The 115,343-nt window shown below is 34.6% G+C and carries 103 protein-coding genes and 1 pseudogene (1 of these 104 running past the window's edge); 44 read left to right on the plus strand and 60 right to left on the minus strand.

All coding sequences use genetic code 11. The annotated features are described in order from the left end of the window. From recN to BSF41_RS01180, 7 genes are all read right to left on the minus strand, one after another. On the minus strand, nt 1–70 hold the beginning of the coding sequence (gene recN, locus BSF41_RS01150; protein ID WP_095927699.1) for a DNA repair protein RecN. Its footprint begins 1,583 nt before the window's first position; the window shows 70 of its 1,653 coding nt (coding positions 1–70); its start codon is at nt 68–70; its stop codon lies beyond the left edge, outside the window. A gap of 58 nt (nt 71–128) precedes the next feature. Further along, complete coding sequence (locus BSF41_RS01155) at nt 129–1,013, minus strand: DUF4835 family protein (protein ID WP_095927700.1); 885 nt, start codon at nt 1,011–1,013, stop codon at nt 129–131. A gap of 69 nt (nt 1,014–1,082) precedes the next feature. Next, the gene (gene coaBC / locus BSF41_RS01160; RefSeq protein WP_095927701.1) at nt 1,083–2,297 is read right to left on the minus strand and encodes a bifunctional phosphopantothenoylcysteine decarboxylase/phosphopantothenate--cysteine ligase CoaBC; all 1,215 of its coding nucleotides are present in this window, start codon (nt 2,295–2,297) and stop codon (nt 1,083–1,085) included. 7 nt (nt 2,298–2,304) lie between these two features. Beyond that, entirely contained in the window at nt 2,305–2,622 is a 318-nt protein-coding gene (locus BSF41_RS01165) for a DNA-directed RNA polymerase subunit omega (protein WP_008463064.1), read from the minus strand. A 9-nt stretch (nt 2,623–2,631) separates the two neighbouring features. Continuing rightward, complete coding sequence (locus tag BSF41_RS01170; RefSeq protein ID WP_095927702.1) at nt 2,632–3,426, minus strand: outer membrane protein assembly factor BamD; 795 nt, start codon at nt 3,424–3,426, stop codon at nt 2,632–2,634. 141 nt (nt 3,427–3,567) lie between these two features. Next, entirely contained in the window at nt 3,568–4,449 is an 882-nt protein-coding gene (gene dapA / locus BSF41_RS01175) for a 4-hydroxy-tetrahydrodipicolinate synthase (RefSeq protein ID WP_095927703.1), read from the minus strand. 12 nt (nt 4,450–4,461) lie between these two features. Then, a complete protein-coding gene (locus BSF41_RS01180) occupies nt 4,462–4,974 on the minus strand; it encodes a hypothetical protein (RefSeq protein ID WP_095927704.1) in 513 nt (170 codons plus the stop codon). A gap of 47 nt (nt 4,975–5,021) precedes the next feature. On the opposite strand from BSF41_RS01180, the gene BSF41_RS01185 reads away from it, so the two are divergent. After that, nucleotides 5,022–5,801, plus strand: coding sequence for a 5'-nucleotidase C-terminal domain-containing protein (locus BSF41_RS01185; protein ID WP_095927705.1), 780 nt, complete (start codon nt 5,022–5,024; stop codon nt 5,799–5,801). 45 nt (nt 5,802–5,846) lie between these two features. After that, nucleotides 5,847–6,758: a bifunctional UDP-sugar hydrolase/5'-nucleotidase gene (locus tag BSF41_RS01190; RefSeq protein WP_095927706.1), complete on the plus strand. Its 912-nt coding sequence runs from the start codon at nt 5,847–5,849 to the stop codon at nt 6,756–6,758. Here the strand turns inward: BSF41_RS01190 and BSF41_RS01195 are convergent. The 9 genes from BSF41_RS01195 to rpsF all read right to left on the minus strand — a co-directional run bounded on the left by BSF41_RS01195 (nt 6,748) and on the right by rpsF (nt 25,947). Further along, nucleotides 6,748–7,437, minus strand: a complete 690-nt coding sequence (locus BSF41_RS01195) for a hypothetical protein (RefSeq protein WP_095927707.1) — start codon at nt 7,435–7,437, stop codon at nt 6,748–6,750. The genes BSF41_RS01190 and BSF41_RS01195 overlap by 11 nt on opposite strands. After that, nucleotides 7,427–9,430, minus strand: a complete 2,004-nt coding sequence (ligA, locus tag BSF41_RS01200; RefSeq protein WP_095927708.1) for an NAD-dependent DNA ligase LigA — start codon at nt 9,428–9,430, stop codon at nt 7,427–7,429. Before ligA ends, BSF41_RS01195 begins: the two co-directional genes overlap by 11 nt. A gap of 243 nt (nt 9,431–9,673) precedes the next feature. Beyond that, nucleotides 9,674–11,611 (minus strand): OmpA family protein, encoded by a 1,938-nt coding sequence (locus tag BSF41_RS01205; protein ID WP_095927709.1) that lies wholly within the window; start codon nt 11,609–11,611, stop codon nt 9,674–9,676. An 11-nt stretch (nt 11,612–11,622) separates the two neighbouring features. Beyond that, entirely contained in the window at nt 11,623–12,555 is a 933-nt protein-coding gene (locus tag BSF41_RS01210) for a type IX secretion system membrane protein PorP/SprF (RefSeq protein WP_095927710.1), read from the minus strand. Between the two features lie 47 nt (nt 12,556–12,602). Next, nucleotides 12,603–23,015: a gliding motility-associated C-terminal domain-containing protein gene (locus BSF41_RS01215; RefSeq protein ID WP_095927711.1), complete on the minus strand. Its 10,413-nt coding sequence runs from the start codon at nt 23,013–23,015 to the stop codon at nt 12,603–12,605. 1,172 nt (nt 23,016–24,187) lie between these two features. Then, entirely contained in the window at nt 24,188–24,661 is a 474-nt protein-coding gene (locus BSF41_RS01220) for a DUF6495 family protein (protein ID WP_095927712.1), read from the minus strand. Between the two features lie 133 nt (nt 24,662–24,794). Then, on the minus strand, nt 24,795–25,235 hold the full coding sequence (gene rplI, locus BSF41_RS01225; protein WP_095927713.1) for a 50S ribosomal protein L9: 441 nt from the start codon (nt 25,233–25,235) through the stop codon (nt 24,795–24,797). 68 nt (nt 25,236–25,303) lie between these two features. Beyond that, entirely contained in the window at nt 25,304–25,600 is a 297-nt protein-coding gene (gene rpsR / locus BSF41_RS01230; protein ID WP_002987043.1) for a 30S ribosomal protein S18, read from the minus strand. Nucleotides 25,601–25,605: 5 nt separating this feature from the next. Continuing rightward, nucleotides 25,606–25,947, minus strand: coding sequence for a 30S ribosomal protein S6 (gene rpsF / locus BSF41_RS01235; RefSeq protein ID WP_068842999.1), 342 nt, complete (start codon nt 25,945–25,947; stop codon nt 25,606–25,608). Between the two features lie 177 nt (nt 25,948–26,124). Here rpsF and BSF41_RS01240 point away from each other — a divergent pair, with 177 nt between their 5' ends. Then, a complete protein-coding gene (locus tag BSF41_RS01240; protein ID WP_008463025.1) occupies nt 26,125–26,823 on the plus strand; it encodes a LytTR family DNA-binding domain-containing protein in 699 nt (232 codons plus the stop codon). 9 nt (nt 26,824–26,832) lie between these two features. Here the strand turns inward: BSF41_RS01240 and priA are convergent, their stop codons facing one another. From priA to nadC, 7 genes are all read right to left on the minus strand, one after another. Next, nucleotides 26,833–29,283: a primosomal protein N' gene (priA, locus tag BSF41_RS01245; RefSeq protein ID WP_095927714.1), complete on the minus strand. Its 2,451-nt coding sequence runs from the start codon at nt 29,281–29,283 to the stop codon at nt 26,833–26,835. A 50-nt stretch (nt 29,284–29,333) separates the two neighbouring features. Further along, nucleotides 29,334–29,738: a type II toxin-antitoxin system VapC family toxin gene (locus BSF41_RS01250; RefSeq protein ID WP_095927715.1), complete on the minus strand. Its 405-nt coding sequence runs from the start codon at nt 29,736–29,738 to the stop codon at nt 29,334–29,336. Beyond that, a complete protein-coding gene (locus tag BSF41_RS01255) occupies nt 29,738–29,974 on the minus strand; it encodes a hypothetical protein (protein WP_095927716.1) in 237 nt (78 codons plus the stop codon). The genes BSF41_RS01250 and BSF41_RS01255 overlap by 1 nt, the downstream gene beginning before the upstream one ends. Nucleotides 29,975–30,054: 80 nt before the next feature. Continuing rightward, entirely contained in the window at nt 30,055–30,801 is a 747-nt protein-coding gene (gene bla-B1-FLAV, locus BSF41_RS01260) for a subclass B1 metallo-beta-lactamase (RefSeq protein WP_095927717.1), read from the minus strand. 10 nt (nt 30,802–30,811) lie between these two features. Next, the gene (locus BSF41_RS01265) at nt 30,812–31,240 is read right to left on the minus strand and encodes a DUF2147 domain-containing protein (RefSeq protein ID WP_095927718.1); all 429 of its coding nucleotides are present in this window, start codon (nt 31,238–31,240) and stop codon (nt 30,812–30,814) included. A gap of 1 nt (nt 31,241) precedes the next feature. Continuing rightward, complete coding sequence (locus BSF41_RS01270) at nt 31,242–32,165, minus strand: YihY/virulence factor BrkB family protein (RefSeq protein ID WP_095927719.1); 924 nt, start codon at nt 32,163–32,165, stop codon at nt 31,242–31,244. Between the two features lie 80 nt (nt 32,166–32,245). Beyond that, entirely contained in the window at nt 32,246–33,103 is an 858-nt protein-coding gene (gene nadC, locus BSF41_RS01275) for a carboxylating nicotinate-nucleotide diphosphorylase (RefSeq protein ID WP_095927720.1), read from the minus strand. 205 nt (nt 33,104–33,308) lie between these two features. On the opposite strand from nadC, the gene BSF41_RS01280 reads away from it, so the two are divergent. The 7 genes from BSF41_RS01280 (at nt 33,309) to rlmH (ending at nt 38,860) form a co-directional block, all read left to right on the plus strand. Next, on the plus strand, nt 33,309–34,409 hold the full coding sequence (locus tag BSF41_RS01280) for a DNA alkylation repair protein (RefSeq protein WP_095927721.1): 1,101 nt from the start codon (nt 33,309–33,311) through the stop codon (nt 34,407–34,409). Between the two features lie 234 nt (nt 34,410–34,643). Further along, nucleotides 34,644–35,525 (plus strand): pirin family protein, encoded by an 882-nt coding sequence (locus tag BSF41_RS01285; RefSeq protein WP_095927722.1) that lies wholly within the window; start codon nt 34,644–34,646, stop codon nt 35,523–35,525. A 2-nt stretch (nt 35,526–35,527) separates the two neighbouring features. Continuing rightward, complete coding sequence (locus BSF41_RS01290) at nt 35,528–35,923, plus strand: OsmC family protein (protein WP_095927723.1); 396 nt, start codon at nt 35,528–35,530, stop codon at nt 35,921–35,923. Nucleotides 35,924–35,928: 5 nt separating this feature from the next. Beyond that, nucleotides 35,929–36,213, plus strand: a complete 285-nt coding sequence (locus BSF41_RS01295) for a GNAT family N-acetyltransferase (RefSeq protein WP_095927724.1) — start codon at nt 35,929–35,931, stop codon at nt 36,211–36,213. 235 nt (nt 36,214–36,448) lie between these two features. Further along, nucleotides 36,449–37,864 carry a hypothetical protein gene (locus BSF41_RS01300; protein ID WP_095927725.1) on the plus strand — a complete coding sequence of 472 codons (1,416 nt, stop codon included), beginning with the start codon at nt 36,449–36,451 and terminating at the stop codon, nt 37,862–37,864. 90 nt (nt 37,865–37,954) lie between these two features. Then, complete coding sequence (locus BSF41_RS01305; RefSeq protein WP_095927726.1) at nt 37,955–38,257, plus strand: antibiotic biosynthesis monooxygenase; 303 nt, start codon at nt 37,955–37,957, stop codon at nt 38,255–38,257. Nucleotides 38,258–38,386: 129 nt separating this feature from the next. Further along, nucleotides 38,387–38,860 carry a 23S rRNA (pseudouridine(1915)-N(3))-methyltransferase RlmH gene (rlmH, locus tag BSF41_RS01310; RefSeq protein ID WP_095927727.1) on the plus strand — a complete coding sequence of 158 codons (474 nt, stop codon included), beginning with the start codon at nt 38,387–38,389 and terminating at the stop codon, nt 38,858–38,860. A 29-nt stretch (nt 38,861–38,889) separates the two neighbouring features. Here rlmH and BSF41_RS01315 read toward each other — a convergent pair whose 3' ends face one another. The 3 genes from BSF41_RS01315 to folP all read right to left on the minus strand — a co-directional run bounded on the left by BSF41_RS01315 (nt 38,890) and on the right by folP (nt 40,818). Next, nucleotides 38,890–39,522 carry a hypothetical protein gene (locus BSF41_RS01315; protein WP_095927728.1) on the minus strand — a complete coding sequence of 211 codons (633 nt, stop codon included), beginning with the start codon at nt 39,520–39,522 and terminating at the stop codon, nt 38,890–38,892. Further along, entirely contained in the window at nt 39,519–39,917 is a 399-nt protein-coding gene (locus tag BSF41_RS01320; RefSeq protein WP_141248103.1) for a hypothetical protein, read from the minus strand. The genes BSF41_RS01315 and BSF41_RS01320 overlap by 4 nt, the downstream gene beginning before the upstream one ends. Nucleotides 39,918–39,993: 76 nt before the next feature. Then, nucleotides 39,994–40,818, minus strand: a complete 825-nt coding sequence (gene folP / locus BSF41_RS01325) for a dihydropteroate synthase (protein WP_095927846.1) — start codon at nt 40,816–40,818, stop codon at nt 39,994–39,996. Nucleotides 40,819–41,044: 226 nt separating this feature from the next. On the opposite strand from folP, the gene BSF41_RS01330 reads away from it, so the two are divergent. From BSF41_RS01330 to BSF41_RS01410, 17 genes are all read left to right on the plus strand, one after another. Then, on the plus strand, nt 41,045–41,587 hold the full coding sequence (locus BSF41_RS01330) for a DUF1599 domain-containing protein (RefSeq protein ID WP_095927730.1): 543 nt from the start codon (nt 41,045–41,047) through the stop codon (nt 41,585–41,587). Nucleotides 41,588–41,680: 93 nt separating this feature from the next. Then, on the plus strand, nt 41,681–42,781 hold the full coding sequence (locus tag BSF41_RS01335) for a BT_3928 family protein (protein WP_095927731.1): 1,101 nt from the start codon (nt 41,681–41,683) through the stop codon (nt 42,779–42,781). A gap of 111 nt (nt 42,782–42,892) precedes the next feature. Then, entirely contained in the window at nt 42,893–43,921 is a 1,029-nt protein-coding gene (locus BSF41_RS01340) for a hypothetical protein (RefSeq protein WP_095927732.1), read from the plus strand. A gap of 56 nt (nt 43,922–43,977) precedes the next feature. Further along, entirely contained in the window at nt 43,978–44,637 is a 660-nt protein-coding gene (locus BSF41_RS01345) for an alpha/beta hydrolase (RefSeq protein ID WP_095927847.1), read from the plus strand. A 324-nt stretch (nt 44,638–44,961) separates the two neighbouring features. Next, entirely contained in the window at nt 44,962–45,459 is a 498-nt protein-coding gene (locus tag BSF41_RS01350) for a TlpA disulfide reductase family protein (RefSeq protein WP_095927733.1), read from the plus strand. 91 nt (nt 45,460–45,550) lie between these two features. Beyond that, on the plus strand, nt 45,551–46,303 hold the full coding sequence (tpiA, locus tag BSF41_RS01355) for a triose-phosphate isomerase (protein WP_095927734.1): 753 nt from the start codon (nt 45,551–45,553) through the stop codon (nt 46,301–46,303). Nucleotides 46,304–46,537: 234 nt separating this feature from the next. Next, nucleotides 46,538–47,371: a 50S ribosomal protein L11 methyltransferase gene (gene prmA / locus BSF41_RS01360; protein WP_095927735.1), complete on the plus strand. Its 834-nt coding sequence runs from the start codon at nt 46,538–46,540 to the stop codon at nt 47,369–47,371. Between the two features lie 36 nt (nt 47,372–47,407). Continuing rightward, nucleotides 47,408–47,683, plus strand: coding sequence for an ATP-dependent Clp protease adaptor ClpS (locus tag BSF41_RS01365; RefSeq protein WP_095927736.1), 276 nt, complete (start codon nt 47,408–47,410; stop codon nt 47,681–47,683). Between the two features lie 175 nt (nt 47,684–47,858). Then, complete coding sequence (locus BSF41_RS01370) at nt 47,859–49,130, plus strand: sterol desaturase family protein (protein WP_095927737.1); 1,272 nt, start codon at nt 47,859–47,861, stop codon at nt 49,128–49,130. 8 nt (nt 49,131–49,138) lie between these two features. Continuing rightward, the gene (locus tag BSF41_RS01375) at nt 49,139–49,825 is read left to right on the plus strand and encodes a lysoplasmalogenase (RefSeq protein ID WP_095927738.1); all 687 of its coding nucleotides are present in this window, start codon (nt 49,139–49,141) and stop codon (nt 49,823–49,825) included. A 20-nt stretch (nt 49,826–49,845) separates the two neighbouring features. Next, on the plus strand, nt 49,846–50,292 hold the full coding sequence (locus BSF41_RS01380; RefSeq protein ID WP_095927739.1) for a 2-dehydro-3-deoxyphosphooctonate aldolase: 447 nt from the start codon (nt 49,846–49,848) through the stop codon (nt 50,290–50,292). 20 nt (nt 50,293–50,312) lie between these two features. Further along, nucleotides 50,313–50,645: a hypothetical protein gene (locus BSF41_RS01385; RefSeq protein ID WP_095927740.1), complete on the plus strand. Its 333-nt coding sequence runs from the start codon at nt 50,313–50,315 to the stop codon at nt 50,643–50,645. A 239-nt stretch (nt 50,646–50,884) separates the two neighbouring features. Next, a complete protein-coding gene (kdsA, locus tag BSF41_RS01390) occupies nt 50,885–51,703 on the plus strand; it encodes a 3-deoxy-8-phosphooctulonate synthase (protein WP_095927741.1) in 819 nt (272 codons plus the stop codon). A 23-nt stretch (nt 51,704–51,726) separates the two neighbouring features. Continuing rightward, nucleotides 51,727–52,632 carry a hypothetical protein gene (locus tag BSF41_RS01395; RefSeq protein ID WP_095927742.1) on the plus strand — a complete coding sequence of 302 codons (906 nt, stop codon included), beginning with the start codon at nt 51,727–51,729 and terminating at the stop codon, nt 52,630–52,632. Nucleotides 52,633–52,731: 99 nt separating this feature from the next. Then, a complete protein-coding gene (locus BSF41_RS01400; RefSeq protein WP_095927743.1) occupies nt 52,732–53,409 on the plus strand; it encodes a YiiX family permuted papain-like enzyme in 678 nt (225 codons plus the stop codon). 90 nt (nt 53,410–53,499) lie between these two features. Further along, nucleotides 53,500–53,952, plus strand: a complete 453-nt coding sequence (locus BSF41_RS01405; protein ID WP_095927744.1) for a hypothetical protein — start codon at nt 53,500–53,502, stop codon at nt 53,950–53,952. Between the two features lie 5 nt (nt 53,953–53,957). Beyond that, nucleotides 53,958–54,260, plus strand: a complete 303-nt coding sequence (locus tag BSF41_RS01410) for a hypothetical protein (protein WP_095927745.1) — start codon at nt 53,958–53,960, stop codon at nt 54,258–54,260. Between the two features lie 55 nt (nt 54,261–54,315). Here BSF41_RS01410 and BSF41_RS01415 read toward each other — a convergent pair whose 3' ends face one another. From BSF41_RS01415 to corA, 20 genes are all read right to left on the minus strand, one after another. Beyond that, nucleotides 54,316–55,707, minus strand: coding sequence for a M20/M25/M40 family metallo-hydrolase (locus tag BSF41_RS01415; protein WP_095927746.1), 1,392 nt, complete (start codon nt 55,705–55,707; stop codon nt 54,316–54,318). A 252-nt stretch (nt 55,708–55,959) separates the two neighbouring features. Further along, the gene (locus BSF41_RS01420; RefSeq protein WP_141248104.1) at nt 55,960–57,120 is read right to left on the minus strand and encodes a hypothetical protein; all 1,161 of its coding nucleotides are present in this window, start codon (nt 57,118–57,120) and stop codon (nt 55,960–55,962) included. Between the two features lie 11 nt (nt 57,121–57,131). Further along, entirely contained in the window at nt 57,132–57,512 is a 381-nt protein-coding gene (locus BSF41_RS01425; RefSeq protein ID WP_256385509.1) for a TIGR02594 family protein, read from the minus strand. Nucleotides 57,513–57,519: 7 nt separating this feature from the next. Further along, nucleotides 57,520–58,350, minus strand: a complete 831-nt coding sequence (locus BSF41_RS01430; RefSeq protein WP_095927749.1) for a hypothetical protein — start codon at nt 58,348–58,350, stop codon at nt 57,520–57,522. 3 nt (nt 58,351–58,353) lie between these two features. Then, the gene (locus tag BSF41_RS01435; protein WP_095927750.1) at nt 58,354–59,496 is read right to left on the minus strand and encodes a hypothetical protein; all 1,143 of its coding nucleotides are present in this window, start codon (nt 59,494–59,496) and stop codon (nt 58,354–58,356) included. Between the two features lie 68 nt (nt 59,497–59,564). Next, the gene (locus BSF41_RS01440; protein ID WP_141248105.1) at nt 59,565–59,966 is read right to left on the minus strand and encodes a hypothetical protein; all 402 of its coding nucleotides are present in this window, start codon (nt 59,964–59,966) and stop codon (nt 59,565–59,567) included. 20 nt (nt 59,967–59,986) lie between these two features. Next, complete coding sequence (locus BSF41_RS23875; RefSeq protein WP_216359035.1) at nt 59,987–62,257, minus strand: hypothetical protein; 2,271 nt, start codon at nt 62,255–62,257, stop codon at nt 59,987–59,989. 174 nt (nt 62,258–62,431) lie between these two features. Next, complete coding sequence (locus BSF41_RS01450; protein WP_095927752.1) at nt 62,432–64,351, minus strand: discoidin domain-containing protein; 1,920 nt, start codon at nt 64,349–64,351, stop codon at nt 62,432–62,434. 29 nt (nt 64,352–64,380) lie between these two features. Then, the gene (locus BSF41_RS01455; protein ID WP_095927753.1) at nt 64,381–65,154 is read right to left on the minus strand and encodes a glycerophosphodiester phosphodiesterase family protein; all 774 of its coding nucleotides are present in this window, start codon (nt 65,152–65,154) and stop codon (nt 64,381–64,383) included. A 91-nt stretch (nt 65,155–65,245) separates the two neighbouring features. After that, nucleotides 65,246–67,546, minus strand: coding sequence for a beta-glucosidase BglX (gene bglX, locus BSF41_RS01460; protein ID WP_095927754.1), 2,301 nt, complete (start codon nt 67,544–67,546; stop codon nt 65,246–65,248). Nucleotides 67,547–67,556: 10 nt separating this feature from the next. Then, a complete protein-coding gene (locus tag BSF41_RS23895) occupies nt 67,557–67,865 on the minus strand; it encodes a prolyl oligopeptidase family serine peptidase (RefSeq protein ID WP_253251741.1) in 309 nt (102 codons plus the stop codon). Nucleotides 67,866–67,868: 3 nt separating this feature from the next. Beyond that, nucleotides 67,869–68,270, minus strand: coding sequence for a hypothetical protein (locus BSF41_RS23900; protein ID WP_253251742.1), 402 nt, complete (start codon nt 68,268–68,270; stop codon nt 67,869–67,871). A 6-nt stretch (nt 68,271–68,276) separates the two neighbouring features. Next, nucleotides 68,277–69,653, minus strand: coding sequence for a glucoamylase family protein (locus tag BSF41_RS01470; protein WP_095927755.1), 1,377 nt, complete (start codon nt 69,651–69,653; stop codon nt 68,277–68,279). A gap of 75 nt (nt 69,654–69,728) precedes the next feature. Next, entirely contained in the window at nt 69,729–71,207 is a 1,479-nt protein-coding gene (locus BSF41_RS01475) for a RagB/SusD family nutrient uptake outer membrane protein (RefSeq protein WP_095927756.1), read from the minus strand. Between the two features lie 4 nt (nt 71,208–71,211). Further along, nucleotides 71,212–74,226, minus strand: a complete 3,015-nt coding sequence (locus BSF41_RS01480) for a SusC/RagA family TonB-linked outer membrane protein (protein ID WP_095927757.1) — start codon at nt 74,224–74,226, stop codon at nt 71,212–71,214. Nucleotides 74,227–74,470: 244 nt separating this feature from the next. After that, nucleotides 74,471–77,215: a LuxR C-terminal-related transcriptional regulator gene (locus BSF41_RS01485; protein ID WP_095927848.1), complete on the minus strand. Its 2,745-nt coding sequence runs from the start codon at nt 77,213–77,215 to the stop codon at nt 74,471–74,473. Between the two features lie 100 nt (nt 77,216–77,315). Further along, the gene (locus tag BSF41_RS01490; RefSeq protein ID WP_095927758.1) at nt 77,316–77,972 is read right to left on the minus strand and encodes a hypothetical protein; all 657 of its coding nucleotides are present in this window, start codon (nt 77,970–77,972) and stop codon (nt 77,316–77,318) included. Between the two features lie 9 nt (nt 77,973–77,981). Continuing rightward, the gene (locus BSF41_RS01495; RefSeq protein WP_095927759.1) at nt 77,982–79,166 is read right to left on the minus strand and encodes an acetate/propionate family kinase; all 1,185 of its coding nucleotides are present in this window, start codon (nt 79,164–79,166) and stop codon (nt 77,982–77,984) included. Between the two features lie 68 nt (nt 79,167–79,234). Continuing rightward, nucleotides 79,235–81,328, minus strand: coding sequence for a phosphate acetyltransferase (gene pta, locus BSF41_RS01500; RefSeq protein WP_095927760.1), 2,094 nt, complete (start codon nt 81,326–81,328; stop codon nt 79,235–79,237). Nucleotides 81,329–81,394: 66 nt separating this feature from the next. Next, nucleotides 81,395–82,468, minus strand: a complete 1,074-nt coding sequence (gene corA, locus BSF41_RS01505) for a magnesium/cobalt transporter CorA (RefSeq protein ID WP_095927761.1) — start codon at nt 82,466–82,468, stop codon at nt 81,395–81,397. 336 nt (nt 82,469–82,804) lie between these two features. Between corA and BSF41_RS01510 the strand changes: the two are divergent. Then, a pseudogene (locus BSF41_RS01510) lies at nt 82,805–82,915 on the plus strand (histone H1); the annotation flags it as partial. A 100-nt stretch (nt 82,916–83,015) separates the two neighbouring features. On the opposite strand, the gene BSF41_RS01515 reads toward BSF41_RS01510, so the two are convergent. From BSF41_RS01515 to BSF41_RS01530, 4 genes are all read right to left on the minus strand, one after another. Next, on the minus strand, nt 83,016–84,152 hold the full coding sequence (locus tag BSF41_RS01515) for a phospholipase D family protein (protein WP_095927762.1): 1,137 nt from the start codon (nt 84,150–84,152) through the stop codon (nt 83,016–83,018). Between the two features lie 64 nt (nt 84,153–84,216). Next, nucleotides 84,217–84,810 carry a hypothetical protein gene (locus BSF41_RS01520; protein ID WP_141248106.1) on the minus strand — a complete coding sequence of 198 codons (594 nt, stop codon included), beginning with the start codon at nt 84,808–84,810 and terminating at the stop codon, nt 84,217–84,219. A gap of 119 nt (nt 84,811–84,929) precedes the next feature. After that, a complete protein-coding gene (locus BSF41_RS01525; RefSeq protein WP_095927764.1) occupies nt 84,930–86,036 on the minus strand; it encodes a hypothetical protein in 1,107 nt (368 codons plus the stop codon). 93 nt (nt 86,037–86,129) lie between these two features. Next, nucleotides 86,130–86,795: an IS6 family transposase gene (locus BSF41_RS01530; protein ID WP_095927765.1), complete on the minus strand. Its 666-nt coding sequence runs from the start codon at nt 86,793–86,795 to the stop codon at nt 86,130–86,132. Between the two features lie 71 nt (nt 86,796–86,866). On the opposite strand from BSF41_RS01530, the gene BSF41_RS01535 reads away from it, so the two are divergent. Then, the gene (locus BSF41_RS01535) at nt 86,867–87,085 is read left to right on the plus strand and encodes a hypothetical protein (RefSeq protein WP_095927766.1); all 219 of its coding nucleotides are present in this window, start codon (nt 86,867–86,869) and stop codon (nt 87,083–87,085) included. A gap of 104 nt (nt 87,086–87,189) precedes the next feature. After that, nucleotides 87,190–88,593 (plus strand): DUF389 domain-containing protein, encoded by a 1,404-nt coding sequence (locus BSF41_RS01540; protein ID WP_253251743.1) that lies wholly within the window; start codon nt 87,190–87,192, stop codon nt 88,591–88,593. Here BSF41_RS01540 and nhaA read toward each other — a convergent pair. Beyond that, the gene (nhaA, locus tag BSF41_RS01545; protein ID WP_095927767.1) at nt 88,526–89,707 is read right to left on the minus strand and encodes a Na+/H+ antiporter NhaA; all 1,182 of its coding nucleotides are present in this window, start codon (nt 89,705–89,707) and stop codon (nt 88,526–88,528) included. The genes BSF41_RS01540 and nhaA overlap by 68 nt on opposite strands. Before the next feature lie 508 nt (nt 89,708–90,215). Here nhaA and BSF41_RS01550 point away from each other — a divergent pair. The 6 genes from BSF41_RS01550 (at nt 90,216) to BSF41_RS01575 (ending at nt 99,014) form a co-directional block, all read left to right on the plus strand. Beyond that, nucleotides 90,216–90,605, plus strand: coding sequence for a hypothetical protein (locus BSF41_RS01550; RefSeq protein ID WP_095927768.1), 390 nt, complete (start codon nt 90,216–90,218; stop codon nt 90,603–90,605). A 158-nt stretch (nt 90,606–90,763) separates the two neighbouring features. Beyond that, entirely contained in the window at nt 90,764–91,846 is a 1,083-nt protein-coding gene (locus BSF41_RS01555) for an efflux RND transporter periplasmic adaptor subunit (protein WP_095927849.1), read from the plus strand. A gap of 21 nt (nt 91,847–91,867) precedes the next feature. Continuing rightward, nucleotides 91,868–95,074, plus strand: a complete 3,207-nt coding sequence (locus BSF41_RS01560; RefSeq protein WP_095927769.1) for an efflux RND transporter permease subunit — start codon at nt 91,868–91,870, stop codon at nt 95,072–95,074. Next, nucleotides 95,064–96,500 (plus strand): TolC family protein, encoded by a 1,437-nt coding sequence (locus BSF41_RS01565; protein ID WP_095927770.1) that lies wholly within the window; start codon nt 95,064–95,066, stop codon nt 96,498–96,500. Before BSF41_RS01560 ends, BSF41_RS01565 begins: the two co-directional genes overlap by 11 nt. Before the next feature lie 669 nt (nt 96,501–97,169). After that, on the plus strand, nt 97,170–98,165 hold the full coding sequence (locus BSF41_RS01570) for an SDR family NAD(P)-dependent oxidoreductase (RefSeq protein ID WP_095927771.1): 996 nt from the start codon (nt 97,170–97,172) through the stop codon (nt 98,163–98,165). A gap of 30 nt (nt 98,166–98,195) precedes the next feature. Further along, nucleotides 98,196–99,014, plus strand: a complete 819-nt coding sequence (locus tag BSF41_RS01575) for an AraC family transcriptional regulator (protein ID WP_095927772.1) — start codon at nt 98,196–98,198, stop codon at nt 99,012–99,014. A gap of 844 nt (nt 99,015–99,858) precedes the next feature. Here BSF41_RS01575 and BSF41_RS01580 read toward each other — a convergent pair. The 4 genes from BSF41_RS01580 to chrA all read right to left on the minus strand — a co-directional run bounded on the left by BSF41_RS01580 (nt 99,859) and on the right by chrA (nt 104,691). After that, complete coding sequence (locus tag BSF41_RS01580) at nt 99,859–101,013, minus strand: cation:proton antiporter (RefSeq protein ID WP_095927773.1); 1,155 nt, start codon at nt 101,011–101,013, stop codon at nt 99,859–99,861. A gap of 69 nt (nt 101,014–101,082) precedes the next feature. Continuing rightward, nucleotides 101,083–101,535, minus strand: coding sequence for an Hsp20/alpha crystallin family protein (locus BSF41_RS01585; protein WP_095927774.1), 453 nt, complete (start codon nt 101,533–101,535; stop codon nt 101,083–101,085). 900 nt (nt 101,536–102,435) lie between these two features. Continuing rightward, on the minus strand, nt 102,436–103,449 hold the full coding sequence (locus BSF41_RS01595) for a WG repeat-containing protein (protein WP_095927775.1): 1,014 nt from the start codon (nt 103,447–103,449) through the stop codon (nt 102,436–102,438). Nucleotides 103,450–103,560: 111 nt separating this feature from the next. Next, nucleotides 103,561–104,691 (minus strand): chromate efflux transporter, encoded by a 1,131-nt coding sequence (gene chrA / locus BSF41_RS01600; RefSeq protein WP_095927776.1) that lies wholly within the window; start codon nt 104,689–104,691, stop codon nt 103,561–103,563. Nucleotides 104,692–105,466: 775 nt separating this feature from the next. Between chrA and BSF41_RS01610 the strand changes: the two genes are divergently transcribed. The 8 genes from BSF41_RS01610 to BSF41_RS01645 all read left to right on the plus strand — a co-directional run bounded on the left by BSF41_RS01610 (nt 105,467) and on the right by BSF41_RS01645 (nt 110,532). Then, complete coding sequence (locus tag BSF41_RS01610; protein WP_095927850.1) at nt 105,467–105,799, plus strand: helix-turn-helix transcriptional regulator; 333 nt, start codon at nt 105,467–105,469, stop codon at nt 105,797–105,799. Beyond that, nucleotides 105,790–106,296 carry a GNAT family N-acetyltransferase gene (locus BSF41_RS01615; RefSeq protein ID WP_095927777.1) on the plus strand — a complete coding sequence of 169 codons (507 nt, stop codon included), beginning with the start codon at nt 105,790–105,792 and terminating at the stop codon, nt 106,294–106,296. Before BSF41_RS01610 ends, BSF41_RS01615 begins: the two co-directional genes overlap by 10 nt. A 33-nt stretch (nt 106,297–106,329) precedes the next feature. After that, nucleotides 106,330–106,803 carry a DUF6428 family protein gene (locus BSF41_RS01620; RefSeq protein WP_095927778.1) on the plus strand — a complete coding sequence of 158 codons (474 nt, stop codon included), beginning with the start codon at nt 106,330–106,332 and terminating at the stop codon, nt 106,801–106,803. Between the two features lie 42 nt (nt 106,804–106,845). After that, the gene (locus tag BSF41_RS01625; protein ID WP_095927779.1) at nt 106,846–107,460 is read left to right on the plus strand and encodes a low molecular weight phosphatase family protein; all 615 of its coding nucleotides are present in this window, start codon (nt 106,846–106,848) and stop codon (nt 107,458–107,460) included. A 1-nt stretch (nt 107,461) separates the two neighbouring features. Continuing rightward, nucleotides 107,462–108,547 carry an ACR3 family arsenite efflux transporter gene (arsB, locus tag BSF41_RS01630; RefSeq protein ID WP_095927780.1) on the plus strand — a complete coding sequence of 362 codons (1,086 nt, stop codon included), beginning with the start codon at nt 107,462–107,464 and terminating at the stop codon, nt 108,545–108,547. 7 nt (nt 108,548–108,554) lie between these two features. Beyond that, nucleotides 108,555–109,289, plus strand: a complete 735-nt coding sequence (locus tag BSF41_RS01635) for a metallophosphoesterase (RefSeq protein WP_095927781.1) — start codon at nt 108,555–108,557, stop codon at nt 109,287–109,289. A 21-nt stretch (nt 109,290–109,310) separates the two neighbouring features. Next, entirely contained in the window at nt 109,311–109,883 is a 573-nt protein-coding gene (locus BSF41_RS01640; protein ID WP_095927782.1) for a Crp/Fnr family transcriptional regulator, read from the plus strand. 70 nt (nt 109,884–109,953) lie between these two features. Further along, nucleotides 109,954–110,532 (plus strand): hypothetical protein, encoded by a 579-nt coding sequence (locus BSF41_RS01645; RefSeq protein WP_216359036.1) that lies wholly within the window; start codon nt 109,954–109,956, stop codon nt 110,530–110,532. A 360-nt stretch (nt 110,533–110,892) separates the two neighbouring features. Here BSF41_RS01645 and BSF41_RS01650 read toward each other — a convergent pair whose 3' ends face one another. The 5 genes from BSF41_RS01650 to BSF41_RS01670 all read right to left on the minus strand — a co-directional run bounded on the left by BSF41_RS01650 (nt 110,893) and on the right by BSF41_RS01670 (nt 115,081). Continuing rightward, a complete protein-coding gene (locus BSF41_RS01650; RefSeq protein ID WP_095927783.1) occupies nt 110,893–111,372 on the minus strand; it encodes a DUF1203 domain-containing protein in 480 nt (159 codons plus the stop codon). 231 nt (nt 111,373–111,603) lie between these two features. Continuing rightward, nucleotides 111,604–112,041: a Rid family detoxifying hydrolase gene (locus BSF41_RS01655; RefSeq protein WP_095927784.1), complete on the minus strand. Its 438-nt coding sequence runs from the start codon at nt 112,039–112,041 to the stop codon at nt 111,604–111,606. Nucleotides 112,042–112,103: 62 nt separating this feature from the next. Beyond that, nucleotides 112,104–113,015 carry an alpha/beta fold hydrolase gene (locus BSF41_RS01660; RefSeq protein ID WP_095927785.1) on the minus strand — a complete coding sequence of 304 codons (912 nt, stop codon included), beginning with the start codon at nt 113,013–113,015 and terminating at the stop codon, nt 112,104–112,106. A gap of 135 nt (nt 113,016–113,150) precedes the next feature. Further along, on the minus strand, nt 113,151–113,972 hold the full coding sequence (locus BSF41_RS01665) for an alpha/beta fold hydrolase (protein WP_095927786.1): 822 nt from the start codon (nt 113,970–113,972) through the stop codon (nt 113,151–113,153). A 284-nt stretch (nt 113,973–114,256) separates the two neighbouring features. Next, the gene (locus tag BSF41_RS01670; RefSeq protein ID WP_095927787.1) at nt 114,257–115,081 is read right to left on the minus strand and encodes a helix-turn-helix domain-containing protein; all 825 of its coding nucleotides are present in this window, start codon (nt 115,079–115,081) and stop codon (nt 114,257–114,259) included. Between the last annotated feature and the right edge of the window lie 262 nt (nt 115,082–115,343).

The raw sequence follows: 115,343 nt of genomic DNA on the forward strand, positions 1-115,343 counted from the left end.
AACCTTTAGAAAAATCTATAGCTAGTTTTTCGATAAGAGCATAATTTTTAATTGACAGTGATGTAATCATAGGTCGATTTGTAAAATATAAGGTTAAAAAGTAGCGAAGATAAAAATGAAAAACGAGATTAGTATTTAATCTGTGACCATTTTGTAGAATTTAACGGCGAAACTCTATTTAAGACATCGGTTAAATCTGTAATTGTGATACTTGGGCCTCCAGAAAAAATAGAAACAATTTCATCTGATTTTGCATCAAAGAAAACTCGGGTTATAAAAGCATTTGGTTTAACAGAGTTTAATTTACCAATAAGCATTAATGCATTTTTGATTTTTTCCTTAGCAGCTTTTGTATCCAATGTCATTGCATCCAATCCTGTATGATATGCATAAGTAGTCTGACGCAAATCGCTATAGGTTGGAGCAATCATATCATTAATTAAATAGTATCGATTTTGAAGTCCGTCAGATTGGTTCCATCCTTTAAAACCTCCTTGTTGTGCAACATTGGCAATATTTTGCGCGGTTTGAAGATATGGATTTCCTGCTCCCATCTGAAAGGTATCAGCATCCATTCCTAAAATCACATAACAGTAGAAAGATATTACAGAAACCAAGTTTGACTCGTAAGTACTTGGGTTAAACAACAATGGTTCATACTCTGTATATCTAAAATTAAAATCTTTATCGTTGTAATTTAAAACTGGAGAAGAATAGGTTGAATTAAAAATCAATCTCGAAGACTGAACTTGAATTGTTCCAGTGAATTGATCTGAACTGTTAGATGATAAAGTAATATACATTGAACAGTTTATTCTTTCATTTTGTTTTAAAACAGAGCCTGTCCAGTCTGTTTTATTGACAAACTCAGTCAAAGAAGTCTGAAGCGTTTTAAAAACCTGATTATTTGGGTTTGTTAATCGTTCTGTATTAATAGTCACTGTACAATTTAACTGCTGAGCTTGTACAAAACCAAAGCTTAAAAATACTAATAGCGTAACTATCTTCTTCATAATCGTCTAGATATTTAATTTTATAACATAAGTTGTTTCCAATTTATGTTTTCGGCGTATATTCTAAATTTATGATTTTGAAAAATGCAGAATAACTTTATTCAAAATATCAGCCGCAACAGATTCTTTTGATTTTAATTCCATAGGTTCGATTTCAAAATTTTTATCAATAAAAGTAACTTTATTGGTCTCTTTTTTAAAACCGGCACCTTTATCTTGTAAGGAATTTAAAACAATCAAATCTAAGTTTTTTTTCTGAATTTTCAGCTTAGCATTTTCAATTTCATTTTCAGTCTCTAATGCAAACCCGATTAAAAACTGATTTTTTTTGATAGCACCCAAAGAAGACAAGATATCTTTTGTTTTCTCTAAATCTATCGAAAATTCTACAGTATTCTTTTTAATCTTTTGATCTGCAACAAATTTAGGTCTGTAATCTGCAACAGCAGCAGCAGCGATTGCCGCATCAACTTCATTAAAATACAAATGACAAGCATCGTACATTTCTTGAGCCGAAACAACATCTACCACTTTTATCAGACTATTTTTTGCTTTTAAATGAGTTGGTCCCGCAATCAAGAACACTTCTGCTCCTAAGTTTGCCGCTTCATTAGCAATATCAAATCCCATTTTTCCTGACGAATGATTCCCTATAAAACGTACAGGGTCTATCGCTTCGTATGTCGGTCCTGCTGTAACTAGTATTTTTTTTCCTTTTAAAGGCAATTTACTTTCTAAATCAGCTTCTAGAAAAGTTACAATATTCTCAGGTTCAGCCATTCGGCCCTCACCTGACAAACCACTTGCCAATTCTCCGCTTTCAGCAGGAATCATAATATTTCCGTACTGTTTTAAAGCTGTAAAACTTGATAAAGTTGAAGGATGTTTGTACATATCCAAGTCCATTGCTGGTGCAAAATAAACTGGACATTTTGCCGATAAGTAGGTTGCAATTAAAAGGTTATCACAATTTCCTGTAGCCATTTTAGACAAAGTATTTGCAGTAGCAGGCGCAATCAACATAAAATCTGCCCAAAGAGCCAATTCTACGTGATTGTTCCAAACTGCCTCTTCATCATCCTGATTAAAGAAACTTGAATGTACTGGATTTTTTGATAATGTAGATAATGTAAGTGGGGTTACAAAATCCTTAGAAGCAGGTGTCATGATCACTTGGACATGTGCACCTGCTTTTATAAAAAGTCGTACTAAAGTGGCTGTTTTATACGCTGCGATTCCACCAGAAACACCCAGTAAAATCTTTTTCCCGTTTAAAACTGACATTGTACTATTATTTGTTTGAACTTCTGTGGTAAGTTTTACCGTCTAGCCATTCTTGAACAGCTAAAGCGTGTGGTTTTGGTAATTTTTCATAAAATTTAGAAACTTCAATTTGTTCTTTATTTTCAAAAACTTCTTCTAGACTATCATTGTAAGTAGCAAACTCTTCTAATTTTTCAGTCAATTCTTTTTTAATCTCTGAATTAATTTGATTTGCTCTTTTAGCCATAATGGTAATTGCCTCATACACATTTCCTGTTGGCTCTTCAATAACTGTTTTATTGTAAGTTATTGTGTTTACAGGAGCATTCGTCTTTTTTAAATCCATGACTTTATTTTATTTAGTAAATTTTTGTAAATCTGTTTCAACTCTGGCATTCATTTCTTCTGCCTCTTTTTTATATTTCGTATCGCTTTTAAACTTCAATAAGTTAGCATAACATGTTTGTGCAACATGTAAACGATCTTCCATTTTTGAAGGAACACTGTTAATTGCCAATTTATATGCAGAATCGTATTTATAGAAAAGCGCATCTTCTTTAAATGGTGTTCCAGGAAAATCAGCAATAAAGTTATCAAAAGCTATTAAAGCCGATTTGTAATCTGATATTGTATTATATCCTTTAGCATTCTCGTAAGCTTTTTTCTCCAATTTACCATTTAGCTTCTGTACCGTCTCATTTGCCTGAGGAATATATTCAGAATTTGGATAATTTTCAATAAAAGTCTGTAATTTCTCTAATGCCTTTACAGTATCTGCTTGATCTAAACTATAAACTGGCGACAACTTAGAATAACTATAAGCTCCTAAAAACGCAGCTTCCTGCACTTTTTCACTTCTTGGATATCCCGAAACAAAAGCTTCAAACTGATAACCAGCTAAATAATATTGTTTTGTTTTATAATACGATTGCGAAAACATGTAAAACAGTTTTTCTGCTTGTGGTTTTCCTCTGTATGAAGTGGCTAGTTGCTCAAAAAGACGGATCGCCTTTGTGTATTTACCAGCATCATACATTTTTGTTGCCACTTCAAATTTTGCTGCAACATCATCATTTTTCAACGCTTTTTGATATTCTCCACAAGAATAAAAAAGAGTTACAACAATTAATAGCGATACTATTTTTTTCATTTTCTTACTGTTATTACAATCTCTCAGACAATTAATTATGCCAAAGTGAAATCGCACCGAAGTTTCGGTGGCAAATTTAGTTATTAATTTAGCTACTGCAAAATAATTTTTTAGTATCTTAAAATACTAACACTTTAACAATTATTTAATGCTGTTTTTCACAAAGTCATTTAGTCTTGTTGCTAGAGATTCATCAACAGAAACTAATGGTAGACGAACAGTATTCTCAGCAATTCCAAGGGCTTGGAAGATTTGTTTGATTCCAGCTGGATTTCCCTGCTCAAAAATCATATCAATACTGTCTGACAAAAAGTAATGTGTTTTGTAAGCGTCAGCCGCTTTTTTATTTAGTCCTAAACGGATCATTTCTGAAAATTCTTTAGGAAAACCTTGTCCAATTACAGAAATAACACCTGCTCCTCCCGCCAAAACGATCGGCAAAGCCAACATATCGTCTCCAGAAATCACTAAGAAATCTTTTGGAGCATTTTTAATAATCTGCATTGCTTGAGCCATATCTCCAGCCGCTTCTTTAATAGCTACAACATTTTTAAAATCGTTAGCCAAACGCACAACTGTCGAAGGAAGCATGTTACTTGCCGTTCTTCCCGGAACATTATATAGGATTACCGGAATTGGAGAAGCTTCAGCAATTGCTTTAAAATGCTGATAAATTCCTTCCTGAGTTGGTTTATTATAATATGGAGAAACCGATAATATCGCTTCAAAAGCAGAAAAATCTCTTGTTTTTAACTCCTCAACAATCTGCATAGTATTATTTCCTCCAACTCCTAAAACTAGAGGCAATCTTCCCTTATTCACATCGATTACAGTCTTTATAACCAACTCTTTCTCCTCTGCTGTAAGGGTTGCATTTTCTGCTGTTGTTCCCATCACAACAAGATACTCCACTCCGCCATCTATAGAGAAGTTTACAACTCGCTGTAAAGCCTCAATGTCAACTGAAAAATCTTTTTTAAATGGCGTCACAAGCGCAACACCAGTTCCTATCAATGATTGCATATTATTATTAATTTATTTTATATTTTTTAAATACCTAAACAATTCGGAAACGAATAGTTTATAGCTTCCTAATTCTGTACTAATCATCCAACGATTTAGCCTCTGGTCTACAGCAGAAAATCCGACTTTAAATTTAGCTTTTGACTTGCTTGTGATTAACATCAAAATACTATTCTCGACATTATAATAACTCAACAAAAGATCAAATTCTGAATTCACAAAATCATTCAAGAAACCTTCTGTAATTTCTCCGTTCCAATTGATGTGTTTATTACCAAAAGTTGGACGAGAATAGGTTTCTTTTTCCTTAAATTTTCCTTTGTATGCAAGAACTTTTATATTTTCTAAAGCAATTCCGTGGTGGGTTAACTCCTTTATTAGTGCTTCCGAATATTCAAAATCGCTCTCATCTATCAATAAACCAATTGATTGGACGTTTTTAGTAAATACTTCGCTTTTTTCTTTATTTAAATTATTATTTAATGATTTTTTTACAAAAAATTCCTTTATATAATTCAAAAACATAGTACTTTTACTAGATTACAAAATTAATTATTTAAGTTGCATTTAAAATGGTAAAACTAAAAAAGTATAACGGATTTTTAAAACTTTTTGTTATATTCTTAACACTTTTTTTAATCTCTTCCTGTAGTAAGAATAACTACAATTTAACTAAAATTGAAGGAAAACAACTCCCAGTTACTGAAAAAGCTGCAGAAACTCCTGAAATTGAAAACTTTATTAAGCCTTATCGCGATCACATCAATAAAGATTTGGATAATGTATTGGCTTATTGCCCAGAAACTCTTGACAAAAGTACTGGAAAATGGCAAACTGGCATTGGAAGCTTGATGGCAGATGTTTGTGTGCTAAGAGGAAACATTGTTTTTAACGCTCGCGAAAAGAAAGATATCGATTTATGTCTTTTAAATCATGGCGGTATTCGTGCTATTCTTCCAAAAGGAAATGTTACAACAAGATCGGCTTTTGAAATTATGCCTTTCGAAAACAGTTTGGTTGTTCTCGCTTTAAAAGGTGAGCAAATCTCAGAAATTGCTGCTTATATTATTAAGGAGAAAAAACCTCAACCATTGTCCGGAATGACTTTTACTATTACTAAAGACAATAAGGCAAAAAACATCATGGTGCAAGGCAAACCGCTTGATTTAAACAAAACGTACTATGTTGCAACAAACGATTACTTGGCAAATGGTGGAGACAGCATGACTTTCTTTGCAAAAAACATTCAAAAGTTTGACTTAAACTACAAGCTTAGAGATGTATTGATTGATTATTTTAAAGAAGTTGACACAGTAGTTGCTCCAAAAAATATCAGAATCACAGAGGAATAAAAATTATAAAAAACAAGCAAAGCATTTCTGCAAAAAATATATAAAATGAAAAGAAGAGAGTTTATCGAAAAAACAGCAGCGAGTACTGCCCTATTAAGTTTAGGATTGTCTTTGAGCAGTTTTGAAAGTAACGAGATTAAGCATTTAACGATTCTACATACTAATGATGTGCATAGCCACATTGACCCTTTTCCTGCTGATGATCCGCGTAACCCTAACAAAGGTGGTGTTTCTCGTCGTGCAACGTTGATTGAAACTATTCGTAAAGAAAATCCGAATGTACTTTTATTGGATGCTGGTGATATTTTTCAGGGAACACCATATTTCAATTATTATGGAGGTGAATTAGAATTCAAATTGATGAGTATGATGAAATATGATGCTTCTACAATTGGAAATCACGATTTTGATAATGGTCTTGACGGATTATATGCTCAGCTTCCGCACGCAACTTTTGACTTTATCAACTCTAACTACGATTTTAAAAACACGGTTATGGACGGACATGTGAAACCGTACAAAATCTTTAATAAAAATGGAATTAAGGTTGGTGTTTTTGGTGTCGGAATTGAATTGCAAGGTTTAGTAGACAAAAAACTATACCTTGAAACGGTTTACAATAATCCAGTTGAAGTTGCTCAGGATATGACAAAACTTTTAAAGCAAGAACAAAAATGTGATTTGGTAATTTGTCTTTCGCATTTGGGTTATAAATACAAAGATGATGCAACAAAAATTAGTGATTTGACATTTGCAGAACAAACGCAAGACATTGATTTAATTATTGGAGGACATACGCATACTTTCTTAGACAAACCTACAATTGTAAAGAATAAGGCCGGAAAAGAGGTTCTTGTTAATCAAGTTGGGTGTTACGGAATTAATTTAGGCCGTATCGATTTCTATTTTGATAAAAACAAAGCGCATACAAACCAAAGTGCAACTATTATTGTATAGTCTTTTTTTGAATTCTAGCTTTTTCTAAAAAGTATTCTACCATAAAGAAATAAGCTAGAATTTGAGTTGTATCTCGTATTAAAACTAAAACAATAGAATACGAGAAATATTCATTAAAAATATAAAAAATATCTGAGAAAATGTAACTTATAGCCATGAGCGACATCAGTAGCGCTATATGTGTTCCTTTTGTGATGTAACTTACAAAACAGAAATAGCTCAATATACTCAGAACGATTCCGTACACGGTGTATATTACAATAAATTTTCTCATACTGTCGAGCTGCAGGCTCAAAACAGAGATTAACAAATAGACGATAAAAACAACTACAATAGAAATAGGCAGAATATCGCGTTTGGTTAATCTGATTCTTTCGTGCTGTCGAATAAATATAGTGACGATTAAACTATAAACAACTAGAAAACTGAGTACTCCTCCTAATTCAGAGCTCTCAACATCCATTAAATCATAAACTTGTCCAACAAAACAGAATAAAAAAATCAATCCTTCTGTTTTCCCCATTTGAAACTCACTGCTAATTAAATAATAAATAAAAATAGCAGGGAGAACAATGGCTTTTGCATATGTCGCAAAAACATCTTGTTCTGTCCAATCAAAAATGATGGTACAAAACAAGCCGAAAAAGAACAAAATTAATGATGGTTTATTAGGCTTCATTCAATTTGTTTATAAAGTCTTCTTCTGATAATATAGTGATGTTCAACTTTGTTGCTTTCTCTAGTTTTGCTGGTCCCATATTATCTCCCGCGACTACAAAATCTGTTTTTGCAGAAATTGAGCTTCCTACTTTTCCTCCGTTATCTTCGATAGCCTTCTTTAATTCATCTCTAGAAAATTGACTAAAGACGCCAGAAACTACAAAAGTTTTTCCAACAAATTTATCAGTAGCATTTGGGTTTATTTTTTCTTCAATTTCAAATTGAATTCCATAACTTTTTAATCGTTCAATAATTTTTCTATTTTCTTCATTTTCGAAGAATTCGATAACACTTTTAGCAATTCTTTCTCCAATTTCATCAACCAAAATTAAATCCATTAAAGAAGCCTGTGCTAAAGCATCTATGTTTTTGTAATGTTTGGCTAGTTTTTTAGCCACTGTTTCTCCAACAAAACGAATTCCAAGTGCAAACAATACGCTTTCGAACGGAATTTCTTTTGATCTCTGAACTCCATTTACCAAGTTTTCAGCAGATTTTTGAGCCATTCTTTCCAAATGCAGAATGTCTTCAACTTTCAATTCATACAAATCGGCATAATTGTGCACTAGGTTATTTTTGAAAAGCAGCGCCACTGTTTCTCCTCCAAGTCCTTCAATATCCATTGCTTTTCTAGAAATGTAATGCTGAATTCTTCCAATAATCTGCGGAGGACATCCGTAAAAATTAGGACAATAATGATTTGCTTCTCCTTCATTTCTCACCAATTCTGTCTCACATTCAGGGCAATGCGTAATATAATGCGTTTTTTCTGAATCTTCCGGTCGTTTCTCTAAATCTACTGCAATGATTTTCGGGATAATTTCTCCTCCTTTTTCAACAAAAACAGTATCATTTATTCTAATATCTAATTTTTCAATTTGATCGGCGTTATGAAGAGAAGCTCTTTTTACAATAGTTCCAGCTAGCTGAACAGGTTCTAAATTAGCAACTGGTGTAATAGCTCCAGTTCTTCCAACTTGATACGAAATTGATTTTAATTTAGTTGAAACTTGTTCTGATTTAAATTTGTAAGCAATTGCCCAACGTGGCGATTTTGCTGTATACCCCAATTCTTCCTGATGCTGAATGCTGTTGACTTTTACAACAACTCCATCTGTTTCATAAGGCAAATTATGACGGTGAACATCCCAATAATCAATGAAGTCAAAAACTTCTTGCATACTATTAACTAGTTTTGCTTCTTTTGGAACTTTAAAGCCCCAGCTTCTGGCTAATTCTAGTCCTTCATATTGTGTTTTAAAAGGCAGATTGTTTCCTGTTACAAAATATAGCAAGCATTCTAGCGGGCGTTTGGCTACCTCAGCACTGTCTTGTAATTTTAAACTTCCCGAAGCGGTATTTCTTGGGTTTGAATATGGAGTTTCGCCAATTTCTATTAATTCTTGATTCATTTTTTCAAAACCAGCAAACGGAAGAATAATTTCTCCACGAATGTCAAATTTATCAGGATAATTTCCTTTCAAATGCAACGGAACTGATTTTATGGTTTTTATGTTGCTCGTTACCTCATCTCCTTGAAAACCATCTCCACGCGTTAAGGCCTGAACTAATTTTCCGTTTTCGTACGTAATACTTATTGAGGCTCCATCATATTTTAATTCGCAGGTATATTGCAAGTTTACGTTTCCTAAAACTTTCTGAATGCGGTTTTCCCAATCTAAAAGATCTTCTTTAGAATAAGAATTATCCAAAGAATACATTCTGTATTGATGCGGTATGGTTTTGAAATTTTTGGTAACAGTTCCTCCTACTCGCTGAGTTGGCGAATTTTCGTCAAAAAACTCTGGGTGTTTATTTTCTAAATCCTGAAGCTCTTTTAGCTTAATATCAAAATCATAATCTGAAATTGTAGCATTGTCTAACACATAGTAATTATAGTTGTGTTGATTAAGTTCATTTCGTAATGCTTGAATGGTCTCTTGAATGCTCATAAATAGTAAAATATTGCAGATTATAATAATGTTAAACTGAATATCAAAATTAGAATTTATTTTTGTTCAAATGCAGAAAAAATAAAAGTTTTAAAAAATCAAAAATCAGACTGCAAATCCATGCAGTCTGATTTCCTCCTTGTCCATTATTCTTAAAAAAGAATTAAAAAAACCAACTTCCAAATGGTTTCGACGTTTTATATTTTTAACTGAAAATCAATACTTTACAGTACAAATATAGAACTATTTTTGAATAATGATAAAATCTGAACGTCTATTTAGCACATGCTCCTCTTCAGAACATTTTACACCATTTTTACATCTGTTGATTAATCGGGTTTCTCCGTAACCAATTGCACTTTCAATTCTAGAAGCATCTATGCCTTGAGAAAGGATATAATCTCGAGTTGATTTTGCTCTATTATCTGAAAGTTTCAAGTTGTACGAATCCTTTCCGCGTGAATCGGTATGCGATTCAATTTTGATTCTGATGTTTGGAAATTTCTGCATAATGAAGACCACTTTAGACAATTCTTCTACAGCTTTTGGTGTAATGTCGTACTTGTCATAATCGAAGTAAATTGGATTTACATCCACTTTTTCAACTCCTTGTTTTTTAACAACTAAGTCATCATAATTGCTCAATTCAAAATTTACATCTTTTATTTCGCCACCATTTTCACCAGTTGTTTCTACTGTTTTATCATCACTACTGTAATTTTGTTTTGCGGCAATCATTTTTACCACTTTGTTGCAAGGAACTTCAATAGCATATTTTCCGTCAAAGTTTGTTTTGGTTTCGCCCAGAACTTCACTAAAAGAGTTATACGCCATTATCGTAACATCTGTTAAAGGCTTTTTTGTTTTATGATCGATAGCCATTCCAGAAATACTTTGGTTGCAAACTGGTTTTCCTTTTACAAAAGAGTAAATATCATCATCGCCCTTTCCTCCTGCTCTGTTGGAAGAAAAATAGCCATAAGCATCTGTTCTATCAATTATAAAAGAAAAATCATCTTTGTTACTATTGATAGGAGCTCCAAGATTTCTTGGGATAGAAAATGTTCCATCGGGTAAAAGTTTACTTTCATAAACATCTAAATCACCCCAGCCATAATGTCCATCAGACGAAAAGTATAAAACTCCGTTTTGGTAAAATGGAAATACTTCGTTACCAATCGTATTAATATTAGATCCTAGATTTTGAGGAGAACTCATGGTTCCGTCGGCCGCAATTTTCACCATGTACAAATCTGTTTCGCCTTGACCTCCAGGCATGTCTGAAGCAAAGAAAAGCAATTGTCCGTCTTCGCTTAATGATGGATGTCCAACAGAATAATCGTCGCTATCAAAAAATACTTTTTGAGGATTTTCTAATTTATTATTGACAATTGATCCTTTGACAATCTGGAAATTGTTTACTCTGGCCTCATCAACAACCAATTTATTTTTCTTTACAATATTGGTCGAATAATAAATAGTACTTCCTTTACTATCAAAACTTGCCGTAGCTTCATGATATTTGGTCATTACGTTTGGAAGAAAAACCGTCTCGTTGAATAAACTTCCGTCTGCCGGATTTCTTTCTGCAATGTACAAATTAAGAAAAGGCTGATTGTTCCAGGTATACAATTTTTCACTAAACTTTGTTGTATCACGAGCTGACGTAAATACTACATTATCTTTAAAAAATGTGGCTCCAAAATCTGATTTGCTGGTATTGATATCCAAATTTTTAATGGTGTAAAGCGGTTTTGCTTTTGCAACGCTGTCCATATATTTCTTTTGGGCAACATATTTATTAATCTCTACTTTATCACCTTTTTTATCTAGATATTCTTTTGTGATTTTATCTGCCTCATCATAATCCATAACTGCTTTCATAGATTGGATATAACGCAGGTAGTAAATATCAGTCAGATTATTTCCTTGAATTTCATACAATTTTCTATACCACTTAAGAGCATTTCTAGAATCAGAAATAAAATAGTAGGAATCTGCCGCGTTCTTCAAAGTCTGTGCTGATGGATCTTTTATGTTTTGCAAACATTCTTCGTAAGCTTTGGAAGCATCCAAATAAGAGAAGTTTTTAAACAAAGCATCAGCTTTCTTTAAGTTAGTTTTTTGAGCGAAACTAAACGTAACGCTCAAAATTAAACATAGGATATATAGTTTTCTCATAAGTTTTGTTTTTAGAAGAATCGAGGAGATTTAATTTTGCTTTGGTTTTTCACAAATTGATAACGCAAGATGATCTCGTGTGAACCATCATTGTATTTATTCAATTGGCTTACAGTATAATCAAAAGCATATCCAAGATAGAAACTTGGTGATATTTGAAAACCTGCCAGTATGCTTATCGAATCATCTGTTCGATACGCTCCTCCTATAACAAACTTTTCTTGAATCATGAAATTTGCTGATATATCTGCGGTAAGCGGTGCTCCACTTACGGCTTTTACTAAAAATGCTGGTTTAAATTTCAAATTTGGATTCAAATCAAAAACATATCCCCCCATTAAATAGTAGTGCAAACGATCATAATCTATAGATTCTTTTACATCGTCATAGTAATCATTCTGAATAAAACTTGGAATAGAGAATCCTACATACCATTTTTCTGTATAGTAGTAAATACCCGCTCCTACAGCTAGTTTCATCTGATTGTTAATGTTCTGATTTAACAAAACATCATCATCATCGTAATATCTTCCTTTAGACCAATCGATGTTTAACATTCTCGTACCGGCTTTTATACCAAAAGCTAATCTTTTTTCATATCCGAGAGGTAATGAATAAGAGAAGTTTCCATCAAGATACAGTTCGTTGGAAGGTCCGATTTTATCATTTACAATACTTAGACCTACTCCTAATTTTTCATTTCTAAGAGGAGCATGAATAGAGAAAGATTGTGTTTCTGGAGCTCCAGGCATTCCGACCCATTGAGAACGATACAAAAGTGCTGCTTCTATGGTTCCGGTAGATCCAGCATACGCTGGATTTACCGCCATAGTATTGTACATATACTGGGTATATTCGGGATCTTGTTGTGCCGAAGCGCAAACCGTAATAAAAGAACATATTAAAATGAAATATGTTTCTAATGATTTTATATATAGTTTCATAACGATACTTATTTAGTTTAATTAATTAGATGATTAATAGAAGTGGATTATCTCATAATAGACAACCAGCCTTTTTTAACCGTTCCATCTCCAATGGTTATCACATAAAAATAAGTACCTGTTGGCAGCATATCTCCTCTATTAACTACACCGGATACATTTGCTGTACCGTTCCAATCATTTTCATAACGTGTTTTACTATACACTAATGCTCCGTATCTGTTAAATACTTTCAGTTCGTTGTTTGGATAAGACTCAATACAGTCAATTCTGAACAAATCGTTTTTACCATCATTGTTTGGAGTAAACTCATTGTAGACAGTTAGACAAATTGGTTCTATTGTAACCGAAGCTGAATTGTTTGATGCATCAACATCTAAAGGAGTCGAAATTTCAACGGTAGCAACACTAGTGTAGTTTCCGCTTGATAATACTTCTGCAACAACTGTCAATACTACACTTTGACCTGCCGTTAATGTTGGGATGGTCCAAAGCTGTGTTGCTGGATCGTATGTTCCTGCAGTTGCCGAAGAGCTTACCAATTGTAAACCGCTAGGAAGCAAATCACTCACAATAGTATTGATGAAATCTCCTTCACCTACATTGTTTACTGTAATCGTAAACGTTACTTTATCTCCAAAGTTCGGAGTTGGATTATCTACAGTATGCGTAATAGTTAAATCTGAACAGCTTGCAACAGTAACATCTAACGTTTTAATTGTTCTTTCGTCGCAATTATTAACATAAGCCACAGTTACTTTTCCTGGACCAATATCTGACCAAGAAACTGTTACAGAACCATCGTTTGTACCACCGCCTGAAACAATTGTACCTCCATTAATAGTCCATACATAATTAGATTTACCATTTGCAATTGAATACGTTACACCTTTGAATACACAAGGAGTATCATCTGTAGTAGCAAGCTGAACTGCAGCATCATTTTCGAATGCAATTGTAACTCCTAATCTTGGTCCGTTATCACAACCGTTAAATGTATTAGTCAATGCTCCTGCATAATAAGTGGTTGCTGTAAGCGGAGTTGTATTTGCTAATGCTGTTCCGCCAGTTGCAGATGCGTACCAAACTACATTTGTTTCGTTTACAAAAATACTAGCCAATGTTGGCAAAGCTGATAAACAGAATGTTTGTGTAGTTCTTGGCGTTGTAATTACGCTTGGCGAATTTACATTTACCGTAACAGCTAATCTAGCTGGATTTTCGCATCCAATAGCACTTGAAACTGCACCATAATATGTACCTGTTACAAGAGCTGTTGTTGGCGCAATTGCTGTTCCACCTGTAGCTGTGCTATACCAAACAACATTTGCTTCGTTTACTTGAATATTTGCCACTGTTGGCGAATTTAAAGTACAGAAGTTTTGTGTTGTGTTAGCTGTAGTCGGTGTTGGACTTGGATTAACTACGGTAACAGTCACCTGAAGACGAGTTGAGCTTTCACATCCTGATGGATCAACTATATTTCCGAAATAAATTCCTGAAGTAAGCGCCGTTCCTGCTGGAATTGCTGTTCCTCCTGTTGCTGCTGTAAACCATGTTACATTGCTTTCGTTTACCTGAATATTGGCAATAGTCGGAGCATTTGCAGAACAGAAAGTCTGTGCTGTACTATTTGTCGTTGGATTTAATGTATTACCAACTGTTACAGCCACTTGCAATCTAACACTGCTTTCGCAACCTGTTACTGGATCTTTAATTGCTCCGAAATAAGTTGTTGTAGTTAGCGTAGTTGTCGCTGCTAAAGCAGTTCCTCCTGTTTGAGTTGTGTACCAAACTACATTACTTTCATTCACTTGAATATTAGCAACTGTAGGATTTGTTCCTGTACAGAAAGTTTGTGCAGCAGCAGTTGTTGTTGGTGTTGCGGGGTCAGTCACATTTACATCAACTGTTAATCTTGAAGCGCTTTCGCATCCTGTTACAGGATCTAAAATTGCTGCAAAATACTGGCCTGTCGTTAAAGCTGTTGTTGGCGCAATTACTGTTCCACCTGCTAAAGCTGTATACCAAACAATATTTGTTTGATTAAACTCAACACTTGCAAAAGTCGGCGCATTAACCAAACAGAAGTTTTGTGTTCCTGCTGTTACTAAAGTCGGTGTTCCCGGATCGTTTACAATTACATCAACTGTTAATCTTGAAGCGCTTTCGCAGCCTGTTGCTGGATCTAAGATCGCTGCAAAATACTGTCCTGTTGTTAAAGCTGTAGTTGGAGCAATTACTGTCCCACCTGTTAAAGCTGTGTACCAAACAATATTAGTTTCATTAGTTTGGATGCTTGCAAATGTCGGAGCATTAACCAAACAGAAGTTTTGCGTGCCTGCTGTTACTAATGTTGGTGTTCCCGGATCATTTACAATCACATCAACTGTTAATCTCGCAGCACTTTCGCAGCCTGTTGCTGGGTCTGAAATTGCAGCAAAATATTGGCCTGTTGTTAAAGCTGTTGTAGGAGCAATTGCTGTCCCACCTATTAAAGCTGTGTACCAGACAATATTAGTTTCATTAGTTTGGATGCTTGCAAATGTTGGAGCATTAGCCAAACAGAAGGTTTGTGTTCCTGCTGTTACTAAAGTCGGAGTTCCCGGATCACTTACAATCACATCAACTGTTAATCTCGCAGCACTTTCACAGCCTGTTGCTGGGTCTGAAATTGCAGCAAAATATTGGCCTGTTGTTAAAGCTGTTGTTGGAGCAATTACTGTCCCACCTGTTAAAGCTGTATACCAAACAATATTTGCTTGATTAAACTGAACGCTTGCAAATGTCGGAGCATTAGCCAAACAGAAGTTTTGCGTTCCTGCTGTTACTAAAGTTGGCGTTCCTGGATCGTTTACAATTACATCAACTGTTAATCTTGTAGCACTCTCGCAACCTGTTGTTGGATCTGAAATTGACGCAAAATATTGTCCTGTTGTCAAAGCTGTTGTTGATGGAATCAATGTTCCGCCTGTTATAGCTGTATACCAAACAATATTAGTTTCATTTGTCTGAATACTTGCAAACGTAGGAGCATTTGCCAAACAGAAGTTTTGAGTTCCTGCAGTCACCAAAGTTGGCGTTCCTGGATCATTTACAATCACATCTACCGTTAATCTCGCAGCACTTTCGCAGCCTGTCGCTGGGTCAGAGATTGCTGCAAAATATTGGCCTGTTGTCAGAGCCGTAGTAGATGGAATCAATGTTCCGCCTGTTATAGCTGTATACCACACAATGTTAGTTTCATTCGTCTGGATACTTGCAAATGTTGGAAGATCTTCTTTACAGAAAGTTTGTGTTCCTACTGTTACCAACGTTGGAGTTCCTGGATCGCTTACAATTACATCAACTGTTAATCTTGCAGCACTTTCACATCCTGTTGTCGGATCGCTAATCGCCGCAAAATATTGGCCAGTTGTCAGAGCTGTAGTAGATGGAATCAATGTTCCGCCTGTTAAAGCTGTATACCAAACGATATTTGTTTGATTAAACTGAACACTTGCAAAAGTCGGCGCATTAGCCAAACAGAAGTTTTGTGTTCCTGCTGTTACTAAAATCGGTGTTCCTGGATCGTTTACAATTACATCAACTGTTAATCTTGAAGCGCTTTCACAGCCTGTTAATGGATCTGAGATTGATGCAAAATACTGGCCAGTTGTCAGAGCCGTAGTAGCTGGAATCAATGTTCCGCCTGTTAAAGCCGTATACCAAACAATGTTAGTTTCATTCGTCTGGATGCTTGCAAACGTAGGAGCATTTGCCAAACAGAAGTTTTGCGTACCTGCTGTTACTAATGTTGGAGTTCCTGGGTCATTTACAATTACATCAACTGTTAATCTTGTAGCGCTTTCACAACCTGTTGTTGGGTCTGAGATTGCTGCAAAATACTGTCCTGTAGTTAGAGCCGTAGTAGATGGAATTAATGTTCCGCCTGTTATAGCTGTATACCACACAATGTTAGTTTCATTCGTCTGAATGCTGGCAAATGTAGGAAGATCTTCTTTACAGAAAGTTTGTGTTCCTGCTGTCACCAACGTTGGAGTTCCTGGATCGCTTACAATTACATCGACTGTTAATCTTGAAGCGCTTTCGCAACCTGTTGCTGGATCTGAGATCGCTGCAAAATACTGTCCTGTGGTTAAAGCTGTAGTAGATGGAATCAATGTTCCACCTGTTAAAGCCGTATACCAGATAATATTAGTTTCATTAGTCTGAATGCTGGCAAATGTAGGCTGATCTACCTGACAGAAATTTTGTACTCCTGCTGTTACTAATGTAGGTGTTCCTGGATCGTTTACATTTACTGTTACTTCCAATCTCACTGAACTTTCACAGCCTGTAAGTGCATCTGTAGCTGCTCCGTAGTAAATTCTGCTTACTAAAGGAGTTGTTGAGGCAATTACATTTCCACCTATCGCTGCATCATACCAAATAACATTGCTCTCGTTTACTTGAATATTTGCAACTGTAGACGCAGAAGATAAACAGAAATTCTGAGTATCGTTTGTAGTTGTTGGCGTATTTGGATCGCTAACTATAATTACTGCATCTTGTAATGTTCCTGCTAAATTTTCACACGTATTAGTGCTTGAAACCGCTACATAATAGGTTATCGGACTTACTGCTTTTGTTAAACCTGTAGCAGTTAAAACACCAGCCCCATCTATTGCATAAGTAACCCCTGCTATTACAGCGCCATTTGTAATTGGTTGCGTTTTAGCAGCGTCTAAATACCAAGTAAATACTGAGCTAGTTAATGCTGGTGCAGTCGGAGTTAATGATGCTGATAAGCCTGGGCAAACCGTTACATCATCAACCAAAATATCACTTCCTATTGAAGGAGGCAAAATTGTGAATGTGATTTGTTTTCTATCTGCTGCTGCAGTTTCACACAATTCATCTGAACTCACTCCAACGAAATAAGTATAAGTTCCCGGAGCCAATCCGTTTACTATCAACTGTGCAGTTAGTTCACCAGGAATTAACTGACTTGTTGTTCCATTAAAACTATACCAATGGTATACAGGATTTGTTAAAACAGGAGTTCCGCTTAAACCTGTTGCTAAAATTACAGTTCCAGAAGCAGAACAAATTGATGTTGCTGTTCCTCCGTTTAACGTAATATCTGTTAAAGCATTTACTGGGGCAGAAGCTTTTACTTCAACAGTAACTTCTCCTCTTGCATAATTTTCACAACCATAACGTACTGGTTGTATATAATATTTGTAAATACCTGCAGTTAAATTATCTGGTAGCGTAAAAGTAGGTCCGCTAGCCACCAAGTTCCCTCCTGTCTCTGCATCGTACCATCGATAGGTCGAACAGGCGACTTCAGGAATCTCGAGTTCAATTTCGCTGCCCGGACAGACCGTAATTTTATTCTGCGGATCTGCTCCAATAACGGTGGTGTTAGCTGTTCTTTCTACAGTATGAACTCTTAAGAAATCTAATACTCCAGCAACACCTCCTAAACGAATTCTAACTCTATCATAAATCTCTGTTGGAGAAGACACTAATACCATTGCCAAAGAATTTCCTGGCAATAATTTTATACTCAATAATGTACTTGTATTTTGAATTGGAGCACCAACTGCCACATTTCCTAAATAACGCTGAATTGAGAATCCTGTAAGCAGATTCACGCTTAAAAGACTGCCTGGTTTTGAAACCACAATTCTTAAAGTATCACTAAGAACAGAAGGTGTTTTAAATTGCACCGTTAAATCTGCTGCTGCCGCAACTCCAACTCCACTATACATTGTAGCAAAAGTTGTTACGTCATTATCAGCAACATTCCAAGCATCACTTACACCTATTAAAGCAGTTGCCGCACCTATAGGAAGGTTTATATCTGTAGCGCCATAAAAAATATCCTGAATATCTCCTGGAGTACAAGTTACAGCAGTAACTGGTTTATTATAATGAGCTTCAAATACTTTTGTATTTTGAGCAAGACTTAAAATTGAAGAAGATACAATACGAATACCATCATAATCTTGCGGACCTGATGCATCTGAAGGAACAAAAGTAAACTCATAAGTATTGTCTCCTGAAATTAGTTTTAATAGCGATCCCGACACAGGCTGCATTGCTCCAATAAGATTACCTCCAATAGTTCCTACTACCGATAAGTTCTCTCCGACAGCCAACAAACTATATTCAGATCCTAATTTAACTGTAACAGGAGTACCTTTAGTAATAGGAGCTGACCAAGTTAAATTCTGCCATGTTGTGCCAATTCCTAAAAGTCCTAAACCTGTAGTAATTGTTGAGAATGTCTGAGGATTTCCATCAATTGCATTTGCATTGTTTGAAACACTCCCAGTAAGTATAAAGCCTTCACTTTCTCCTGATGCATAAACTCGTTCTGTCAAGTTTTGACAGCTAGTAAGATCTATCACATTGATTACCTTAGTTGCAGTAACACTACAAGTTCCTAAAGTTGCAACAGCCGTGTAGGTGTAAACTCCCGGAACATTTAAAGAACCTGTTGTAAATGGAGGACCTGCAAGCGCAACACCTTGTGGATTAAACCATGTTACAGTTCCTGTAGAAGTAGCATTTAACGCAACATCAGCTCCAACATTTACAGATTCTTGCGGATTAGTCACCACTAAAGTTGGTACCGCATTAATTGTTACGGTCACAGATTGTCTAGCTGACGGGCAAGTGCTTGTCGCGCCCTGTGCTTGTATAGAATAAATACCACTTACTGTTACATTTGCAGCAGCATCGGCGGTCATTACATTGTTTAAAGGATCATAAAAAGTATAAGTAGCTGCTGAATCAAAATTTGTGATCGCATTAGCCAAATTGGCGCTACCACAGGCTACTAATGGAGTAGTGATAACCGTTAAAGGTGTTGTTGAAGGAAAATTAACCGTTACTAGTTTTAAATCTCCATTCACATTCTCACAAGTACCTCCATTAACTGCAGATATATATAAATTGTAAGGAGAATTTAAAGTTGTTAAACCAGTTAATGAAAGAACACCAGTAATAGGATCTTTTGCAAATGTTATGCTTCCATCTACACTTCCATCTACAATTTCTGTTACTTTATTCTGATCTCTATAATACTTAAACTGAACACCAGCAATATCAGAAGATGGAGTTAAAACTGCCTCTCCAGAACAAGTAGCTTCAACTGGACTTGTAATTAAAATATTTGCCGCAGTCGGAATTGGTAAAACATTAACAGTAACCGCTTGGCGTAAGCTGTTAACACAACCTCCTCGTGTTGCTTCTAAGTAGTATGTAGTTGTAGTTGTTAATGGAGCTGTTGGAGCTACGCTTACAACATTTCCTAAAGTTGGAGAATCATACCATTGAAAGGTTTCTCCTCCTGTTGAAGTTGCAGATAAATTAGCTGTTTGACCAGCACAAATTGGTACCGCTGCTCCAGTTATTGTGGCATTTGGAAATCTATAAGAAGCTCCATAAATGTTTACAGTTGTCAATAAACCAACCAATGCTCCCAATCTAATATCCACTCTATCGAATGCAGTAGTTGTTGGGTAACTAACTTTGAATTTGTTTCCTGATAATACCTGTAAGTTCAATAAACTATTGTTTACTGCAAGTCTGCCTGGGTTTTCAACTCCTGCTAAAGAAGTTCCAATGCTTACAGATCCCAGCAATGCAATATCAGCAAGACCGCCTGGTAATTCTAATTCAACATCAATAATATCCCCCGCCTGACCAGGTGTTAGAAAATTTAGTTGTTGTTGTATGTATGAATTAAGTACTCCCGCAGTTATTGTCAAAGAAGAAAATGTATTTGGATTTCCGTCAACAGCGTTAGGTCCGTTCACACCATTACATAGAACACATAATAAACCAGGGTCAACCGTTATGGCTTGTGTACTTGGTTGCAAACAAGTGCTAACTGTATTGGTTACGATCACATTTATAGCAGCTCTTGAAGTACTTCTACAATCTGATGCCGTATTTACAGCTTCAACATAAAATGTTTTATTTGCCGTTAAAACCGGATTAGGTATATAAGTATTACTACCAGAACCTTGCAAAAGATTTCCTGCTGTCGGCGCATCATACCATAAATAAGAAACTCCAGGGCTACTTACAACAGACAGCTGTACATTCTGGCCTGACTGAATAATAACGCTAGAAGATACAGGGACTGGTGCCGCTGGTCTAGGATTTACATTTACATTTACCGCTGTACGAGCACTTAAACAAGTTCCAATTACTGCTTCAATATAATAAGTAGTTGGAACAGTTAGATTTGGAGTTACAAAAGAAGTTCCTGTAAATACCAAAGTTCCTCCTGTAGCAGCATCATACCAATTATACGTTGTGCCTGCAACTGGAGATTGAATTGTTATTGTTGTCGTTTCTCCGCTACATAAATTTGCAGGAACAGTAGAAATCGCTGTTGGCGCCACTGGACTATCGACTGTAACAGTAAAAGGATTTCTTACACTATTAACGCAACCATTACGAGTTAATTCAACATAATAAGTTGCATTAGCTGTCAAGGCTGGAGTTGTAAAAGAAGCTGTACTGCTTAATAAATTTCCGCCAGTTAAAGCATCATACCATCTAATAGTTTCGCCTAAAGCCAGATTAGCATTTAAAGTGGCTGTTTGTCCACTGCAAATTGTAGTATTTCCAGAAACAACTGGAGCTTTATATCTATAGGCCGCTTGGTAAATATCCAAATTAGTTAAAAGACCAAGCACACCTCCTAAACGAACTTCAACACGGTCAAAATTTGCACCAGCCGTAACGCTTGCTCTATATCTAGTACCACTTAATAACTGTAAAGTAATAAGAGGATTATTAATCGTAACTCTATCATTATTATAAGTCGCACCATTATAAGTTGCTAAACTAATCGCGCTTAACAACTGAACATCTGCTAAACCTCCTGGCAATTCTAAGTCAACATCTACAATATCACCAGCTTTTCCTGGATTTGTAAATTGTAATGTTTGCTGCATAGATCCTAATACATTGGCAGGAAGAGTAAGTCTTGTTGCAGTTGCAGGATTTCCGTCTACAGAAAAATTCGGATTTGTAGCATTACACAATAAACATACACCAACTTGAGAAGTTACCTGACTGCTGGCTTCAAGACATCCGCCTAAAGCTGCTGGCTGAACCGTTACGGTAACTGGTACTCTCGTCGCGCTAACACAATTTCCGTTTGGGCTTTGTGCTTCAACGTAATACGTTTTAGTAGCTGTTAAAATTGGTGTTGTAAAGGTGGCTGTATTTGTTGCAACAGCTGTTCCTCCAGTTGAAGTTTCATACCAGTTTAATTGCGCTCCTACCTCTGTAGTCGATGCATTTAACGTTGCATTCTGACCAGATTGAATAGTCACACTTTGCGTTAAAACTGTCGGAGTTATTGGAACGGCTGTAGAAACAACACTAACTGGCGTACGAGAACTAACACAGCTGCCAATGGCAGCCTCCACAAAGAATTGAGTAGTTCCTAATGGTACTGTTGGCGAATAGGTAGTTCCACTAGCTAAAGCAGGACCACCAGTTGCCGAAGAGTACCAGTTGTAAGTTGTTCCCGGAGCCACATTTACAACCGATAAAGTTGTTTGCTGAGTTGCACCTGTAGAACAAACTGTTGTTCCAACATTACTAATTCCCGGAATCAATGGATTAGAAACATTCAAGACCACAGGTACACGAACATTTCCTTCGCAGCCTGCAGCTCTAGTTATTCCTATATAATATGTTGTATTTGCTGCTAAAGCAGGAGTTGTATACGTATTTCCTACTGCCAAAGCTGTTGTAGAAAATTCAGAACTATACCATGCCAGCGAAGTACCCGCTGCAGGTGTTGCTGTAAGAGTGGTTGGAACTCCCGCACAAACTGTCTGGGATAAACCTCCAGATACAGTTGGTTGTGCAAATTCTAACCTAACATCATAGACTCTTAAGCTTACCAAAAGACTTAAAAGGCCTCCACCAACTTGAATTTGAATTTGGTTGGTGTCACCCGTAATAGGGAATTTTGCAACAGCAACCGTATTGCCGCTTAGCAAATTCAAATTCAAAAGCGGACTATTTAAAGCCACACTTGAACCTACATTGGCTCCAGAATTTTTAGCTTGAACTGTTGCATTTGATAACAAGGTTAGATCAAGCAATCCGTTGCCTGTACCAAAGTATATCGCAACTTGGTCACCGGCTCGAGCCGTTTGATTTAAGGTCAATGTTTCTTCTGCAAAACATCCAAGTACTGCAACACCATTTGTTAAGGTTGCATAAGTGGATAAGCCAGCGCTATCAAAAGCATTGGCAGGACTATTAACATCTACTCCTAAACACAAAAGCCCTCCCCCTGCACTATTTGTCTGAGACACAGGTCTACAAATAGTCTGAGAGAATGCATTAGTGCATATAAAGAATAACGTTAAAAGTCCTAATAATCTCATTTGAGGATTGAGACTACAAAAAGTAAATTTTTTTTTCATAATTTGGAAGATTAGAAAATGGACAATAAAACACCTCTTGCAGTAAGTGCAAGCACCTACGCAATTAAACAATCAGTTAAAAATCAAACAGTTAAAACAAACAATAGTAGCCTATAAAAAAGCTGCTAATTTCTGTTTTAATAAAAAAAATTATGTTGAATTCGGCATATCAAAGTATACCGTAGAACAAATTCTATCTCTGTGAGACAAAATAAGTTCTGCATTTTTAGAGGAAAAATGATTGTAATCAATTTTCCAAGAGGAGTGATTTGTTGCAGGCCTAATTTTCATAATGAAAATTTTAGTTGAAAGTAGAACTGGGGTTCTTTATATATGTTGATTCATTTTTTTCAGAAAGTTGATTAATCTTTTCTAAAATTAACTAGCTGTAAAAAACTAGTTCGAATCTATTTATATCCAATAAAATTATTCTCCCTCATAATTAGCCCGCCAAATGGGGTAATTAAAAGACAGCAAACTAAAATGTAACACTTTTGAAAAAAAATTAAGTATTGGGTAACGATCAAATTTATCGTTGAAACGAAGTAAGCGAAATAGGTTAAAAAATAAAACTAAAACAAAATGTACGATTAAAGTAAATTTGATAAAGAAAGTAATTGTCAATTCCATACGCAGACTTATTAGGTTGTGGTATAATTTCTCAATTTTCAATCTTAACAACATGGCATATAATTTTCTAACCAGTATGTCTTGAAAACCAAAAGAAAAATTTTGTTTAACTTTTGTTACCTAAAATTAGGAAAAACAAAAACATAAAACAAACATAAAATTCTTATAATTTATTCATAAAACTTTAATTTAAAAATTATAGACACATCAAAACATCAAGAAAATAGCTACTTTTAACATAATTAGCTTATAAATTTCACATTAAACAAAATATTAAACAAAATATGTTAAATCGATTTAAACAAAGAATAATCTTACATTTTAAATAATTTTATCGACAAAACTATCCGTATTGAAGACCAATTGCTACAAAACTGTTTCACGAAAATTAAAAATCTAAAAAAGATGAAGGGTTTTAAAAAAACAAGTAGAAATACGGGGTTAAAACTTTTAAAAAGATTAAACAAAAGTTAAAAAACAAAAAAAAAAGCAGACAATTGCTAACAACTGTCTGCCTTATTAAAAACCTTATAAAAATTATTTTAAGATTCTATAATTGTATTAATTTGATTAAACAACTGTCCGTCACTTAAAAAAGCACCTTGTTTAATCAATTCAAAGATCGAAGAATTACGTTCCTCTGTAAACACTTTCTTTCCAACTTTCATTTCAATATTGTCTGTAAACATATTATCGCTTAACCATTGAAGCCCCTCTTTAGTCAAAAAGTCTACCTCTGGAGAAAAAGTTTTCAAAACAATTGACTTAATATAAGTATCAAAACAATGAAATAGAAAAATATGGCTTTTAGAAAAATGTTCCAAATATTCTGCTCTACCTAATACGCCTTCCCAAATCAAATCTGAAAAAACATCAAGTTCCTGTTCAGCAACTTCTGGCTTATTGACCTTAAGCTCTTCCCACTCTTTTCTATCTATTGTTTGTGTTGCCAAAAAACTTGCAAATTCAGCATGTAATTCGTCAAACTGCTCTTTTGTTAATCTTGCGTATTTCATTTCTTTTTTAGGCTTTATGCTTTACGCTGTGAGCTCTAAGCCAACAGCCATAAGTCTAATTATTACTATTAATCTTGTCTTAAACAAAAAAATCCCGACTTTCATCGGGATTTTTGTATAGATCTAAAAACTATTACTTTTCAGCAACAATTTCGTAAGCTAATTCAACGATTACATCTCTGTGTAAACGAACTGTAGCATTGTATTTACCTAAACGTTTTACAACACCGCTAGTGATGAATTTTCTATCGATAGCATTACCAGATTTCTCTAAAGCTGCAGCAATATCGATGTTAGTGATAGAACCAAAAAGTTTCTCTCCACCAGCTTTTGCAGTAAGTTTAATTTCAAGAGCTTTTAAAGTTTCAGCTATTGCTTTAGCATCAGCTACAACTTTAGCTTCTTTGTGTGCTCTTTGTTTTAGGTTTTCAGCTAAAACTTTTTTAGCAGAAGGAGTTGCTAAAGTAGCAAAACCTTGAGGAATTAAAAAGTTACGACCGTAACCAGGTTTTACAGATACTACATCATCTTTAAACCCTAGGTTTTGTACGTCTTGTTTTAAAATAATTTCCATGTTGTTGTCCTTATATTTTAGAAGTTAGGTTCTGATCAAACAGAAACCAGCGACTAGATTTTTTTATACTATTTTAATAAATCGGCCACGTATGGCATTAAAGCTAAGTGACGAGCTCTTTTTACAGCTACAGAAACTTTTCTTTGGTATTTTAATGAAGTTCCAGTTAAACGACGTGGAAGAATTTTTCCTTGCTCGTTAACGAATTTCAATAAGAAATCAGCATCTTTATAATCGATGTATTTGATTCCTGATTTTTTGAAACGGCAATACTTTTTAGTTTTGTTAGTTTCAATGTTTAAAGGCGTTAAATATCTGATATCTCCGTCTTTTTTTCCTTTTGCAGATTGCTCGATTGTAGACATAATAATTACGCTTTAGTAGATTTTAATTTTGCTCTTCTTCTCTCAGCCCATGAAATAGCATGTTTGTCTAAACTTACAGTTAAGAAACGCATAACTCTTTCATCACGTCTGAATTCAGTTTCAAAAGCTAAAAGAACTTCTCCAGCTACTTTGAATTCGAATAAATGGTAAAAACCACTTTTTTTGTTTTGGATTTCGTAAGCCATTTTTTTAAGACCCCAATCCTCTTTCGATACCATTTCAGCTCCTCTACTAGTAAGAAATTCTTCAAATTTCGTTACTGTTTCCTTCACCTGAACCTCAGATAAAACGGGATTTAAAATGAAAACAGTTTCATAATGATTCATAAATAAAAATTTTATTTGTTAAAATTGGGTGCAAAAGTAAGCATTTAATTTACATATCCAACATTTTTTTTCTTTTATTCGTCATAATGCAAAAAAGATGCCTCAACCTTAGTTTTTTTTACAAAAAAATAATACATTTACTACTGCTATCCTGAATTTATTCTAAATATAAATGTTATGAAACTAAACTGTGTTGTTGTAGATGATAGTTCTATACAAAGGACAATTATTGCCAAATTGGTCAATAATCACCCAGGCTTGCATTTAATCGGGGATTTTTCTAATGCAATTGAAGCAAAAAGTTGTATCTCATTAAATAATATTGACTTAATATTTCTTGATATAGAAATGCCAGTTATTAACGGATTTGATTTTCTTGACGGATTAAAATCAAAACCGCAAATTATATTTATTACATCTAAGGCCGAATATGCCCTCAAAGCTTTCGACTATGACGCTACCGACTATCTTCAGAAACCTATTGCAGTAGATCGTTTTAATGCCTCGGTAAAGAGAGCAATTGATATGCATTTGCTTAAAAAGGATATCAAAGAAGAAGAAGGCGAACATATATTCATCAAAAGTAATCTAAAAAAACTTAAAATCTTCACTTCAAAAATAAAATGGATTGAAGCTTTTGGAGATTACGTAAGAGTAGTAACCGAAGACGACAGCAATTTGGTTCTTTCTACGATGAAGTCTTTTGAAAATGATTTATCGAAAGACAAATTTATTCGTGTTCACAAATCGTATATTATTAATATCGATAAGGTGGAACGTTTCAACAGCAAATTTGCCGAAATAGGCATTACCAAAATACCGCTAAGTCGCAATAAAAAAGAAGATCTAGTAAAAGCTCTTTCAACTTCTTCTTAAATTGCCACTTTAATAAAAATCAACGTTTACTACAACTTTTATAGCTCTGTATTGAGCCACCGCTTCAAAACTATTCAGCATTTTCTGAATAGTTTTTTTTGTGTTTCCTAAATGAAGATTATGCGGAATCTTTATTAAAATAGTTCTAATATATTCATTTCGTATTCTGCTTATCGCTGGCTCTTCTGGCCCTAAAACAGGCATTCCTAAGTTCTGACTTAAAACTTGATACAGCCACATAGCCCCTTCCTTCAATTTATCAAAATCTTTATGCTTTAGCGTAAGCTTAATAATCCTGAAATAAGGCGGATATCTATAGATTTGCCTATCATACAACTGTTCTTTATACATACCTATATAATTATGGTTTGTAACTTGTTGAATTGTATTATGATTCGGATTGTAAGTTTGAATGACAACTTTTCCTTGTTTTTCTGACCTACCTGCTCTTCCCGCAACTTGCGTCATCATTTGAAAACTACGTTCAAAAGCTCTAAAATCTGGATGATGGAGCATATTATCCGCATTCATGATTCCGACTAAACCTACATTATCAAAATCAAGTCCTTTGGCCAGCATTTGCGTACCCACCAAAATATCAATTTCGCGATTTTTAAACGTATCGATTATTTTTTCAAAACCAAATTTACCTCGAGTAGTATCTTGATCCATTCGAGCTGTTTTTGCTTTCGGAAAAAGTGAAGTCAGCTCCTGCTCTATCTGCTCAGTTCCAAATCCTTTTGTAGTTAAATCAATACTGGAGCAGTTATGGCAATTTGTAGGTTTTGCTATAGAATAACCGCAATAATGGCATCGCAATTGGTTCTTATGTTTATGATAAGTCAAACTTACATCGCATTGCTGGCAATGCGGAACGTGTCCGCAAGTCAAACATTCTATTATAGGCGAATATCCTCTTCTATTTTGAAACAAAATAACTTGCTCTCCTAATGACATCGATTCTGCAATTTCTTCGATTAAAAGATCGCTAAAATGTCCCGTCATTTTTTTTCTGAAATGCTTGTCTTTTAAATCAACTAAAAGGACTTCAGGCAAACGGACATTTTTGTAACGTTCAGAAAGTGTTACCAATCCGTATTTATCATTTTGGGTATTAAAATAGGTTTCAATGCTAGGCGTTGCAGAACCCAATAACACTTTTGCTTTATGAAAATTAGCCAAAACAATTGCAGCATCTCTGGCATGGTATCTTGGTGCAGGATCTGTCTGCTTAAAAGTCTGCTCGTGCTCTTCGTCAACAATTAATAATCCTAAATCATTAAAAGGCAAAAACAAAGCCGATCTTGCTCCAATTACAATTTGTGCTTTTGGAGAATTTTCAAGCGTTTGCCTCCAAACCTCAACTCTTTCATTATTACTGTATTTGGAATGAAAAACAGCTACTTTGTCTCCAAAATGAAAACGCAGTCTCGAAACCAACTGTGTGGTAAGAGCAATTTCTGGCAAAAGATACAAAACCTGTTTTCCTGTTTCTAAATACTCTTCAATTAACTTGATATAAATCTCAGTCTTTCCGCTAGAAGTCACACCATGAAGCAGACAAACCTCTTTCTCCAAAAAACTATTTTTGATTCCAGAAAAAGCATTTTCCTGAGCCTCACTAAGCTGTAATTCTTTATCTGATACCTCTCCATTAAATGTAACACGATCGTGCTGCAAATAATATTCTTCGAAAATTTCCTTCTCAACTAAAGCCTTTACAACTGATGCTGTTACATTTGAAACTTCCGTAAGTTTTTTGACCGTAATAGGCTTTTTCTCCGAAGCATTCAACTGAAAATACGTTAAAACAATTTCTTTCTGTTTATTAGCGCTTTTCAGTACTTCGAGTAATTCAGCCAAGCCGTTATCCGATTCGTATTTTGAATGCAATTTAACATATCGAACCAATTTTGGCTTGTATGTTTCTTTTATTTCTTCATCCAAAAAAATAATATCTTTCGCGATTAGCTTTTGCAGAATCGGAAGTATATTCTTTTTATTTAAAATCGAAGTAATCTCCTGAATCTTTAATGAACTTTGATGATGTAGTGCTTCATAAATCAAGAATTCATCATCAGAAAGTTCGCTGTCATTTACCACAACATCAGGTTTATGCGAAATGATTGTTTCACTTTCCAACAATAATCCACTCGGAAATGCGCCTCGATACACATCTCCAATTCCGCACATATAATAATTTGCAACCCAAAGCCAATGTTTAATCTGGATTTCGGTCGCAATGGGTACTTCATCTAAAATTTGATGGATTTCTTTAGCTTCGTATAATGTTGGAGCATTTTCATGAACATCAAGAACAAGCGCTGTATATATTTTACTTTTACCAAATGGTACCGCAACACGCATTCCTTTTTTTATGAAATGAAATTCGGCTTCAGAAATTCGGTATGTAAATGTCTTAGCTAATGAAAGCGGTAAAATGACTTCGATGAAATGCATGCAGATATTTTATAAGTATTGGAAAAGGTTTAAAGAATAAAAAACCACAGTTAACTTCTTTCAAACCAGTTTTCCATTTGAATTCCGTCTAAAAGCTTAAAATCCTTAACATTGTCGGTAACCAAAATTAATTGGTTTTCTACTGCAGTTACACCAATTAAAAGATCAAATTCGTCATTAATAGGTTTTCCAAGCTTTCGAAGTCTGACTTTCTCAACAGCATATCTTTTAATTGACCCGAAAATTGGAATTATAGTTAATCCATTTAAAAAAATATCAACCGATTTATTAGATTTTTTAGGATCATCACTATTTTCAGCTCCAAAACGAAGTTCAGCAACAGTAATTTCTGAAATATAGCAGTTTTCTAAACCTACTTCTTTCACCATTTTGTCAAGGTTTAACTTTCCTCTCAAAAAGAAAATACAAATACTTGTATCTAATAAATATCCCATTAAAACTTAATTTCTTTGTTTTTAAAGTTTCTATTAGATTTTATTTCAGAAACAATTTCTTCAGCGGATTTTTCAGATGCAAATGCACCAAAAGATTTATAAAAATTATTTTCTTTTGACTTGTTCCCTTTTATTGACTTTGTCAGTCTTTCTATTAATTCAATCTTGTTAGAAAAGCTAAGCCCTTCAAACAAACCTGAATAAGTTTCCAATATATTTTTATCCGTTACAGTCATTTTATCCCTCTTAACTATTTTAAATACAAAATTAAACTATTTTTCAACTCAAAGCATATAAAAACCATCATCTGAAAAAGCTACTTTTTTCCTAGAGAATTTTGAGACAAATACTCATCTACCAGCTTTAAAGTATGCCTTACGGATTCATTTGCCGTTCCTCCATCGTGCCCTGGAATAACAAACTTCGGATTCTTAAATTTTGACTGAACTTTTTTTATGGATTTCTTCCATTCCTTAACATCAGCATCGCCTAAATATCCTAAATCTTGTGCTTCAACACTCTTTATAAAACAACCTCCATAAAGAATTTTCTCTCTCCCAAACCAAACCACAATATTATCTGGCGCATGACCTTTACCTGGATAATATACTTCAAAATTATATTGTCCCACTGTAAAAGTCGCATCATCTGAAATTACAAATTCTGCTCTTCCTTCATTATTCGCTTTAAGGATTTCGTCTGTCAATTTACTTGAGTAGGTTTTAATTCCTTTTTTTCTATAAAAATCCAATCCACCCGCACGATCTTCATGCGAATGCGTTGCAAAAACCATTACTACCTTTTTATTGTGTTTTGCTTCAATACTATCCAATAAAGGCTGAAACTGCGTTTTATCCCATGGAGCATCAAAAAGAACAACACCTTCTTTTGTAACGACATACATAGCATTAGCAGAAATCTTTACCCCTTTGTATTCGTTAAAAGTTTTATAAACATAAAAGTCACCCGTAAGATGACTTATTTGTAATGGCGAGTTCTTAGATTGTCCAAAGCTATTTGAAACTATAACTAAGAATAAAATTATTGAAGCAATTTTTCGCATTATATTTTAATTAGTTTTTTACTCTGGTCCAATATTGCGTTCTTCCCATCAAAGAAATCCCAACATAACCGCGAAGTTTTAATTTGTCTGCAGATTCTAAAGTAACATAACATTTATACTTTTTACCGCTTGTAGGATCCAAAATTGTTCCTCCATTATACTCTGAACCATCTTTCTTAAGACCATTTATGATTACCATACCTAAAATTGGCTTATTTTTTTCGGCTCCATCACACTTTACACAAACATCTTTTTTGCGGCTGTCGCGAAGGATATCTACTACTTTACCATATATTTTTCCTGATTTCTCATAGATTTCTACTATAGATTTAGCTTCTCCTGTTTCATCGTCAATTGTTTTCCATTTTCCAATTACACTTTGACTTTGCATGGTCAGCGCAAAGAAGAACACTCCGATAGTTAGCATCAAATTTTTCATATTATTTTTCTTTTTTTTGTTTTAATTTTCTGATAGAAGCATTCAATTCGAACCCTAAAAGCAGAATCATACAGTTTATCCAAATATAAAACATTAGAATTAATAATGTCCCAATTGAACCATAAAGTTCATTGTATTTTGAAAATTTTATAACCCAAATCCCAAAAAAGAATGAAGATATAACAATTAAGACCGTTGTAAAAACAGAACCAATGCTTATAAAAGGCACTTTATTATACTGTTTTGTACCATAACGCAATAATATTGAAGATGTTATCAAGATCATTAAAACAACAAACAGATATCTTCCTAAAATGATCAACGGAATTCTATCACTCAGTACATCCTGAATTATCGTTTTTTGAATAAATACCTCGAAAACCACAATTGTTGCCACTGTTACAAACAGAATAACAGTCATAACAATAGAGATCGCTAGCGCAACTAGATATTGTCTAAAAAAACCGCGTTTATCAAAAACATGTTTGGAAGATTCAAAACCGCTTAGAATTCCATTAATACCATTTGCCATTAAGAATATCGAAAGCAAAAAACCTGACGATAACAATCCTGAGTGACTATTATTTAAGATATCGCTGATGATTTTACTAATAGCATCAAACGTATTCGGAGGAACACTCTGTTGCACAAACTGCAAAAAATCTTCCTGAAAATTGTCTATAGGAATAAACGGAATTAAGTTTAAGATAAACAGCGCAAAAGGAAATAAAGCCATAAAAAAGCTAAAAGAAACCGCACTTGCATGATACGAAAAAGCGCCATCAATAATCCCGATGGTGTACATTTCTAATAAATCGTACAATGAAAATCCTTCCAGCCAAGGCAGTTTTATTTTCTTCAAAAGTCGGGCTAAAGTCCGCACCACAGGCAGTTTCTCAATCCGATCTTCTATCTCTTGCGACATATTTTTTTGATTTTAGATTTCAGAGTTCTGATTTTAGATTTACAAAACTCATAACTTATAACTCAAAACTTACAACTTCCTTAAAACGCTTTCAAACTCAAATCCATATTATAAACAGAATGTGTTAAAGCTCCAGACGAAATATAATTTACACCGCACAAAGCATATTCGCGAACTGTTTTTTCGCTAATATTTCCTGAAGATTCTGTCTGACATTTTGTACCAATTAAAGCAACAGCCGTTTTGGTATCTTCATAATTAAAGTTATCAATTAGAATTCTATGAACACCATCACTCAATAAAATTTCTCTAATTTCATCTAGATTGCGGGCTTCAACAATAATCTTTAAATCCAGATTATTTTCCTTTAAATATTCTTTAGTTTTAGAAATAGCGCGAGTAATTCCACCAGCAAAATCGATATGATTGTCTTTCAACATAATCATATCATACAAAGCGTAACGATGATTTTCTCCTCCGCCAATTTTTACAGCCCATTTTTCTGCAACTCTAAAATTTGGAGTTGTTTTACGTGTATCTAATATTTTTGCATTTGTCCCTTCCAAAAGCTGCATTAAATGGTTTGTTTTTGTTGCAATTGCAGACATTCTCTGCATAGTATTTAAAACAACTCTTTCTGCTTTTAGTATAGATTGCGAGCTCCCAGAAACTTCAAAAACAATTTCGCCATACTCTACACGCGTTCCATCTTCGATAAAAGTTTTCACTTTCAGCTTCGGATCTACATGCTCAAATATCATTTTAGCCAATTCAACACCAGCAATTATCCCTTGATCTTTTACCAATAATTTAGCCTGACCGTGTGCTGTATCAGGAATACAAGCCAGCGAACTGTAATCGCCTGGACCAACATCTTCTCTAATGGCATTACTGATTAAAAGTTTTAATTCTGCTTGAAATTGAGCTTTGCTTATCATTTTTCTGTTTTTAATAATAATGCTAAATTAGGATATATTTTATGGATTTGAAAGTTATGACAACATGAAAAATCACATAAAACATTAAATATCTCTTTTTTAACCATTAAGATATTCCGAAAAATAAAGTTACAATTCTTAACAAAACTTAATCTACTAATAAGCGTTCAATTAAATATCTTTGAAGTTCAATCAAACAAAATTTATGGGATTAATTAAAGATATTTACTCGGTTTCTTTTTACGAAAAATTTGGTCAAGCTGTGGCCGAAGTGCATCCTTCATTCAACAAAAAGAAATTCATCGATACCATTTATGAAGGTGATTTTATTCAAAAAGAATGGAAAGAACGAATGAAACATACTACAGTTGTACTTCATCAATTCATGCCTCAAAATTTCGTAGAAGCCACTTCTTTAATTGATAAAATCATCGAAAATTTAAAGAGAAATAATTTTGCAGACAGCAATTTGGCTTTCATTTTCTTTGCCGATTATATCGAAATGTATGGTTTAGATGATTTTGAAACTTCAGTGAAAGCCTTTGTTTCCATAACACAATTTATAAGCTGCGAATTTGCCGTTCGTCCTTTTATTTTAAAATATAAAGAACAAATGATCAACGAAATGATCCAATGGTCATTGCACGAAAATCATCACGTCAGACGTTTAGCCAGCGAAGGTTCTCGCCCAAGATTACCTTGGGCAATGGCAATTCCGTTTCTTAAAAAAGACCCCTCGTCTATTCTTCCAATTTTGGAGAATTTAAAGAATGATCCCTCAGAATATGTCCGCAGAAGTGTTGCCAATAATTTAAATGATATTGCAAAAGATAATCCACAGATTGTATTAGAAATCGCCAATAAATGGAAAGGGCATAGCAAAGAAACCGACGGAATCATCAAACACGGCTGCCGAACTTTATTAAAACAAGGACATCCTGAAATTTTAGGCCATTATGGTTTAGAAAGTACCAATATTGAACTTTCGTCTTTCGAAATTAAAACGCCAATTGTAAAAATTGGTGATTATTTGCAGTTTCAATTTCATTTAAATAATAAAAACCAAGAACCAAAAACAATCCGTTTAGAATATGCGGTTCATTATAAAAAAGCAAAAGGGCATTTAGCGAAAAAAGTCTTCAAAATCAGTGAGAAAATTTACCAGCCGAATCAATTAACCAAAATCGAAAGAAATCAATCTTTCAAATTAATTACGACGCGAGTTTTTCATACTGGAGCACATCAGTTGTCGATTATTATTAATGGAACTGAGAGTGAGGTTTTGGAGTTTGAATTGATTGATTAAACAAAAAAAGTATTGTGATCAGTTTTGTCAGACTGAGCGAATTCGAAGTCCCGCAAAGTGATTCAGCATGTGTGACTTCGACTTCGCTCAGTCTGACAAAAAATGCTTCACTTATCCAGCATTTTCCTTACTTTTATAATTCAAAAAAAATCAAAAACAACTTTTCTTAATCTAAATTAAGTTACAGAGACGCATCACAACTGTAATTTTGTTTTCAAATCAAATAAAAATACCATGTCAAATATCAGTTTAATTATCGAAGAACGTGCTGCCAATATTGGCAATTTTATGGTAGGGCGATTATTGCCTTTCCGTGAAAAAAGAGCTGTCGGACCATTTGTATTTATCGATCATATGGGACCTGCGCATTTAAGTGATCATGAAAATATGGATGTTCCTCCACATCCGCATATCGGACTTTCTACTCTTACATTTTTGTTTGAAGGAAGTATTATGCACCGCGATAGTTTAGGGACGGAACTAGAAATAAAACCAGGTGCTGTAAACTGGATGACAGCGGGTAAAGGAATAGTTCATTCTGAAAGAACTCCTGAATATCTAAGACATTCAGACAAAATGCTTCACGGATTGCAGATTTGGGTCGCGCTTCCAAAAGAATTGGAGCAAATGGAACCTAATTTTACGCACGTTGAAGCAGATGATATTCCAGCTTGGGAAGAAGATGGCGTTTCGTATAAATTAATTGCTGGTGAAGCTTTTGGCAAAAAATCTCCAGTTCCTGTTTATAGTCCGCTTTATTTTATTGAAATTAAAAGCAAAGAAGCGAAGAAAATCAATATTGGAGAACATTTATTTGGCGAAAGCGGTTTATATATTTTAGATGGAAGCATTAAAAATGGCGAACATACTTACGATCCAAGACAAATTCTGATTACAACTGAAGCTTCTCTTTGCGAATTCGAAATTGCCGCGAATTCGACTGTTTATATCTTTGGCGGACAGCCTTTTCCTGAAGAGCATTTTATCTTTTGGAACTTCGTTTCATCTGACAAAAACCTCATCGAAAAAGCAAAAACAGATTGGACAAACCAAACTTTCCCGAAAGTTCCAGGAGAAACTGAATTTGTGCCATTACCAGAACCAAGAATCAAATAAATATGGATACAGTAAAAGCTACAATAGACACCCGAAAATATCGCACAGAAATAACTTCTAAAACAGGAAATATTCTAATTGCCGACGAACCGCAAGAAATGGGCGGAAAAAATTTAGGCTTTAGTCCGTTTGAACTCCTAGCTTCTTCGCTCGCTTCCTGCACTTTAATTACATTAAGAATGTACATTGACCGCAAAGCTTGGGATGTTTCAGAACTTACAATCTGGGTAGATTTTGAAAAGAATGAAGAACATACCGTTTCTTTATTTTCAACCAAAATCTTAATTACAGGAAATGTAGACGATGCTCAAAAACAGCGAATTTTGAAAATTGCCAACAGCTGTCCTGTCCATAAAACACTTATAAATACAATTAAAATAGAAACTTCTTTAGTATAAATAATATGGAAATTCAACAAATAAACGATACAAGAAAAGGCTATTTTGAAGCCATAGAAGACGGAAAAGAAGCTGGAAAAATGACTTATACTTGGGCGGGAGATTCAAAATTCATCATTGACCATACCGAAGTAAGCCCAGATTTTAACGGAAAAGGCGTTGGTAAGAAACTGGTTATGGCAGCTGTAGAATATGCTAGAAATAACAACTTAAAAATTATTCCACTTTGTCCTTTCGCAAAAAGCGTTTTCGATAAAGTTGAAGAAATTCGTGATGTACTTTTTTCTTGAGTTTCTAAGGTTCTGAGATGCTAAGATTCTAAGTTTTTTTTAACCGCAAAGAACGCAAAGGATTACGTAAAGTTCGCAAAGTTTTTTACATAAAGCTTTGCGAACTTTGCGTTTATATTAGGTTTCGTATATCATAAAACTTTGCGCTCTTTGCGGTAAAACTCACCACAACAAAAAACAAATTTTCAAAATTCTCCGAAAACTCGTATATTTGCGCGTAATTTAATCTTAGAGTATGACAAGAATAATTACGCTTTTCTGTTTTTTTATAGCACAAATCGGCTTTTCTCAATCGGCTGAGAGTTATTTAGAAAAAATCAGAAATAATGAAGCTCTCTTAACAGCTTTCTTTCAACAAATGCCTAAAGGAGGCGATTTACACCACCATTTTTCAGGATCAGTTTATGCAGAACCTCTTTTAGAAAGAGCTATTGCAGAAGATTTTTATTTAAATTTGGAAACTATGGCAGTTTCTAAAACCAAACCCGAAAAAGGAAACTGGGAAAACTTCTCTTCTCTTAATAACAAAGGAAAATTAGAGTATTACGAACAGCAGATCATGCAAACTTGGTCGGTAAAAGATTATAATGGTTCTGTTCCTTCGGATGATCAGTTTTTTGATTCTTTCATGAAATTTGAACCCACTATCGCGGGGCATTTTGCAGAAGGAATGCTTGAACTAAAAAAACGCGCGATTGCAGAAAACGTTACTTATATTGAAACGCAATTATCAACAATTCCATGTGATATGAATGTTTCTGACTTAGCTGATTTCAATACGAAACTTCGTCAAGCTTCAGAACAAAAAGACGAAAAAGCGGTTCTGAAACTTTTGGATGAATTGTATAAATCACTTCAGAAAAAAGAGGCTAAAAAATATGCTGACGATTTCAACAATAATTTCATTGCCAAGCTACACAAGGATTTAAAAATGGATGACGATAAATTCACGATGCGTTATCAAAACTTTGTGCTTCGTTTTATGGAACCGGTAGATTTGTTTAAAAATCTGGTTATTGCTTTTATTTCGTCAAGCGAAAGTAAATTGACTGCTGGTGTAAATATCGTTTCGCCAGAACACGGACAGACTTCTATGAAAGATTATTGGTTGCACATGGTGATGTTTAAATACTGTCATTCCAAATTTCCTGACGTAAAATATACGCTTCATGCTGGTGAATTGACTTTAGGTTTAGTTCAGCCCGAAGAATTGACTTGGCATATTAATGACGCTATTTATGTAGCAGGTGCCAACAGAATTGGCCACGGAGTTGATATCGCTTATGAAGCCAATTCTTATGATTTATTGAAATATATGGCTCAAAAAAATATTCCGATTGAAATCAATTTAGTCAGTAACGAATTTATTTTGAAAGTAAAAGAAAACAGACATCCGTTTACGCTTTACAAAGAATTTAATGTGCCAATTGTGATCAGCACAGACGATGCGGGAATTTTAAGAAGCAATATGACCGAACAATATGTTTTACTGGCAAAAAGATATCCTGATGTGAATTACGAAACAATTAAAAAATACGTTTACAATAGCATCAATTACAGTTTTATTCAAGACGCATCAGTAAAAAAACAATTAATAAAAGATTTAGATAACCGCTTTAAAACTTTTGAAGCAAAGTTCTCAAAAAACTAGTAAAAATAAAATCTATCAGATCTGCTAAATCTGCGGGAAAAATATACTCTCGCAGATTTGGCAGATTAAGCAGATAAAATTCCTTTAAATATGATACTAGAGGCAGCATTTCTTTACGTAAAACCAGACTTAGCAAATCAATTTGAAGTCGATTTTGCAAAAGCAAGTCAATACATTTCTTCAATTGATGGTTATTTAGGGCATCGATTAGAGAAATGTCTGGAAGTCGAAAACAAATATCTTTTATTGGTCGATTGGAATACATTAGAAGATCACACAGTAGGTTTTAGAACTTCTGAAGCGTATCTCGAATGGAAAAAGATTTTACATCATTATTACGAACCTTTTCCAATTGTAGAACATTTTGAAACGGTTTTTGAAAATAAAAAATAGATTTTGTTTGCCACAGATTTCACAGATTAATATAGATTAAATTATTCTCAATTTAAAAAATCCTTTTTAATCTGTGGCAAAAAGTAAATTCGTGCGAATTAGTGTAATTCTTTGCAAAAAACTTAACCAATGAACATTAAACTTATAGCCATAGGCAAAACAGATAATAAATCGCTTCAAACTTTGATAGACGACTACACCAAACGTTTGTCCTTTTACATCAAATTTGATCTGGAAATTATTCCCGATATCAAAAACGTAAAAAACTTATCTGAAAGTCAGCAAAAGGAAAAAGAAGGCGAATTAATTCTGTCTAAACTTTCAGCAACCGATCAATTGATTTTGTTGGATGAAAACGGAAAGACATTCTCAAGCGTTCGTTTTTCTGAAGAACTACAAAAGAAAATGAATTCTGGTGTTAAAACTTTAGTTTTCGTAATTGGTGGTCCTTACGGATTTTCTGAAACCGTTTATAAAAAAGCGCAAGGAAAAGTTTCGCTTTCGCTAATGACGTTCTCGCACCAAATGGTTCGTTTGTTTTTTATAGAGCAATTGTACCGCGGATTTACCATTTTACGAAATGAGCCGTATCATCATCAATAGTTTTTTTGTTTCAGGTTTAAAGTTTCAAGTTAGAAAATAAATTCTACGGGAAGTGTGTCAAGATTATAAGTCACGTCTTTTTGAAGTAGAATTTTATATTGAATATATTCTTCATAACTCATGTTCTTATCAAATAAAAATACTAGATCTGGTACTTTATCAAACTTTATACTATAAAACTGCTTTAGTATTTCTGATATTTTTATTTCCTGATTTCCCATAAAAACCTGTTTTTTACCTTTTCTAAAGTAAACCACAAAACTTCCTGCTGTAGGTTTCTCCATTTTATAAAACACTTTCGTGAAAGGCAAAAAGGCTAGATTTTTCCCAATAGAATCTGCGTAGGAATAATAATTTTCGGCATTTTCATTTTTGTGAGCACTGTCAGCTCGCTTTTTTTCCTGCATTTTGATTACCTGCGGAATTACAACTTTTAATGGCAAACGCTTGTCAATATTTAATATCCAATTGGTTGAGATAATCGCACTTTTTCTATTCAAATCGGCGATGGTATCTTTTCCTTCTTTTTTAAAGAAAATGTAAATCGGCGAATGATCTTGTACATCTTTTACAATCGAAACATTTGATTTTGGCAATAAAACGTCTTCTTTTTTTCCACAGGAGAAAAGAAGGAAAACTATAATTAGAGTAAAGTATTTCATTGCATTTTTTCTATTAATAATGAATAATATCTTTTTTCTAGTTTCATATAATCTGTTTTCCAATCTTGCATTGTTTTTTCAACGTTATATTTTTTATAATTTAGAATCAGAATTTCGTCATCCAAATCATCAAAATAATTCCACTGTTCCTCATAGTCTGTTATTTCTCCACGCCATAAGCTTATAAAATTGTTTTCAACAGTTATAAAAGATCTTTCCCCTATATATCTGTGAATTTTCCAATATAAATCAACTTTATCTGAGTATTCCAGATCGAAATTTACTTCTACAACTTCATAATGATCTACAGATTCTCCAATATTATAAGAAAAATCATTTTGATTCCAATTAGGGATATTTCCGAAATATAGTAAAATTGTTGAGTTTTCACCCATTTCAACTTTTTTGAGAATATTCAGAGTATTTAAAATGTTTGGCTTTTCCATAAATCTATCTACAATAAAATGAATTCTATTTATTCAGTTTATTAAACAAAGTAACACATTCCACCGCTTCTTTCACATCATGCACACGCAGAATTTTTGCGCCTTTTGTCAAAGCAATTGTATTCAGAAAAGTTGTTCCATTTAAGGCTTCTTGAGGCGTAATATCCAGCGTTTTATAAATCATTGATTTTCTTGAAATTCCAGCTAAAACGGGCAATTCTAAAAGATTAAAAAGTTCCATTTTTTGCATGACTTCATAATTCTGATCGGTTGTTTTGGCAAAACCGAAACCAGGGTCTAAAATCAAATCGTTGATTCCTAAAGCTCTCGCTTTTTTCACTTTTTCAGAAAAATAAAAAAGCATTTCTTTAATGATATCGTCATATTGGGTCAAACTCTGCATCGTCTGCGGGTTTCCACGCATATGCATCATGATATATGGAACGTTATAATGCGCAATTACATCAAACATTTTTTCATCCAATTCGCCTGCAGCAATATCATTTATAATAGCCGCACCACTTTCGATACTTGCTTTTGCAACCTCAGCCCTAAAAGTGTCAATAGATAATAAAGTCTTTGGAAAGTGTTTTAAAATCAATTCTATTGCTGGAACAATTCGGTCAATTTCTTCTTGTTCGGTTACAAACTCAGCGCTTGGTTTGCTGGAATACGCTCCAATATCAATAAATGTTGCGCCTTCAGAAAGCATTTTATCTACTTGCGAAATTATTTCGTCTTCGTTTTTATATTTCCCTCCGTCAAAGAAAGAATTCGGCGTAATATTCAAGATTCCCATTACTTTAGGAATCGATAAATTTATAAGTTCACCTTTGCAGTTAATCGTCATGCGTTTTGTTATTTTTGTTTCATGTTTCATGTTTCAAGTTGATGCAGATTGCGTAAGTTCGAAAAGTTAAAACTTGAAACCTAAAACTTGAAACATTTTTTAGTTTCAAGTTACTGCTGTTAACACTTTGTTTAGAAAAAACTTGAAACAAAGAAAACCTGAAACTTGAAACTCTTTAATTTAATCCTTATTTTTGAAGAAATTTTAGCAAATATACAGCATATAAATGAAGAATACTTCCCAAGAATTTGATAATGTTATCGAGGTTTGCAGAACCTTATTCATCAATAAAATGAAAGATTATGGTAGCGCGTGGAGAATCTTAAGATTGCCATCGCTAACAGATCAAATTTTTATAAAAGCGCAACGAATCAGAAGTTTACAAGAAAATGATGTTCGTAAAGTGGATGAAGATGAAAAAGGAGAATTTATCGGAATCATTAATTATTCTATTATGGCTTTGATTCAATTAGAATTAGGCGTTGTTGATCAGCCCGATCTTGATGTTGAAAAAGCAACTGAATTATATGATGCTAAAGTAAAATTGACCAAAGAATTAATGGAGGCCAAAAATCATGATTACGGCGAGGCTTGGCGTGATATGCGCGTAAGTTCTTTAACCGATCTAATTTTGCAGAAACTCCTTCGCGTTAAGCAAATTGAAGACAACAAAGGGAAAACAATCGTATCTGAAGGTATCGATGCCAATTATCAGGATATGATTAATTACTCTGTGTTTGCTTTAATCTTAAACCCTATAAACAAGTAAAATTTCAATTTTAAAAATTCCAAATCCCAAAATTTTATTGAAAAATTGGAATTTGGAATTTTAGTTTTGGAATTTAAACCCTAAATATTTGCCATGAAAAACATCATTACTCAATTTTCCCGATTATTTGTCGGTGTATTATTTATCATTTCCGGACTAATCAAACTAAACGATCCTGTTGGATTCTCTTATAAACTGGCTGAATATTTCAGTGAACCAGTTTTCAATATGCCGTTTTTAGAGCCATTGGCTTTAGGGTTGGCGATCTTTTTAGTGATTTTAGAAGTAGTATTAGGCGTTATGCTGTTGGTTGGCTATAAATCAAAACTAACGATTTGGGCTTTACTTTTACTAATTGTTTTCTTTACATTCCTTACTTTCTATTCTGCCTATTTTGATGTAGTAAAAGATTGTGGATGTTTTGGAGATGCTTTACATTTAACGCCTTGGCAATCATTCACAAAAGATATTGTTTTACTATTCTTTATCTTGATTTTATTCATCAACAAAAAATTAGTAAAACCTTTATTCTCTAAATTGGTAACTAACATTATCACTTTAATCAGTATTGTTTTATGTGTTTTTATGGCCGTTTGGGTTATTAACCATAATCCAATCAAAGATTTCCGTCCGTATAAAGTAGGTACAAACATCGAGAAAGGAATGGAAATTCCAGAAGGTGCTCCAAAATCGGTTGTAGAAATGATTTTTATCTACAAAGTAAATGGCGTTGACAAAGAATTTACAGAGAAAGATTTAATGAATATTCCTGAAGGTGCTGTTTTTGTGGATCGTAAAGACAAAGTAATTTCTGAAGGTTACGTTCCTCCTATTCACGATTTTACTATGACAAAAGATGATTCTGATTATAAAGAAGAATTATTAAAAGAGTCAAAATTGTTAATCTATGTAACTTACGATTTGAATTTATCAAATCCAGAGGGAATGAAAAAATTAGCAAAAGTTACTGCAGATGCAAAAGCAAAAGGCTACAAAGTAATCGGAATGACGGCTTCTGGAGCTGATGAAATTGCTAAAGCCAAAAAAGAATATACTTTAGACATTGATTTCTATTTCTGCGACGGAACAGCTTTAAAAACTGTCGAAAGAGCAAATCCAAGCATTGTTGTGGTACATGACGGAACTATCGCTCAAAAAGTGCATTACAACGATGTTGATGATTTAAAATTGTAATTATATTATAGATATATATTTTTACCAACGCCAATTCTTCTTGTTTTAGTTGAATTGGCGTTTTGTTTTCTAAATTTTAAACCCCAAATTAAACTTTAAGATAACCCTACTATGATTTCAAGAATACCACAGCAATTAACCAAAAGATTTTTTTCAAATCCTTTGCTTTTTATGTTTATTTCGGCGTTGCTTGTTTACATTGTTTATGATACTTATATTAAAGCAACTTCTGGCAGTCATTTAATTCCAATTAATGTAATGGCCCTGATGGCTGGAGTAATTTTTGAAAGTAAAAGAATTACCAGCAGATGGGTTCTGGTAGTAATTATTGGTTTAGTATCTTTCTTTATTGCCTTCGCATTTTTAAACTTCGTAAATAATGCAGATTCTCACAGTAGATATGGATTAGGAGACGTTTTCACCCTTAGCATTCGAATATGGCCTTCTATCTTCTTGGTATTATATTTTATCTTTTCGCTTTTATTTTATAAATACAGGATCATTCCGAAACTGACAGAAGGTATTACTTTGTTACAATCCATCGCTGTTATTTATTGGGCAATCGATTATGATTTCATCACAAGCACAAATATTGTCATGCAGACATTTCTGGTAATTGGCTTGTTGTTTTCGTTGTTTTCTATTTTTCATGCGTTTACAAATACACATTTATCAAACACGCACAAGCTTATTTTGAGCATTTGGAGCTCTATCATTATGTTTCTTTTTGCAGTAGATAATCTTCATATTATTGATGAGCCAGCTCCAATCGAAATTACTGCCAATATATTAAAAATACTTTATCTCGGTCTCCAATATTTTCTATTAGGCATTTCGAGTATTTATATCATTCAGAATTTTATCATGTTGTTTCGTTTTATACCACGTCCGGGCAAATTTTTCAATTCAAAGTATTTTAATAGCGTAAGAAAACTCAAAGGCGATCATATAAATAGGTATTCAGATAATCAGGTTTCGCCTTTACATTCTTTAATTTGTATCGTTTTTATAAGTACTATTTTCTTTTTAAATTACTATTATCAATTTGTTCCGAAACAATTTATAATCTGGATTGTGATTGTTACATTTCCGTTTTTTATAAATGCATTCAATTACATTTTTTTAGGAAAAAAAAGATAAGAATTATTCTGTTTTTCTATTTACTTTTATTTCATAAAAAACTACCCATGAAACTAATGCCAAAAGTATTTTCCATTGCTTTCTTTTTTCTTTTTTTAAGTTTTTCAGGTTTCAGCCAAGAAAAAACTTTTAATAGAGATCAGCGTTACATTTTCTTTTTTCATAACAAATTTGTTCAAGAAAATCCTTTAAACGCAACTCATGCCGAATATGGAAAAGCAGAATACAACGAAATTTTAGAATCATTCAGAAAAGATAATTTCATCGTTTTTAGTGAAAAAAGAAAGAAAAACACAAATTCTGCTGAGTACGCAGAAAAGATTGTAAAACAGGTAAAAGCATTAATTAAAAAAGGGGTTCCGCCAAATCATATTACCGTAATTGGAACTTCACAAGGTGGTTATATTGCCCAATATGTTTCGACTTATCTCTCTAATCCAGATGTGAATTTTGTTTTCATTGGATGCTTTAGAGATATTGATATTCAAGAAATTCCAGATATTAATTTCTGCGGCAATATTTTAACCATTTACGAAAAATCAGATATTTATGGAGTTTCTGCCATTAAAAGAAAAGAAACTTCGAAATGTAAAATAGATCATTTTAAAGAAATTGAACTTAACACAGGTCTAAAACACGGCTTTTTGTTCAAAGCTGCAGACAATTGGATTGCTCCGAGCAAAAAATGGGCAAATGGCAACTATGAATTAAATTAAGCATTGAAAAACATAAAGGAAGCCTTCAATAATTTTGATTTTATTGAAGGCTTTTTTTATTGCAATCTGACGTTTTTTTGATTAAAATCTTTTTCCAAAAATAAATTTTTTATCATTTTTTTATTTGCAAAACACATCCATTAGGAAAAAACACCATTTCCTACCTCAACTATTACGATTTCAATACTCTTTTTTCAACCAAAAAACGTCGATTTGTTACAAAATAAACGACTCTTCAAATTTTGTTAATCTACAATTGGCATTCAATTTGTTTGTTTAACTTTGTGAATTCAGTACCCTAATAAAAAATAATTTTAATCAAATATGAAACAATTAGTTCTAGTCGTAATTGCGTTTATTTCTTTTTCTTGCTCACAAGCTCAAAAAACAGCTTTTTCTAAAGAAGCTCTGTCTGAGAAATTACTAGCCACTGATGGAAGTCAGGTTACATTCAAAAACATCTTAAAAAAATACAAAGGCAAAACTTTAGTGATAGAAGTTTGGGCTTCTTGGTGTGGTGATTGTGTGAAAGCAATGCCAAAATTAAAAGAGCTACAAGCTAATAATCCTGATGTGTCTTACTTATTCATTTCTGCTGATAAAACGGCTGATAAATGGAAAGCTGGAATCGAAAAACATGAGTTAAATAAAGGCGATCATTACATGATGAATGATGGCATGAAAGGGCTTTTTGGAAAAGCTATTGACTTAGACTGGATTCCAAGATACATTGTAGTTGATAAAACTGGAAAAATCGTTTTATACAGAGCGATTGAAACTGATTTTGAGAAAATCGATTCTACTTTACAATCATTGAAATAATATTTTAATAACAATATCAATGTCAAAATTCAATTTAAATTTTGACTTCTTTCAAAACAAAAAAACAAAAAAATAATATAAAACTACCAAAATGAGAAAATCGATTGTTGCAGGAAACTGGAAAATGCATAAAAATGCTGCGCAAACTGAAGAATTATTAAACGAATTAGTGGCTAAAATTCCAGCTAAAACAAATGCACAAGTAATTGTAGCTCCAACTTTTGTAAACTTACAAGCTGCTGCTGCAAAATTAAAAAATACAACTATTGGTGTTTCTGCTCAAAACGTTCACCAAGCTGAAGGTGGTGCTTTTACAGGAGAAATTTCTGCAGATATGTTAACAAGCATTGGCGTTAACACCGTAATCTTAGGTCACTCTGAGCGTAGAGCTATTTTCCACGAAACAGATGCTTTAATTGCAAACAAAGTTGATACAGCTTTAAAACATGACATGACAGTTATTTTCTGTTTTGGAGAAGAATTAAAAGATCGTCAATCTGGTAATCACTTTAATATTGTTGAAAATCAATTACGTGATGGTGTTTTCCATATTGCTAAAGAATCTTGGTCTAAAATTGTTTTAGCTTACGAACCAGTTTGGGCTATTGGAACTGGAGAAACTGCTTCACCAGAACAAGCACAAGAAATGCATGAATTTATCAGAGAAACTATCCGTAAAGCTTTTGGAGCTGAAATCGCTGATGAAGTTTCTATTTTATACGGTGGTTCTGTAAAACCAGAAAACGCTAAAGAAATCTTCTCTAAACCAGACGTAGATGGTGGCTTAATTGGAGGTGCTGCTTTAAAAGCTGACGATTTCTTAGCTATTGTAACTGCTATCTAATTTTAGATTTTAGATTTTAGATTTTAGATTTTAGATTTTAGATTTTAGATTTTAGATTTTAGATTTTAGATTTTAGATTTTAGATTTTAGATTTTAGATTTTAGATTTTAGATTTTAGATTTTAGATTTTACAAAAAAACCATTCGCGGTGCGAATGGTTTTTTTGTACTGGAATTTGGAATTTTTGAATTGAAGTTTATAATTTAAGAATTACCTTTGCAAAAATTTTTATTTATGTCAAACATCTATTTAGGATATCATTTTACGATTGAGCCGAAAGAATTAGGATCAGAAATTTTAGTTGCTGAATTGGGCGAAAAAGCGTTTGAAAGTTTTACAGAAACAGAAAACGGAATTTCGGCTTTTGTGAAGAAGGATTTATGGGATGAGAATATTCTGGATGATATTTACATTTTACAATCTGAAGAGTTTAAAATTGAATATACCATTGAAGAAATCGATCAGGTAAACTGGAACGAAGAATGGGAAAAAAACTTCGAACCAATCGATGTTGATGGAAAATGCCACGTAAGAGCTCCTTTTCACCCAAAAACTGACGCTGAGTTTGATATTTTGATCGAACCTAAAATGAGTTTCGGTACTGGCCATCATGAAACTACTCATATGATGATTCAGCATTTATTGGAAATGGATGTAAAAGGCTTAAAAACACTTGATATGGGTTGCGGAACTGCCATTTTAGCTATTTTAGCAGAAATGAAAGGCGCTGAACCTATCGATGCCATTGATATTGACAATTGGTGTTATTTAAATTCTATTGAAAATGCCGAACGCAATAATTGTAAACATATCAGCGTTTATGAGGGCGATGCGGCTTTATTAGCGGGTAAAAGATACGATTTAATCATTGCCAATATCAACAGAAATATTTTGTTGAACGATATGCAGGCTTATGTTGATGCTTTGAACCCAAAAGGAATTATTCTTTTTAGCGGTTTTTATGAAGAAGACATTCCATTTATTGACGCTTCATGCGTTGAAAAGGGATTAACTTATGTTAAAAAGCTTCAAAGAAACAACTGGGTATCTTTAAAATACGTAAATTAGATACTGATAATCAACTCAGTACAAAACCTATAAGATATGAGTACTAAAGAAAAAGTAAGAGAAAGAGTTCGCGAAAAAGAAGCCATTGCTTTTAATAACGAGATCATTGTTTATAATGATGATGTAAACACTTTTGATCACGTAATCGATACTCTTATGCGTGTTTGCGACCATACGGCTGAACAAGCTGAACAATGCTCTTTGATTGTTCATTACAACGGAAAATGCACTGTAAAAACGGGTCCGATTGAAAAGCTTAAACCTCAATGCACACAACTTTTGGAAGCTGGACTTAGCGCCGAAATTGTCTAATTGATCCATAATTTAAAAACGCATTCTGTTTTGTTCTATATTCGAATAAAATAAAATGCGTTTTTATTTGTCTTATTTTAAATCAAAATATCACATTAAAAACCGTTTAATTTAACAATAATTTAAAAAGCATTCGATTTTATTCTATATTTGAACGAAATAGAATGCTTTTTTTATGGAAGAATATGGAAAGATATTGATTATTGCAATGCCCATTTTTTTGACTTTAATTATCATTGAAAAAATATACGGCATTTATGTAAAAAACGATACGGCGCCACTTATAGACAGCGTATCGAGCATTAGTTCTGGCATTACCAATTCGGTAAAAGATGTTTTAGGACTCAGTATTACTTTTCTTTCTTATGAATGGCTAGTTTCTAAAATTGCATTACAGCACTTAGAAGCCAATGTTCTCTCCTATTTCATAGCCTTTTTTGTGATTGATTTCTACGGATATTGGAGTCATCGACTAGCGCATCAGATTAATTTTCTTTGGAACAAACATGCTATTCATCACAGCAGTGAAGAATTTAATCTTGCCTGCGCATTACGTCAGCCCATTGCTAGTTTGGTTAATCTCTTTACTTTTTTATTGATTCCTGCTGCTTTACTGGGTGTTCCTGCTTCAGTAATTGCGATAACGCTTCCTATTCACTTATTTTTGCAATTTTGGTATCATACCAAACACATCAAAAAAATGGGCTTTTTGGAGCATATTTTAGTAACTCCTTCGCATCATCGGGTGCATCATGCTATTAATTCAGAATACCTAGACAAAAACCACTCTCAGATTTTTATTTTTTGGGATAAACTTTTTGGCACTTTCCAAGAAGAATTAGATGAAGTTCCTCCGGTTTTCGGAATCACAAGACCTGCCAATACCTGGAATCCTATTAAAATAAATTTTCAGCATTTGAGCTTACTTATAAAAGATGCCTGGCGCGCTCCAAAATTGAAAGACAAACTCACCATTTGGTTTAAACCAACAGGCTGGCGCCCCGAAAATTTTGAAGAAAAATATCCTGTAAACAAAATTGAAAATGTTTTTAATTTTGAGAAATACGGCACTCAAAACTCTCAAAAATTAATTTACTGGTCGGTTGTACAAGTTTTAATAACCTTACTATTTGTAAGCTATCTATTTGAAAATATTGCCAAAATTGGTCTGCCAAATATTTTTATCTACGGTTTTTTTATTTTCGTAACCATATATAGTTACACAGAGCTAATGGACAAAAGTCGATTTGCTCCCTTATGGGAAGGCATCCGACTAGCAATAGTAATTGGTATTATTGGCTATTACGGAGACTGGTTTGGGCTAAATCGTACAATTCCAATTAGTAATTACATTATTTTTACCTACCTGATTTTATCTTTTTTAACAACACTTTATTTTGTTAATTTTGATTTTAAAACCAACCAAAACCAATATACCAATTCATAACCCCTATTATGAGAAACTCATCTTTTTTTAAAATTTACGCTGCATTTAGTGTGGTTTACCTCATTATCCTGCTCACTGGGCACGAACGTTTTGATCTTTTTCTCAAACCCATTCTAATACCAATTATTGGGTTTGGCGCTTACTTTTATAGAAGTTTTCCAACGCAGAATATTTTATTAGCTGCGCTTGTGCTCTCTTGGCTTGGAGATGTTATTTTACTTTTTTCAGATCTTGGTGAAATTTATTTTATTCTAGGACTCGTATGTTTCCTATCTGCACATATCATCTACTGCATTCTTTTCAATAAGCAGAAAAGAATTAGAAAAAAGCAAAACAAACCTATTTTTATATTTGGCAGTATATTAATTGCAGTCTATTTAATCGGGATGGTTTCTGTATTAATGCCCCATTTAGGAGATCTTGAAATTCCTGTTTCTATTTACGCTTCGATAATTTCAATTATGCTTTTATTTGCTTTCAACGGATTTTTAGTGTGGGAAAAACCGGGAAATCAGCTTGTGTTTTTAGGGGCTGTTTTCTTTATTATTTCTGACAGTATTTTGGCTGTAAATAAATTTTATGCTCCAATTCCTAAAAGCTCCTTTTTTATTATGCTAACTTATCTTCTGGCACAATATCTGATTGTAGTTGGTATTTTAAAACTAAATCCAAAAAAAGAACAGCAAACAGTTTAACTTTTCCAACAACCTCAATCATGAAAAAAATAGCACTTTTAATTGTTTTAGTAATCTTTGCTTCTTCTTGCGTAAGCACAAAATCGACTTTAAAAAATGTTGATGATAATGCGCCTGATTTGATTTTGAAGAAGGACAACACGTTTGCTATAACGCAATTTGCTAAAGACAAAAAATACGGTTATGATCCTGATTATCCTGTTAACATATTTTTTCAAAATACAAATAGTGAGACTTTAAACGAAACTCGTTTCTTAAATGCTTTAGCTGGTCCAAATGGCGAAAAAATTACGTATACTAGATTAGAAACCTGCTGTCCGTTTCCAACAAAAAGAAGCAACATGGGCGCTGGATTTCTTAATGTTTATGAATTAAAATGGGAAGGACAAAAAAAACCGGTTAAGCTTTATTTGAATATTTATGAAAAAGGAATTTTAATGGTTCCGATGGGATTGAGGTTGAAATAGAATAAGTTCAGATTAAGATTATGCTTAATGTATTACCACTATTGCTTATTATTTTACCTGTATTATCACAATTAATATGGGGAACATTTGCTATCTATAAACCTGCATCATTTAAATTCAGCCAAATTTCTTGGATCAATGTTTTGCTGCAAATTATACTTTCTTTTGTAGCTTTTAATATTGCTGATTATAATTTTTCTAAACAATACGAACAATATCCCAATCCTATGAGATGTGGTATGCCACTTGTAGGAATGGCTGTAGCATGTTTCTTTTTACTTTTTATTCTGATATTGATTCTTGTAATTCAATTTCTAATTAAGAGATGGCGAGCAAAAAGAAATAAGATATAAATCTTACTATTTCTTGCATTAAACTATAAAGCTTTAGAACATGATAAATGTCATTTATTAGTTTCTTTTCATGCTTTAATATTGCCACGGAAAAAGCATTTAATCGTTTTAAAGAAATTTTAGCAATTCGTTAATTCTACTCAGCTCCTAGTCAGCTATTCGAGTTCTTAAAATAATCTTAAATCTTCATCTGCTATTCATAAATCATAACTACCTTTGCAGTGCAAAAAAATAATTTTATGAACTTACAACATATTCCACAAATTAAGCATACTGACAGCGGAAATTTCTTTTTATTAGCGGGGCCTTGTGCTATCGAAGGAGAAGAAATGGCGTTGCGAATTGCTGAAAAATTAGTTGGTATTACCGACAATCTTCAAATTCCTTATGTATTTAAAGGATCTTTCAAAAAAGCAAACCGTTCTAGAATTGACAGTTTTTCTGGCATTGGTGACGAAAAAGCTTTAAAAATCTTAAGAAAAGTTTCAGAAACTTTTCATGTTCCAACTGTAACAGATATCCATACAAACGAAGATGCTGACATGGCAGCTCAATACGTTGACGTTTTACAGATTCCTGCATTTTTAGTGCGCCAGACCGATCTTGTTGTGGCCGCTGCGAATACTGGAAAAGTGGTAAACTTGAAAAAAGGACAATTTATGAGTCCTGAGAGCATGAAACATGCTGTTCAAAAAGTATTAGACTGTAATAATGAGAACGTTATGGTTACAGATCGTGGTACTATGTTTGGTTACCAAGACATGATTGTTGATTTTAGAGGTATTCCTACTATGCAGCAATATGCTTCTACAGTTCTAGACGTAACACACTCTTTACAACAGCCAAATCAGACTGCTGGTGTTACAGGAGGAAGACCTGACATGATTGAAACAGTAGCAAAAGCTGGTATCGCAGTTGGTGTTGACGGTATTTTTATCGAAACACATTTTGATCCTGCGAATGCAAAAAGCGATGGTGCTAATATGCTTCATTTAGACTATTTTGAAGGTTTGATGAACAAATTAGTAGCTATTAGAAAAACTGTAAATGCCTTTTAATAATTTTATAATACTTAAGTTCTTTGAAAACAAAAATTTTAGTTTTTCTTCTTGCTTGCGTTTCTTTAAACACATTTGCTCAGGAAGAAATACCAGTACAAAAATATGCTGCCCATAATAAAGGAAAATTCTTTGTTATGTGGGGTGGTAACAGAGAAAGCTACTCAAAATCTGATGTAAACTTTAGAGGTAAAGATTACAACTTTACAGTGGAGAATATGGCTGCTCATGACAAACCAAAAGGATGGCATGTTGATTACATCAATCCTGTTAACATGACTATTCCTCAAACCAATTTGAGATTGGGTTACTTTTTTAGTGATCATTATAGTGTGACTATTGGTGTTGACCACATGAAATATGTAATGTCACAGAATCAAATCGCAAATGTTACCGGAAACATCAATTTACCTGCAGATGATCCTGCGTCAATTTACAATGGTAATTACAACAATACTCCTGTGGATATGTCTCAAGGAGGGGCTAAAGAAGGCGGTTATGGCAATGGTGAAATAAATGTAAATGGTCCAGCTTTTTTAATGTACGAACATACAGATGGTTTAAACTACATTAATACGGAAGTTGCAAGATTTGATGATGTTTCTAAATGGTTTGGATTACCAAATATTGATAAAGTTCAGATTAACTTAACTGAAGGTATTGGCGCTGGAGTTTTATATCCTAAAACAAATACTACTCTTTTAGGTAAAGAACGTCACGATGATTTTCACGTTTCTGGTTATGGTGTTTCTGCAAAAGCTGGTTTAAACGTTACTTTCTTCAAGCATTTCTATATTCAAGGAGAACTAAAAGGTGGTTACATCAATATGCAAGACATTAGAACAACTACTAGCAATGAAGATAAAGCTTCTCAGCACTTTACTTATTTTCAAAGAATTATTGCTGTTGGAGGTATTTTTAGACTCTAATATTTCGTAAAATATATTTAGAAAATAGCTGTCATTTTATTTGGCAGCTATTTTTTTTATTATTTACTTTGTACTTCAAAGTACTTTAAATTTTACTTTATGAAAAACAAAAAATACCTATTTCCGATTATTACTTTTTTCTTAAGCTTTGGCTGTGCCTTATTCGTGGCTATAAAAGTTTTTCCGAATAATCCCTTTACTGGAACATCCAAAACAGAAAAAACAGCTGTTAGCAAGTTTAAAGACGGAGATCTTATTTTTCAGACATCAGAATCTAAACAGTGTGAAGCAGTTCGCATTGCCACAAATTCGAAGTTTTCTCATTGTGGAATCATTTATGATATTAACAGAAAATGGTTTGTTTTTGAAGCCGTTCAGCCTGTAAAGCTTACTCCGTTGGAAGATTGGATCCAACATGGAAAAGATAATAAATATGTTGTTAAACGACTAAAAGACGATACTGTTTTAAAACCAGAAGTTTTACAAAAAATGAAAGACTACAGCCAGCAGTTTGACGGTAAAGAATATGATGCTTATTTTGAATGGACTGATAACAGGATATATTGCTCTGAATTGATCTGGAAAATTTATAAAAATGCTGCAGGAATCGAATTGTCTCCACTTAGAGAATTGAAAGATTTTAATTTGAAAGATCCGAGGGTTCAGAAAATACTAAAAGAACGTTATGGCAACAACATACCATTAGAGGAAAAAGTCGTTGCTCCTTCTGACCTTGCCGACTCTACTATTTTAAAAACTGTAATAGACACTTATTAATATTTTAAAAAGCTAGATTGCTTTATTGTTACTAGCTTTTTTATTTATCTATTTGCTTTGAAATTCAAAGAACTTTACAAAAACTAACCTATGAGAGATTATTTGATTGAAAAACTGTATGAATGTTCTAAAAAACCGTATCAAAAATATTTCAAGAAGAATCAGCCTTGGAATATTGATAAAACTAAATTAATGGATTATCCTGAAGAAAGCCTAGGATTTAGCTTGGGTAGTTTTCTTTATAAAAATCATTTTGATATACAGGAAAAACTGGAAGATCACGACATCATTCATGTTCTGACCAATACGGGAATTTCAGTTTATGAAGAAATCGGAATGCAGTATTATTTACTCGGAAATGGAAAGAAAAGCTTGTATTTGTTTATGGTCATACTAACAGGCACTATTTTTTATCCGAAACGTATGAGCTATTTCATTCAGCAATTTAAAAGAGGGAAAAAGGCAAATGCCTTTCATTACCTCGATTTTTCAAAAATGCTTTTTTTGCCAATTCAAACTATTCAGCAAACTTTTAAAATTTAAAAATCATGAAAACAATTTATAATCCTTCTGAAGAAAAACAGTCTATAGAATTAGCTATTGGCACATTTGTAATCAGTACAATTCTATTTATTCTTTACATCATTTCAAACGGAAATGCTATGGTATTAGTTATTGCATGGCCTTTTGCTTTAGGAGCAATAATTGTAAATGCAATTATGTTTGTGCATTTGACAGATTTGTTTATTCATCTCTCAGAACAGCGAAAAGATCTTGGAGTGAAGCTTCTAATCTTATTTTCAAATATTCCAATCCTCTATTTTTATTATTTAGTTGTGATGAAATCTTGACATAAAAAAAAGCCACAAGTAAAAACTTATGGCTTTTTGTATCTTATTCTGAAACTTAATTTGCTTTTTTAGTTTCAATTCCGTTTTGGTCTAATAAATACATTAATGTGGTCATTGTCGCTGCACCAAGTTCAAGCTCTCTTTTATTGATTGCATCAAATTTATCGTTTGCTGCGTGGTGATAATCAAAATAACGCTGAGAATCTGGTTTTAAACCTGCTTTTACAATAGCTTGAGAAGTCAAATGACTAATATCTGAACCTGCATGGCCAATTGTGAAACTGTGTACCAAATAAGGCTCAAAAAGGTCTTTGTAACCTTGAATTTTTTTCAAATTAGCATCATCTGCTTCAATTGAAAATCCTCTTGGAGAAAATCCGCCTGAATCACTTTCTAAAGCAAAAATGTGGTTTTCTTTATTTTGTTTTGAAACCTCTTCATATTTAGCTCCACCTTTTCCGCCATTTTCTTCGTTCATAAACAATACCACACGAATCGTATTTTTTGGCTTATAATTTAAGTTTTTCAAAATACGAATTACTTCCATGCTCTGCACTACTCCTGCTCCATCATCATGAGAACCATCTGCTAAATCCCAAGAATCTAAATGTCCTCCAACAACCATAATGTTTTCTGGAGTTACACTTCCTGTCAATTCACCAATTACATTATAAGACAATGCATCTGGTAAAGTTTCGCAAGATTGTTTAAAATAAAATTTCAACGCTGGATTTCTTTTTAAAGTTTTACTCAACAATTCTGCTCCATTTGTACTAATAGCAGCTGTTGGAATATATTGTTCTTTTGGCAAATCACCGTAGCTTTGAGTACCTGTATGAGGGAAATCGTCTAAACGTAAATTCATAGAACGAACAATTGTTCCAACCGCACCTAATTTTGCAGCTTCTTTTGCTCCAGCATATCTTTGGTCTACGCAAGCTCCATAAGACGTAAAAGTTTCAATATTTTCAGGATTCATTGGTCTGTTATAAAAAACAATTTTTCCTTTTACTTTATCTGCTCCAAGTTCATTTAGTTCTTTAATTCCTTGAACTTCGATTATTTCTGCTGTAAGACCTGTTTTTGCAGTAGCTACAGAACCCCCAAGTGCACAAATCGGCACAGTAGTTTTCACTTTTCCATCAAGAATGTAAGCCGTTTCTTTTTCGCCACGTACCCAATGAGGTACCATAACTTCTTGTAAATAAACTTTATCAAGTCCTAAGCTTTCTAATTGTCTTTTAGTATAGTCAACTGCCAGTTCTGCACCTTTAGATCCAGACAAACGAGCCCCGATATCGTTAGACAAATATTCTAACCAAGTGTAACATTTTGATTCGGTTAAAGCTTTTTTATAAAATAATTTGATGTTTTTTTCATCATTTGTCTGAGCAAAAGATGTCAATCCGCTTAAAACTAATGCAGTTAAAAGAATTGTTTTTTTCATAGTTTTGATAGTAATTTTGGAGTTTATAGTGCTTTTGGCACGTTCACAAAGGAACAAAATTATTGACAGTTCTAAGTTCTTTTTCTTAACCTTTTCTCAAAAAAAAGCTCCAATTACAAATTTTTCAATTTGCAATTAGAGCTTTTACAGATTTTTTAAATAAAGACTATTTAACTTCAATAATCTTATTTTTTGTTCCGATTCCGTTTTCGTTAAAAGACTCTAATAATTGAAAAGTAGTAAGCATAGCTTTTACATAGGCAAACCAATACCCCCATTTTTAGTATCCTCGAATAATTTTTTAAAATCAGGAATATTGTAGTAGTTGTTTCTTTTGAATTCTTCTTCAAATTTCTCATCATTCAATTTTGGAAAAAAGGAAAACATATAATTTTTGTCAATTTTTGTAGCATAATAACAATACAAAGCTTTAATTCTTGTGTCTTCACTAAAATTAAGCCCCTCAATTTTTGGCAGATCTATACTTCCTATTAAAAAATTAAGGTAATTTTCTTTGCTTTTGGTATCAGTCTGGGACATTATATCAAAAACCTCTTTATGGAAAATGTATTTGTTATCACAGGTTTTTGTGACTAGTATTTTATAAAATTCTTCCTCTTTAGATTTATCATCATTTAAGCTTCTGTCTAAAACCCATTTTAATAAATCTTTATCTTGAACATAACCAAATACCTTAACAAGACAGTCAAGAAAAAAATCATCATGGAATTTTAACCAAACCAAACTTGCTTTGTTATCATTAAAAAGATATTTGTTGCGGTTCAGTAAAGTCTCAAGATTCTCATAACGTTGTTTAACTAAGTTTTTTTCATCTTTCCAGAAATTTCTAATTACTTCACCATTGCCTTCAAATGGTTCTCCTCCATCTAAACTTTTCATTGTTTTAGGCAAGCTATTTTCATAATTGATAATATCTGGAAACTTTTTTTGGTAGTCTATAATTTGAGGCAATGCATAGCTCTCTGTAATATAATTATCATGTTTAATTACATATATGCCGAAATAATCAGAAATGTTGTTCGGATAGTAAATAAAAGTTTTATCGCATTTATCCCAAAAATTAATGTATATATATTTTGACTCCGATTTCAAGTCTATAATTCTGCCAAAAACCATTTTGATTTTAGCAATAAATTTATCATTGCTTGGAAACTTAAAGCCTCTGGATTTTAATTCAGCTTTTGTTATGGGTAAAATTAATTCAAAATCAGAATTGGTAAAAACATAAGGGTTGTTTTCATTTGGTTTCCCGTATTCTAATTGGTTTTTTAAAAATTTTTCCATTTGAGTATTTTTTTTTGCGTTATCAATATCATTTTGTTTTTGATTTTGACTTTGTCCATTACAACTGCATAAGGTCAATATGCAGAGTATTAAAATTTTTCTTTTCATAATTTTGATGTTTAAGCTTCTGACCCTTTTTCATTTGGATTTCCATCATATTCTTCGAGATTATAATCTTCATCAAATACTTCATAATCTTTGGGAACTATATAAGCAAAAAAATCTGATTCTAGATACTTCGAACAATTCAAAGCATTGTTTTGATTTCCGCCCAATATCACTATTTTATTACCTTTTTTCCCCGCAACGAAACCGACGTGTCCACCCCCACTTCTTCCTTTGACCCCAATCGCTCCATATACAGGTTTTTTCAAATTAAGACCTTCTTCCCATTTTGCCCATTTAAGTGCTCTTAATGCATCATATCCTTTATCTGTAGTTATTCCTTTATAACCATAATTCCTCATAACCCAGTTTACAAAAGCTGCGCACCATGAAATATCACTTTCATTTGTAGCACCTCTTTTTCATTGAATTTTCATATGGTGTCCCGTCAAAAAATTTCTGAATTTCTTTATTTGCCCCAGTTTCTTTTAACTTTTTAGATTCTTCTTCCCACGCATATTTCATCCACGGCGCTCTTTCTCCAGCATTTTCTTTTGAAGCATCATCTGCTACTGCATTTTCACATACACCACTAAAAAGAAATCCAGCACCTATATTGTAATGGGACTCCTTTAATTCCTGCTCCACATCTGCAATTGTAGTTTTTCCGTTGATAAATCCCCAGCGCTCTTCAAAACGCTGTTTGGTGTAGACCCATTTTCGTCGTCTACTATGTTCCTCGCCTTTCATGAAAGAAGGGTTGGAAGAATAACCGTACTTGGTTACCCACGGCTCTTTATTGATATTTATTTTTCGCTGTTCGAGGCTTGTGTGGCTTCCGTCGCCGTCTGGCACTGAGATGCTTTCGTCAAAAATCACATAATCTGGGCTATTGCCGTTTCCTACTGCATTTGGCTTCAAAACATGCAGATACAAGTCGACCATTGTGGCTATTTCTGTTTTGGACGCAAAATATTTATAGACGTAGTCCATTTGTTCTATAAAAGTCATTGCTTTTAAGGCAGACCTTGTAGTGCCTAAATTTCTTGCCGAGGCATCGCTGAACTGTATCAAGCCAGAATATCCAGCCCCGTTATCAGCATAGGGCTTGAACATATTTTTTTCGCCAGTCTCCAAATGCATAACTGACATCAGCTCGCTTGCCTTGTCTTTCTTTTTGTCTTCTCCCCAAAGTTTTGCACAGACTTCAAGAACTTTTTTTCTCTCTTGCAAATTTTACATAGGCAAACCAATACCGCCGTGTCGAGTATCATTATAGAGCTCTTTGAAATCTGGAAGATTATAGTAATTGTTTCTTTTGAATTCTTCCTCATATTTCTCATCATCTAGTTTTGGAAAGAATGAAAACATAGAATTTTTGTCGATTTTTGTCGCGTAATAGCAGTACAAAGCTTTGATTCTTGCGTCTTCGCTGAAACTAAGGCCGTCAATTTTTGGTAAATCTATTCTCCCCCTTAAAAAATCAAGGTAATTTCTTTTGCTCTTGGCATCAGCTTGAGCCATGATTTCAAAAACCTCCTTATGAAAAACGTATTTATTATCGCAGGTTTTTGTTACTAGTATTTTATAAAATTCCTTCTCATTAGATTTGTCATCACGTAAACTTCTGTCCAAAACCCATTTTAATAAATCTCTATCCAACACATAACCAAAAACTTTGACTAGAGATTCTAAAAATGCTTCATCATGAAATTTTAGCCAAACCAAACTCGCCTTGCTGTCATTGAAGAGATATTTGTTCCGGTTTATTAATGTTTGTATGTTTTTTTGGCGTTGTTGAGCTAAATCTGTAATATCTTTCCATTTATGAATTGTATAACAGGTCTCATCTATTACTACTTTTCTTGGCATTTTATTTTCTTCTTGATACAGATCTGGATATTTCTTTTGGTACTCAATAATTTCTGGAATATAAAATGCCTCTAATAGTGCTTTTCTTTTAAAGTCAACTTGAAGAGGTTTGTAACTACTCATAATTCCACTGCCATCATCCGATGCATAAAATAAAAAATTATCTGGAGGACAAGGGGAATCTAATAGTATTGAAACTAAATCCTTTTTTGTTTTCATGCCAAACACTAAGAAAACTTTTTCCTCAAATTTTTTCGGATTATGTGATTGGTTTTTTAAATTTTCTATCACATCATCGCTTACAACATCATAATCATTAAGGGAATATTTGTACTTTGAAGTTGGATCTAACCCTTCTTCTTTTAGATAATTACCGGCTTCCAGTTGTTTTCTTAAAATATTTTTATACATTGCTTTTTCAATAATTTGATTCTTTTCTAAATAGGTTTTCTTTTCTTGACATTGGTTTAGGACAAACATCAAAATCAATAGATATTTAACTTTCATATAAAATTCTTTTGGTATTAAAAATATACCTAAAACAAAGCACTATAAACCAATATTGCTTCTAATTATTAATATAAAAATATTTTTTTTGGAGCTTTAGTTTTATTCAAAAAATCTTCCCATTCAACTTCTTTAATAAATACTTCCATTTTTAGAACATTCCATTGATTGCCTTTCTTTTGCAATAAAGCTGTTATATGACTATCTTCACCTGGTTCCAAAAGCAAACCCTCACCATCTTTTCTGTGAACATAACCATTGAACCAAGCAAATCTCTCAGAAACATTAAGTTGGCTAACTACAAAAACAAACTCTTGATCATAGTCTTTTTTTAACTTGCTTCTAAGTACATCTAAAATTTTTGTTCGATCTTTTACATTTGATACAGTTTTGACTTTGTAATCATATACATTTTGCGAATAGAATTGATTATAACAAAACATCAATAATATTATTAATATTTTTTTCATTATTTATAGTTATATTTAAGTTAGGCAGTCCTACCTCCTTCTGCGTACTTTACTGCATTAGGACTCAAATCAGATGGTTCAATCATTTCTAAAGGCATCAACTCTTCTTCATAATCGATTGGTATTAAACAAAATGGATGAACTTTTGTTTTTGGCATAGACCAAAATCGAACACCATCATCTTGATTTCCTCCTAAATATAAATAGTTATTAGGATTGCTTTTATCAATTCCTACTATAAAAGTTGCATGTCCATTATTTGCCCAAACTACGATTCCTCCAATATACATAGTACTATGTTTTTTTGCCCAAAATTCATCTATTTCATATGGACCATTCCTCTCTCTTTTTACCCTATTTATTTTACTATACCAAATTGCACCTGGGTCTTGTTGGGATTGATAACCAGATGTTTCCAAACAATAATTAACAAATGCCGCACACCAAGCCGCCTCAGATCTTGAGCCTGTGCATCTACTTAGCTTATAATTATCTGTACTTGCTTCATAGACATCAATTATATATTGACAATGAGTTGATTCTCTAATTATTTTTTTTTCTTCAGTTATTGCAACATTAATCCATGGAGGTAAATCATTATCACTATTTGAATTACTATCATCTGCTACTGCATTCTTACATGCACCGCTAAAAATTTCCTTTGCTCCGGGGTTGTAATGAGACTCCTTTAATTCCTGCTCCACATCGGCAACTGTGGTTTTGCCGTTTATGAATCCCCAGCGGTCTTCAAAACGCTGTCTGGTGTAGACCCATTTTCTTCGTCTACTATGTTCCTCACCTTTCATGAAGGAAGGGTTGGAAGAATAACCGTACTTGGTAACCCACGGTTCTTTATTGATATTTATTTTTCGCTGTTCGAGGCTTGTTTGGCTTCCGTCGCCGTCTGGCACTGAGATGCTTTCGTCAAAAATCACATAATCTGGGTTATTGCCGTTTCCTACTGCATTTGGCTTCAAAACATGCAGATACAAGTCGACCATTGTGGCTATTTCTGTTTTGGACGCAAAATATTTATAGACGTAGTCCATTTGTTCTATAAAAGTCATTGCTTTTAAGGCAGACCTTGTGGTCCCTAAATTTCTTGCCGAGGCATCGCTGAACTGTATCAAGCCAGAATATCCAGCCCCGTTATCAGCATAGGGCTTGAACATATTTTTTTCGCCAGTCTCCAAATGCATAACTGCCATCAGTTCGCTTGCCTTGTTTTTCTTTTTATCTTCTCCCCAAAGTTTTGCACATACTTCGAGTACTTTTTTGCGCTCGTCACAAGTTAATTTGTTGCTCCAGTAGAAATTATTTTCTTTACAGATACAAATACCTTTTTTCTGATGCCACATAGAATCCCCAACATCAACCATCATCAAACTATTAATAAACTCTTGGTTTGGATTGAAAACAATAGTAGGCTGTATATCAACTTTCTGCTCATGATAATCATGAGCTTTTTCATCTTTTTTTGCTATTCCTCTAGTTTCTTTTTTAGAAGCGCCCTTTTGTTCTTTGGGAGATGTTTTTTGGGTTTCTGTTTCAGATGGTTTAAAAGTAGAAGTTTTTGAAAATATATCTACTTTATAATCCGGATTGATGACATTAACATCTTGGGTAGGTTTTGAAACTTTTTTGTAAAACTCAGCCGTTACATAATATTCATGAAATGCGCCTTCGTTTGACTCACCAGGTGCCGATTTTATATTGGCAAGCCATACTTTACTAGGATCAAAAGTAAATTCTACATCGGCTTTCCCTTGCAATACATTGGCTTCTTTTGTGTCCATGACAATGTCGGAAAGGTCTTTTTTGCCTCCATCATTCTCCCATAAAGTAACATTTATGCGAAATTTTTCCATATTAAGGCAATGCACGCGAGCTGTAATGGTTTCGCCATAGCTAAATAATTTCGTGGGCTTTTTTCCTAGATTATCAAGAATTTCGATATGCAGTATTTTGCTTTCTGAATTATTTTTGGTTTTTATATCCAAAACTGCTTTTTCGCCGTTGGCATCAACAAGCATCCTGATTCCTTTGCGTTTAAGGCTGGTTTGGGTAAATGTATAGTCTACGGTCGCACCCGTTTTATTGTTTTTGGCCATTTTTGTCCATGTATCTCCCAATAATATCCAGACACTCCATTTGATATTTTCGTCAGGTATATTTTCCAATGGCTCAATGAATTTTGATGGAGCAGAACTGCCAAAAAAATCATGTATAGAGTAATATTCTTTTATCCCTATCACAGGATTGGGATTGCCATATATTTTTACTTTGCTCATAGAAAAACATTTAAAATTATAAGTAAAATCTTATTTTATAATAAACGTACAATTTTTTTTACAATAAATATTTTACATTTATTTTTTTAACAGTTATCAATTGTCAAAACATAAAAAAACCGCCTCAAAAATGAGGCGGTTTCAATACAAAACCATAAAATAAGCTGTAGACAGCTACTTTACTTCAATAATCTTATTTTTCGTTCCGATTCCGTTTTCATTAAAAGGCTCAATAGTAAAATAATATTTTGTTCCTTTATCTAAACCTCTAAAATCATAGGTATTATCACCGAAAACCATAATGCTGTTATACAATTTATCTGGTTCGATTCCGTAATAAATATTGTAACCAATTGCATCAGCTTGTTTTTTCCACGAAATCATAGCATTTCTAAAATCTGCCTTGTTTCTGTCTACTTTAAAAGAAGCAACAGCTTTTGGTTTTGCTGCCAATCCGTTTCCAAAAACTCTAAAATCTGAAATTGCAAACAAACCAGATGCATTATGAATATTCTCCATTTTAATGTAACGCGCTTTAATAGATTTTGAAAGCTCTACATAATCATGAGGTGCATCTTTATCATTTTTAGATTTATCCACAACCAAAGTCCAATTTTGAGCATCATCAGACATATAGATTTTATATTGATAATAGATATCCATTGCTTTATTAAACTGCGTTGCTTTATGATCTGCGTAGTTAATTTGTAAAGCATTAATTTCCATTTGTCTTCCTAAATCCATTTGAAGCCATTCTCCTGGATTGCTAGTTTTTGCAGACCAATAGGTTTGAATGTTTTCATCGGTAAGATTTTCTGGTCCATAACAGAATTTCTCATATACTTTTTTACCGCCATTATCCATTCTGTGTGTTTCTACTTCCATACATTCTTCTGAAGAAGAAACCGTTACGGGCTTTTTATAAGAAAGCAGCATCCATCCAGAAGAAGCTCCTTTTGTTTGATCACGTTGGGCTGTTGGCAATACAATTGGAAAATCTCCATAAGCTGTGATCGAATACATTACATCATCTTTATCAAATCCGGCAGGAAACATATCTATACGACGCTCAAAACGATCTTTAATAGAGATTTTGCACGTTCCTGTATTCCAGTAATTTCCATAATTATCTGCGAAAGTATTTCCGTGTCCTGCTCCAATTACAAATCCACCTGGTTTATATGACATCGGATTATGTTTTTGGTACGTAAATGGCCCTAACGGATTATCTCCAACATGAACACCATTTGCGTAGCCTTTAAATTCGGTAGCAGGCGCTCCATATTGCATGTAATATTTTCCGTTATGTTTGGTCATCCAAGCTCCTTCAATAAAATTCCCCCAGGGTGCAGGTTCCATATCGTTATTTGGTCCAAAACGCTCCCATCCGTGAGCCGAAGGATCTAATATAGCTACTTCTTTAACTTGTCCATAAACTTTCTGAATATCCTCTACTTCTGTCGCTTTATACAATTCTGCATAGTCTGCTTGATTTCCTTTTGGAAGCCAAGTTTTATAATCAACCTCAACACCTACAAGAGGTAGTTTTCCGCTTGAGCCGTAGTACATATATACTTTTTTGTCATCATCTTGAAAAATCGCTGGATCCCAAGTTGGCAGCATTGCTTTGTCTACGTGACGTGTCCATCTTCCCGATTTCGGATCTGCCGTTTTCCAAATCGGATGATCCCTCTTCCAAGTTGACCCAACATAAAACAAAGTATCATTTACAACCCATGCTGCTGGAGCACATTGGTCGTCATCTCCTGGCTGTCTCTGGAAACTTCCGTAAACAAAATTCCAGTCTGACATGTCTTTACTCCAAAAGAAACCAGCCTGATTGGTTGCAAATAAATAATATTCGCCTTTATAAGTAATAATTACTGGGTCCGCGCTTGAACGGCGTGATTCTGGAATTCCGTTGTGATTATGAGTCGTAAAATTGTACCCAATATTTATCGGATTACAATATGTTGTTGCCGGTCTGCTAGGGTCAAACCATTCTGTTTTCCCAGAATTTTGTGCCGAAAGACTACTTCCGAAAAGTATCGAAAGCAATAAAATTGGCTTAAATTGTTTATATATATTCTTCATGGTTAGATTCTTTAGTTAAGCTTTACAACTTATTTTTTAATCTCTTTTCTTTCCTTTAAAAGTTCGGGTTCGTTTGTAGTAATGTAATTGAATTTGTGTGCAATAATCCAATCCATATCTTTAGCCTCATTAACAGTCCAAGCATTTAGAATAATTTTATTATCCTTTGCTTCTTGTATCCATTCAGGATGTTTTTGAAAAACAGAATAATGGTAATCAACACCGTTAATTTTATCCGCTTTTACCTCTTTTGGAGATTTATTCCCTTCTAAATATTGCAGAGAAGTTTTCGGATCTATTGCTCTGATTTTTTTTAGAATATCGTAATCAAAACTGATGTAGCAGGTATTTTTATCGGCTTTTAATTTTTTAATGGTTTCGACTGCTGCTACACCCGTTTTTTGTCCTCTTTCTTTACTGATTTCCGAAGGTTTAATTTCGCAAACCAAAAGTGTATGCTTATTATTTCGCATTCCTTCTGAAATATATTCATGTAGTGTTGGAAGTTTTTCTCCGTTAGAAAGTTTAAACTTTATCAAATCTGCATAATTCGTTTCTTCAATAAGCAGTTTGTTGTAATGGGCATCATGATTGATTACAAGTGAATCATCTGCTGTTCTCCAAACGTCAAACTCTGATCCTGGCAATTTTAAATCTATTGCATGTCTTAATGATGCAATAGAATTTTCAGGCAGATTATTCTTTTTCCAAGCTCCGCGATGTGCTACTATTGCATTTTTTTGCGCATTGCAATAAGAGAAAGCAATAAGACATACGGCACTAAATATTTTAATTTTATTCATAATAACGTAGTTAAAAAATTACAAAAAGGTTTTGTCTTTTTAGAAAAAAAGCCCTCCAAACGAAGGGCTTTTCACTAATCAAATAAACCAACTATTTAGTTAACTCAAAACTAACTTTCTTATCGGCATTTGAATTTCCTCCAACGAAAATATCAAACTGCCCTGGCTCTGCTACAAATTGTAAATCAGAGTTATAAAATTTTAAATCTTCAACAGTAATATCAAAACTTACTGTCTGTTTTTCACCTTTTTTAAGTGCTATTTTTTGGAAACCTTTTAATTCTCTAACTGGTCTTGTTACTGAACCAACTAAATCTCTAATGTATAATTGAACTGTTTCTTTTCCGTCAAAATTTCCAGTATTTGTTACATCAACAGTTACTTTCAATTTTCCAGATGGATTCATTTTATCAGAAGAAATTTTCAAGTTTGAATAATCAAAAGTCGTGTAGCTTAAACCAAATCCGAATGGGAATAAAGGCTCGTTTCTTTCGTCAATATAATTTGATCTGAATTTCTCGAATTTCCCTTCTGTGTTAGAAAGTGGTCTTCCTGTATTTTTGTGTGCATAATAAATTGGTAACTGTCCAACACTTCTTGGGAAAGTTGAAGTTAATTTTCCTGAAGGATTTACTTCTCCGAATAACACATCAGCAATTGCATAACCAGCTTCTGTACCAGCAAACCAAGCATTTAAAATTGCTGGAACTGTTTTTTCTTCGTCTGTAATTACTAACGGACGTCCATCAAATAAAACTAAAACAACTGGTTTTCCAGTTTTTAATAACGCATTTAATAAATCTTTCTGCGCTTGTGGAATTTCTAAGTTTGTACGACTGCTAGATTCTCCGCTCATTTCTGCAGATTCTCCTAAAGCTGCAACAATTACATCTGACTGCTCTGCCACTTTTAAAGCTTCTGCCAATAAATCTTCTTTTGAACGAGCATCACGGTGTAAGGTTTTACCGAACATTGTCGCATTAGTTTCAAAAGTTTCATCGTAATCTAAGTTACTTCCTTTTGCATATAAAACTTTAGTTCCAGCTCCCGCTACTTCTTTAATACCTCTCAATAATGAAACGGCATTTTCCATTTTTGTAGCCACACTCCAAGTTCCTGGCATATTTTCTTTAGCATCTGCCAATGGTCCGATTAAACCAATTGTTCCAGATTTTTTAAGTGGTAAAAGCTGGTTTTGGTTTTTTAATAAAACTAAAGATTGTGCAGCAATATCACGTGCTTCTTTTCTGCTATCTGTTGTAAAAATCTCCGTTTTTGCTCTCTTCTCATCACAATATCTATACGGATCTTGGAATAATCCTAAGTCGTATTTTGCTTCTAGAATAAGTTTTACAGCATTATCGATTGTTTCGATTTTTACTTTTCCTTCGTCCAAAGATTTTTTCAAAGTTCCTAAGAAACCTTCTCCAACCATATCCATTTCAACACCAGCATTTAGAGATTGAGCAGAAACTGCTTGTAAATCTCCCATTCCGTGCTCAATCATTTCAGGAATTCCAGTAAAATCTGTTACTACAAATCCTTTAAAACCCCATTGTTTTCTTAAAACATCTGTCATTAACCATTTGTTTCCTGTTGCTGGAATTCCGTCAACTTCGTTGAAAGAAGCCATAACCGAACCTACACCAGCATCTACTGCAGCTTTGTAAGGAGGGAAATAGTCATTAAACATTCTGATGTGGCTCATATCGACAGTGTTGTAATCACGTCCACCTTCTGGAGCTCCATATAATGCAAAGTGCTTAACACAAGCTAAAATTGAGTTGTTTTTTGAAAGATCATGCTGTTGGTAACCATTCACCATTGCTTTGGCAATCTGGCTTCCTAAGTATGGATCTTCTCCTGAACCTTCAGAAACTCTTCCCCATCTTGGATCGCGAGAAACATCAACCATTGGAGAAAATGTCCAGTTAATTCCGTCTGCACTGGCTTCTTTTGCAGCAATTTGTGCACTTCTCTCAATTAATCCCATATCCCAAGTACAAGATAATCCTAACGGAATTGGGAATGTTGTTTCGTAACCGTGAATAACGTCCATACCAAAAAGCAACGGAATTTTTAAACGGCTTTTTTCAACCGCAATTTTCTGCACTTCTTTAATTTTTTGAACTGATTTAATGTTGAACAAACCACCCACTTTTCCTTCAGCAATATTTTTTGCCACATTTGAGCTGTTTGCCTGCCCAGTGGTAATATCACCAGATGTTGGCAAGTTTAACTGACCCAATTTCTCGTCTAAAGTCATTTTTGACATTAACTCCGCCACAAATTCAGACTTTGGTTTAATTTTCACTGTATTTTTAGCTGGCTTTTTTTGAGCATAACCCAAAACAGCGCATCCTAAAAAAAGTAAGACTAATTTGTTTTTCATTCTATTCTATTTATTTGTTTGTATTCGTTTTTCTTTGCTGTAACATCCAGTCATAGATCTCTTTGTTATCATAAACTCTTGTCCAGCTGTCATGATTTGCATCATCAAAAATGGTCAGCTTTACATCTTTGGCATTACATTTTTTCAATTCATTATAAATCGTGATGGCATAATTTACATTTACCACATTATCCTGTAATCCGTGGAAAATTCTGGTTGGAATATTAGCTATTTCACAAGCATGTTCTAACTGAATTAAATCTACAAAACCCGCGACAGGTACATTTGCTGCAAATAGATCCGGATGTGAAAAAGCCAAATTCTAAGAAGCCCAACCTCCTGAGCTCAAACCAGTAACATATATTCTTTCTGAATCGATTTTATTCTCTTTCTGAATTTTTACAATCAGCTGATAAATTGATTCTATATCCCAATTTTCGTCTTCTTTGCATTGCGGGGCCAAAACATAAGCGTCTAATTGGTGTGTTTTTAAATATTTTAAAGGACCATTAATTTTTACTTTCTCCAAATCGGTTCCTTTTTCTCCATCGCCCGAAATAAAAACAATCAATGGTTTTTTCTCCTTAACATTCGCTGGACGATGTAAAACATATCCCAGTTCATATTTAGACATTATAACTGTATTGATTTTTCCAGTTGTTTCACTCTGCCCAAAAACAACTATAGAAAACAACAGAAATATAAATGCTAACTTATTTTTCATAGAACCTTAAATTCCGTATTTTCCAGATTTAAATCCAAGTTTTGTTAAGCCTTGTTTTACTTCTGGAGCATTCATAAACAATTTCCACAATAATCCTGTTCTGTAATTTTCGATCATTACAACTTCTGGACCTTGATCAATTGCCAAATAACGTTTTGCCACCCATTTATTTCCTAAACTAAGAGCATCATAAAAACCTGCATTTCCCCAAGTTTCATCTTTATGATTCTCATATAAATTGCGAATAAATGTCATTGATTCTTTTGGCGTATAAACGATTGAGCTAATTGCCGCTGTCGGAGAAATCACACCTTGATCGTTACTTGGCATATGTGCATTATATCCAATAGAACCGTCAGGATTTCTTGAATATGATGCTGTTAATCCCCAATATTCTGGTCCATAACCCGCAATTTTTTTCGGATTTTCAACACAATATTCGTAGTTAATTTTAGTCTGATTAACATTTAAATCCCAATAGTTAGCATATTTATCTGTCAACTGGTTTGGATCTAAACCTACATAAGAATAATGCGCCCAGAATAATGGACCTCCAAATTCTTCTGCACCATTATGCTTTAAAATAAGTGGGATATTGTATTTTGTTTTTGAAGAAACTATACCACCGCTTCTCGCCCATCCTTCGTGATATGCTTTCGCATCGATTGCATGCGTTGGTGAAGACGCTGCCATTACGTAAGTAATAAGACATTCGTTATATCCTTCTAATGGAAAATTCATCTCCCAAGCATAGCTCGGAGACCAGTGCCAGTACAAAACATTTTTATTATTTGTGTACCATTGCCAGTCAACACCTTTCCAAAGTGCATCAAATTTTTGTGCTACCGCTTTTTCTTTTTCAGAACCATCTTTAAGATATTCACGAACGGTAATCATTCCTGCAACCAAAAATGAAGTTTCGACTAAATCACCACCATTATCCTTGGTTCCAAAAGGTTTTACTTTTCCTGTATTTCCGTCAATCCAATGAGACCATGCTCCATGAAAACGATCTGCTTTGCCTAAAAAATCTGCAATTTTGTTAAGTCTTTCTACCCCTTGCTCTTTAGTAATATAACCTTGAGACATTCCTGAAACAAGTGCCATTAATCCGAAACCTGAACCACCTGTTGTAACGATATTCGAATCATTTTCAGGATAAACTCCGTCAGGATGATAACGTTCTCTCGCTAATCCAGAATTTGGTTCTGCATAGTCCCAGAAGTATTTAAAAGTTTGTTTTTGAACAGCATCTAAAAGCTGCTCGTCTGTTAATGCAGTAACGCCAGAAGTATTTTCCTGTACATTTTCTTTCGACTTATCGGCATTGGATCCACAACTAAAAAAAGTAAAAGCTAAAAATAAAACTGAAATTCTAACCATTATAAAAATTTAAGATTTTAATAAATAATCACTTCCCTTAGAAAATCTAAAGGGAAGTGATTTTTAAGATTTTGATTAATAACCAGGGTTTTGTGTTGTTACCCCTCCAGATTGTTGAACCACTAAAGCTGGAATTGGATATAACTCATGTTTACCCACTATAAAAGTTTTTCCGTTAGGGAAAGTAGCGCTAACATCAGCTTTCATAGCTGCTTCTGCCTGTCCTGTTCTTACAAGATCAAACCATCTGTCGTGCTCAAAAGCAAATTCTAATCTTCTTTCTTTATAAATTGCTTTTCTAACATCTGACTGACCTGTTGCTGGAGTATCACCTAATCCCGCTCTATGTCTAATTTGATTGATCAAAGGAATCGCTTCTGAAGTTTGTCCTAATTCATTTAGAGCCTCAGCCTTCATTAATATTACCTCAGCATATCTTAAATATCTAAGATTTACATCTGTAAATTCCTGATTGTAAAACGCTGATGAATATGCTTTATAATTGTACATTGGGTTAGATACAGTAGATGCCACCTCTCTACCATCATACAAAACAGAACCTCTAAAAATAATGGTTGCAGCTCTTCTTACATCTCCAGCTTCATATGCGTCAGCAAGTCCTTGAGATGGTGTATTGAAACCCCATCCCCATCCTCCAGCACCTCTAGGCGCTTGAGAAACAGTATAATTTCCTATTCCATATCCTGGAGAAGAAGTTCCTCCAATTCCATTAATTTCAAAAATTGACTCTGGACCAAACTCTCCTTCTTTCTTGTATTGTAGAGAATAGTCAGAAACTAAAGAATAACCTGTTACTTGATTGCAATTGTCAATTACTTTTTGCCAGTTTTTTTGGTATAAATTAACCTTAGCTAACAAAGCATAAGCAGCTCCTTTAGAAGCACGTGCAACGTCATTTCCACTATATGAAGATTTTAATGGCAAAGCTTCGATAGCGTCATTTAAATCTTTTTCGATAAAGGCATAAACTTCAGCTGGAGTTTTACGAGTTAACTGCATAAGTCTGTCTTCTTCATTTCCAGGAATTGGCAAACGGTCAACAATTGGAACTCCTCCATATCCTTTAACTAAAGTAAAATACATAAAAGCTCTTAAAAACTTAGCTTCTCCTTCTAATCTTGTTTTTAAAGCTGGAGATACTTGCTTAAGCTTTGGAAACATTGCTAATGCTTGATTAGCTCTGTTGATTCCTGCATAATTATAATTCCAGATACTACTAAAAGATGGTGTAGAAGAATTGAAAGTTAAAGCATCTAAAACGTCTTTATCTGTACCAGTATCTCCTGGATCTGAACCTTTATCTGCGTCGTCAGTCATAATACTGCTTACCCCGTTCCAAGCAAAAGAAGACATGTCCCAAGATAAAAATATATTATAAACTGCATCAACCATTGATGTAGCCCCTGCATCGCTATCCACTAAAGCAGGATCTGCTGGAATATTTTTTGTCTGATCTACTTCCAAAAATTCATCTGAACATCCAGATACAAACAAACCAGAAAGTATAAAAAGTGATATATATAATCGTTTCATGATATTAAAATTTTAAGTTTGCACCAACTACAAATGTTTTTAATGCTGGATAAGCATCTAACTCTACTCCCTGAGTACCTTTAACTAATTCACCATCTCCTAAAACCTCAGGTGAGAATCCTGAAAATTTTTGGCTAATGAAAGGATTCATAGCATTTACGTAGATTCTACAATAGTTAATAAAACCTTCTTCTTTTAATGGAAGTTTATATCCTAATGTGATATTATTGATTCTGAAAAAATCTCCAGATTCTAAATAATAAGTTGATGCTACTGGAACCTGATTAAATGGAGCTGGATTAGATCCTGATGTGTTTGTTGGAGTCCACATGTCATTAAGTAAAGACGTTTCTACATTTTCTCCATAAAAACGCTGCGCTTTTTTTCCATTATATACTTTGGCTCCACCTGTTCCATATCCGTCTACAGAGAAATCAATATTTTTGTAATTTAATCCTAAAGTAACCCCGTAAGTAGAAGTTGGTAAAACTGAACCTACATATTTTCTGTCTTTAGTTTGATCTAAAGCACCTTGAGCTACCTTATTTCCGTCTGCTGTATAGTACAACATTTGTCCGTTTGCTGGATCAACCCCTGCATATTCGTACATATAGAAACTACCTAAAGGCTGTCCTACTGATGTATTATCAAGTATTTTTGTTACTTGACCATTTCCTAATGAACCACCATTAATTGTTGCAAGTCTTACATTTTTCAAACTAGCTAATTCATTTTTGTTATGAGAGAAATTTCCTCCTACCCAGTAACTTAAGTTATCTGTGATTTTATCATCCCAACGTAAAGCGATTTCGTACCCTTTATTAGATACCTCACCTACGTGTGTTGGAGATTCTACAGTAATTCCTGAAGTTGAATAAGGCGTAACATTTAAAATAGCATTGTTAGTATTTTTACTGTAAACATCAAACGATCCTTTCAATCTGCTATTAAATAACTCAACATCAATACCTGCAGAAGCTTCTTCTACAATTTCCCATGATAAACTTGGATCAATTTGCGAATTAATAGTTGTTCCAGAACCTCCATTATAATCTACTCCAGATGTAAATGACTGAATGTTTAATGGCACTTTTTGGTTTCCTAATTTACCCCAAGAACCTCTAACTTTTAATAAATCTAAATTTTTAATATCAGATAAGAAGCTTTCTTTTGTTACAATCCATCCAATACCAACTGATGGGAATGTCCCCCAACGGTAGTCGTTAGAGTAATTTGAAGATCCGTCACGTCTTACAGTACCTGTTAATAAATATCTGTCCAATAATTTATATTGAAAACGTGCAAAATATGATGCTAATCTAGCTTGATTATCATTTACAGCTTTATATGTAGTTACACCTCCATTTTGTGCGTAATTAATACCATCAAGTCCCCAATAGTTACTATTTGGATTTACATTTCTAATATCCGCAGTAGTTTTTGATCTAGTTCCAATTACGTTAGCCTCAATACCTGCAGTAACTTCAACATCATGAATTTCAGCAAAAACTTTGTTATAAGTAAAATAGTTCGATAAATTCCAGTTGAAATAATCATCAGTATTTCTTGTCAAAGTGTTTGTATTCAAACTCTTTTTGTCATAAGAAGCTTCTACTCTGCTTGGATCAGCTGCTAACCAAAGACCTAAATTATCAACAAAATTATATTGTTTATAAGTAAAATATTCTCCATTAAATTGAGATGTAAACTTCAATGATTTCATGATATCCCAATCTAATCTTAATCCACCTTGAAGTGTAACTGTTTTTTGTTGCTCGTTGTTATAATCTAAGGCAACAACAGGGTTTCCAACTGAGTTGAATGAATCTCCCGTTTGAGAAATAACTCCATTTTGTATAAATGGCACACCATATTTTCCATTAGGAAAACGTACCGGAACTAAAGGCGATTGTCTGTAAGCAGATGTGAATGCAGACATTGGCTGTGGAGTATTTTTTATAGAACTAACACTGAAATTTTGGCTAATTTTAAGTTTCTCCGAAATTTTGTACTCATTATTACTTCTAAAAGTAGTACGCCCGTATTCAGTTCCTTTTAAGATACCCTCTTCTTCGTAATTACCAACACTAAAGAAATATTTAATATTTTCTCCTGATCCAGAAAGCGATACGTTATTTTGAGTGTAAACTCCTGTTCTTGTTATTTCATCAAACCAGTTTGTATTATACGGTTGATTTTGAGAAAATCTTCCAGCAGGAAACTGACTAATAAATGCCGCATTATTATACTGAATATATTGGTCAGCATTTGCCATTTTCACTTTCTTTAGAGGAGATCTAAAACCAGCATAGCTATCAATATCTACAGTAAGTTTTCCTTTACCTGTTTTAGTAGTAATCATGATTACCCCATTTGCACCTCTTGTTCCATAAATAGCAAGTGCAGAAGCATCTTTTAAAACCTCGTAAGAAGTAATATCATTTGAGTTGATATTATTAATGTTATCAGTAGGCATACCATCCACAACATATAATGGATTTCTTCCTCCTAATGCAGTACCAACCCCTCTAATAACAATAGAAGGTGTACTTCCTGGTGCGTCTGAAGTAGCAACTTGTACCCCTGCAGCTTTACCTTGAATAGCTTGAGAAGCATTTATTACTTTCATTTTGGTAATCTCTTCGGACTTAATTGAGCTTACAGCCGAAGTATTATCAATTTTCTTTCTTGTACCGTATCCAATTACAACTACTTCTTTTAAAGCAGTATCACCCGCTTCTTTTAAGGTTATTGACATTGGTGCGGCAGTAGCCGGTACAGAAACCGAATCAAAACCCAACATAGAAACTTTTAAAATGTCTCCAGGTTTTGCATTAATTGTAAAGTTTCCGTCGAAATCTGCATCTGCAGTTGCTCTAGCATCAGCTGAAGCGATAATTGCTCCTGGAATTCCCATTCCATTACTGTCTACTACTTTTCCTTTAATTGCTTGAGCTTGCCCCATCATATAGGTAGGCAGCAGCAAGAGCGCTAAAAAGCTAAAAATAAAATTTTTCATACAGTACGTAATCGTTTAAGTTAGTAGAGCCAAATTAAGCAATTACAACGTTGTAGTACATCAAATACCACTACAACATAGCTACATCATTATGTTAAAATTTTAGCTTACAATAATGATTATCAACACTATAAATGTTAAAGAAATTCGTTTAACATAACATTATGATGTAGTAATGATGTATCGCAATTATATAAAAAATGATATAGAAAAATATAAATTCTGTAAAAAACAAAACCAAATCTTACAGAGTTAATAAAAACTTTGACAGGTTTTCGTCCTGAGTAAGGTTTAGCTTCTTTCTAAGACGATATCTATGCAATTCTACACCTCTAAAAGAGATATTCATCATAGGAGCAATTTCTTTAGAAGAAAGGTTCATTTTTAGATAAACACACAGTTTTATATCCTTTGGAGTTAATTGTGGATATTTTTTAGAAAGGTTAATAATAAACTCATTGTGAATTTGATTCAGATTGGTTTCAAAAGTTTCCCATTCGTGCTTATTCACTTCATTGATCTTAATTGCTTTTCTAATTTCATTTTTAAGTTTGCCAAAATCTTTTTCGGTTTCCAAAATACCTTGAATTTTATCAATCATTTCTGTTTGTTTGGCAATTGATAAAGATTTACCCGCTACTTCTGAAGATTTTGCTTGCAATTCTAATTCCAAGATATGTTTTTCATATTCTTGAATATTAAGTTCGTTTTCTTTCTTCAACTCCATCTCAAGAATTTCTCTCTGATGTTTTAATTCTTCAGCCTGCAATTTTAATTTTTGCATATAGCGAAGTTTATTCCATTTATAATAGAAAAATAAAACGGCACCAACAACAAGAAGATATAACAGAATCATCCAAAAAGAAAAATACCACGGCTCTGCAACTTTAAATTTATAAGAAGAAACTTTATCATAAGTTGATCCATCGTGTTTGAATATTTCTACTGTATGATCACCACTGCTTAAATTGTTCAAAACGATTAATCCGTCTGAAATAGAGATAAATTCTTTTTCCTTATCAAGTTTATAAAACAAATTTGGTCTGCTCGCACCATAAATTCCCGAAATGACGTTAATCTTTAATTCCGTATTGAATTTAACTTTCTCTTCGTTAGGAACTAAAATATCATTACTAAATGCTTCAATTTTTACTCCAGAATTTTGTTTGTTTTCATATTCAAGTTTAAGTGAAACAAATCCGTCATCGAGATTAAACAGATAATAATTATCTTTCTTGAAAATCCTTAAATTCTCATTGATTAATTTTCCTTTATAATATTTCTCCTGAATAATATTCCACACAAACTTGTTTCCTTCGGCATAAATATGATATAAAATTCCGTTTTGCAACACCATAAAATGATCATCGTCTATGGAAACAATATCTGTTACATTTTTAAAACTTGTATTAAACAATTCATTTTCTTCCAATTTACCAGCTATCGAATTGTAGGTATACCAAGAATTATTAATTAGAAAAAGTATTTCTTTTCTAAACTCAAAAATCTTTATCCCAAAATCGTTTTGTATTTTACTCTGCTGTGTGACATTTTCAACTTTTAGCGTGTTGTAATTATCATCTAATAAAACACGATACAAACCACGATAATTATCTGCAGCCCAAATTTCATTTTTTTTATTTTGAGCTACATATTTTATAGGTTTTGCAAGATCTTTTATGATTTTATAATGAGACATGTTTGAGGGATCGTCATAAACCAGAATACCGCTGTAAGTTGACTGAAAATAAGTGTCATTAATACTGCTCTTAGACATATTCCAACCTCCACTAACACCATTTATTTTCGTCAGCGTATTATTTTCATACGAAAAAGTACCATCATTATGACCTATAATATATTTTCCATCAATAAGAGAAATATTCCAGCCCTGCCCTTGCGTATTAGGCATCATATTAAACTTTCCGGCACTATATTCAAAAATTCCATGATTGGAAGCAATTAAATAGCCTTTATTAATTGAAGCAACCGCATAAACTGATCCTAAAAGTCCAGAATTATCATAAAAGAAAGAAATAGGAGAATTAACCTCAACGTGCGCAATACCATTATCTAAACCAACCCACAAATCATTTTCTTTATCCAACCCTAAACTTAAAACCGAATTATTCATTAAGACATTATTGCGTTCAATATTTTTGAATGAATTGGTTTTTAAATCTAAAATGAAAATTCCACGATTTCCAGTTCCGATAATTAGTTTTTCATTTTTTACAAATTTTGCCACATTAATTGTAGCCGATTTTAAAACTTCATTTATTGGATGCTCCCAACTTCTTAGTCCATTTTTTTCTACAATAAATACTCCTTTTTTCTGTGTAAAGATGTAAGTCTGGTTTTGATACTTTTCTATGGCATGAACGACAGTATTTTTCAAAACATTCCATCCTTTTGGATTGGAAATGTATTTACCTTTCATTTTAAAGATTCCGTCTCTCACAGAAGCAACATATAAATCTTTATCGACACCAAAACAATAAGAAATAAGAAATGGAAATTTAATTTTCTTAATTGTTTTTCCATTATAAATAAAAACATCATTAAAAGATTGAAAATAAAGAGACCCGTTAAATTTGAATATTTTCCAAATTTCCTCGTTGTCCTTCTCATCAAATAATTTAAGATTTTTGGTAATAGAAACATAGTGCATTGTTCCTTCTTTTCTATACCAATAGCCAAATTCTTTATAAGAACCAGAATAGATTTTATCTCCTTCAATCAGGATAGATCGAATGATCGTTTTGTTCGGAAGTGTATATTTTTCCCATTTTACTCCGTCGTAACGAAGCAAATAGTGATTATTGGCAAAATACATCGCATTATCATTTCCTTGTGCCACATTCCAAATCTGATTATCACCCTGATAATCTGATTTGCTGTAATTTTCGACAAAGGGAAGTAATTCTTGTGCTTGAAGTTGTAAAGCGATGAAAAAGAAGATAACTGATTTAAAAAGTATCGATTTCAAAGTATTCGTTTTTAACTTCAAAGATACTCACAAATATTTAATTTTTAGGTCAAAAAAAACTCCTCAAGCTTGAGGAGTTTTTTATACTATTTAGATAAAATCATTTTTTAAAATTAAGTAGTACTGATTGAGGAGCGTAATTAATATCAAATCCTTTTTCTAAAGATTTTTTCACTTGTGCAATATATTCTTGATTGACAGTTTTTTTATCTTCAAATTCTATCAATTCTGCTTCAGTTTTTAATTCTGTCTCATTTCTAATTTCAAATATATCCCATTCAGAATAATTTTTCGGATTGATTAAACAACAAACTGTCTGTGGTCTAATACTATTTACAAATTCATTCAAATTACAAATCCCATTTTCTAATTTATAATTCAACCAGTCTTTATCTGCAATATCAAAAACATGAAAAACATGCACTGTATTTTTTATCTTATTTAACAGTACAAGTTCTGTACAATTATATAAATGACCTATTTGAATAAAATGGTCTGAAATTTCAGATCTAAACTCTTTTTCAAAAACATCTAATTCTTCTGATGTGTTTAAAAAACTAAATGGCTTTTCAAATTCATCATCATCACCATCGATAATTAAATTTGCTGGGATTGAAAGTAGATTGTCTCCGAAAATTTTATATTTATAAATTTGTCTGAAATTTTCAGGAAACAACAAACGACTTTCGATGTCCAATTGACAATATCCAGAATAATCTTCAAGTTGCTTTTCAAGCTCAAATAGTTTATTGTCCATTTTTAAATTTTAATTTTCCAGTAATTGAAAAACCTGATTGGCAATTTCATACTCTTCATCTGTTGGAACAACTAAAACTTTTGTAGTAGCATTTTCTGAATTGATTTCTCTTAATTCTTTAGAACGAATTTGATTTTTTGCTGCGTCAATTTCAATTCCAAAATAATTCATATCTGTACAAATCAAATTACGCATGTATGATGAGTTTTCTCCAATTCCCGCAGTAAAAACAATAGCGTCAAGTCCGTTTAGAGCTGCTGCGTAAGCACCAATCGTCTTTCTGATTCTATAAGCATTCATATGTAATGCCAACTGGCAATCTTTGTTTCCTTTTTCGGCTTCAGCTTCAATATCACGCAAATCACTGTAGCCTGTAAGACCAAGCATACCGCTTTGTTTCAGTAAAACAGCATTTACTTCATCTGGAGTATATCCTAAATTTTTAATCATATAAAAGACCACAGACTGGTCAATATCTCCAGCACGAGTCCCCATGATTAAACCATTTGAAGGAGAAAACCCCATTGAAGTGTCAATACATTTTCCATTTTTAACAGCGGCCATACTGCAGCCATTTCCTAAGTGAATCGTGATTATTTTAGAATTATTTTCTAAATAATTAATGGCTTTTTCAGACACATATTTATGGCTCGTTCCATGAAAACCATAAACACGGACTTTATTTTCTGTCAAAAGATAATTTGGAATAGCATATTTATACGCTACTTCTGGCATAGTCTGATGAAAAGCGGTATCAAAAACAGCAATTTGCTCTGCTGAACTGAAAATCTCTTCTGCTACATTAATTCCTTCTAAATTTGCTGGATTATGCAAAGGCGCCAATTCAAAAAGCTGTTTGATCTTTTCTTTAACTTTCTCATCGATTTTTACGGTGTCACTAAAATCGCTTCCTCCATGCACAACACGATGTCCCACTGCCGAAATTTCTGAAGTCGATTTAATAACTCCTTTTTCAGCATCCAAAAGCATATTGGCTACTTTTTGTAAACCTACTTTATGATTCGGAATCGGAAGCATTTCTTCGATTGAAGCTGTTGCTGTTTTAAAAGTTATATTTGATGTTTCTAAACCAATTCTATCAATCATTCCAGAACAGATTACTTCGTTTTCTGGCATTACCATTAATTGATATTTAATTGAAGAACTTCCTGAGTTTATTATTAGTATTTTCATTCTTTTTAAAGGTACTAAGGTTCTAAGATGCTAAGGTTCTTAGTTTATTATTTAATTTTTAATTGAATTTACATTCCCTGCGCTTGGATTGCTGTAATAACTACCGTATTAATAATATCGTCTACAGTACAACCGCGACTTAAGTCATTTACGGGTTTATTTAAGCCTTGTAACATTGGACCAATTGCCAATGCTCCAGTTTCTCTTTGAACGGCTTTATACGTATTATTTCCTGTATTTAAATCAGGGAAAATTAATACGCTAGCTTGCCCTGCTACTTCTGAATCTGGCATTTTGCTTTTTCCTACAGTTAAATCCACCGCAGCATCGTATTGAATTGGTCCTTCGATTTTTAAGTCTGGCCTTTTTTCTTTTACGATTGTTGTAGCCGCTCTCACTTTGTCTACTTCATCACCTTTTCCAGATGATCCAGAAGAATAAGAAAGCATCGCAATTTTTGGTTCAATTCCGAAAGCTAAACTTGATTCTGCAGAAGAAATTGCAATTTCTGCCAATTGTTCTGCCGTTGGATTTGGATTAATAGCGCAATCTCCAAAAACAGAAACTCGATCTTCTAAACACATAAAGAATACAGAAGAAACTACAGATGAATTCGGTTTTGTTTTAATGAATTGTAGTGCTGGTAAAATCGTGTGCTGTGTAGTGTGCGCCGCACCAGAAACCATTCCGTCTGCGTGTCCTTTGTACACCATCATTGTTCCAAAATACGAAACATCTTCCATTAAATCTCTTGCCATTGTAATGCTTACGTTTTTCGCCTTTCTTAGCTCATAGTACGTATTAGCATAATCTTCATACATTTCAGATTCGATCGGATTGATGATGTTTACTTTAGAAAAATCAAATGTAAGTCCGAGTTCTGCCACTTTGCTTTCAATTTGTTTTTTGTCTCCAATAATAGAAATATCAACCACATCCATATCTAATAATCTTGAAGCTGCTGCAATAATTCGGTCATCATTTCCTTCTGGCAATACAATATGTTTTCTATGCTTTTTAGCTCTTTTAACCATGTTGTATTGAAACATTTTTGGAGTCATTCCTTCAGGTTGGAAAGTGATTACTCTTTGTGATAGAGCTTCAATTTGAACGTGCTTTTCAAATGTATTAATCGATGTTTCGATCTTATGTGTGTTATTCGCGTAAATCTCCGATTTAATCGAACCTATTTTATTGGTGATATGATAAGTTCCGCCATCAACAGCAATAATTGGGACAATAGGAGAAAGTCCTTCTATAAGCTTTAAAATACTTTCCTCTGGAACAATATTTCCTGTCAGGATAATTCCTGAAATAGTTGGGTAATTTGCTGATTCATTTGCTTGTAAAGCACCTAAAATAATATCAGAACGGTCTCCTGGAGTAATAACTAACGCATTGTCATGCAAATGGACCAGATAATTATGCAATTGCATCGCTCCTACACTGTAATGCCCAATTTCATTATTCAGATAATTTTCTCCAAATAGCACTTTAGCATTCAATTCGTGTACGATTTCCTGCATGGTCGGATTATTCAAACTCGAAATAAGCGGAATTGTATTAATCAACACATTTGAAGGTAAACTTTTTTGTAAACTAGTAGTAACCAATTCTATATTTTCTGGTTGCACTTTATTGGCAAAAACTGATAACACTTCAACCTCTTTTACTTTGAAAGAATCATAAACCAGATATAAACTATCTAAAAGTTCTTCTAAGGTTTTACCAACTCCTGAACCTACAATTATGGTTGGAATTCCGAGGTTTTTGGCAATTAAAACGTTCAAGTCTAATTCGATAGAAGTTCCCTCGCCTGTAAAACTTGTTCCTTCAACTAAAACAAAATCAAAACGTTCCTCTAGCTTTTTATATTTTTCAATAATTAAGTCAAGAACCTCTCCTATCTTACCTTTATTCTTTTTCTTAATCAATCTGCTTTTGGTAATAGCATACGCGTCGTCAAACGCAATATCAAGGTTAAAATACGACAAAACAGTTTCGATATGATTATCTACCTCACCATCCACAAAATCTTCGATTATAGGTCTAAAATAACCTACTTTAGCCGTTTTACCAATTAAGATACTCATTAAACCGAGCGTAATAATTGATTTACCACTGTTATGGTCGCTAGTGGCTATATATATTGCTTTACTCATAATTATTTATATTTATTCTAAATAACAAAATTACATAAATACTACTTCTCTGGATTGTAACAAATGTTAAAACCAGCGTCTTTTTTTGAAATAAATGATCAGGGCGACTACGAGCAAGAACATAATCCCCATGACCACAAAATAGCCGTTTTGGGTTTTAAGTTCTGGCATGTTTTCAAAGTTCATTCCGTACACTCCAACTATAAAAGTAAGCGGAATAAAGATTGCTGAAATAATCGTCAGCGTTTTCATGATTTCGTTCATTTTTCGGCTTTGTTCCGAGAAATAAAAGTTTGAGGCACTTTCCAATGCGCTCATGTCAGATTCTATCTGTTCTAAAAGCTCTAGACTTTTTTGATGAAGCCTAATAAAGAAATTAAATGTTTCTTTTTGAATTAAACCGTTTGATTCATCATCATCTTTAATCGTTTTTAGATAAAACAAAGAATCCCGAAGCGGTATAATGGAGCGTTTTAAGAAATTTAAATTATCACGGTGATTTTCAATTTTCTCTAAAATAACGGGTTTCGCTTCTTTTTTGGTCAAATTGATTAATTCTTCAATTTTATCTTCTTCGTCTTCCAATGTGATGTAGAAATTCTCCATTACAGCGTCTAAAAGCAAATACAAGAGATAATCTACCTTTTTGGTTCTAACAATTCCTGCATGCGTACGCAAACGCTCACGAATATGGGTAAAGAAATCGCTTCTTTTTTCTTGAAAAGAAATCAAAATTCCGTCTTTCAGAATAAAACTGATTTGTTCCACACTAATATTGTCGGAATATTCAGAGGGCAAAAGCGATTTTATATTAAAGAATAAAACATTTTGCTGTTCTTCTAACTTGGTTCTTTTGGTTGTATTTAAAATATCGGCTAAAAGAAAATCGTCAAGTTTAAAATGCGCTCCAATAGTTTTTATCAGATTAATATCGTTTAAACCATGAATATTGAGCCAATTGTTTTTAGTATAATCAAAACAAGAATTAAGGGCAAGAACTGTAAACTTATCATATTCAACAACATCATTATCATTATAAACAAAAAGCTGCATTTCTGTTTCGTGCTCTTTGTGGGTGCCAGTATACTCTAAAGTAATGTGTTGCAACTTACGTCCTTTCTTGTATTTGATCTTTCTCATCCATGAAAATTTACAATAGTAATATTACGAAAAAGAATCCGAACACGAAATGACAATTATCAGTTTATGGAAAACCTAGACTTAGACGCACTGCAGTGCATCTCTACAGTAATTTATACCCATAAAAAAACCGAGTCATTTCTGACTCGGTTTTCTATCTTAATACTTTGTACTAATTACTTAGTACTAAAGAATTATTTTACTTCTTCAAAAATAACAATAACTGATTATCAATATATTACATAAAAATGGTACAAATATGGAACAAAATGATTATTTTATTTCACAAAACAACATATTTCTCTCTGAAAATCAATCATTTTAAACTTTATTAGACTAATTGAAAAAGGTGTTAAAGCAGCTGGAGCAAGAGCTCATAAATCAACATTAGAAATTGAAAAACTATTGAAAGAGTTTAGAAAAGTTTCTATTGAGGAGTCTAAATAATAAAGTAAGAATTAAATATTGAAATCATCAATTATTGAAGAAAATAGCAGCACACCATCACAGCATTTCATAAGAGCGCCTTAGAAAGCTTATCCACATTTTATTTTTTCCACTTTGTTATATCGGTAGTTGTATTTGGTAAACTTTTTAAAAATTGATCATTAACTTGCCCAACGTTTATAAGAGCTTCATCAAATTTTTGCTCTAACCATTCAGCAGAATTGTGTGTCAATTTCACATATGCCTTTCTCATCAGTGATTTTGTTGGTTTAATATTTATTTCTCCCTCATCATATCTCCTTCTTGTGGATGGAAAACTATCATAGTCAAATTTTGAAAGTAAATCAGAAAGAAGAATACCGTCACCCATTGTCCCATTAATAAAGACCGGCTCCTTAACCCTCAAATAAATTGACCATCTCTCCTTCCAACTATTTTCCTCTATTTCTTGTTGGGAGGCTTTATCTCTTCCATCTATATACTTTAATGCTATCGCTCTTCCAAAAATTGCATAATCATTAGGGTTTTGAGTCATACGTGCCATAAAGATTACATCGCCATCGTTAACTTGTCTTGGTTTTTTATTTAATGGAAAAGTACATGCATAATGACAATGAGATCTTTTGATCTCGGTTTTAATTGGAAAATCTAATCCAACTCTGTTGTCTGCTTTTCCAAAAATTTTGATGTAATACGTTTTTGTCTTATCGAAACTTGTAAGATTTGCTCCATAGTCTGGAAGTGCACCAATTTTACCTTTACTAACTATAATTCCGTCAAGTTTCTTTTCCCAATCATCACATTGATCAATTGTCAATTCGTTGGGGGCAATTTTCTTAAGGTCATTAAAATAGTCATGCAGATTCTGTATAACATTTTTGTCAGTTATATAAATTCCGCACTCGTGGTTACTAACAAGCCCTCCGTTTGTTAGATTGGCCGAAGTTATTATTGCAGCTCTTTTGTCGAAAATATAAACCTTACTATGAAGATTTTTAACTCCAAAAACACTTGCTTTTTTTTCAATACAAAATTTCAAACCACTTAAACTAGATACTTTCATCGCAAAATCTTGTAAATTGAATCGGGTAATCAATTCAAAGTTTTTATAATTAAAATCGCTTTCAATTTTTCTTAAAACTTGCTCCTTTACAAACGGTGAAATAATTTTTAGCTCTTTAGTATTTGGAAGTTCCTCAAGAAGTTTTTGGTACCAGTTTTTCAAATATAATTCCATGCATCAAGTGTATTATATAATTCTTAAATTAGTGATGACATTAAAAAGAAACAATTCTGTAAAGTTAATTTGCTTTACTCCAAAATATCAAATCCAATAATTTTAAATCTGTTAACTTTTCGAAATTGATTATATTTTCTGAATCAAGGTTTTTTAAATCTCGTCTAATAACCTGGATTATTGACTGATTTTCGTCACACCATTTTTTATATTGGGAGCTTATTATTAAAAATGATAAATAAAAACTTTCTTTATTTAATTTGAAATGATTTTTTATTGGATTGTCTAAAGCACAATAAACATGAGGATTAAAAGTATGAACCAGTTTAGCGAAAAAAGAAGTTAAATCTGCAGATTGAAGTTTGTCTTTTCTTTTTAAAACAGCGGTTCTAAAATTATCGAAATATAATTTTTCAATATCATTTTGTCGTATTAAATTCAAAATATCAATTTTCTTAGTCTCCAATCGATCTAAAAACTCATTATCAATACCTTGCAGGGAGTATTGTGATTTAAACAGTTTAAAAAAATTATTACTTTTAAAATACAGTTCTTCATTATTAATCGTTTCGAAATAATAAATTTGAAATTTTCGAGATTTTGGGTTAACAATATTTTTAATAAGGTATTTATTTAGTACTTCATCAATTGTAGACAATTGTATTTCTTCGTGAATTTGTCTATATACTGATTCTTTTAGATAATTGATGTATGATGTCTCCATTTTTATAAAATGCTGGTAAAATTATAGACTATGAATAGAAAAAGTGTGAAAACCTACGAAAGCCATTTTTTTTCTAATTCTTTTAAATGCTTTTCATCTTGTAAAGCTACATCATAAAGCGTTTGATATTCAAACCTCCCCAAATAGTCTGCTCCTTTCTTAGTTTCATGACAAACCTGCCAAATAATTTTAGATGCATCAATTGTTAACCTTGAGAACTCTTCAGCCTTTAAAACCCATTCATCAGGTTTGATCCAAATTTTAGTTTTCTCCGGAGAATTATGGACCGCAGAATTTCTTAGCTCTTCATATGTAGCAAAAATTGTTTTAAAAGGTTCCTTTATTTGGTAATCATCAGAAAGTATAATTTTTGCCTTTTTATCTGATCTTACAATTTTTTGAAAAGCTTCTATTTTGTATTTCAAATTTAAAAACCTGCCATTCTTTGAACCTCTTAAAATATCTTTTTCGTTTTCAGTCAGTTCATTTTTTCGTCTATAATAAATATCAAAGCCAATACTATTTATGTAGCATTCGAAAAATGAATAAAATGAAATAATTGTCAATCTGCTGTAAAACGATATTTCACTTTTGATTGTGTTCAAATCGGTTAGAGTTTCATTATCAAACTTAATTGCACCCTTTTCTTTGAAATCATTTTTTTGTTCCTCTCCAAAGTGTTTTAAAAGAAATAAATACTTTTGTGCCTTAGAAAGACATTTAAAGGCATCTCTTAGTAAAAAGTGTTCTTCAATATCTCCTTTCCCTTTATGAATTGCCAAACCAATTTTAAAATGATAAGGATAATAATCATACTTGTAATAATTTTTCAGGTCAATAAACTCCTCTAACCAGCCAATAAATATACCATTACTTAAAATCTCTTTATCAGTTTTAAATAGACCATTCCATTCTGTTGCTATAATTCGAAAATCAACCTTTTTTAAATATTTATCCTTTACCAGACAATGATATGAATTTAATTTTTCGTCATACGCTGGTAATTTTTCATTTATTTCATTGAGTGAAGATTCTTTTATGAATTCATAAAAACTCTGACTAAATGAATTGAACTCATCAAAATCAATTTCAGCACAAAAAGATGCCATTAATTGTAGGTAAATTGTAAAATCCCAAACTCGATTAATTTCTTCTTCCATATTTAATTATTTCTTGTAAATTCTTTTTAAAAGTATAAACTGGTTCTGTCGCATCTGTCAGAATCAAATATAAGAATTTAAGTGATTTAAAATTTAGCACGCCAGTTTACAGAATGATTTAAACATAGATTTCCCGGGTTTGACCATCTGATTCTTTCTTAGCATATGCACAACTTCAATTCCACTCAATGTTCGTTTTGCCGATTCAAAACTTTTAAAACCTAACCCGTTTTGTATTCGCCATTTTATAAATCGATGGTCTTGTTCTACAATATTGTTGAGATATTTACACTGCCGGATTTTAATCTTTGAGAATGAACGTTTGTTATATACTTTGATCGCTGCGATATTAGAACCGCTTTTATCAATGTTTATTACTGTTGGCCGCCAATTATTACCAATTGCTTTAATTAGAAAAGACTGAGCGCTCATTCTCTGTCTTTTTCTGGTCAAAAGAAAGTCAACCGTATTGCCTAATTTATCTACTGCCCTATATAAATAACACCAAATACCTTTTACTTTGATGTAGGTCTCATCCAATCTCCAACTCGCCCCCACTTTGCCTTTTCTCTTCTTCATCTCTGCCTCAAGCAAAGGTGCAAACTTATAAACCCAACGCTGAATCGTGGCATGATCCACAATGACTCCTCTAATCTTCATTAGTTCTTCAATATCACGGTAACTAAGTGTAAATCTTAGCTTGAAATATACTGCCTGAAGAATTATGTATTTTGGATAACAATGACCTTTAGTATTCATCTTTTGATCGGTTTAAAATTCTAAAGATAAAAGTTATTCCCAGATGCGACAGAACCCAAATTTAAACTCCTATGAAAAAATTTCAAATTAAAAAAACAGAGCACGGAAAATGGCTTGTATCTCACAACGAAGTTCCCAAATTCAGCTGTATTTTTGAAGATAAGAAATTCAATTACGACAGAACAATCATCGGCCTTTTAGATCCAGCAGGTGATCCAGAAGAAATACAGCTTTTGCAAAAAATGGAAAAATGGCTCAAAGAATACCACAAGGATAAAATTAATGGATAATAAGCCGCTGCACTAATTAATCTGTTTGAAATCCATACCTGTTATTAAAATAAATCTTATCTTTAAATACAGCGATCACAGCAGTAACCCTAATGCAGACAATCATGAGAAAAATTACTGATATTCTGAATCTTAGAGAAGGAGAAGACGACAGAGAAAAAACACTGCAGACCGTTAAAAAAAACATTTCCTTTAAAGGAGCCAATCTTTGGATACTGGCCTGCGCCATAATTGTGGCTTCTGTGGGGCTCAATGTAAACTCTACAGCTGTTATCATCGGTGCGATGCTCATCTCCCCTCTGATGGGGCCTATTGTAGGGGCTGGTTTTGCCCTGGGCATTTATGACTTTTCACTGCTTAAAAAATCACTCAAAAACCTGCTCAATGCAACGGTTGTGAGTCTGGCGGTCTCCACGCTTTATTTTTATCTGAGTCCTTTCAAGGATGTGCAGTCGGAGCTACTGGCGAGAACCTCCCCGAACATTTACGATATTCTTATCGCTTTTTTTGGAGGTGTTGTCGGGGTCATTGCCGTTACGCGGTCAGAGAAAGGAAATCCTATTCCCGGAGTAGCTATTGCAACGGCATTGATGCCGCCTTTATGCACCGCAGGATATGGGATTGCAACTGCCCAGTGGAGCTTTTTTCTAGGAGCTTTCTACCTGTATTGCATCAACTGCGTTTTTATCGGTATCGCTACTTTTCTAATTATTAAATACCTGAATTATGCTGCTGTTAAACAGGTGGATGAAAAACACCAGCAAAGGGTGAAGTATATTATTGCTTTTCTCATTACTGCCATGCTCGTTCCCAGCAGTTATCTCGCCTACTCCCTATACAGGGAACAGCAGTTTAAAAAAAATGCAGAGCTTTTTGTTGACAGTGAGTTCAGCAGCAAGGGTTATACGGTGGTTTATAAAAAGACGGATTTTAACGCGAAGCAGAAAAAACTCGAACTTGCTTTCTTATCGAAACGATTTTCCGATAAGGAGATTCAGAGCCTTAAAAGCAGACTCAACAGCAATAAGTACCTTGCCGGCACCAGCCTTCGCATCAGACAGGACAGCACCGACCGCTTTAACGACATAAAAGGCGATATCTTAAATCAGATCAAGAGCAGCGAGAATGAAATGAATGTAAAGGATGTTAAAATAATCCAGCTGGAAAAAGAGCTGGCAAAAAACAAATTTGACAACAAACAGCTTTTAAAAGAAATAAGAACCTTATTTCCTGATGTCCATTCGCTTTCCATTGCCAAAAACACTTTAGTGAATTATAAAGACAGCACCTCAACGATCACCGCTGTAATTTACGATGCCTCAAAAAACCTAACAGCAGAAGACAGTGAAAAACTGACCAAATGGCTCAATGAACGTCTTTTAGTGAAAGATGCCGCATTGTTTAAAAGACAGTTAGCCCTTAAGAAGAATCAACAAAAAACTACTGCTGCTGTTTCTTTTTATTATACCAGCTCAGCAATACAAAACCTGATACCCCAGCCAGTATAGAAGCAGTAAGTATCGCAAATTTCGCCTCATTCTGATAGGCCTGCTCCTGAAAAGACAACAGCGCTATAAAGATGGACATCGTAAAGCCGATTCCGCCTAAAAGCCCCAGTCCCAGCACATGAGTCCATGTCGTCTGAGCAGGCAGATCAGCTGCCCTGATTTTTACCGAGAACCAAGACATTACAAAGATGCCGATGGGTTTGCCCAGGAAAAGCCCCAGAATAATTCCAAGTCCAAGATTACCGGTTAGTCCCTGCAGCATTTCGGATTCAAAAGCAATGTTAGTATTGGCCAGTGCAAAAACAGGCATGATGATAAAATTTACCGGACGAGCCAAAGCATGTTCCAGCTTTTCCAAAGGGGAATCCGTTTCTTCTTCGTTAGTGGGAAGCGTTAAGGCCGTAAGCACTCCGGCTATCGTGGCATGAACGCCTGAATGGTGTATAAAATACCACATCACCGCACCGGGCAGGAGATAAAAAAACAAATTCTTAACACCCAAGCGGTTAAAAATCATAAGCAGTACAAATATACCCCCTGCATAAACCAGATACAGAAAATGAAGTTCCGAGGAATAAAAAACCGCGATAACCAAAATGGCAATCAGATCATCCACAATGGCCAGAGCGGCAAGAAATATCTTAAGCCCTGATGGAACCTTATCTCCTAAAAGGGAAAGTATTCCAAGAGCAAAAGCAATATCGGTTGCCATAGGGATTCCCCATCCTTTGGCAGTATCAGGACTTTGTCCGTTAAAAAGAAAGTAAATCAATGCGGGAACCATGACCCCTCCAACAGCTGCCAGCACCGGCAGGGCCGCATGGCGAAGAGATGAAAGCTCACCTTCTATCACTTCCCTCTTGATTTCAAGGCCTACCAGCAGAAAAAAAACAGCCATCAAGCCATCGTTGATCCATAGCAGCACCGGATACCGCAGCTGCAGGCCCGCTGCTTCAAATCCCAAAGGATACCCCAGCAAATCATTAAAATGTACTCCGAGCCCAGTATTGGCCATTATAAGAGAAACCAGCACACAAATTAAAAGCAGAATCCCTCCTGCTGCGGAAGATTGGAAAAAATGTACGAAAATTTTGAGATTTATAAGTTTTGCCATTGAACAAAAATAGGCATTAGGGCTTAAAATGCCAAAGAAGATCCATGCATAAAAATGAACCAGCATCCGGTATTATGAATAATGCCAGTTAGGACCAATCACGTAAGTAAGATTATTTTGCAAAGGCACACTAATTAGCCCCTCTGCTGTCAACGGGCACCGGCTGGGTATCCCGTTCATTTTATCCGGTCTTTTCATCATCAGCCCTTATATAAAAAAGCCTGCTTTTAAGAGCTGATATGCAAAAGGCATTGATAAGACCTGGATTGGAACCATACTTCATATTAGCAATTGGTGCCCAGCTTTTCATTTTCTTTAAAACGGCCGGCTTTTGATAAAAAAAGACAAGGCATAATCTCTATTTATTTGCCAATTCATAATATGGGGGCTAAAAATAAATGATTTTTTTTAATAAATTGCCTAAAAAATCCCAAATTACCATTTGGCATAAATTAGTAAATCACAGTGATTGTTTTTATAAAATTCTTTATCTAAATTTGTATTTCCTATGAAAAAATGGTTTGCTAGTTTTACCCTGTCACTTGTTGTCCTGTTAATGGGATATGGCAGTGTATATACAAGCAGCAGCCAATTCTCAGAGAAAAAACCGCACCCTGCAGCACTTCGGGAAATAAAGTCCGATACGGGAGCTTATCTGGCTAAAAGACATTCTGTTGAAACCTTCAAAAGAAAATGCTGTCTTTTAGATAATGAAGAAAATGAAGAAAATTTTTCCACCATTCAAAAACAGCTTGTAAAAAGCAGCTGCTTTTTACATTTCCTGTGCCGCAATAAATTTGCAGTGTGTCCTGCCTTTAACAAAAAGGCTAATAACTTTAAAATTTTCGCCTTACTTTCTAATAAAGTATACCTTCGATTTCAAGTTTTCAGAATTTGATTTTTTATCCTAAGTAGTCACAAACTATTTCCAATTTACCGTTTTATCCTTTGCCGGCAGATGATTTCTCTAAGCCGGCAAACGGATGCGGAATACTTCAGCCTTATTTAAGGCTGTTAAAAAAATCAAAATCATTACGTTTTAATTCTGAAATTATTATGAAAAGAATTTTCATGCTCATGTCTTTATGTGCATTAGTTTTTGCAGGCTGCAACTCTAAAAAAGAAGGAGAAAAAGAGCAAAAAACCAAATTTCTGGTTACGAATCCAATTGAAAAAGATACTACCATTACAAAAGATTATGTATCGCAGATACACTCTATTCAACATATCGAAATAAGAGCGCAAGAGCGCGGTTACCTTGAAAAAATTTATGTAGATGAAGGACAAATGGTTAAAAAAGGCCAGCTGTTGTTTAAAATTATGCCTGCGCTTTATGAAGCCGAATTAAAAAAATCTAAAGCAGAAGTAAGTTTCAGCTCAATAGAATACCAAAATGCTAAAAAATTAGCTGACGAAAAAGTGGTTTCTCCAAATGAACTGGCAATGGCAAAAGCCAAACTGGAAAAAGCAAATGCTGAAATGGCCTTAAGCAAAGTTCATCTTCAGTTTACAGAAATCAGAGCGCCTTTTGACGGAATCATCGATAAATTTCATGTCCGTCAGGGAAGTTTAGTTGATGAAGGCGAACTGCTTACAGAATTGGCAGACAACAGTTCAATGTGGGTATATTATAATGTTCCGGAATCTGAATATTTAGATTATCAGGAAAAAGCAGGAAAAAATGGTAAAATGAAAGTTTATTTATTGATGGCCAACAATAAAAAATTCCAATATCCCGGAGTTGTAGAAACCATTGAAGCCGATTTTGATAATGAAACAGGAAATATTCCTTTTAGAGCTGTTTTTCCAAATCCAAAAAGATTGTTACGACACGGGGAAACCGGAAGCATCCAGATGCCGATAGAACTGAAAAATGCTATGCTGATACCTCAGAAAGCAACTTTTGAGGTTTTAGACAAAAAATATGTATATGTAATTGATAAAAACAATGCAGTAAAATCGAGAGAGGTTGTTATTGCTGCCGAAATGCCTCACCTATTTGTAATAAAAGAAGGTTTGTCGATTCATGATAAAATACTTTTAGAGGGACTTCGTCTTGTAAAAGAAAATCAAAAAATAGACTACGAAGTTTTAAAACCCGAATCGGTTATGTCCAACTTAGAACTGTATGCGGAATAACCGAATCTAAAAGAAAAAGAAATGTTTAATAAATTTATACATAGACCCGTTTTTGCAATTATAATTTCGATTATAATTGTATTTATAGGCACGCTGTCGATCAAACAGCTACCTATTTCGCAATTCCCTCAAATTGCGCCCACAACTGTAAATATCTTTATTGCTTATCCGGGAGCAAGTGCCGATGTATTGGTAAAATCTACTTTAATCACCTTAGAGAATTCGCTTAACGGTACACAAGGTGTGCGTTATATGGCGACAGATGCCACAAGTGCTGGAGAAGCAACACTTAGAATCATTTTTGAACCGGGAACCGATCCTAATGAAGCTGTAATCAGAGTCAAAACAAGGGTCGATCAGGTAATGCCATTATTACCTGAACTGGTTCAGCGTGAAGGAGTTGTTATTACCCCTATTCAGCCCAGCATGCTGATGTATGTGAATCTTTATTCGAAAAGCAAAAGCATGGATGAAAAATTCCTTTACAACTACGCTGATGTAAAAATGATTCCGGAAATCAGCCGTGTTAAAGGTGTTGCGAGAACTCAAATTTTAGGAAGCCGTAAATATGCCATGCGTGTTTGGTTGAATCCTGACCGAATGCGAGCTTACAAAATTTCTGTTGAAGAAGTGATGGAAGCTTTACAAGAACAAAGTATTATTGGCCGTCCGGGACGATTAGGACAAAGTTCTGGTATTGCAGCACAATCTTTAGAATATGTATTGACTTATAAAGGAAGATACGACGAGCCAAAACAATACGAAAATGTAATTGTCCGTGCGAATTCTGAAGGTGAAAGCATTCGCTTAAAAGACATTGCAAAAGTAGAATTAGGAAGTGAATTCTTTGATATTTACTCCAATCTAGATGGTCATCCTTCTGCCGCAATTGTATTAAAACAAAACTACGGAAGTAATGCAAGCGACGTAATCAATGACGTTAAAGCGAAACTGGAAGAAATGAAAGCAAGTTTTCCTCCAGGAATGGATTATAAAATCAGTTATGACGTTTCGCAATTCTTAGATGCTTCTATCGATCAGGTGGTTCATACTTTGAGAGATGCCTTTATTTTGGTTGCCTTAGTTGTATTTATATTTTTAGGAGATTGGCGCTCCACTTTAATTCCAATTATTGCCGTTCCAGTTTCTTTGGTTGGAGCTTTCTTTGTGATCCAGATGTTTGGAATGTCAATCAACTTGGTAACCCTATTTTCATTGGTATTAGCGATAGGAATTGTAGTTGATAACGCGATTGTCGTTGTCGAGGCCGTCCATGCCAAGTTTGAAGAATTTCCGCATATTACGCCTTACCATGCTGTAAAATTAGTTTTGGGTGAAATTGGAGGTGCGATTATCGCCATTACAGCCGTTATGGTTTCGGTTTTTATCCCCGTTTCGTTTATGTCGGGTCCGGTTGGAACTTTTTATAGACAATTTTCGGTTACCATGTCAAGCTCGATTATTATTTCAGCAATCGTGGCTTTAACCCTTACTCCTGTTCTTTGTGCGATTCTTTTGAAAAACAATCACGGAAAAGAGAAAAAAGGAAATATCCTCACCAAGTCTCTTGATGCTTTTAACAGATGGTTTGAAAGACTTACAGGCCGTTATGTTGTCGTTCTAAAAACAATTGTGAGCCGAAGAGTTCTAACTTTCGGAATTTTAATTGCGTTCTGTGCTTTCATTTTTATAGAAAATCAAGTTTTACCTTCTGGATTTATTCCGAGTGAGGATCAGGGAACTATTTACGGAATCATTCAAACACCACCGGGTGCAACTTTAGAAAGAACCAATCAGGTAGCGCAGAAACTGCAGAAAATCTGTGAAAAGGTTGAAGGTGTTGAATCGGTTTCTTCTTTGGCGGGTTACGAAATCATGACGGAAGGCCGTGGGTCAAATGCTGGAACCTGTCTGATTAACCTGAAATCATGGTCGGACAGAAAACATTCTGTTACAGAAATCATGGAAGAGTTAGAAAAGAAATCTAAAGATCTGGGTGCTGTTGTAGAGTTTTTTGAACCGCCTGCAATTCCTGGTTTTGGATCATCAGGAGGTTTTTCGATGCGTTTGCTGGATAAAACAACCGGTACCAATTACCAGGAGTTTGATAAAATCAACAAGCAGTTTATGTCCGAACTCGGCAAACGTAAAGAGCTTTCTGGTTTGTTTACATTCTTCGCTGCCAATTATCCGCAGTATGAATTGGAGATAAATAATGATCTGGCAATGCAAAAAGGGGTCTCTATTGGTAAAGCGATGGAAAACCTCAACATTCTAATCGGAAGTACCTACGAACAAGGATTCATCAAATTTGGACGTTTCTTTAAATTATACGTGCAGTCTGATCCAAAATTCAGAAGACTTCCGTCAGATATATTGAATCTCTATGTAAAAAATGATCATGGAGAAATGGTGCCTTATTCTGCTTTTATGACGCTTAAAAAAACACAAGGACCTAATGAGATCACGCGTTACAACATGTATAATTCTGCTGCTATTCAGGGTCAGCCTGCAAAAGGATACACCACTGCTGATGCCATTAAAGCAGTACAGGAAACAGCGCTTAAAACACTTCCTAAAGGATATGATATTGCATGGGAGGGCCTTTCCTATGATGAAGCTGGACGAGGTAACGAATCACTTTACATCTTTTTAGTCGTATTGGCTTTCGTTTATTTTGTGTTAGCTGCGCAATATGAGAGTTTTATTATTCCGTTTTCAGTGATTTTATCGATTCCTGTTGGAATTTTAGGTTCGTTTGTCATTCTTCAAATGATGGGCTTACAAAACGATATTTATGCGCAAATCGGATTAATTATGTTGGTCGGATTGCTCGGTAAAAATGCCGTATTGATAGTCGAATTTGCCGTCCTCAAACACCAGCAGGGCGCTACCATTCTCGAAGCCGCTATTGAAGGCGCTAAGGTTCGTTTCAGACCAATCTTAATGACATCATTTGCCTTTATTGCAGGATTGATTCCGTTGATTTTCGCTTCTGGAGCGGGTGCAATCGGTAACAGAACTATTGGAGGATCCGCGCTTGGTGGAATGCTTTTCGGAACTATTTTCGGAGTAATTATTGTTCCCGGGCTATACTACATTTTTGGTTCATTGGCTCAAGGCCGAAAACTAATTAAAGGAGAAGAAGAAAGTTCATTATCTGATGATTTTATGCATCATGTACATGATTTTTCAACAAACAATCAAACGGAGGAAAATGAAGAATAACAGAAATATAAAATACGCAGGTCTTGCCTGCGTATTACTCACCATAGCGGGTTGTAAAACGACAACTATTGCAGAAAAAACAGAAAACAAAACACTGCCAGAAAACTATGCTGACACTGGCTTAGACACTCTAAATACCGGAAAAGTAAAATGGAGAAGTTATTTTACAGACGAAAATTTAGAAAATCTGATTGATATCGCTTTAAAAAACAATCAGGAATTAAACATCACACTTCAGGAAATTGAAATTGCCAGAAGCGAAGTAAAAGCACGAAAAGGAGAATACCTGCCTTTTGTAGGTTTTAGCGCCGGTGCAGATGTAACGAAGTCAGGAAGATACACAAGCACAGGTTCTGGTGAAGCTACAACAGAAATTATGCCTGGGAAAGAAACACCAGATCCGCTTCCTAATTATCGTTTTGCGCTGACTTCAAGCTGGGAAATCGATATTTGGAACAAACTGCATAATGCTAAAAAAGCAGCTTTAAACCGTTATTTAGGTTCTATTGAAGGAAAGAATTTTGTAGTTACCAATTTGATTGCAGAAATAGCCGATTCGTATTACGAACTTTTAGCGTTGGATAATCAATTGAAAATCATCATACAAAATATTGACATTCAGACCAATGCATTAAAAGTCGTAAAAATACAAAAAGAAGCGGCAAGGGTAAACGAACTGGCTGTACGCCGGTTTGAAGCTCAGATTTTAAGCACGCAAAGCATTCAGTTTGACATACAGCAGCAGATAACCGAAACAGAAAATAAAATCAATTTCCTGTTGGGGCGTTTTCCTCAAAAAATTGCCAGAAACAGCAATACATTCAGTTCTATAACTCCTGCAGATATTCATGCCGGAGTGCCTTCTCAGCTTCTGGAGAATCGTCCCGACATTAAAAAAGCAGAAATGGAACTAATCGCTGCAAAACTCGACATTAAGGCCGCTAAAGCTAAATTTTATCCATCGCTGGGCATTTCAGCAGGAATTGGTTATGAAGCTTTCAATGCCAAGTATCTGCTGACTTCTCCAGAATCTCTATTGTATTCCATAGCCGGAGATTTGGTTGCTCCTCTGATCAACAGAAATGCTATTAAGGCAAGTTATCTTACTGCAAGCGCCAAACAAATTCAGGCAGTTTACAATTATGAAAGAACTTTGGTAAACGCTTATGTTGAAGTTGCGAATCAGCTTTCTAAAATTCAAAATACAGCAAAAAGCTATGATTTGAAGTCAAAACAAGTTGATGCTTTAAACGAATCTGTTCAGATATCCAATAACTTATTTAGTTCTGCCAGGGCAGATTATATGGAAGTTTTACTGACCCAGAAAGATGCTTTAGAATCTAAGTTTGAACTTATCGAAACCAAAAAACAGCAGATGAATGCTTTTGTTAATGTTTATAAAGCCTTAGGCGGCGGCTGGAATTAGTAGTTTTCATTTTTATTTTTTTTTAAAGGAGCCCTGTTTTTTAACAGGGCTCCTTTTCTGCTTACCACCTAGTCCTGGATCAAATCTAAAACTAATCCAGCTGTATAATTCCTAAGCGTATGCCCTCAGGCGATAGAGTCTGTCCGCAATCTTCCGCTGCATCTATGATTTTATAAGCTCTGTCTCATTTTCAGATGCTGTTAAAAAATAATTCAGGTACTGATTTCCTCTTTACCAGCTATGGACAATCTGGGCGCCCTCTGCAGATCATGTCTCTTTCGGCTTAAAATTTTAATTCTGCGCTGTGTCCAGACCGCTTTTATCCTTACTGCCTGTATTGTTTTATCCATTTCTGTGCTGTTCCAGCAGATCCGGCACGCAGCCCATCTTTTAAACATTAGCTTTCTTTTTCCGCCTCATCGGCCCATCCGAAAGGTTTTCCTCTATAATTCCAGCAGTTGGGGCTGCAATGGTGGATTTTTTCACATCCTATTCATAATAGGCTGCTCCATAATAGTAATTGTTGGCCGCTCCGGTGAGCTATACCTGAAGTTGACCCGCAAATTTTTGACCTGGACGTTTAAACAAACCATATTAAGACGTTTAAACAAAGCGGCTGCTTGTTTCATCCTCTAATTTTGTCCTGTTAAAATAATTTAAATTAAAAAAATGGAACAGAATAATTATCACGGAAAATTACAGAAAACCACAGGTTCGGGATTTGGCGCAAAATCTACCTCAAAGGAAATTATAAAAGGAATTGACCTTACAGGGAAAACTGCCATTGTAACGGGCGGGAATACAGGCATTGGCCTGGAAACGGCCAAAACACTTGCGGCGGCAGGGGCAACGGTCATTGTACCGGCCAGAGATGCAGAGAAAGCGAAAAGAAATCTCGAGGGAACTCCAAATGTAATAATAGAAAACATGGATTTAATGAATCCCGGTTCTCTTGATGCTTTTGCTGAAAAGTATCTGCATTCAGGAAGACCGCTTGATCTGCTCATTAACAATGCAGGGATTATGTGGGTGCCGCTGCGCAGGGATTCCCGAGGCTATGAATCACAATTAGCCACTAATTATCTGGCACTGTTTCAGCTTACGGCAAGATTATGGCCTGCACTAAAAAAAGCTGATGGCGCCAGAGTGGTCAATGTTTCTTCAGGAGGGCATCAATTTTCAGATTTTAATTTTCAAGATCCTAATTTTCTAAATCGGGAGTATGAGACCTTACAGGCCTATGGACAGTCAAAAACAGCGGTGAATCTCTTTTCTATGGAATTAGACACGCGTGCAAAAAAGTATAATGTGAGAAGTTATTGCTTATGTCCGGGTGCTGTTGGGCAAACAGAATTAGCTCGAGAAGCGCCAGCTGATTTGTTCCAAAAACTCGGTTACAGTGATGCTGAAGGAAATATACTGCCGGAAGTTGCCGCGTCATTAAAAACGATCCCGCAAGGTGCAGCCACAACCCTTTGGGCTGCGACAAGCAAATCGCTTAACAATATTGGCGGGGTGTATTGTGAAAACGCAGATATAGCATCTTTAAATTCAAATGAAAAAATTATTGGAGGTGTTGCACCTTATTCATTAGATGAAAAAAATGCAAAACGTTTATGGAAATTAAGCCAGGAAATGACCGGAATACATTTCGATCTTAGTTAATATTTGTATCTTTATACCACACAGGCAATTATGGATTATCAGGTAAATTACATAAACCCAGACATTAAACTTTCTAATTATTCCGGTAAGCTGTTTAAAACAGAAGCTGCGTTTAATGACCATCTGCTTGTGTGGTTAATTTCAGGTGAAACCAAAATTATCCAGGCAGATGAAAGTTTTGTATTTGGCCCGGGCAGTACTTTTTTAATTCCAAGAAACCAATTGGCGGCAATCATTAATATTCCAAAAGATGGACTGCCCCACAAAGCAGCTGCGATGCATCTAACGGCTAAAAGGCTCCGGGAATTTTACGATCGCCAAAATGCAAAAATAAAAACTGCCATACCAAAAATTTTCAGTTTCCATAAACATCCTCTGCTGGAAAGCTGTCTGGCTTCGCTGATTCCCTATTTTGACATGCAGGAAAACTTTCCCGAGAATATCGCTTCATTAAAAATTACTGAAGCAATTTCAATTCTTAGAAACATTGATGCCGATATTGATGCTGTACTGGCCAGCTTTGAAGAACCTGATAAAATTGATTTAACTGCTTTTATGGAGAAGAACTTTATGTTTAATATGCCTTTGGAAAAGTTTGGCTATTTAACAGGCCGGAGTCTTACCACTTTTAAACGGGATTTTCATAAGGCTTTCAATAGTACGCCACAACGCTGGCTAACCAAAAAAAGATTGGAATTAGCCCATTATCAGCTTAATGAAAAAAATAAAAAACCTGTCGAGATTTATTATGAAACAGGTTTTGAAAATTTATCGCATTTTTCCTTTGCGTTCAAAAAACAGTTTGGCTACTCCCCGACTGAATTGCAAAAAATAAATAAAAATAGTTAAGCTTTATTAATAATAGCCCTCCTTAAAAATGAACTAGCATTAGCTATTCAGAGGCATTTTTAAAATTTAAAATTGGATTTGCTTCTTATTTTACAGAAGTCTTAGGCTGGTTATTATCTCAACATTCTTAGTTCTGCGCGAAAATCGTGGCACCCGGTGCTGGAGCTGCCTCCAAAAGTGTCACATAAAGCTAAGGTGAATTCTGTTTAAGCTGTCAAAAAAAATTAAATAGATTTTTCGATCAATCCCCAACAGGACATCCAAACCAAATTGATAAAGCCAATGAATGAAAGGCACTAAATGCAGTATGACAATCTCTTCAAATCGTCCAAAAATTTTACAGAAATTTGTCCTGTTGCTCTCTCCACAGCCAAAAGGCGCCAATTCAAGACAATTGGCGCCTTTTTTATTATAACCTTCTGTTTTTTTATTAATTTAAAGCCCCGCCGCTGCTATGTTTACTGCATCACTATAAACAGGGGATTGGCTGTTGATTAGAAGTGCAAAAAGCGGGTTTGAAGTGCAGTTTTCCAAGACAAAAAAGCACGTCTGAGCATCCCCCAGCACCGATTGCTTCGCCATTTCGCTTCGCTCGTGTGCAGTAAAATCTTTTGTTGCGGGGTTCACCGCAAAGATTGCAGCGCACAGCGGGAAGAGCTCCTAGGAAATAAGCACTGTCAATCATAGTATATTTTATGATGCTGACAGCAATTCATATTAACTTAGACAGGCCGCTCACAATCAATTCATCACTGTCCTATTTTTTCTTCGGGACTTTTATAAACCAATTCTCAGAAAAAAAAAATATAGCCGTGCCGGTCAAAAAAAAAACAATCTTTCATTTCTATTTCAGCCTGAAAATCAGCCGCTGGATAATCATAAGCCAGATTGCAGTAAGCATCATAGTTGAAGTAATTACAGCCAGTGTTATTTGATACGTATAATTTTCCACTAATTTTAAAGAAGCTGCCATGGTCATTAAAATAAAACTGAATTCCCCTATCTGCGATAAGAGTGCCCCTGCATATAAACTGTCTCGCCAGGAGTTCTTAGTCAGTTTAAAAAGGATGGTATTGATCAGGCTGTTTATAATGAGTACTGAAAATGAAATCAATATAACTGTACCTGTATTTTGAATAAAAAAATTAATATCCAACTGCAGTCCTACAGCTAAGAAAAAGAAAGCCATAAAAAATACCCTGAAAGGAATAAGGGAACTACCCAGCCAGCGGGTTGCCTTATCATGCCCGATTAATATTCCTGAAGCAAAAGCACCAAAGGCGGTAGACAAGCCAAACCATCCGCTGATCCAGGCCATTGTGAAACAGATGCTGAAGCCGATAAAAACCTGCAGTTCATGGTCAGCAGCAATCTCTTTGCGCATCGGAATTTTAAAAAGTTTTTTAGTCAGAGCCCCTTTCAAAAAAAGAATCATCAGTACGCCTCCTGCACATACTTTTATCAATTGAACTGCTGATACGGCGGCGCCTGACATAAAATTCAAAGCCAGCATCATAGGTATAACCAATATATCCTGCATTAATAATACACCGCAGGTAATCATGCCGAGCTGACTTTTAATTTGGCCTGTTCTGGCCAGATACTGAAATACAATAGCCGAACTGCTGATGCTGATTGTAAAAGCAGTCAACACAATTGTTGTAATTTCCCATCCCGCATATGATCCTACAAAATACATGCAGATAAAACTAAGCACGACCTGAACAACTGAAATCAACAGCGGCTTGTAAAAATTACGCGTGAGATATTGAAGGTCAATCTCGCTTCCAATGGAAAACATCATAATAATGATCCCTATCTCACCAAGTTCTGATATCACATCAGGTTTGTGGATAATATTAAATACCTGAGGACCTAAAAGCACGCCGGCCGCTATGTAGGCGATAAAGTAAGGCTGCTTTAACCGCCGAAGCAGTAAAATCAGCAATAAGACAATAAGAGAAAGCACAGCGATCCCTGAGAATAATTGTGAGAGCATATTTTTAAATTATTATCAAGAAAGCTGCCTTTATAGGGCAGCTTTCAATAAAAAAATTGATAAAAGTTTTTAAGAAATCTCTATCATCCTTGGTGACTTTTGTCTGGCCTGTTCCAGTTTTGGAATCGACAGCAGTAAAATTCCATTTTCGTAACGGGCACGAATTCTATCTTCGTCCACTACATTTTTAGGCAGTACAAAACTTCTCTGGAAAGACTGGTAGCTGAACTCTCTGCGGGTGTAATTTTCTTCCTCTTTATTTACATGTTCCTGTTTAGACGAAGAAATAAGCAGCTGTCCATTATCAAGGGTAACCTTGAAGTCATCCCTGCTCATACCGGGAGCGGCAACCTCCACTTCATAATTCTCATCAGTTTCCTTAATATTCACTGAAGGCAGTGTGGTGCTTGTGGTTGAAAAATTGTTGTTTTCCCAATTGAAAAGATCGCGGCCAAAAACATCATCAAAAAACAAGCGTTGGAAAGCCGGCACATGGCTTCCGTTTCTTTTAATAAGATTCATAACAGTAATTTTTAAAATTGTTATACAATAAATTTTTGAACTTGCACAACGGTGCGCACAAGGAAAAAAAACAAATAATATGCCAGGGGATAATTCTGACATTTTTTCATAGTGAACAATGAAATAATGTCATTTTAATCTACGATGAATGCCCTTTTTTCTCACTGCTTATTTTCAATATTCAGATAATCTGCTGTCCTTGCTTTTTACGATCCTAATTTAATAGTTTCAGGAAAAAATGTCACCTCGCCTGTAGTAATGTCGTGTGATCCTCCAGCAATTCGAATTTCTCCGTTTTCAATCATTTCTTTCAATATTGGACTGCGCTGCATTATCGATGAAACAGTACGTTTAACATTAATAACAGACACATTCTCTACAAAAGCAGCATTGCACGAACTGCGGTTTTCTTATGTATGGGTTTCATGATCAGCTTCCGGTCTTATTTTGGTCAGCAGCGATGTAAGGTTACCCCATTTCAACATGGGTGCAGGCAACTTTTACAGCGCCGCATTTTTTATGACCTTATACTGCAATTATTTTTGAACCTGCCGCTTTACAGTCAAACTCATGCTGCCTAAAATGTCCTCATTGATAATGTTTCCCGCGATTGCGCACACTGAAAATATCACCAATTCCCCGGCCGAAAATTAATTCGGCAGAAGTCTGGCTGTCAATACGGCTTAGAATTACAGCAAAAGGATGCTCTATGAAGTTTCATTGGCCTGCTGCAGAAGATTACGGTTTATTTTAAGATTGCTTACAAATCTCTGGCTCCTTTCTTTTAAAAGCTCTAAAGCCTTATAAACGACAAATTACCATTAATGTCCGCTGCTTTAAAATCTATCTTTACTCTTTATTCTAATACTTAGTTTTGAAATTTAGACATGGCTAATCTAATTAAAATCTAAAATTCTTCAGATATGGCTCCCCGGCAACATGCTCTTCTTTGATATTAATGAAAAATTCTTTGCCTGCTGATTCTACGTATGAGATTCCCTTAATAAAATATGACATCGAATCATATTTTATGGGAATTATTATTTCATTTTTCAGGTTAATTACACCTCTTTTATTATTGATAATCACTATGGCATAACCATCAAAAAATCCGGAAACCGCATCATATTGCAAGGGAATGATTTCTTTTCCCCTTTTATCAATACAGCCGGATTTGCTATTTAATTTTACTACTGCAAGGTTTTCCTGGAAACTACCAATGCATTCATATTTTGCCGCTGCGATTTCTTTACCAAAGTGATCAATAAGACCTATTTTTTTTTGTGCAGTCACTTGAGCTGCCCCATCCTTATAAGGGGCAATATTGTCATACTTCAGCGGAACTGTTTCTTCCCCAGTTTCCGATACAATTCCTTGTTTTCCGTTAAGCTCCACTATAAAACTGTTTATTGCTTTATTATTGCTCCATATAATTTTATCATATTTTGCCTTTACAATTTCAACACCTGAAGTGTTTATTACACCAAGTTTTGAAATTAAGCTTACAACTGCAAATCCATTTTCATAATTGCCAATACGATGATATTTAGCCGGCACAATTTCTTCTCCATTATCTTTAACCACTCCCCACTGATAAATCTGCGTTCCATTTATATGATTAATAAAAATAGCCCGACCTTGATTAAATTCATATATTGCCCAATATTTCGGATGAATAATTTCTCTGCCAGTCTCATCAATGTATCCTTGCTTTTTATTTAGCGTGATCTGCGCTTTTCCATCCCTGAAAACACCAATAAAATCGTATTGGGGCTTTACTGCAATGCGGCCATTGTTTTTCACTCCCCACTTATCTGATTTTAAATCATAATAAGGAGTCTGGGCGTCCGATGGAAGATATAAAAGTGAAAACAAACCAATCAGAAAATACTTTTTATTAAATAATTTATCCATCCTTTTTTTTGTAATTGCTTTTTACTGCTGTGCTTTATTATTATATTTTGTTTTTTTTACATATTTGTTAAATCTGCTGTCCTCCCGGCTTATCAGCATATATGTTTCTGGTCATATAAGGGTCAGCAGACAGCCCATTAACGAACCGCCTAAAACTACAAAAGCACTATTTAATTTCTTGTATCCAAATGCAATTGCCAGACTTAAAACTGCGATTAAAATTGTCCGCCAGTCGGTAATCGCTTCTTTTCCCATATCAAAACAAACTGCAGCAATTATTGCTACTGATGCCACATTTACCGCGTCCAAAAATACTGCAAATAGTTGTGAGTTTCGCATTCTCTTTACCATTGGATTTAACAATGCCACAAATATAAAAGAAGGTAAAAATATGGCAATTGTCGAAACCGCTGCTCCTGTGAAACCGTTGATTTGATAACCTATAAAAGTTACTGAAGAAAAAACGGGTCCCGGTGTGAATTGCCCTGCTGCAATTGCGTCAATCAATTGCTGGCGTGTTAAAAGCCCTGTTGAAACTAATTCTGTGTCAAGAAAAGCAAACAAAACATAACCGCTTCCGTAAAGTACAGCCCCAATTTTTAGAAAAATAAAAAACAGATTTGCATTGCCGGGTGCCAGAATTGCCGGGTGCGTGATCTGCACTAGAGACAAAGGAACAAAACCTTTGATATTGCTTTGCTTTCTGTCTCGCATATAAGTCAGCAGCAAAGCAAAAAATCCAGCACCAAACATCAAATATATTTCATTGAAGCCGGAGAGTGAACCCGCCAAAACAAGCAGTCCGATGAGTACCAGTTCTGCTGATTTCAGCGCTTTTTTTGCCAATGGAAAAACCGCACCAACAATAACAGCAATAACGGCCGGTTTTATTCCATAAATAAAAGGCTGTGCTTCCGGGATTTGTCCGTGCTGCTTATAGAAGTAAGCAAAAATTCCCGTAATAAAAACGGCTGGCAAAATAAAACAAAGCCCTGCGATCATCAAACCTTTCCAGCCTCCTTTTTCATGGCCGATATGGACTGCCATTTCCGTGCTATTGGGTCCTGGAATCAGGTTTACTGCACCAATTAAGTCCAAAAAATGCTGTTCGGTCAGCCATTTCCTTTTTCTAACCACTTCATCCTGCATCATGGCAATATGTGCAGCAGGGCCGCCAAAACCAATAATGCCAAGTTTTAGAAAAACTTTTGCGATCTCTTTTAAATCTGCTTTAGTCTCCATTTTTCCTTAAAATATTGTCCACCGACCCATACCCTGCGCCTTTAATCGATAAAAAATGCTTCCCAAAAGCATTACAGTCCGTTCTGCTTCCATGCATCATTTCCCAAAACCCTTTTTGGGCCAAAACTTCCGATTTGGCTGTCACAGCTGCAGCAAGCATAATAGTGATAGGTGGAATACTTGCCGGTCTTGTCAAAAGCCCAAAGAGAATCAACGCTTCGAAAACTATTTAAAATGTGCCGACAAAATTACCTAAAAAAATCAGGCAAAGGCAGACCCTTTTTTTTAAATCGTCCTGATCCATTTGTCTCAGCAAATAAAAATTTCTGAATTCCTTCTGAAAGAAATACAGATCCAACCATCAGCCTAATTAAGATTGCTGCTTTTAAATTATCAGTATTTATACTCTTTTTTTATATTTTCATTTTGTCCATTTAATGATTTACAGAGCCGGTAATGGGCTTGTCCCAAACTTTTCCGTTCTTACTATCCCTTTTAGCGGCTATTTATCATAAACCAAATAATGCTTACATGGTGAATATCTAAGCTTTTGCAATACTACATAAAAAAGAGATTCTGCAATGGCTGTTTTAGGAGAATTGAAATTTAATTTTTCATTAGGCTATTAAAAGAGCAATAATTTTTTTCACTGCTATTTTTGCATCTGCTATTTTTATGCAATGATTACCTAATGCATCTTACACTGCAAAAGAAAAACATAAAATCTTTTTTCTTTAAATTTTATATCGTAATATTGCAATATAAACATAAAACGATGGGAGCAACAAAAACAGATCACTTTACAGAAAGCCAGAATGAGCTTGCTGTTTTAGCCAAAGCGTTAGGCCATCCTGCGCGTATCGCTATTATCGAATATCTATTAAAAGTGGATGCCTGCATCTGCGGAGATATTGTAAACGAACTTCCCCTCTCTCAGCCGACAGTTTCACAGCATCTGAAAGAATTAAAGAATGCGGGTCTGATTAAAGGAAGCATTGAAGGAAACTCAATCTGCTACTGCATCAATGAACCTGGACTTGAAAAGATAAAAGGCTTCTTTGAGCATATATCAGATCATTTGGTAAAGAAGAGAAGCGAATGCTGCTAATCTATAAAAATATGGAAATCAGAAAACTTTCGGACAAACACTGGGATCAGGTAAAAATAATTTACCAAAAAGGGATAGACACCGGCAATGCCACTTTCCAGACCAGTGCCCCTTCATGGGAAGACTGGGATCAGTCGCATCTTAAGTCATGCCGAGTTGTGATGCAGAAAGATGGTAATGTAATTGGCTGGGCTGCCCTTACGCCTGTTTCTTCACGCTGCGTTTATGCAGGAGTTGCAGAAGTAAGCGTATATGTAAATCCCGCACATTCAGGAAAAGGAATCGGGCTTACCCTTTTAAATGAACTTGTCCGACAGAGCGAAGCAGAAGGAATCTGGACGCTTCAGGCAGGGATCTTTCCTGAGAACACGGCAAGTCTCCGCATTCATGAAAAAGCAGGTTTCAGGATACTTGGAACAAGGGAGAAAATCGGAAAACAAAATGGTATCTGGAGAGATACTGCGCTTCTTGAAAGAAGAAGCTCCGTTATTAATTAATAAAAAATATAGTTTAACTAAATATAAAAAATTATGAAACTTTCAGAAATTAAAGAGGTGCTTAAAACAGTGGAAGCCGTAAATTTTGAACTGCCGGACGGCACATTTGTACCGGAATATTTTCACGTAACCGAAGTAGGCCTGGTGACCAAAAACTTCATCGACTGCGGAGGAACAGTAAGAAAAGAAACTGTTGTAAATTTCCAGCTTTGGGATGCCAACGACTACGAACACAGGCTTAAACCTCAGAAGCTGATCCACATCATTGAACTTTCAGAAAAAGTATTGGGAATTGAAGACAATGAAATTGAAGTGGAGTACCAGAACACTACTATCGGTAAATACGATTTGGATTTTAACGGCAAAAACTTCACTCTGCTTAATAAACAGACAGCCTGTCTTGCTCAGGAGCAGTGCGGTATTCCATCTGATAAGCCTAAAGTAAAATTATCTCAGCTAAATGCTGATAATGCTTCTTCATGCACTCCGGGCGGAGGATGCTGCTAATCATTAAACAGATAATCAATAAACCTTTACAGCCAAAAAACTATGTTATATCCACAAATTGAGAATACCATTAAATCATTTGATTTTAAGCAGATTTCCGAAGATCGCAAAGCAGTCCTGCAGCCATTAATTGACTTCATTCAGACTAAAGTGGACAGTAAGCTGGAAACCAGACTAAACCTAATCTGCACACATAATTCCAGAAGGAGCCACTTATCACAGGTTTGGGCGCAGACTGCGGCGGCCTATTACGGCATCACAAACGTTTCATGCTATTCAGGAGGAACCGAGGCTACTGCCCTTTTCCCAATGGCAGCAGAGACTTTGAAGGATTCAGGATTCAACATCAAAACGCTTTCAGAGGGATCAAACCCCGTTTATTCCATAAAATATTCAGCTGACGAACTTCCTGTCATCGGTTTTTCCAAAACCTATGATGATGACTTCAATCCTGAAAGCGGATTTGCCGCAATAATGACCTGCTCGCAGGCTGACGGCGGATGCCCGTTTATAGCAGGTGCTGAGAAAAGAATCCCGATTACCTTTGAAGATCCAAAAATTTCTGACGGAACGCCTCAGCAGAAAGAAACTTATCTGGAGCGAAGCCTGCAGATAGGAACTGAAATGTTTTACGTATTCTCGCAAATAAAAAAATAAAATGTCAGCAAATAACTGTGCACCAGTGGTCGGACGCAAAAAACTAGGCTTCCTTGACCGCTTCTTAACCCTTTGGATTTTCCTTGCTATGGCTGTAGGCGTGGCAGTGGGATACTTTATTCCTTCAAGCGGAGATTTCATCAATTCTTTTTCCAGCGGCACCACAAACATTCCATTGGCAGTAGGACTTATCCTGATGATGTATCCGCCTCTGGCAAAAGTAAAATACGAGCAGATGGGACAGGTTTTCAAAAACACAAAAGTCTTGGGCGCCTCTTTACTGCTGAACTGGATTGTAGGTCCCGTCTTAATGTTTTTATTGGCGCTGCTGTTTTTAAACGGATATCCTGAATACATGATCGGGGTAATCCTTATCGGTCTGGCGCGCTGTATCGCAATGGTTGTGGTATGGAACGATCTGGCAGACGGAAACCGTGAATATGCAGCAGGACTTATTGCCCTTAACAGCATTTTTCAGGTGCTGCTTTACAGTGTATACGCGTACCTTTTTATAACCATTCTTCCTCCCTATTTTGGATATGACGGTTTTGAAGTGAACATCAGCATTGCACAGATTGCCGAAAGCGTCGGTATCTATTTAGGTATTCCATTTGCTCTGGGAGTCATAAGCCGCTATGCTTTGACAGCTTTAAAAGGTTCTGAATGGTTTGAGAATAAGTACGTGCCGTTTATCTCGCCGATTACTCTTATTTCACTGCTATTTACAATTATTGTAATGTTCAGCCTGAAAGGGGAACTTATTGTTCAGATCCCTATGGACGTTGTTCGTATTGCAATACCGCTTGTGATTTATTTTACTTTAATGTTTATCATCAGCTTTTTTACAGGAAAATATTTTGGGGCTGACTATTCAAAGGCAACTTCTATAGCATTTACGGCCACCGGCAATAATTTTGAGCTTGCCATTGCCGTGGCAATCGGCGTGTTTGGAATAAACAGCGGCCAGGCCTTCGCGGGTGTCATAGGCCCTCTGGTAGAAGTGCCTGCTCTTATAGCACTGGTAAACCTTGCATTCTGGTTCAGAAAGAAGTATTTCGCAAAACAGCTGCCTGCAGAAACTGCTTAAAAGAAATATGAGAATTGCAATAATATCGGATATACATGCGAACTTCCCCGCATTGGAGCAGACCTTAAAAAGTATTGAAGAGCACAATATAGATGCGCTTTACTGTTTGGGAGATTTGGTCGGCTACAATTTATGCCCCAATGCCGTGATCAATGAGATCCGTAAAAAGCATATTCCCACCCTTGCAGGAAATCACGATGTCAAGGCTGTCGAGATACACAATGACGGTTCAAATGACATTGAAAGCTACGCATACCAGATTGTGGGCAAAGAGCAGATAAAATATCTTTCTGCTCTTCCTGCCCATATTAAACTTGAATATCAGACGGCTAACAAACTTATAAAGATTTTGATGGTTCATGGAAGCCCTTACAGCAGCAGGGAATATCTGCTTGAGGATAAAAATGAGAAAGATTTCACTGATATCTTTCTTGATTCCAATACAGACATTCTAATCTGCGGGCATTCTCACCTGCCGTATCATCGCATATTGGAAAACCCCAATAAGAAAGGCAGTTATTTTCATGCCATTAATGCAGGGTCGGTTGGAAAACCAAAAGATAGAAATCCAGACTGCTGTTATGCTGTGATAACCATTGAAAAAAGCAGTAATCTTTCCAAAAAAGACGGCATTAAAGTAGAATTCATTAGAGTGCCGTATGATATTGAAAAAACAGCGCGCGCAATTGAGGAAAGTCCTCTTCCGGACGTTTACGCACATATGCTCAGAAAAGCATATTAATGTATTGATATAAAACCTGCTATGGAAAGTTTTAAATTATTTTTAAAGAGCATCGTGCCTCTCACCGATCAGGAATTTGAAAATTACAGGCAGTATTTTAAAGCAAGGACATTACCCAGAAACAGTTATTTTGCAGAGATCGGCAAAACCTCTAATGAGGCGGCTTTTATTAAAAAAGGACTGCTCAGAACCTACTATATAAATGAAAAATATGAAGAAGTGACTTCCTGCTTCTGTGAAGAAAATAATCTCACCGCTTCCTATAAAAGCTTTATCTCGCAGCAGCCTTCAGAACTTTCCATTCAGGCAGTTGAAGACACTGAGCTTATAACAATCAGTTACACTGACCTTCAGAATCTATATCAGCAGAGTCCTATCTGGCAGAATATCGGACGCACAATTGCCGAGCGGCAGTATATGGTAATGGAGCAGTATGCAAGTGTTCTGTGTAATGAAACTGCAAAACAAAAATACCTGCGGCTGCTCAAAGATCAGCCTTCCATTATAAATAAAGTTTCGATAAAGGATATGGCAAGTTATCTTGGCATAACACGAAGAACGCTCAGCAGGATTAGAAAAGAAATCACTAAGTAAATTCGAGGACATTTGTCCTTTCAAACAGACCGGCTGCCGCACTATTTTTGCTTCTGATAAATTCAAATAAATGGAAACAGCAATTATTATTACCACCGTTTTACTTATTCTTTTCTCAATACTTGCAGTATATGACGGCTTGTATCTTCATATTTTTAAATACAAGCTTCACAATCATCCCCAGAGCAGAGCAGAGCATCTTACACATACGATAAGAGCAGTTTTCTTTCCTGCGATTTTATATTTATTCTTCCTCAGGCAAGAGTACAGCATAAGCTTTATAATTGGTACGGTGCTTGTGTTTTTTGATCTTTTAGTTCTCGCAGTTGATGCTTACATTGAAAAAGACAGCAGGGCATTTATGGGAGGGCTGCCGCGATGGGAATACATTCTCCACCTTTTTGTCAACGGATTTCATTTCGCATCTACAGCAGTATTTTTATCGCTTAAATTAAAGTATGAAAATGATGGCATAGCTATTATACCAAACATAAGTGAATATCATAATTTTGAATTATTTCATACAGTTGTTATCAGCCTCTTACCTGGCGCTGTTATCATTGCCTTGCTTCATGTTTTATTAATCAATTCTGAATCCCGTTTTTTTTTGAATCGTATCTGCAGTAAGATTCAAAGCAGTCAGTTTTGAATCTTACTTTAATAAATTATCGTAATTTTCCTTTCAATAAAATAAATCGCATAGATTCACTGCTTCTGAAGCCGCAAAACCTATTTATTTTTGTGCCTGGAGGTAATAATAGCTTTGTAAGATGCAGCAAAAGGTATTTTAAAAACGAAAATTGAGTATTTATAGAACTACAGCAGTTGTGTCTGAATGTGCTGTCCTCCAAGACAAAAAAGGGGCTCTGCGGCAGCCCTAGCCCCGATAGCAGTGAAATCCTTTTGTGCGGGTGTTCGCTGCAAAAGATTGGATCATACAGCGGGAACATCTGCTGAAAAATTGCCATATAAAACTAACGATAAGCAATTTACTTTTGGAAGCAGATAACTATACCCTTTCGATTTTACAAATAAAACAGCAGGCTTCCGAATTTCTTGCATGAAGATATTCAACATCGCTTTTTGTTTCAAAGATTTCAGCAATGAGCAAATCGATATCATTATCGCCAACTAATGTAGTAAAAATCATTTTTTGTTCTTTACTGTAGCCGATCAGGGATAAAGGGAAGTTTTCTTTATCTGCTTTTAATGCTGCGGGGAAATTGTAAATATCCGAATATTGCTCCACTTGGTCTTTATGAATAAATATTGGTCCGGATTGATTAAAAGCATTGTTTTGTGAGAAAGGACTGTAAGCAAAAACCAAACGAATATCCTGACCGACAGTAAATGGTTTGAGCGAAATCCGGCACGGCCCTTTTCCCGTTGCTAGCTGCTCATAAACCTGATTGCCAAAATCATCAATATTTGTTTTCCTGATTTTGCTTACAAACTCTTTAGACAACGGAACAATTTTAAATTTTCTCATATTTTTTATATTTTAAATCTAAACAAATTTATATTCTGTTTTTCTTATTAAAAACCCGTTTCTTGCTCAATTAAAACACCGTTTTATCTTAAAAAGCCAAGAAAAAGTGCAAGAGAACTTTCAGACCGGCCATACCTCCCCTGATAAATCCAATGCTAAAATAGAATTGCATTCAATATGCTTTTAATGGAAACTTTCATATTCATAAAACTTTAAAAAAAATGGCTAATGCTATTTTTTCAACGCAATACATTCTATTTCAATGCTCGCGTTTTTTGGCAGTGAAACTATTTCAATTGTGCTTCGGGCGGGAAAGTGATTGTGGAAGTAGCTTCCGTAAATGTTGTTCACGGTTTCCAACTGCTTGATGTCGGTAATAAAAATCGTGGTTTTAGCAATATGATCCAAATCGGAGCTGTTATTTTCTAGAACGGCTTTTAAGTTTTCGAAAACCTGAATGGTTTGTTCTTCAATTCCATTTTTCAAAGTGTTTGTTTTTGGATCAACGCCTATTTGCCCCGAGACAAACACTAAATCTGCAAAACTGGTGGAATGGCTGTATGGGCCAATTGGTTTTGGCAGATTGGAATGGTTTGCAGCAATTATGGATTTGGTATTACTGCAGGAAGCGAAAACTAATATGGCTAGAAATAATGCTATTTTTTTCATCTCTATTCTATTTTAAAGGATAAAAAAGAGGCTAATTTTTTAAAACTAACCTCTATGATTTTTTATTTTTTTACAAATTTCAATAACTCTGAATTGAATTTATCCAATTCTTCGATGAACAAGGCATGGCCGCTTTTTTCCAAAGGTACCAATGTAGAATTTTTTAATAGGGAGTGCATTTGTTCAGCTAATTCATAAGAACATATTTTATCCAATTTTCCGTGAAGGATTAGTGTTGGGATTGTGATGTTTTTCAAATCCTCTCTCAAGTCGCTGTCTCTAAGCGTTTTCAATCCTTCAGCCATTGCATAAGGCGAAGCTTGTGCCTGAATAGTACCTAACCATGCGCCATATCCGGGAGAAACGCTTGTTTCGTTAGCAGGGAATATTTTTCCAAAGTTTTCCAATAATTGAGGTCTGTTGGTATTGTTCAATTGGATTAATCCGTCCACATCTTCTTTACTCCAAAAACCATAATTAAAATCGGCTCTTTTTGTCCATGTTGGCGCTGCCGCTCCGAATAAAGCCAGTTTAGAAACGTGTGCCGCTTTGTATTTGGCCACATAGTGAACTACAGTCGCACCTCCCATTGAAAATCCTCCGATTGTTGCGTTTTGAATGTTCAATTTGTCAAGAACCACTTTGATATCGTCTGCAAAAACATCGTAATTGTATTTTCCTGCCGGCTTGTCAGATAATCCGAAACCTCTCAAAGTAATTCCGATAACTCTGTATCCTTGTTGAGTAAAGTAAGCATATTGATACTCATACATTGCATCGCTCAATGGCCATCCGTGGATCAAAACGATTGGCTGTCCTTCGCCAAGGTCGGTAACGTGAAGCTTTACGTTTTTTTCAACTTCTACATATTCTTCTCTTCCATAAGATGCTGGAACTCTTTTTGTCTGTGCAGACGAAACGCTGCTAAATAATACTGCTGTAAATAAACCGATTGATAAAATTAAATTTTTCATGTTTTTCTAAATTTTAGATTGTTATTTTTTAAATAATTTGGTTATTGTGATTTGATGTTGCAAAGTTGGAGCAAAGTGCAGGAAAGGACAATGGATGGTTTTCTCTTTGAACTGCACTTTTTTCCCTTTCTTGATTTATGACTGGATAAATTCCAAAATGTCTTTGTTGATAGTCTCAGCTTCAGTAGTCGGCATACCGTGTGAGAAGCCAGGATAAATGATCAGTTTTCCGTTTTTCAAAAGCTCAGCTGCTTTTACAGCAGTTGTTTCATAAGGCACAATCTGGTCGTCGTCACCATGCTGAACCAATACTGGAACATCAATGCTTTTAAGGTCTTCAGTAAAATCAGTTTCAGAGAAAACTTCAATACAATCATATTGCGCTTTGATGCCGCCCATCATTCCCTGTCTCCACCAGTTGTCCTGAATTCCTTTTTTTACATTCGCTCCTTCACGGTTGTAGCCATAAAAAGGAATAGTCAGGTCTTGGTAAAATTGCTGTCTGTTGTGTAAAGTATTGTAGCGGATATCATCAAATACAGCCAATGGCACACCATTTGGGTTTCTCTCGTCCGCAATCATATAAGGGGTAATGGCACTGATCAAAACGACTTTTGACACACGTCCTTTTCCATATTTTGCCGCGTAACGCAAAGCTTCTCCTCCGCCAGTTGAATGCCCGATATGGATTGCATTTTTAAGATCCAAAAACTCAGCCAGTTCAGCCACATCCTGTGCGTAAGTATCCATGTCGTTGCCTTTATATGTTTGAGTAGATCTTCCATGGCCTCTTCTGTCGTGGGCGATTACCCTGTAACCCTGATTAAGGAAAAACATCATTTGGGCATCCCAGTCGTCAGATGACAGCGGCCATCCGTGGTGAAAGAAAATTGGCTGTCCTGCTCCTAAATTTTTGAAGTAAATTTCTGTTCCGTCTTTTAATGTAAACTTGTTCATGTTTTTTATATTTAAATGTTATTGTTTTTTTGATAAGGCAAAGTTGGGATTAATCCGGGCGCCCATCAATGGATGGTTTTCTCTTTGAACTGCACTTTTTTCCCTTCTTTAAAATTGTTGCTGTCTCAATCCGGTGATGAAATCGCTTAAATACCCAGGCGCCTCAATGGACGCATTTCTCTTTGGACTGCATCTTTTTCCTTTATTTTGAACAAAGCGTCGGTTAAGCCTTTTTAATTGTTTGCATAAAAAAAGCACGGCTTAAATGGCCGTGCTTTGTATAGTTAAAACTGTTTTCTAAATGAAATTGGGGAGAGTCCCGTGTTTTTTGTAAAAAAACGAATGAAATAAGCATCGTCTTCATAATTCAGGCTATAGGCAATTTCCTTTACCGTCATCTGTGTATGTGCAAGGAGCCTTTTGCTTTCAAGAACAATCCTTTCCTTAATGATATCATTGGGAGTATTCTTGCTGACCATTCCAATTTTCTTACTGAGATTTTTGGGAGTTACAGACAGTAAATCGGCATAGTCCGCAACCGTATGGAGCATCCTGAAATGCTGTTCAACCAGTTTGCTGAACTTTCGTAAAAACTGCACATCGGCCTGCTGGCTATCCTCAGCTAATCGGTGCTGGTGTTTCCAAATTCGGGTCGATTTCAGTATGATGAGTTTTAACAGTATACGAAGCATTTCCTCAGTATTTGCATCCTCATTTTTCATCTCAAATTGAATTTCCCGGATTATTTTCTGAATATCCTCCGATTGATTTTCGTCCAATGCAATGAATGGAATTTCAAAAACATTATTGTACAAAATTCCGTCGCAGGCTACTTCCTTATCGTGAATTTCTATGCAGTAGAAATCCCGATTGAAATGCAATAATTGTCCCGCTTTGATTTCGCAGGGCTTTATCACCACCTTTGGATTTATAAACAATAAGGAATCAGTCTTCATCTCTATCTCTTGAAAATCAACCTGAATAATAGCGTTTTTAGGCAAGAATAAAATTTTGATATGTTCCTCCACAGAATCAAATCCGCCTTCTTCAAAGGATTGTTTTGTAAAATTTAAATTGCCGAATTGTTTGTAGGAGAATTCTTTTAACATATTGTAATTATAAGTATGAATTGTTTTTTCTTTTTATGCTTATGGATAATTTGCTATCGGGATACTTTATTATTGCCTAACACCATAATATATTAGGTAAAAATATTGAAATTCTTATCCAATGCGCAAATCAGCGCGATAAAATTTCCTATATTCTACTGTAATTAATATGCAGGCATTCCATATCAAATGCAATGGACCCTATTGAACTGTTGTAAATTCCTAAATTGCTCTTTTGCCACCGTTTTCGCTTAATAGTGAG

Source organism: Flavobacterium sp. ACN2, from assembly GCF_002303885.1.
GTDB lineage: Bacteria > Bacteroidota > Bacteroidia > Flavobacteriales > Flavobacteriaceae > Flavobacterium.

Bases quoted from the DNA above. Each gene is read 5' to 3' on its own strand.
- BSF41_RS01155 (WP_095927700.1), bottom strand. From the start codon at position 1,013: ATGAAGAAGATAGTTACGCTATTAGTATTTTTAAGCTTTGGTTTTGTA.
- coaBC (WP_095927701.1), bottom strand. From the start codon at position 2,297: ATGTCAGTTTTAAACGGGAAAAAGATTTTACTGGGTGTTTCTGGTGGA.
- BSF41_RS01165 (WP_008463064.1), bottom strand. From the start codon at position 2,622: ATGGATTTAAAAAAGACGAATGCTCCTGTAAACACAATAACTTACAAT.
- BSF41_RS01170 (WP_095927702.1), bottom strand. From the start codon at position 3,426: ATGAAAAAAATAGTATCGCTATTAATTGTTGTAACTCTTTTTTATTCT.
- dapA (WP_095927703.1), bottom strand. From the start codon at position 4,449: ATGCAATCATTGATAGGAACTGGTGTTGCGCTTGTGACGCCATTTAAA.
- BSF41_RS01180 (WP_095927704.1), bottom strand. From the start codon at position 4,974: ATGTTTTTGAATTATATAAAGGAATTTTTTGTAAAAAAATCATTAAAT.
- BSF41_RS01185 (WP_095927705.1), top strand. From the start codon at position 5,022: ATGGTAAAACTAAAAAAGTATAACGGATTTTTAAAACTTTTTGTTATA.
- BSF41_RS01190 (WP_095927706.1), top strand. From the start codon at position 5,847: ATGAAAAGAAGAGAGTTTATCGAAAAAACAGCAGCGAGTACTGCCCTA.
- BSF41_RS01195 (WP_095927707.1), bottom strand. From the start codon at position 7,437: ATGAAGCCTAATAAACCATCATTAATTTTGTTCTTTTTCGGCTTGTTT.
- ligA (WP_095927708.1), bottom strand. From the start codon at position 9,430: ATGAGCATTCAAGAGACCATTCAAGCATTACGAAATGAACTTAATCAA.
- BSF41_RS01205 (WP_095927709.1), bottom strand. From the start codon at position 11,611: ATGAGAAAACTATATATCCTATGTTTAATTTTGAGCGTTACGTTTAGT.
- BSF41_RS01210 (WP_095927710.1), bottom strand. From the start codon at position 12,555: ATGAAACTATATATAAAATCATTAGAAACATATTTCATTTTAATATGT.
- BSF41_RS01215 (WP_095927711.1), bottom strand. From the start codon at position 23,015: ATGAAAAAAAAATTTACTTTTTGTAGTCTCAATCCTCAAATGAGATTA.
- BSF41_RS01220 (WP_095927712.1), bottom strand. From the start codon at position 24,661: ATGAAATACGCAAGATTAACAAAAGAGCAGTTTGACGAATTACATGCT.
- rplI (WP_095927713.1), bottom strand. From the start codon at position 25,235: ATGGAAATTATTTTAAAACAAGACGTACAAAACCTAGGGTTTAAAGAT.
- rpsR (WP_002987043.1), bottom strand. From the start codon at position 25,600: ATGTCTACAATCGAGCAATCTGCAAAAGGAAAAAAAGACGGAGATATC.
- rpsF (WP_068842999.1), bottom strand. From the start codon at position 25,947: ATGAATCATTATGAAACTGTTTTCATTTTAAATCCCGTTTTATCTGAG.
- BSF41_RS01240 (WP_008463025.1), top strand. From the start codon at position 26,125: ATGAAACTAAACTGTGTTGTTGTAGATGATAGTTCTATACAAAGGACA.
- priA (WP_095927714.1), bottom strand. From the start codon at position 29,283: ATGCATTTCATCGAAGTCATTTTACCGCTTTCATTAGCTAAGACATTT.
- BSF41_RS01250 (WP_095927715.1), bottom strand. From the start codon at position 29,738: ATGGGATATTTATTAGATACAAGTATTTGTATTTTCTTTTTGAGAGGA.
- BSF41_RS01255 (WP_095927716.1), bottom strand. From the start codon at position 29,974: ATGACTGTAACGGATAAAAATATATTGGAAACTTATTCAGGTTTGTTT.
- bla-B1-FLAV (WP_095927717.1), bottom strand. From the start codon at position 30,801: ATGCGAAAAATTGCTTCAATAATTTTATTCTTAGTTATAGTTTCAAAT.
- BSF41_RS01265 (WP_095927718.1), bottom strand. From the start codon at position 31,240: ATGAAAAATTTGATGCTAACTATCGGAGTGTTCTTCTTTGCGCTGACC.
- BSF41_RS01270 (WP_095927719.1), bottom strand. From the start codon at position 32,165: ATGTCGCAAGAGATAGAAGATCGGATTGAGAAACTGCCTGTGGTGCGG.
- nadC (WP_095927720.1), bottom strand. From the start codon at position 33,103: ATGATAAGCAAAGCTCAATTTCAAGCAGAATTAAAACTTTTAATCAGT.
- BSF41_RS01280 (WP_095927721.1), top strand. From the start codon at position 33,309: ATGGGATTAATTAAAGATATTTACTCGGTTTCTTTTTACGAAAAATTT.
- BSF41_RS01285 (WP_095927722.1), top strand. From the start codon at position 34,644: ATGTCAAATATCAGTTTAATTATCGAAGAACGTGCTGCCAATATTGGC.
- BSF41_RS01290 (WP_095927723.1), top strand. From the start codon at position 35,528: ATGGATACAGTAAAAGCTACAATAGACACCCGAAAATATCGCACAGAA.
- BSF41_RS01295 (WP_095927724.1), top strand. From the start codon at position 35,929: ATGGAAATTCAACAAATAAACGATACAAGAAAAGGCTATTTTGAAGCC.
- BSF41_RS01300 (WP_095927725.1), top strand. From the start codon at position 36,449: ATGACAAGAATAATTACGCTTTTCTGTTTTTTTATAGCACAAATCGGC.
- BSF41_RS01305 (WP_095927726.1), top strand. From the start codon at position 37,955: ATGATACTAGAGGCAGCATTTCTTTACGTAAAACCAGACTTAGCAAAT.
- rlmH (WP_095927727.1), top strand. From the start codon at position 38,387: ATGAACATTAAACTTATAGCCATAGGCAAAACAGATAATAAATCGCTT.
- BSF41_RS01315 (WP_095927728.1), bottom strand. From the start codon at position 39,522: ATGAAATACTTTACTCTAATTATAGTTTTCCTTCTTTTCTCCTGTGGA.
- BSF41_RS01320 (WP_141248103.1), bottom strand. From the start codon at position 39,917: ATGGGTGAAAACTCAACAATTTTACTATATTTCGGAAATATCCCTAAT.
- folP (WP_095927846.1), bottom strand. From the start codon at position 40,818: ATGACGATTAACTGCAAAGGTGAACTTATAAATTTATCGATTCCTAAA.
- BSF41_RS01330 (WP_095927730.1), top strand. From the start codon at position 41,045: ATGAAGAATACTTCCCAAGAATTTGATAATGTTATCGAGGTTTGCAGA.
- BSF41_RS01335 (WP_095927731.1), top strand. From the start codon at position 41,681: ATGAAAAACATCATTACTCAATTTTCCCGATTATTTGTCGGTGTATTA.
- BSF41_RS01340 (WP_095927732.1), top strand. From the start codon at position 42,893: ATGATTTCAAGAATACCACAGCAATTAACCAAAAGATTTTTTTCAAAT.
- BSF41_RS01345 (WP_095927847.1), top strand. From the start codon at position 43,978: ATGCCAAAAGTATTTTCCATTGCTTTCTTTTTTCTTTTTTTAAGTTTT.
- BSF41_RS01350 (WP_095927733.1), top strand. From the start codon at position 44,962: ATGAAACAATTAGTTCTAGTCGTAATTGCGTTTATTTCTTTTTCTTGC.
- tpiA (WP_095927734.1), top strand. From the start codon at position 45,551: ATGAGAAAATCGATTGTTGCAGGAAACTGGAAAATGCATAAAAATGCT.
- prmA (WP_095927735.1), top strand. From the start codon at position 46,538: ATGTCAAACATCTATTTAGGATATCATTTTACGATTGAGCCGAAAGAA.
- BSF41_RS01365 (WP_095927736.1), top strand. From the start codon at position 47,408: ATGAGTACTAAAGAAAAAGTAAGAGAAAGAGTTCGCGAAAAAGAAGCC.
- BSF41_RS01370 (WP_095927737.1), top strand. From the start codon at position 47,859: ATGGAAGAATATGGAAAGATATTGATTATTGCAATGCCCATTTTTTTG.
- BSF41_RS01375 (WP_095927738.1), top strand. From the start codon at position 49,139: ATGAGAAACTCATCTTTTTTTAAAATTTACGCTGCATTTAGTGTGGTT.
- BSF41_RS01380 (WP_095927739.1), top strand. From the start codon at position 49,846: ATGAAAAAAATAGCACTTTTAATTGTTTTAGTAATCTTTGCTTCTTCT.
- BSF41_RS01385 (WP_095927740.1), top strand. From the start codon at position 50,313: ATGCTTAATGTATTACCACTATTGCTTATTATTTTACCTGTATTATCA.
- kdsA (WP_095927741.1), top strand. From the start codon at position 50,885: ATGAACTTACAACATATTCCACAAATTAAGCATACTGACAGCGGAAAT.
- BSF41_RS01400 (WP_095927743.1), top strand. From the start codon at position 52,732: ATGAAAAACAAAAAATACCTATTTCCGATTATTACTTTTTTCTTAAGC.
- BSF41_RS01405 (WP_095927744.1), top strand. From the start codon at position 53,500: ATGAGAGATTATTTGATTGAAAAACTGTATGAATGTTCTAAAAAACCG.
- BSF41_RS01410 (WP_095927745.1), top strand. From the start codon at position 53,958: ATGAAAACAATTTATAATCCTTCTGAAGAAAAACAGTCTATAGAATTA.
- BSF41_RS01415 (WP_095927746.1), bottom strand. From the start codon at position 55,707: ATGAAAAAAACAATTCTTTTAACTGCATTAGTTTTAAGCGGATTGACA.
- BSF41_RS01420 (WP_141248104.1), bottom strand. From the start codon at position 57,120: ATGAAAAGAAAAATTTTAATACTCTGCATATTGACCTTATGCAGTTGT.
- BSF41_RS01435 (WP_095927750.1), bottom strand. From the start codon at position 59,496: ATGAAAGTTAAATATCTATTGATTTTGATGTTTGTCCTAAACCAATGT.
- BSF41_RS01440 (WP_141248105.1), bottom strand. From the start codon at position 59,966: ATGAAAAAAATATTAATAATATTATTGATGTTTTGTTATAATCAATTC.
- BSF41_RS23875 (WP_216359035.1), bottom strand. From the start codon at position 62,257: ATGAGCAAAGTAAAAATATATGGCAATCCCAATCCTGTGATAGGGATA.
- BSF41_RS01450 (WP_095927752.1), bottom strand. From the start codon at position 64,351: ATGAAGAATATATATAAACAATTTAAGCCAATTTTATTGCTTTCGATA.
- BSF41_RS01455 (WP_095927753.1), bottom strand. From the start codon at position 65,154: ATGAATAAAATTAAAATATTTAGTGCCGTATGTCTTATTGCTTTCTCT.
- bglX (WP_095927754.1), bottom strand. From the start codon at position 67,546: ATGAAAAACAAATTAGTCTTACTTTTTTTAGGATGCGCTGTTTTGGGT.
- BSF41_RS23900 (WP_253251742.1), bottom strand. From the start codon at position 68,270: ATGAAAAATAAGTTAGCATTTATATTTCTGTTGTTTTCTATAGTTGTT.
- BSF41_RS01470 (WP_095927755.1), bottom strand. From the start codon at position 69,653: ATGGTTAGAATTTCAGTTTTATTTTTAGCTTTTACTTTTTTTAGTTGT.
- BSF41_RS01475 (WP_095927756.1), bottom strand. From the start codon at position 71,207: ATGAAACGATTATATATATCACTTTTTATACTTTCTGGTTTGTTTGTA.
- BSF41_RS01480 (WP_095927757.1), bottom strand. From the start codon at position 74,226: ATGAAAAATTTTATTTTTAGCTTTTTAGCGCTCTTGCTGCTGCCTACC.
- BSF41_RS01490 (WP_095927758.1), bottom strand. From the start codon at position 77,972: ATGGACAATAAACTATTTGAGCTTGAAAAGCAACTTGAAGATTATTCT.
- BSF41_RS01495 (WP_095927759.1), bottom strand. From the start codon at position 79,166: ATGAAAATACTAATAATAAACTCAGGAAGTTCTTCAATTAAATATCAA.
- pta (WP_095927760.1), bottom strand. From the start codon at position 81,328: ATGAGTAAAGCAATATATATAGCCACTAGCGACCATAACAGTGGTAAA.
- corA (WP_095927761.1), bottom strand. From the start codon at position 82,468: ATGAGAAAGATCAAATACAAGAAAGGACGTAAGTTGCAACACATTACT.
- BSF41_RS01515 (WP_095927762.1), bottom strand. From the start codon at position 84,152: ATGGAATTATATTTGAAAAACTGGTACCAAAAACTTCTTGAGGAACTT.
- BSF41_RS01525 (WP_095927764.1), bottom strand. From the start codon at position 86,036: ATGGAAGAAGAAATTAATCGAGTTTGGGATTTTACAATTTACCTACAA.
- BSF41_RS01530 (WP_095927765.1), bottom strand. From the start codon at position 86,795: ATGAATACTAAAGGTCATTGTTATCCAAAATACATAATTCTTCAGGCA.
- BSF41_RS01535 (WP_095927766.1), top strand. From the start codon at position 86,867: ATGAAAAAATTTCAAATTAAAAAAACAGAGCACGGAAAATGGCTTGTA.
- BSF41_RS01540 (WP_253251743.1), top strand. From the start codon at position 87,190: ATGAGAAAAATTACTGATATTCTGAATCTTAGAGAAGGAGAAGACGAC.
- nhaA (WP_095927767.1), bottom strand. From the start codon at position 89,707: ATGGCAAAACTTATAAATCTCAAAATTTTCGTACATTTTTTCCAATCT.
- BSF41_RS01550 (WP_095927768.1), top strand. From the start codon at position 90,216: ATGAAAAAATGGTTTGCTAGTTTTACCCTGTCACTTGTTGTCCTGTTA.
- BSF41_RS01555 (WP_095927849.1), top strand. From the start codon at position 90,764: ATGAAAAGAATTTTCATGCTCATGTCTTTATGTGCATTAGTTTTTGCA.
- BSF41_RS01560 (WP_095927769.1), top strand. From the start codon at position 91,868: ATGTTTAATAAATTTATACATAGACCCGTTTTTGCAATTATAATTTCG.
- BSF41_RS01565 (WP_095927770.1), top strand. From the start codon at position 95,064: ATGAAGAATAACAGAAATATAAAATACGCAGGTCTTGCCTGCGTATTA.
- BSF41_RS01570 (WP_095927771.1), top strand. From the start codon at position 97,170: ATGGAACAGAATAATTATCACGGAAAATTACAGAAAACCACAGGTTCG.
- BSF41_RS01575 (WP_095927772.1), top strand. From the start codon at position 98,196: ATGGATTATCAGGTAAATTACATAAACCCAGACATTAAACTTTCTAAT.
- BSF41_RS01580 (WP_095927773.1), bottom strand. From the start codon at position 101,013: ATGCTCTCACAATTATTCTCAGGGATCGCTGTGCTTTCTCTTATTGTC.
- BSF41_RS01585 (WP_095927774.1), bottom strand. From the start codon at position 101,535: ATGAATCTTATTAAAAGAAACGGAAGCCATGTGCCGGCTTTCCAACGC.
- BSF41_RS01595 (WP_095927775.1), bottom strand. From the start codon at position 103,449: ATGGATAAATTATTTAATAAAAAGTATTTTCTGATTGGTTTGTTTTCA.
- chrA (WP_095927776.1), bottom strand. From the start codon at position 104,691: ATGGAGACTAAAGCAGATTTAAAAGAGATCGCAAAAGTTTTTCTAAAA.
- BSF41_RS01610 (WP_095927850.1), top strand. From the start codon at position 105,467: ATGGGAGCAACAAAAACAGATCACTTTACAGAAAGCCAGAATGAGCTT.
- BSF41_RS01615 (WP_095927777.1), top strand. From the start codon at position 105,790: ATGCTGCTAATCTATAAAAATATGGAAATCAGAAAACTTTCGGACAAA.
- BSF41_RS01620 (WP_095927778.1), top strand. From the start codon at position 106,330: ATGAAACTTTCAGAAATTAAAGAGGTGCTTAAAACAGTGGAAGCCGTA.
- BSF41_RS01625 (WP_095927779.1), top strand. From the start codon at position 106,846: ATGTTATATCCACAAATTGAGAATACCATTAAATCATTTGATTTTAAG.
- arsB (WP_095927780.1), top strand. From the start codon at position 107,462: ATGTCAGCAAATAACTGTGCACCAGTGGTCGGACGCAAAAAACTAGGC.
- BSF41_RS01635 (WP_095927781.1), top strand. From the start codon at position 108,555: ATGAGAATTGCAATAATATCGGATATACATGCGAACTTCCCCGCATTG.
- BSF41_RS01640 (WP_095927782.1), top strand. From the start codon at position 109,311: ATGGAAAGTTTTAAATTATTTTTAAAGAGCATCGTGCCTCTCACCGAT.
- BSF41_RS01645 (WP_216359036.1), top strand. From the start codon at position 109,954: ATGGAAACAGCAATTATTATTACCACCGTTTTACTTATTCTTTTCTCA.
- BSF41_RS01650 (WP_095927783.1), bottom strand. From the start codon at position 111,372: ATGAGAAAATTTAAAATTGTTCCGTTGTCTAAAGAGTTTGTAAGCAAA.
- BSF41_RS01655 (WP_095927784.1), bottom strand. From the start codon at position 112,041: ATGAAAAAAATAGCATTATTTCTAGCCATATTAGTTTTCGCTTCCTGC.
- BSF41_RS01660 (WP_095927785.1), bottom strand. From the start codon at position 113,015: ATGAAAAATTTAATTTTATCAATCGGTTTATTTACAGCAGTATTATTT.
- BSF41_RS01665 (WP_095927786.1), bottom strand. From the start codon at position 113,972: ATGAACAAGTTTACATTAAAAGACGGAACAGAAATTTACTTCAAAAAT.
- BSF41_RS01670 (WP_095927787.1), bottom strand. From the start codon at position 115,081: ATGTTAAAAGAATTCTCCTACAAACAATTCGGCAATTTAAATTTTACA.